66 protein-coding genes (1 of these 66 running past the window's edge) are annotated in these 86,833 nt (G+C 45.5%); 34 read left to right on the top strand and 32 right to left on the bottom strand.

All coding sequences use genetic code 11. The features are described 5' to 3' along the window. The first annotated feature begins 354 nt into the window (after positions 1-354). The 4 genes from pdhR to lpdA all read left to right on the top strand — a co-directional run bounded on the left by pdhR (position 355) and on the right by lpdA (position 7,448). Positions 355-1,146, top strand: a complete 792-nt coding sequence (gene pdhR, locus ACQEXT_RS06565; RefSeq protein ID WP_138973121.1) for a pyruvate dehydrogenase complex transcriptional repressor PdhR — start codon at positions 355-357, stop codon at positions 1,144-1,146. Between the two features lie 31 nt (positions 1,147-1,177). Beyond that, positions 1,178-3,841, top strand: coding sequence for a pyruvate dehydrogenase (acetyl-transferring), homodimeric type (gene aceE / locus ACQEXT_RS06560; protein WP_269377463.1), 2,664 nt, complete (start codon positions 1,178-1,180; stop codon positions 3,839-3,841). 19 nt (positions 3,842-3,860) lie between these two features. Next, positions 3,861-5,756 carry a pyruvate dehydrogenase complex dihydrolipoyllysine-residue acetyltransferase gene (gene aceF / locus ACQEXT_RS06555; RefSeq protein ID WP_426951144.1) on the top strand — a complete coding sequence of 632 codons (1,896 nt, stop codon included), beginning with the start codon at positions 3,861-3,863 and terminating at the stop codon, positions 5,754-5,756. Positions 5,757-6,020: 264 nt separating this feature from the next. After that, the gene (lpdA, locus tag ACQEXT_RS06550; RefSeq protein WP_138973118.1) at positions 6,021-7,448 is read left to right on the top strand and encodes a dihydrolipoyl dehydrogenase; all 1,428 of its coding nucleotides are present in this window, start codon (positions 6,021-6,023) and stop codon (positions 7,446-7,448) included. A gap of 123 nt (positions 7,449-7,571) precedes the next feature. Here lpdA and ACQEXT_RS06545 read toward each other — a convergent pair whose 3' ends face one another. Further along, on the bottom strand, positions 7,572-8,192 hold the full coding sequence (locus ACQEXT_RS06545; RefSeq protein ID WP_426951143.1) for a LuxR/HapR/OpaR family quorum-sensing transcriptional regulator: 621 nt from the start codon (positions 8,190-8,192) through the stop codon (positions 7,572-7,574). Positions 8,193-8,509: 317 nt separating this feature from the next. On the opposite strand from ACQEXT_RS06545, the gene hpt reads away from it, so the two are divergent. Then, positions 8,510-9,040, top strand: a complete 531-nt coding sequence (hpt, locus tag ACQEXT_RS06540) for a hypoxanthine phosphoribosyltransferase (RefSeq protein ID WP_138973116.1) — start codon at positions 8,510-8,512, stop codon at positions 9,038-9,040. Positions 9,041-9,105: 65 nt separating this feature from the next. On the opposite strand, the gene can is transcribed toward hpt, so the two are convergent. Further along, positions 9,106-9,774, bottom strand: coding sequence for a carbonate dehydratase (gene can, locus ACQEXT_RS06535; RefSeq protein WP_269377459.1), 669 nt, complete (start codon positions 9,772-9,774; stop codon positions 9,106-9,108). 397 nt (positions 9,775-10,171) lie between these two features. Here can and ACQEXT_RS06530 point away from each other — a divergent pair, with 397 nt between their 5' ends. The 3 genes from ACQEXT_RS06530 to ACQEXT_RS06520 all read left to right on the top strand — a co-directional run bounded on the left by ACQEXT_RS06530 (position 10,172) and on the right by ACQEXT_RS06520 (position 13,703). Then, positions 10,172-11,842 (top strand): SulP family inorganic anion transporter, encoded by a 1,671-nt coding sequence (locus ACQEXT_RS06530; RefSeq protein WP_138973114.1) that lies wholly within the window; start codon positions 10,172-10,174, stop codon positions 11,840-11,842. A gap of 171 nt (positions 11,843-12,013) precedes the next feature. Continuing rightward, on the top strand, positions 12,014-12,931 hold the full coding sequence (locus ACQEXT_RS06525) for an ABC transporter ATP-binding protein (protein ID WP_426951141.1): 918 nt from the start codon (positions 12,014-12,016) through the stop codon (positions 12,929-12,931). A 1-nt stretch (position 12,932) separates the two neighbouring features. Then, positions 12,933-13,703 (top strand): ABC transporter permease, encoded by a 771-nt coding sequence (locus tag ACQEXT_RS06520; RefSeq protein WP_138973112.1) that lies wholly within the window; start codon positions 12,933-12,935, stop codon positions 13,701-13,703. 60 nt (positions 13,704-13,763) lie between these two features. On the opposite strand, the gene panC is transcribed toward ACQEXT_RS06520, so the two are convergent. The 7 genes from panC to sfsA form a co-directional block, all read right to left on the bottom strand. Continuing rightward, positions 13,764-14,666 (bottom strand): pantoate--beta-alanine ligase, encoded by a 903-nt coding sequence (gene panC, locus ACQEXT_RS06515; RefSeq protein ID WP_426951139.1) that lies wholly within the window; start codon positions 14,664-14,666, stop codon positions 13,764-13,766. Positions 14,667-14,678: 12 nt separating this feature from the next. Continuing rightward, on the bottom strand, positions 14,679-15,473 hold the full coding sequence (panB, locus tag ACQEXT_RS06510) for a 3-methyl-2-oxobutanoate hydroxymethyltransferase (protein ID WP_138973110.1): 795 nt from the start codon (positions 15,471-15,473) through the stop codon (positions 14,679-14,681). A gap of 22 nt (positions 15,474-15,495) precedes the next feature. Next, positions 15,496-15,981: a 2-amino-4-hydroxy-6-hydroxymethyldihydropteridine diphosphokinase gene (gene folK, locus ACQEXT_RS06505; protein ID WP_138973109.1), complete on the bottom strand. Its 486-nt coding sequence runs from the start codon at positions 15,979-15,981 to the stop codon at positions 15,496-15,498. 2 nt (positions 15,982-15,983) lie between these two features. Further along, positions 15,984-17,345: a polynucleotide adenylyltransferase PcnB gene (pcnB, locus tag ACQEXT_RS06500; RefSeq protein ID WP_426951137.1), complete on the bottom strand. Its 1,362-nt coding sequence runs from the start codon at positions 17,343-17,345 to the stop codon at positions 15,984-15,986. Between the two features lie 81 nt (positions 17,346-17,426). After that, positions 17,427-18,317 (bottom strand): tRNA glutamyl-Q(34) synthetase GluQRS, encoded by an 891-nt coding sequence (gluQRS, locus tag ACQEXT_RS06495; RefSeq protein WP_426951136.1) that lies wholly within the window; start codon positions 18,315-18,317, stop codon positions 17,427-17,429. 77 nt (positions 18,318-18,394) lie between these two features. Next, complete coding sequence (gene dksA / locus ACQEXT_RS06490) at positions 18,395-18,841, bottom strand: RNA polymerase-binding protein DksA (protein WP_006878271.1); 447 nt, start codon at positions 18,839-18,841, stop codon at positions 18,395-18,397. A gap of 139 nt (positions 18,842-18,980) precedes the next feature. Next, entirely contained in the window at positions 18,981-19,694 is a 714-nt protein-coding gene (gene sfsA, locus ACQEXT_RS06485) for a DNA/RNA nuclease SfsA (protein ID WP_426951134.1), read from the bottom strand. 54 nt (positions 19,695-19,748) lie between these two features. On the opposite strand from sfsA, the gene hrpB reads away from it, so the two are divergent. The 10 genes from hrpB to ACQEXT_RS06435 all read left to right on the top strand — a co-directional run bounded on the left by hrpB (position 19,749) and on the right by ACQEXT_RS06435 (position 36,361). After that, the gene (hrpB, locus tag ACQEXT_RS06480; RefSeq protein WP_426951133.1) at positions 19,749-22,202 is read left to right on the top strand and encodes an ATP-dependent helicase HrpB; all 2,454 of its coding nucleotides are present in this window, start codon (positions 19,749-19,751) and stop codon (positions 22,200-22,202) included. Continuing rightward, positions 22,199-24,574: a penicillin-binding protein 1B gene (gene mrcB / locus ACQEXT_RS06475; protein WP_426951132.1), complete on the top strand. Its 2,376-nt coding sequence runs from the start codon at positions 22,199-22,201 to the stop codon at positions 24,572-24,574. Before hrpB ends, mrcB begins: the two co-directional genes overlap by 4 nt. Before the next feature lie 83 nt (positions 24,575-24,657). After that, on the top strand, positions 24,658-26,949 hold the full coding sequence (locus tag ACQEXT_RS06470) for a patatin-like phospholipase family protein (protein WP_426951147.1): 2,292 nt from the start codon (positions 24,658-24,660) through the stop codon (positions 26,947-26,949). A gap of 297 nt (positions 26,950-27,246) precedes the next feature. Next, a complete protein-coding gene (gene acnB, locus ACQEXT_RS06465; RefSeq protein WP_269377448.1) occupies positions 27,247-29,835 on the top strand; it encodes a bifunctional aconitate hydratase 2/2-methylisocitrate dehydratase in 2,589 nt (862 codons plus the stop codon). Between the two features lie 315 nt (positions 29,836-30,150). Beyond that, positions 30,151-30,522 carry a YacL family protein gene (locus tag ACQEXT_RS06460; RefSeq protein WP_426951131.1) on the top strand — a complete coding sequence of 124 codons (372 nt, stop codon included), beginning with the start codon at positions 30,151-30,153 and terminating at the stop codon, positions 30,520-30,522. A 189-nt stretch (positions 30,523-30,711) separates the two neighbouring features. Then, positions 30,712-31,050, top strand: a complete 339-nt coding sequence (gene glnK, locus ACQEXT_RS06455; RefSeq protein WP_331427979.1) for a P-II family nitrogen regulator — start codon at positions 30,712-30,714, stop codon at positions 31,048-31,050. A gap of 26 nt (positions 31,051-31,076) precedes the next feature. Further along, complete coding sequence (locus tag ACQEXT_RS06450) at positions 31,077-32,306, top strand: ammonium transporter (RefSeq protein WP_138973128.1); 1,230 nt, start codon at positions 31,077-31,079, stop codon at positions 32,304-32,306. A gap of 161 nt (positions 32,307-32,467) precedes the next feature. Next, entirely contained in the window at positions 32,468-33,484 is a 1,017-nt protein-coding gene (locus ACQEXT_RS06445) for a Fe(3+) ABC transporter substrate-binding protein (protein WP_269377444.1), read from the top strand. A 220-nt stretch (positions 33,485-33,704) separates the two neighbouring features. Then, positions 33,705-35,330, top strand: coding sequence for an ABC transporter permease (locus ACQEXT_RS06440; protein WP_426951130.1), 1,626 nt, complete (start codon positions 33,705-33,707; stop codon positions 35,328-35,330). Further along, on the top strand, positions 35,330-36,361 hold the full coding sequence (locus tag ACQEXT_RS06435) for an ABC transporter ATP-binding protein (protein ID WP_426951129.1): 1,032 nt from the start codon (positions 35,330-35,332) through the stop codon (positions 36,359-36,361). The genes ACQEXT_RS06440 and ACQEXT_RS06435 overlap by 1 nt, the downstream gene beginning before the upstream one ends. Positions 36,362-36,370: 9 nt before the next feature. Here ACQEXT_RS06435 and ACQEXT_RS06430 read toward each other — a convergent pair whose 3' ends face one another. Further along, on the bottom strand, positions 36,371-36,610 hold the full coding sequence (locus ACQEXT_RS06430) for a ribbon-helix-helix domain-containing protein (RefSeq protein ID WP_426951127.1): 240 nt from the start codon (positions 36,608-36,610) through the stop codon (positions 36,371-36,373). A gap of 463 nt (positions 36,611-37,073) precedes the next feature. On the opposite strand from ACQEXT_RS06430, the gene ACQEXT_RS06425 reads away from it, so the two are divergent. The 3 genes from ACQEXT_RS06425 to ACQEXT_RS06415 all read left to right on the top strand — a co-directional run bounded on the left by ACQEXT_RS06425 (position 37,074) and on the right by ACQEXT_RS06415 (position 39,142). Further along, positions 37,074-38,246 (top strand): PAAR domain-containing protein, encoded by a 1,173-nt coding sequence (locus ACQEXT_RS06425; RefSeq protein ID WP_426951126.1) that lies wholly within the window; start codon positions 37,074-37,076, stop codon positions 38,244-38,246. Beyond that, positions 38,236-38,655, top strand: a complete 420-nt coding sequence (locus ACQEXT_RS06420; protein WP_426951124.1) for a hypothetical protein — start codon at positions 38,236-38,238, stop codon at positions 38,653-38,655. Before ACQEXT_RS06425 ends, ACQEXT_RS06420 begins: the two co-directional genes overlap by 11 nt. 73 nt (positions 38,656-38,728) lie before the next feature. Continuing rightward, positions 38,729-39,142: a hypothetical protein gene (locus ACQEXT_RS06415; protein WP_426951122.1), complete on the top strand. Its 414-nt coding sequence runs from the start codon at positions 38,729-38,731 to the stop codon at positions 39,140-39,142. A 226-nt stretch (positions 39,143-39,368) separates the two neighbouring features. Here the strand turns inward: ACQEXT_RS06415 and ACQEXT_RS06410 are convergent, their stop codons facing one another. The 14 genes from ACQEXT_RS06410 to hemL form a co-directional block, all read right to left on the bottom strand. Next, positions 39,369-40,781 carry a phosphoglucomutase/phosphomannomutase family protein gene (locus ACQEXT_RS06410; protein ID WP_138972159.1) on the bottom strand — a complete coding sequence of 471 codons (1,413 nt, stop codon included), beginning with the start codon at positions 40,779-40,781 and terminating at the stop codon, positions 39,369-39,371. A gap of 57 nt (positions 40,782-40,838) precedes the next feature. Then, complete coding sequence (locus ACQEXT_RS06405; RefSeq protein ID WP_138972158.1) at positions 40,839-43,247, bottom strand: GH36-type glycosyl hydrolase domain-containing protein; 2,409 nt, start codon at positions 43,245-43,247, stop codon at positions 40,839-40,841. Between the two features lie 88 nt (positions 43,248-43,335). Beyond that, on the bottom strand, positions 43,336-45,249 hold the full coding sequence (locus tag ACQEXT_RS06400) for a beta-N-acetylhexosaminidase (protein ID WP_426951120.1): 1,914 nt from the start codon (positions 45,247-45,249) through the stop codon (positions 43,336-43,338). A gap of 9 nt (positions 45,250-45,258) precedes the next feature. Then, on the bottom strand, positions 45,259-46,134 hold the full coding sequence (locus tag ACQEXT_RS06395) for an N-acetylglucosamine kinase (RefSeq protein ID WP_331416885.1): 876 nt from the start codon (positions 46,132-46,134) through the stop codon (positions 45,259-45,261). Between the two features lies 1 nt (position 46,135). Then, positions 46,136-47,857: a glycoside hydrolase family 9 protein gene (locus ACQEXT_RS06390; protein ID WP_426951119.1), complete on the bottom strand. Its 1,722-nt coding sequence runs from the start codon at positions 47,855-47,857 to the stop codon at positions 46,136-46,138. 69 nt (positions 47,858-47,926) lie between these two features. Continuing rightward, on the bottom strand, positions 47,927-48,922 hold the full coding sequence (locus tag ACQEXT_RS06385) for an ABC transporter ATP-binding protein (protein ID WP_331416883.1): 996 nt from the start codon (positions 48,920-48,922) through the stop codon (positions 47,927-47,929). A gap of 41 nt (positions 48,923-48,963) precedes the next feature. Next, positions 48,964-49,947: an ABC transporter ATP-binding protein gene (locus ACQEXT_RS06380; RefSeq protein WP_426951117.1), complete on the bottom strand. Its 984-nt coding sequence runs from the start codon at positions 49,945-49,947 to the stop codon at positions 48,964-48,966. A gap of 2 nt (positions 49,948-49,949) precedes the next feature. Further along, positions 49,950-50,975 carry an ABC transporter permease gene (locus tag ACQEXT_RS06375; RefSeq protein WP_426951116.1) on the bottom strand — a complete coding sequence of 342 codons (1,026 nt, stop codon included), beginning with the start codon at positions 50,973-50,975 and terminating at the stop codon, positions 49,950-49,952. Between the two features lie 2 nt (positions 50,976-50,977). Further along, complete coding sequence (locus ACQEXT_RS06370) at positions 50,978-51,964, bottom strand: ABC transporter permease (RefSeq protein WP_426951114.1); 987 nt, start codon at positions 51,962-51,964, stop codon at positions 50,978-50,980. Between the two features lie 172 nt (positions 51,965-52,136). Further along, positions 52,137-53,819 carry an ABC transporter substrate-binding protein gene (locus ACQEXT_RS06365; RefSeq protein ID WP_426951112.1) on the bottom strand — a complete coding sequence of 561 codons (1,683 nt, stop codon included), beginning with the start codon at positions 53,817-53,819 and terminating at the stop codon, positions 52,137-52,139. 655 nt (positions 53,820-54,474) lie between these two features. Further along, complete coding sequence (locus tag ACQEXT_RS06360; protein ID WP_426951110.1) at positions 54,475-57,861, bottom strand: response regulator; 3,387 nt, start codon at positions 57,859-57,861, stop codon at positions 54,475-54,477. Positions 57,862-58,070: 209 nt separating this feature from the next. After that, positions 58,071-59,093 carry a 16S rRNA (guanine(1207)-N(2))-methyltransferase RsmC gene (gene rsmC, locus ACQEXT_RS06355; RefSeq protein ID WP_426951109.1) on the bottom strand — a complete coding sequence of 341 codons (1,023 nt, stop codon included), beginning with the start codon at positions 59,091-59,093 and terminating at the stop codon, positions 58,071-58,073. A 79-nt stretch (positions 59,094-59,172) separates the two neighbouring features. Next, a complete protein-coding gene (locus ACQEXT_RS06350; protein WP_426951107.1) occupies positions 59,173-60,258 on the bottom strand; it encodes an AI-2E family transporter in 1,086 nt (361 codons plus the stop codon). Between the two features lie 258 nt (positions 60,259-60,516). Further along, entirely contained in the window at positions 60,517-61,809 is a 1,293-nt protein-coding gene (gene hemL, locus ACQEXT_RS06345; RefSeq protein ID WP_331416875.1) for a glutamate-1-semialdehyde 2,1-aminomutase, read from the bottom strand. A gap of 252 nt (positions 61,810-62,061) precedes the next feature. Between hemL and erpA the strand changes: the two genes are divergently transcribed. The 3 genes from erpA (at position 62,062) to ACQEXT_RS06330 (ending at position 66,866) form a co-directional block, all read left to right on the top strand. Beyond that, on the top strand, positions 62,062-62,403 hold the full coding sequence (gene erpA / locus ACQEXT_RS06340; protein ID WP_006878298.1) for an iron-sulfur cluster insertion protein ErpA: 342 nt from the start codon (positions 62,062-62,064) through the stop codon (positions 62,401-62,403). A gap of 252 nt (positions 62,404-62,655) precedes the next feature. Next, entirely contained in the window at positions 62,656-63,738 is a 1,083-nt protein-coding gene (locus ACQEXT_RS06335) for an efflux RND transporter periplasmic adaptor subunit (protein ID WP_426951106.1), read from the top strand. Between the two features lie 11 nt (positions 63,739-63,749). Then, on the top strand, positions 63,750-66,866 hold the full coding sequence (locus ACQEXT_RS06330) for an efflux RND transporter permease subunit (RefSeq protein WP_138972145.1): 3,117 nt from the start codon (positions 63,750-63,752) through the stop codon (positions 66,864-66,866). A gap of 32 nt (positions 66,867-66,898) precedes the next feature. Here the strand turns inward: ACQEXT_RS06330 and ACQEXT_RS06325 are convergent, their stop codons facing one another. Beyond that, positions 66,899-68,185: a peptidoglycan DD-metalloendopeptidase family protein gene (locus tag ACQEXT_RS06325; protein ID WP_426951104.1), complete on the bottom strand. Its 1,287-nt coding sequence runs from the start codon at positions 68,183-68,185 to the stop codon at positions 66,899-66,901. 129 nt (positions 68,186-68,314) lie between these two features. On the opposite strand from ACQEXT_RS06325, the gene tyrS reads away from it, so the two are divergent. Together tyrS and ACQEXT_RS06315 are read left to right on the top strand one after the other, a co-directional pair. Beyond that, the gene (gene tyrS, locus ACQEXT_RS06320) at positions 68,315-69,502 is read left to right on the top strand and encodes a tyrosine--tRNA ligase (protein WP_138972143.1); all 1,188 of its coding nucleotides are present in this window, start codon (positions 68,315-68,317) and stop codon (positions 69,500-69,502) included. A gap of 425 nt (positions 69,503-69,927) precedes the next feature. Then, positions 69,928-70,773, top strand: coding sequence for a magnesium transporter (locus ACQEXT_RS06315; protein ID WP_426951146.1), 846 nt, complete (start codon positions 69,928-69,930; stop codon positions 70,771-70,773). Here ACQEXT_RS06315 and dacB read toward each other — a convergent pair. Beyond that, positions 70,752-72,182: a serine-type D-Ala-D-Ala carboxypeptidase gene (dacB, locus tag ACQEXT_RS06310; protein ID WP_426951103.1), complete on the bottom strand. Its 1,431-nt coding sequence runs from the start codon at positions 72,180-72,182 to the stop codon at positions 70,752-70,754. The genes ACQEXT_RS06315 and dacB overlap by 22 nt on opposite strands. Positions 72,183-72,286: 104 nt before the next feature. Continuing rightward, entirely contained in the window at positions 72,287-73,348 is a 1,062-nt protein-coding gene (locus ACQEXT_RS06305; protein ID WP_426951102.1) for a porin, read from the bottom strand. A 546-nt stretch (positions 73,349-73,894) separates the two neighbouring features. On the opposite strand from ACQEXT_RS06305, the gene greA reads away from it, so the two are divergent. Then, positions 73,895-74,368 (top strand): transcription elongation factor GreA, encoded by a 474-nt coding sequence (gene greA / locus ACQEXT_RS06300; RefSeq protein ID WP_138972139.1) that lies wholly within the window; start codon positions 73,895-73,897, stop codon positions 74,366-74,368. An 88-nt stretch (positions 74,369-74,456) separates the two neighbouring features. Here the strand turns inward: greA and yhbY are convergent, their stop codons facing one another. Further along, positions 74,457-74,753, bottom strand: a complete 297-nt coding sequence (gene yhbY / locus ACQEXT_RS06295) for a ribosome assembly RNA-binding protein YhbY (RefSeq protein WP_138972138.1) — start codon at positions 74,751-74,753, stop codon at positions 74,457-74,459. Positions 74,754-74,866: 113 nt separating this feature from the next. Between yhbY and rlmE the strand changes: the two genes are divergently transcribed. From rlmE to glmM, 4 genes are all read left to right on the top strand, one after another. After that, on the top strand, positions 74,867-75,496 hold the full coding sequence (gene rlmE / locus ACQEXT_RS06290; RefSeq protein ID WP_426951100.1) for a 23S rRNA (uridine(2552)-2'-O)-methyltransferase RlmE: 630 nt from the start codon (positions 74,867-74,869) through the stop codon (positions 75,494-75,496). A 108-nt stretch (positions 75,497-75,604) separates the two neighbouring features. Continuing rightward, entirely contained in the window at positions 75,605-77,569 is a 1,965-nt protein-coding gene (gene ftsH / locus ACQEXT_RS06285) for an ATP-dependent zinc metalloprotease FtsH (RefSeq protein ID WP_426951099.1), read from the top strand. A 66-nt stretch (positions 77,570-77,635) separates the two neighbouring features. Continuing rightward, on the top strand, positions 77,636-78,466 hold the full coding sequence (gene folP / locus ACQEXT_RS06280) for a dihydropteroate synthase (protein WP_269377415.1): 831 nt from the start codon (positions 77,636-77,638) through the stop codon (positions 78,464-78,466). 30 nt (positions 78,467-78,496) lie between these two features. Further along, complete coding sequence (glmM, locus tag ACQEXT_RS06275) at positions 78,497-79,837, top strand: phosphoglucosamine mutase (RefSeq protein WP_269377414.1); 1,341 nt, start codon at positions 78,497-78,499, stop codon at positions 79,835-79,837. Between the two features lie 58 nt (positions 79,838-79,895). Here the strand turns inward: glmM and ACQEXT_RS06270 are convergent, their stop codons facing one another. Beyond that, a complete protein-coding gene (locus ACQEXT_RS06270) occupies positions 79,896-80,345 on the bottom strand; it encodes a hypothetical protein (RefSeq protein ID WP_426951097.1) in 450 nt (149 codons plus the stop codon). A 55-nt stretch (positions 80,346-80,400) separates the two neighbouring features. Here ACQEXT_RS06270 and ACQEXT_RS06265 point away from each other — a divergent pair, with 55 nt between their 5' ends. After that, positions 80,401-80,799, top strand: a complete 399-nt coding sequence (locus tag ACQEXT_RS06265) for a DNA polymerase III subunit psi (RefSeq protein ID WP_426951095.1) — start codon at positions 80,401-80,403, stop codon at positions 80,797-80,799. A 2-nt stretch (positions 80,800-80,801) separates the two neighbouring features. Next, on the top strand, positions 80,802-81,245 hold the full coding sequence (gene rimI / locus ACQEXT_RS06260) for a ribosomal protein S18-alanine N-acetyltransferase (RefSeq protein WP_426951094.1): 444 nt from the start codon (positions 80,802-80,804) through the stop codon (positions 81,243-81,245). 7 nt (positions 81,246-81,252) lie between these two features. On the opposite strand, the gene ACQEXT_RS06255 is transcribed toward rimI, so the two are convergent. Continuing rightward, a complete protein-coding gene (locus ACQEXT_RS06255) occupies positions 81,253-83,304 on the bottom strand; it encodes a putative bifunctional diguanylate cyclase/phosphodiesterase (RefSeq protein WP_426951093.1) in 2,052 nt (683 codons plus the stop codon). 211 nt (positions 83,305-83,515) lie between these two features. Between ACQEXT_RS06255 and prfC the strand changes: the two genes are divergently transcribed. Beyond that, complete coding sequence (gene prfC / locus ACQEXT_RS06250) at positions 83,516-85,105, top strand: peptide chain release factor 3 (RefSeq protein WP_138972130.1); 1,590 nt, start codon at positions 83,516-83,518, stop codon at positions 85,103-85,105. A gap of 338 nt (positions 85,106-85,443) precedes the next feature. Here the strand turns inward: prfC and srmB are convergent, their stop codons facing one another. Both srmB and ACQEXT_RS06240 read right to left on the bottom strand, forming a co-directional pair. Next, a complete protein-coding gene (srmB, locus tag ACQEXT_RS06245) occupies positions 85,444-86,682 on the bottom strand; it encodes an ATP-dependent RNA helicase SrmB (protein ID WP_138972129.1) in 1,239 nt (412 codons plus the stop codon). Between the two features lie 89 nt (positions 86,683-86,771). Continuing rightward, positions 86,772-86,833 carry the 3' end of a tRNA1(Val) (adenine(37)-N6)-methyltransferase gene (locus tag ACQEXT_RS06240; protein ID WP_426951092.1) on the bottom strand. It continues 646 nt past the right edge of the window, so only the last 62 of its 708 coding nucleotides appear in the window; its start codon lies off the right edge, out of view — the gene reads right to left on this strand; its stop codon occupies positions 86,772-86,774.

Genomic DNA, 86,833 nt, shown 5'->3' with positions numbered 1-86,833 from the left:
TCTCGCTTCTCGCTTCTCGCTTCTCGCTTCTCGCTTCTCGCTTCTCGCTTCTCGCTTCTCGCTTCTCGCTTCTCGCTGTCTTTTCGCGACACATCCCATTCATATTCTTTTAAAACTAAAAAGATAAACTGTGACCCCTAGCACGTTACATGCCCATCTGTTTATAAATTGTAATTGGTCTGACCAATTTAATTGCTGTTTTAATCAGCTATTGTTATCAAAGTGTTGATGTAAGGGCTGTTCTATGATTTGGGTCAATTTTTGACTGGAACTTGCGTTTTAATTATGTTAATTTTCCTGCCAACTTGAAATTGGTAATACCAATTGACTGCAAAGAGTAGAAGAAAAACAACTATGGCTTATCAAAGGATTCGTCAGCCAAAACTTTCTGATGTCATTGAACAAGAATTGGAAAGGCTGATAGTGGAAGGAACATTGTCTCCGGGGCAGCAGTTGCCACCAGAGCGTGAGTTAGCGAAGCAGTTCGATGTCTCACGTCCTTCAATCCGTGAAGCGATTCAACGCCTAGAAGCTAAGCGTCTTCTTACTCGTCGTCAGGGCGGCGGCACATTTGTTAGCGAGAGTATTTGGACAAGCTTTTCTGATCCTCTGCTAAATTTATTGTCTAGCCACTCTGAAACTCAGCTGGACTTACTGGAAACTCGCCATGCGATGGAAGGTATTGCGGCTTACTTTGCAGCAGTTCGTGGAACCGAGGAAGACTTTGCGCGTATTCAGGCTTGCCTGAAAAACATCAGCGAAGAGCAAACGAAGAAAAATGTCGAAGCGGAAGCTGTAGCTGTTATGCAGTTTTTGATTGCTTTAACGGAAGCTGCACACAACGTAGTGTTGCTGCATATTGTTCGTAGTTTGGCTCCTTTGCTTGAGCAAAACGTCTTACAGAATTTAAAGCTCTTACATCGCCGCGATGAAGTGGTCGAGAAAGTAAGTAAACACCGAGCTAATATTGTGGATGCGATTGTTTCGGGTCAGCCGGAAAAGGCACGTGAAATGTCACACTCACACTTAGCTTATATCGAAGAAACATTGTTGGATTTGACTCGTGAAGAGTCACGCAGAGAGCGCTCTTTGCGTCGAATTCAGCAAGGTAACGATTCTTTAAACAAGAAACGGTTACTTAAATAAGTAGATCCAACCAATAGAAGGATAGATCGCCATGTCTGATATGAAGCATGACGTAGATGCACTGGAAACTCAAGAATGGCTTCAAGCACTTGAGTCAGTTGTACGTGAAGAAGGTGTAGAGCGTGCTCAGTTCCTATTAGAGCAAGTTCTAGACAAAGCACGTCTAGACGGTGTTGATATGCCAACAGGTATCACAACTAACTACATCAACACGATTCCTGCAGACCAAGAACCCGCTTACCCAGGTGACACAACACTTGAGCGCCGTATTCGTTCTATCATCCGCTGGAACGCAATCATGATCGTTCTACGTGCATCTAAGAAAGACCTTGAGTTAGGCGGCCACATGGCGTCTTTCCAGTCTTCTGCTGCATTCTACGAAGTATGTTTCAACCACTTCTTCCGCGCTCCAAACGAGACGGACGGTGGCGATCTAGTTTACTACCAAGGTCACATTTCACCGGGTATCTACTCTCGTGCATTCGTTGAAGGTCGTCTAACTGAAGAGCAGCTAGATAACTTCCGTCAAGAAGTAGACGGTAAAGGTATCCCATCATACCCACACCCTAAACTAATGCCTGAGTTCTGGCAGTTCCCTACCGTTTCTATGGGTCTAGGTCCAATTTCTGCGATCTACCAAGCGCGTTTCCTTAAGTACCTAGACGGCCGTGGTTTGAAAGATACTTCTGCTCAACGTGTATACGCTTTCCTAGGCGATGGTGAGATGGATGAGCCAGAATCACGTGGTTCATTGTCTTTCGCTGCGCGTGAGAAGCTAGATAACCTATGTTTCCTAGTTAACTGTAACCTACAGCGTCTAGATGGCCCTGTAATGGGTAACGGCAGCATCATTCAAGAGCTAGAAGGTCTATTTAAAGGCGCTGGCTGGAACGTTGTTAAAGTTATCTGGGGTAGCAACTGGGATGCTCTGCTTGCTAAAGATACAACAGGTAAACTTCTACAGCTGATGAACGAAACTGTAGATGGTGACTACCAAACATTTAAATCTAAAGATGGCGCATACGTACGTAAGCACTTCTTTGGTAAGTACCCTGAGACAGCTGCACTCGTTGCAGACATGACAGATGACGAAATCTTCGCTCTTAAGCGTGGTGGTCACGAGTCTTCTAAGCTTTACGCAGCATACAAAAACGCGGCAGAAACTAAAGGTCGTCCAACTGTAATCCTAGCTAAGACAGTGAAAGGTTACGGTATGGGTGAAGCGGCTGAAGGTAAAAACATCGCGCACCAAGTTAAGAAGATGGATATGACTCACGTACTACATCTACGTGACCGTCTAGGTCTTCAAGACATCCTAACGGATGAAGCAGTGAAGGCACTTCCTTACCTGAAACTTGAAGAAGGTTCAGCGGAATACGAATACCTACACGCTCGTCGTAAAGCATTGAAAGGTTACACGCCTCAGCGCCTACCTAAATTTACTCAAGACTTCCAAGTTCCTGAGCTAGAAGAGTTCGCGCCGCTACTAGAAGAGCAGAAGCGTGATATTTCTACCACCATGGCTTACGTTCGTACTCTTAACATCCTGCTTAAGAACAAAAACATTGGTAAGAACATTGTTCCTATCATCTGTGATGAAGCACGTACGTTTGGTATGGAAGGTCTATTCCGTCAGATCGGTATTTACAACCCACACGGCCAGAACTACACGCCACAGGATCGCGACATTGTTTCTTACTACAAAGAAGCAACATCAGGTCAGGTACTTCAAGAAGGTATCAATGAGCTAGGTTCAATGGCATCTTGGGTTGCAGCTGCAACGTCATACAGCACTAACGATCTGCCAATGATCCCATTCTACATCTACTACTCAATGTTTGGTTTCCAACGTGTAGGTGATATGGCATGGCTAGCTGGCGACCAACAAGCTCGTGGTTTCCTACTAGGTGCAACTGCTGGTCGTACAACGCTGAACGGCGAAGGTCTACAGCACGAAGATGGTCACTCGCACATTATGGCGGGCACAGTTCCTAACTGTATTTCTTACGATCCAACGTTCGCATACGAAGTTGCCGTTATTATGCAAGACGGTATCCGTCGCATGTACGGCCCTGAGCAAGAGAACGTGTTCTACTACCTAACAGTAATGAACGAAAACTACGCGATGCCTGCGATGCCTGAAGGCGCGGAAGAAGGCATCCGTAAGGGTATCTACAAGCTTGAATCTTACGCTGGTGACAAGTCTAAAGTTCAGTTGATGGGCTCTGGTACTATCATGAACGAAGTTCGTAAAGCGGCAACAATCCTAAGTGAAGAGTACGGCATTGCATCTGACGTGTTCTCTGTAACGTCATTCAACGAGCTAACTCGTGATGGCCAAGCGGTAGAGCGTGACAACATGCTGCACCCAGAAGCAGAAGACAAAGTACCTTACATTGCTCAAGTTATGGGTACAGAGCCAGCGATCGCAGCAACTGACTACATGAAGAACTACGCAGAACAAGTTCGTGCGTTTATGCCTTCTGAGTCTTACAAAGTACTGGGTACTGATGGCTTTGGTCGTTCTGACAGCCGCGAAAACCTACGTCGTCACTTCGAAGTGAACGCAGGTTACGTTGTAGTAGCAGCGCTCTCTGAACTAGCTAAGCGTGGTGATGTTGAGAAATCAGTAGTAGTTGAAGCTATTGCTAAGTTTGACATCGACACTGAAAAAACTAACCCGCTATACGCTTAATTGAGAAGGTAGATAAGAAATGGCAATCGAAATTAATGTACCAGACATCGGTGCGGATGAGGTTGAAGTTACTGAGATTCTTGTAAGCGTTGGCGACAAGGTTGAAGAAGAGCAGTCTCTGATCACAGTTGAAGGCGATAAAGCTTCTATGGAAGTTCCTGCATCTCAAGCAGGTATCGTTAAAGAAATCAAAATCGCAGAAGGCGACAAGGTTTCTACTGGTTCTCTAATCATGCTATTCGTTGAAGAGAATGTCGAAGCCGAGGGTGCAGCTGAAGCTGCGCCTGCTCCTGCGGCAGAAGCGGCTCCAGTTCCAGCAGCAGCGGCAGAACTGAAAGAAGTTTTCGTACCAGATATCGGTGGCGACGAAGTAGAAGTGACTGAAATTATGGTTGCAGTTGGCGACAGTGTTGAAGAAGAGCAATCTCTTCTGACTGTTGAAGGCGACAAAGCTTCTATGGAAGTTCCAGCACCATTTGCAGGTACTCTAAAAGAGATCAAAGTAGCCGCTGGCGATAAAGTATCGACTGGCTCTCTAATCATGGTATTCGAAACTGCCGGCGCTCCATCAGCGGCACCAGCAGCAGTAGAAGCTCCAGTGGCAGCAGCTCCAGCAGCCTCTGCAGCAAAAGAAGTGAACGTGCCTGATATTGGTGGCGACGAAGTAGAAGTGACTGAAATCATGGTCGCAGTTGGCGATACAGTGGAAGAAGAGCAATCGCTCATCACTGTTGAAGGCGACAAAGCTTCAATGGAAGTTCCTGCACCATTCGCGGGTACGGTTAAAGAAATCAAGATTGCAGCTGGCGACAAAGTGTCTACTGGCTCACTCATCATGATTTTCTCTACAACGGCAGGCGAAGTGGCGGGCGCAGCGCCTGCACCTGTAGCAGCTCCAGCACAAGCAGCAGCGCCTGCTGCGGCAGCTCCTAAAGCAGAAGCACCAGCGGCAGCAGCTGGCGATTTCCAAGAAAACAACGAGTACGCACATGCGTCTCCAGTTGTTCGTCGCCTAGCTCGTGAGTTTGGCGTTAACCTATCTAAGGTTAAAGGTACTGGTCGTAAGAGCCGTATCCTCAAAGAAGACGTTCAGTCTTACGTTAAAGAAGCGCTTAAGCGTCTTGAGTCTGGCGCAGGTGCAGCAGCATCTGGCAAAGGTGACGGCGCGGCTCTTGGTCTACTACCATGGCCAAAAGTTGACTTCAGCAAGTTTGGTGAGACAGAGGTTCAACCTCTATCACGTATCAAGAAGATCTCTGGTGCGAACCTACACCGTAACTGGGTAATGATCCCTCACGTTACACAGTGGGATAATGCAGACATCACTGAGCTAGAAGCATTCCGTAAAGAGCAGAACGCGATTGAAGCGAAGAAAGATTCTGGCATGAAGATCACTCCACTAGTGTTCATCATGAAAGCGGCAGCTAAAGCACTTGAAGCGTTCCCTGCGTTCAACTCGTCTCTATCAGAAGATGGTGAAAGCCTAATTCTGAAGAAATACGTGAACATCGGTATCGCGGTAGATACGCCAAACGGCCTAGTTGTTCCTGTATTTAAAGACGTGAACAAGAAAGGCATTTACGAGCTATCTGAAGAGCTAATGGTGGTTTCTAAGAAAGCACGTGCTGGTAAGCTTACTGCAGCAGATATGCAGGGTGGCTGTTTCACGATTTCAAGCCTTGGTGGTATCGGTGGTACTGCGTTTACTCCAATCGTTAACGCGCCAGAAGTTGGTATCCTAGGTGTATCTAAATCTGAAATTAAACCAGTTTGGAACGGTAAAGAATTTGAACCGCGTCTACAACTTCCACTATCTCTATCATACGACCACCGTGTGATCGATGGTGCTGAAGGTGCACGTTTCATTACGTTCCTAAATGGCGCACTATCAGATATCCGTCGTCTAGTTCTTTAATTCGATAGACGATTAAGAGGCGGCAATTAAGCCGCCTCTGCTAATAATAATTACCAGACAATTTGATAGCAGACCTTAGATTCAATAAGGTTTTACCCATCGAATTGTTGTCTAGCTCACAGGCTAAATTGATTTACTTTTCACTCCATTAACATCTCTGTAAACTGTTGGCGGTCTGAAAATAACTGTTTAAAACAAATCGACTTGAACATATAAATCAATACCCACTCAGCCTGTTAGGGATAATGACTACAAGAGGTCACAATGAGCAAAGAAATTAAAGCCCAAGTTGTTGTACTTGGTTCTGGTCCTGCTGGTTACTCAGCTGCATTCCGTTGTGCAGATTTAGGTCTTGAAACTGTACTTATCGAGCGTTACAACACCCTAGGTGGTGTATGTCTGAATGTTGGTTGTATCCCATCTAAGGCGCTTCTGCACGTTTCAAAAGTAATTGAAGAAGCTAAAGCGATGGCTGAACACGGCGTCGTGTTCGGTGAGCCACAAACAGATATCAACAAAATCCGTATCTGGAAAGAGAAAGTTGTAAACCAACTTACTGGTGGTCTTGGCGGTATGGCTAAGATGCGTAAAGTTAACATTGTTAATGGTTACGGTAAGTTCACTGGTCCTAACACTATTCTTGTAGAAGGTGAAGGCGAGTCAACAACGGTTACTTTTGACAACGCTATCATCGCAGCAGGCTCTCGTCCTATCAAACTGCCATTCATTCCACACGAAGATCCACGTATCTGGGATTCAACGGATGCTCTAGAGCTGAAAGAAGTACCAGGAAAACTACTGATCATGGGTGGTGGTATCATCGGTCTAGAAATGGGTACGGTATACCAGTCTCTTGGCTCTAAGGTAGACGTCGTAGAGATGTTCGACCAAGTTATCCCAGCGGCAGATAAAGACATCGTTAAAGTTTACACCAAGCGTGTGAAGAACAAGTTCAACCTAATGCTAGAAACGAAAGTGACAGCGGTTGAAGCGAAAGAAGACGGTATCTACGTTTCAATGGAAGGTAAGAAAGCGCCAGCAGAAGCTGAGCGTTACGATGCTGTTCTTGTTGCTATCGGTCGTGTTCCAAATGGTCTATTGATTGATGGTGAGAAAGCGGGTCTAGAAATTGACGAGCGTGGCTTCATCAAAGTCGATAAGCAGATGCGCACTAACGTTCCTCATATCTTCGCGATCGGTGACATTGTTGGTCAACCAATGCTTGCTCACAAAGGTGTGCATGAAGGTCACGTTGCAGCAGAAGTTATTTCTGGTAAGAAACACTACTTCGACCCTAAAGTTATTCCTTCAATTGCTTACACTGAGCCAGAAGTGGCGTGGGTTGGTAAGACTGAGAAAGAAGCGAAAGCGGAAGGCATTAACTACGAAACAGCGACATTCCCATGGGCTGCATCTGGTCGTGCAATTGCATCAGACTGTTCTGATGGTATGACTAAGCTGATCTTCGATAAAGACACGCACCGTGTAATTGGTGGTGCTATCGTTGGTACTAACGGTGGCGAGCTACTAGGTGAAATCGGTCTAGCTATCGAGATGGGTTGTGATGCGGAAGATATCGCTCTAACTATCCATGCTCACCCAACTCTACACGAGTCTGTGGGTCTAGCAGCGGAAGTGTTTGAAGGTACTATCACTGACCTACCAAACCCTAAAGCGAAAAAGAAAAAGTAATTTTTTCGTAGAGACGCTAAAAAACCGCTGATTGTTCAGCGGTTTTTTTATTGTTTGATTTCGCCAAGACAGAAAAAAGGCCTACTCAACAAAGGGTAGGCCTTTAACATTTACTCGTAAAAATTATGCATTCTCAGCATGCTTGTAGATACAAAGCATATCAAGGTAGCTTTGTGTCAATCGAGACATAACCATTTCATCTTGAATTCGGTTGGCTTGAACAAACAGTGAGTAGAAGATTCCGTGGAATAACGTAGCCAGATGTGCAGGTTCATGTTGTTCACATACTTCACCACGTTCGATCGCTTTAACAAACATATTTTGTACTAATAGCTGGTTAGTACGGTTGGTAGTCACAAACAGTGGCCACACTTCATCACGAGTCGATGCGCTCCACTCAAACCAAACTTTTAGCCAATGGCAGTCATTAACCACCAAATCAACCATATTGTTGGTTAGATTGTTTAAGTTTTCCTTAGCGTGGATATCCAAATCGATATTGTCTGAGAGGAAGTTTGAGAACTGACGTACTACGTAGTTAAGTACATCATCAACAAGATCTTCGCGAGTAGGGAAATAGTTAAAAACGGTAGCGACAGAGACTTGTGCAATTTCAGCAATATCAGCGTGACCACCACGCCCGATGCCACGACGTGCAAACACTTCGAGAGCGATTTCCATTAATTGCTGCTTACGTTTTTGCGGTGATAGACGCGTACGCGGTCTTTTAGCTATAGAGTCCATAGTTAATTTCCTTGCCAAATGAGTTGTTAATATAATTGTCTGGGCTTTGCCCTATTTTAGTATTTTATAAATTGCATGACGCTCTATGAGTGTAATGGTGCATATGTGTCAGGTCAACGATTTCTGCTTATTTTATAATCACTTTTGTTAATATCGTGCTAAAGATCAACCTGAAACATTAAATTTATCGATCATTATTTTAGGCAAACGTTTTTCCTTGATGCTGGCTAGTGCTAAACTACGCCCTTAAAGCATCAGACTGTACGTAAGTGGTTATTCATTAACCTGGTACAGAGAACGTGAAAAACGAGATTGGTATGAAACATACAGTAGAAGTAATGATTTCTGAGCAAGAAGTCAGCGAGCGAGTAAAAGAGTTAGGTAAGCAGATTACTGAGCACTACCAAGGTAGTGAAGATCTAGTCATGGTTGGTTTGCTACGCGGATCATTCGTATTTATGGCGGATCTGGCTCGCTCGATTGAGCTTACTCATCAAGTTGATTTTATGACCGCTTCTAGTTATGGCAACACGATGGAAAGTTCACGTGATGTTCGCATCCTTAAAGATCTTGATGACGACATCAAAGGTAAGGATGTTCTGCTGGTAGAAGACATTATTGATACAGGTAATACGCTAAATAAGGTTAAGGAGATTTTGAGTCTTCGTGAGCCTAAATCAATCGAAATATGTACTCTGCTAGACAAGCCATCTCGTCGTGAAGTTGACGTGGATGTGAAGTGGATTGGTTTTGAAATACCTGACGAATTTGTTGTTGGTGTTGGTATCGACTATGCACAGAAATACCGTCACCTACCATACATTGGCAAAGTTGTACCTCAAGAGTAAGTAAAACTCTGTGAAGTGACGCAAAGCAAACGCCCGCATTCAATAGCGGGCGTTTTTGGTTGTGCTTAACGACACAGTAAATGGTGTTCTGGGTTCAGAATCGATTCCATTGCTTTCTGGTATGACGTATCTACAGACTCGCGAGAGCTGGAGCGAACCCCTAAATACTCGAGTTTGCCATCACCGATACCGTAGACCACGCCATGAATTTCGACTTCTTGTCCACGCTCCCAAGCGTTTTGTAAGATAGTGGAGTTACCCAGATTATAAACCTGCTCCGCGACATTGATTTCGCCCAATTTGTCAGCACGCTTATCTACAGGCATGGCATCTAAATAATTACGGTGCTTGAAGTAGAGATCTCGAATATGCAGTAACCAGTTATTGATAAGACCGAGTTGTGGGTTGTCAATCGCGGCGTTAACACCACCACAACCGTAGTGACCACAAACGATAATATGCTTAACTTTGAGCACATCGACGGCATATTGGACGACAGAGAGGCAGTTGAGGTCGGTGTGTATTACCTGATTGGCGACATTTCGGTGAACAAACAACTCCCCCGAGTAAAGTCCGGTAAGACGTTCTGCGGGTACGCGACTATCTGAGCAACCAATCCAAAGAAAGCCTGGGCTTTGGCCTTCTTCTAACTTCGCAAAGTATTCGGGACGTTCTGCTTTAATCGATTCTGACCATTTGGAATTGTTTTCAAATAGCTGTTTAATTTCCGGCATTTCTTCACAACCTTTAAAATATACTTGCACCACTATACACAATGTTACAATTTCCTTCCTAGTTAAATTGGCCAAAAAGGTACTCATCTGACGTGTTTGAGCGCCAAAAATCATAAACTTAGTCGTTATCCTAACAAATGGTTATAAAGTATGAGTTATAGGATGCGATTAACACTTATCTCTACTCGATAACATTTGATAACATGATGTAAATAGCGCTATTTCGCAGCATTTAGCGTCATTTTTACCTACAAATTCTAAGGTTATGCCGTCTAAGAACGAGCATAGATGGATGTGACTTTAGAGTAAGACGTTGTAATGCCAATACATAACCACAGTGGCGTCACCACCGACGGTGTCTGTGGGTAATGTTGAGTAATAAGCATGGAGCAAAGTTGTGTTCGCGAGTCGTTTTGAAGATATAAATCTCAGAGGGGATTTGTTTGGTGGTGTGACAACCGCCATTATTTCTTTACCGTTAGCACTTGCTTTCGGTGTCGCTTCAGGAGCGGGTGCTGAGGCTGGCCTTTGGGGAGCCATCATGGTCGGCTTATTTGCGGCCTTGTTTGGTGGATCAAACACACTGATCTCTGAACCTACCGGTCCTATGACGGTTATCATGACAGCGGTACTCACCAGTATGGTGGCGAAGTACCCAGAAACCGGTATGGCAATGACGTTTACTGTTGTTATGATGGCAGGTGCATTCCAAATTTTACTCGGTACGTTGAAGCTTGGAAAATATGTCACTTTAATGCCATATAGCGTGATCTCCGGCTTTATGTCGGGAATTGGCGTTATATTAATTATTCTCCAACTCTCTCCACTACTCGGTCATGCCGCCCCATCCGGTGGCGTCATGGGAACGCTTTCTGCGTTGCCAGAAACGGTTGCTAACATGAGATTTAGCGAGCTGTTTCTTGGTTTGCTAACCCTAGCGATTCTGTTCTTCTTTCCTAAACATTATCGTAAGTATGTTCCAGCTCAATTAGTCGCACTGATCGTTGTGACCTTACTTTCCGTCATTCTATTTGATACCGATGCCATCCGTCGTATTGGTGAGATCCCAGCAGGACTGCCTTCTTTGGTGATCCCTCAGATTGATTCGGCGATGTTTACTGAGATGGTGATCGATGCCTTAGTGCTGGGTACTTTAGGCTGTATTGACACCTTGCTGACAGCGGTCATTGGTGACTCCTTAACGCGTAAAGAACATGACTCAGATAAAGAGCTTCGTGGCCAAGGTTTGGCAAACATGATCTCAGGTCTGTTTGGCGCTCTACCTGGTGCAGGGGCAACAATGGGAACGGTTACCAACATCCAAGTTGGTGCACGCTCGCCGTTATCTGGTGTGATTCGTGCTCTGGTGTTGGCACTGGTGGTTCTTGTCGCGGGTGGTTTGACTGAGCCAATTCCAATGGCGGTGCTAGCCGGTATTGCTGTCTATGTCGGTTTCAATATCTTAGATTGGAGTTTTATCCAACGCGCGCACAAAGTCAGTTTTTCTGGTATGGCGATCATGTACGGTGTCATGCTGCTGACTGTATTCGTTGATTTGATTGCAGCTGTCGGACTGGGTGTATTTATCTCCAATATTATTATTATTGAGCGTTTAAGCCGTGAGCAAGCAAGACAAGTGAAAGCCATCAGTGATGCAGATGAAGATGATGTGCCTTTAACCGACAGTGAACGAGGCTTGTTGGATAAAGCGAATGGGAAGGTTCTCTTTTTCTACTTGTCTGGACCGATGATTTTCAGTGTATCTAAGGCAATTTCGCGTCAACATAGCAGCATTTCTGATTATGAAGTCATGATCCTAGACTTGACCGATGTACCAATGATTGATGTTACGGTGGGACTGGCACTGGAAAACGCTATCAAGGACGCATTGGATGCTAAATGTCAGGTTTACTTGCTGTGTCCGAATGAACAGACACGCCAACAATTGGATAAATTCCACGTCATTGACTTAGTGCCAGAAGGGAACACTTATAAATTCCGCTATGAAGCATTAAAAGCCGCAGTGAAGCATGTGGGAAGTGATGAACATCAGGACGAAGCGATATAAGTCTGATGTTTTAGAGTAAAAAAGCGCCACCGACCTCGTTCGGTGGCGTTTTTATTTGTGGCTAAGTTAGGTAAATATTATTTCCAAAATATTCGAAAGGTTTAATTGTAATCATCGTCATTCAACGATAAACTAAATTTCGAATACGCAAAGCAATGGCAGTCGTAACTTATGTATGCATTAGAAATTGAGCAGCTCCGCAAGACTTACGCGGGTGGACTTGAAGCGCTAAAAGGCATTAGCTTAAATGTCAAAAAAGGTGATTTTTACGCCTTACTCGGTCCAAATGGTGCCGGAAAATCGACCACGATCGGAGTCATATCATCTTTGGTTAATAAGAGTTCTGGTCAGGTAAAAGTGTTTGGCTTTGATATTGATAAAGATCTTGAGCTAGCCAAACAGCACCTCGGTCTTGTGCCACAAGAATTCAATTTTAATCAGTTTGAAACCGTTGAACAGATAGTGCTTCAGCAGGCTGGTTACTATGGTGTGTCAAAATCCGTAGCCAAAGAGAGAGCAAAAAAGTATTTATCTAAGCTCGATCTGTGGGAAAAACGTAGCGAACGTTCACGAAATTTGTCTGGTGGGATGAAGCGACGTTTAATGATCGCTAGGGCTCTTATGCACGAACCTCAGCTATTGATTCTGGATGAACCTACTGCGGGTGTCGATATTGAACTACGCCGTTCAATGTGGGAGTTTCTGAAAGAAATCAATCAAGAGCAGGGGATCACTATCATTCTAACGACTCACTATCTAGAAGAAGCTGAAATGTTGTGCCGTAACATTGGGATCATCAATAAAGGTGAACTGATCGAAAACACCACCATGAAGGCGCTACTGAGCAAACTGGATGTGGAGACATTTATTCTTGATCTTGAAGAAGGCTCGGCACAACCAGAGTTGCAGGGTGTGAAGAGTCAGATTTTTTCTAATGACTCGTTAGAGATCGAAATAGAGAAAACTCAGGGATTGAATGGCATATTTTCTCAGCTATCGGAGCAGGGTATTAAGGTGCTGTCGATGCGTAACAAAGCCAATCGTCTTGAAGAGTTGTTTGTCAGTATTGTACGAGAGGGGAGCCAATAATATGTATCATTTATATTGGACTGCATTTTGTAGCCTGCTGACTAAAGAGGTTAACCGTTTTACTCGTATCTGGGTACAAACACTGGTGCCACCCGCCATTACGATGACCTTGTACTTCATCATTTTTGGTAGCCTAATTGGTTCGCGAATTGGTGAAATGAATGGTTTCAGCTATATGGAATATATCGTCCCGGGATTGATCATGATGTCGGTGATTACCAACTCATATTCTAACGTGGCCTCCTCTTTCTTTAGTGCGAAGTTTCAGAGAAATATCGAAGAGTTGTTGGTCGCGCCAGTACCAAATTATGTGATCATTTTAGGCTTTGTGATGGGCGGGGTCGTGCGTGGTTTATTGGTTGGTACGATCGTTACTTTTGTGTCATTGTTCTTTGTTGATCTCCAAGTTGATCACTGGGGCATTATCATCGCAACGGTATTTATGACCTCAGTAGTCTTTGCATTGGGCGGTTTGATCAATGCGGTCTATGCTAAAACCTTCGACGATATTTCGATCATTCCAACCTTTGTGTTGACGCCACTGACCTATCTTGGTGGTGTGTTTTACTCCATCAGCTTGCTACCAGAGTTTTGGCAGGGTGTGTCGAAGATCAACCCAATCGTCTACATGGTAAACGCATTCCGTTATGGCTTTCTCGGTGTCTCTGATGTCGGTATAGTCACTTCATTCAGTGTTCTTGGTGTTTTTGTCGTCCTGCTATACGGCGTTGCACATTATCTAGTGACACGAGGAATTGGCTTGAGAAGCTAAAGAGTAAGATAACAAAAAGGGTTGGCGTAAATGCCAACCCTTTTTTTGGGGAAGATTTAGTTATTCCGCCGAGATCGGTGTCGATTCAGACGGATCTTCTTCTTTGCTCTCAACTGAGATTTCCACCACTTGATTATCAATCAGGCGTGCTTTACCTAAGAACGCAGACATCAAGATAACGATCTGCGTGGTTTCAGCGGATACCACTTGAAGTGTACGGGCGTCGCGAATGAAGATTTCATCTGGGTGTAGCCCAGCAGCGCGTAACTGATCGCTGGCATCTTCAATTACAGACGCGTAGTCATCGCGGCCACCACGAATGGCGCTACTGATCCAACGCATCGTACGTGCCAGAACTGGGGCTCGTTGGCGTTCGTCAATCGTGAGTAAGCCATTGCGTGAGCTCATTGCCAGTCCATCCATTTCACGAACGGTTGGTACGCCAATGATTTCGGTATCCAGAGCCAAGTCTTCAGTCATTTTGCGAATAATGGCGAGTTGCTGGAAGTCTTTTTCACCAAAACAAGCAACGTCGGGTTGGACGATATTGAATAATTTGGTGACAACGGTCGCGACGCCACGGAAATGCCCTGGACGAGACGCACCTTCAAGAATATTAGATAGGCCAGGGACTTCAACAGTGGTCTGATTCTCAATTCCCAGAGGATAGATAATCTCTGGAGTCGGGGTAAAGACCAAATCAACGCCTTCGGTCGTTAACTTGCTTAAGTCATCATCTAACGTGCGTGGATAGTTGTTGAGGTCATCAGCACGATCAAACTGCATTGGGTTTACGAAGATGCTAACAACAACGATGTCCGCATTCTCGCGAGCCTTACGGACTAACGTAAGGTGACCTTCATGGAGGTTACCCATAGTTGGTACAAACGCAACTTTGCGGCCATCACGTTTGTGCTGTTTGATTTGCTCACGCAGAGCGGAAATTTCAGCAAAAGTTTGCATGGCTATCATTCCTTAGGCGATTGTATGTGCTTCGTCAGGGAAGGCACCGCTTTCAACATCTTGCTTGTACTTAGCGACAGCGCTGCGCATATCACCCGTTTCAGCAAGGAAGTTTTTCGAGAATTTTGGCATGTAGTTAGCTGAAATGCCGAACATATCGTGCATCACTAAGATCTGGCCGTCAGTCACATTACCCGCACCGATGCCGATCACTGGTACTTCACACACTTCGGTGATGCGCGCTGCAAGTTCTTGCGGTACACACTCAAGTAGGATGATTTGAGCCCCTGCCTCTTGTAGTGCAAGTGCATCACGTACCATGCGATCCGCTTTGTCTTGCTCACGACCTTGAACTTTGAAGCCACCAAAGATGTTGACTGACTGTGGCGTTAGGCCGAGGTGTGCACAGACAGGAACGGCACGTTCTGTGAGTGTTTTCACTGTGTCGACTAACCAGTCGCCACCTTCAATTTTGACCATATTGGCGCCAGCACGCATTAAAGCAGCCGCGCTCTCACAAGCTTGTTCAGGCGTGGCATAGCTCATAAATGGCATATCTGCCATTAGTAGGCAGTTTGGGCTGCCAGCACGCACACAGCGCGTGTGGTAGGCAATATCATCGACAGTCACTGGTAGTGTGTCACGAGTGCCTTGTAAAACCATTCCTAGTGAGTCACCGACTAGCAGCACCGGCATCTCTTGGCTTTCAAATAACTGAGCAAAGCTCGCATCGTAAGCGGTAGAAGTGGCAAATTTACGACCTTCTTGCTTCCATTTCATCAAGTCGCTAATAGTAATTTTTTTCATGATTTTTCCTTACAGGAGTTGGCTATGATTGCCAAATACGCAGACCGTTTTGCTCAACGACTTTAAGTAAGTCTTCCAGTCTGGTCCCACATGGGAGGGTTAAATTTGGTGCGATTTCTGCGAGCGGGTAGAGCACGAATTCACGCTCTTTCATTCCATAATGAGGAACGACCAAACGCTCGGAATCAATCACCTCATTGCCATAAAGAATCAAATCGAGATCTAAGGTTCTTGGGCCCCAGCGTTCTTCTTTACGGACACGCCCTTGCTCTAGTTCAATTGTTTGTGTGCAATCGAGTAGTTCAAGAGGCGTTAATTCGGTTTTAATTTCGACAACTGCGTTGATGTAGTCAGGTTGATCCTGAGGCCCCATCGGTGTACTGCTGTACAGCGATGAGGTTTGGATAAACTCGGACTTAGGGAGTTGTTTTAAGGCATCAATTGCCGCATTCGCTTGAGAGACAGGATCACTAAGATTACTGCCTAGTGCGATAAAAACAGTGATCATTGTTATGCCTTAGGCTTCTTCTTGCGGTAGTTCTTACGACGGCGCTGTTTAGGTTGACCTTCAATTGAAGCGTCAAGATCTGCCACCATAGCTTGGCGCATATTGCGACCCGCGTTCTGGAACGTTTCCCACCATTTGGCTAACTGTGCGGTTTCACCTTGTTCCACTTCCCCTCGCATTTCGAGGAAGTCGTAGCCAGCACGGAACTTGTTAAGTTCCATTAGACGGAATGCGCGTTTGCCATTACGACGTGGCATACGCAGCTGGAGCTGCCAAATTTCGCGGATAGTCGCGGTGTGGCGGCGTGGGATCGCAATTGTTCGAACTTGATCATCAAGTACAAAGTTGCTTGCTTCCATTATCGCGTCGTAGAACGAGAGATTGCGCTTTTCCATCAGCTGTTTGGCTTTCTCTTGCAGTGGATACCACAGCATGGCTGCAAACATAAATGCAGGGTTGATGCGTTTACCTTCTTCGATACGCTGATCAGTAGAATCGAGCACGAGATCCAGCATTTGCTCAGTTTGCGATGAGTAATCTTCAGTGAAGAACTCAGCAATAGTCGGGAAAAGCTGTTGGAAAAGGTTGTATTCACGCATCAGATGATAAGTTTCTAGGCCATGGCCAGACTGAAGCATTTTAAGGGACTCTTCATAGAGTCGTGCAGCAGGGATCTCTTGCAGTAATGTTGCCAGTTCTTCTATCGGAGCTGCGGTGTCTTCTTCAATATCGAAGTCCAGTTTTACCGCAAATCTGATCGCACGCAGCATACGCACTGGATCTTCGCGGTAACGGGTATCAGGATCACCAATCAGGCGAATGAGTTTATCCTCTAAATCTTCGATACCACGTGCGTAATCGTGGATAGAGTAATCGCCGATGTTGTAATACATTGCGTTGACGGTAAAGTCGCGGCGTTCAGCATCTTCATCTATGGTGCCATAGACGTTGTCACGCAAAAGCATGCCTTCTTTTGATTGCTGAGAAACGTTTTTACTAGGTTCTTGGTGGTGGCCTCGGAAGGTCGCCACTTCGATAATGTCGCGACCAAACATAATATGCGCTAGACGGAAACGGCGGCCAATGAGACGGCAGTTTTTAAAAAGCTGTCTGATTTGTTCAGGGGTTGCATTGGTCGCGATGTCGAAATCTTTCGGCTGCTGAGAAAGCAGCAAGTCTCGAACACCGCCTCCGACAAGATATGCGTCGAAGCCTGCACCATGAAGACGGTATAGCACCTTCAATGCATTATCACTGATCTGTTTGCGCGAGATATTGTGCTCTTGGCGAGTAATAATATTTAGAGCGAGCTCAGAAAATTTTCCTGTTTCGCCGGGTGTATAATCGTTTTTATTCATGTGCATATGGCAATAATTGGTCAAGCCAACCTTGCTTGAGTTTAATTTCTTAGGCCCATAAGGGGCGAATTTGCGGCTAATAATAGCTTACAGCGAGCGGTTTGAGAATATTGGTGTGATCTCAGTCGATGAAGGCAGTTGTGATAAGTGCCAATTCTCTATCCCCCAAAGGATGATTTCATCTAAGCTCGCAGTACTAATTTCTTCATCAATATCAAACCCTAAGAATGTCATAGCATCGATGAGTGCTGGCTTAGGATTCTGGTTATCAATGGCTTTCGCATGATTTTGTTTGGACAATTTTTGTCCATTATTATCAAGCGCTAAAGGCAGATGCAAATAGTTTACAGGTTTAGCATCAAGCATTTGATATAAGCTGATTTGTCTTCCGGTTGGCTCAATCAGATCTGCCCCTCTGACGACTTCCGTCACCCCTTGGTCAATATCATCTAATACTACAGCAAGGTTGTACGCAAATAAGCCATCTCGTCGCTTTATAATAAAATCTTCATCTGCCAGAGCAGTTGGAATGTTGAGTATACCGTGGCGTCTATCTTCAAACTGATACACAGGATGAGACATTCGCAGACGAACGGCACATTGTTCACCACTAGTGAGTTTAAGATCGCGGCAAGTACCAGTGTAAAAGCCACCTAACTCTTTAATTTGCTTGCGTGTGCAATGGCAAAAATACGCTTGGCCAGAGTCTAACCAACGATCAATCTGTTGTTGGTAAAGTGAATGACGTTGACTTTGGTAAACGACCTCTCCATCCCAGTGAAGGTGGTATGCCTCCAGCGTTTCCAAAATCAGGCGGCTAGCGCCCGGCATTTCGCGTGGGGGATCTAAATCTTCAATTCGAACTAGCCATTTACCTTGGTTAGATTTTGCTTGAAAGTAACTGCCAAGCGCAGCGATCAGTGAACCAAAATGAAGAGGTCCTGAAGGGGATGGGGCGAAGCGACCGATGTAACTCATAGTATTATTGCGCTAATAGGTATAACAAACCAAAAAGGGAGCCAAGGCTCCCTTCAGTAGTCATAACAAAGCCGTAATTAGCCTTGCATTTGCTTCTCTTTGATTTCTGCAAGAGTTTTACAGTCAATACAAAGGTCAGCCGTTGGGCGTGCTTCTAAACGACGGATACCGATTTCAACGCCACAAGATTCACAGAAGCCAAAATCATCTTCTTCAATCTTATTAAGAGTTTTTTCAATTTTCTTGATTAGACGACGCTCACGATCACGGTTGCGCAGTTCTAAGCTGAACTCTTCTTCCTGAGACGCGCGGTCAACTGGATCTGGAAAGTTTGCTGCTTCATCCTGCATGTGGTGTACAGTGCGATCAACTTCTTCCCTGAGCTGGTTGCGCCAAGCGGACAGAATTTTTGTAAAATGAGCCATCTGCTCAGGTGACATGTATTCTTCACCTGCTTTCTCTTGGTATGGCTCAACCCCTGCAATGGCTAGGATGCCTAGCGCTTTTTTCTTTGATTCTGGCATGCAGCATCTCCTACTAACACCTAGTCAACTGCGCTCGCAGTTTATTTTAAGGCGGGTATCTATAGCAAAAAGAATCTTGTGAGGCAAATACTGGTGAGTAAACTTACTGTCAATGTGAAGGTTACATCACTTTTGTTTGTTAATGGCTGAAATCTAGCGCCTTAACCAGCTTTATCTCATGGTGTGAAAGTTGTGCTTTATAGCACAGGATTTCCACCCCTTGTTCTTGTGCATATTTAAGTAATTGTGAATAGTCGGCGTCTATATGGTGGGCAGGAGATACTTTTTCAATACCTGAATGTAAAACAGTGAATAAAAGTACAGCTCTGCTTCCATTTTGAGCCATCTGAGCCAGCTCTCTCAAATGTTTTTGACCTCTAGTGGTCACTGCATCAGGGAAATAGCCTTGGCCTAATTTGTCCTCATCCAATAAGGTGACGCTTTTTACCTCTATATAGCATTTTGGTTTATTTTTAGCGTTGAGCAAGATATCAATCCGGCTATTTTCATTGCCATATTTTACTTCAGTTTGAAGTTGGTCGTACTCTTGAAGTTCAGTTATCACCCCAGACTTTATCGCTTCGACTGACAATTGGTTAGCGCGAGCGGTATTAATGCAGATGCGATGACCCGCTTGCGTCTCACTCAACTCCCAGCTATTTGGGTACTTGCGTTTAGGATTGTCTGAGGTCGAGTACCAAACTTTATTTCCCGGAGTGGCACAACCCGTCATAGCGCCAGTGTTGGCGCAGTGAATGGTTCGTTCACTACCATCAGGTAAAGTGATATCCGCTAAAAAGCGTTTATAGCGCCTAATGAGGACAGCAGGCTCAAGTATAGGTTCAAACTTCATTTACAACTGGATTTATGTACAATATTTGCATCATTACACCATAAGGCCTTCCCATTGTCACAACTGCCTATTCAAGGCGTGATGCCAGATTTACTCTCTGGTATTCGCTCAAGCTCGCAATTGATCCTTAAAGCTGCTCCAGGAGCCGGTAAATCGACCTATTTTCCTTTGCAACTGCTTCTTGAACGAGCGGTGGAAGGAAAAATTGTCATGTTGGAACCAAGACGGCTTGCAGCACGCAATATCGCCCGTTATTTGGCTAACCAATTGGGTGAAAGTGTGGGGCAACGGGTGGGTTATCGTGTTCGAGGCGAGAACAAAACGAGTACGAATACTCAGTTAGAAGTGGTGACGGAAGGGATTCTGACACGAATGATTCAATCGGATCCGGAGTTAACGGGTATCGATTTGATCATTTTTGATGAATTCCATGAGCGCAGTATCCATGCAGACACTGCGCTGGCTTTCTGTTTGGAAATTCAGGATGCACTGCGTGAAGATCTTAAACTGGTCGTGATGTCTGCAACATTAGACCAAAATGCGTTAAGTCAATTGCTTCCCCTTGCGACTTATATTGAATCTCATGGGCGAAGCTACCCAGTTGAGTATCGTTATCAGTCTGCGAAACCAAATGAGCGACTCGAGGATCTGATGGCCAAACAGATTACCTCTCTTATGGCGAAAGAAACCGGCTCTTTACTTGCGTTTTTACCAGGGGTTTCTGCCATCAAACGCGTTGAAGAGCGTTTGCATAACCTCGCCGACGATATTCAGGTCTGTCCATTATATGGTCAGTTAGATTTTGCACAGCAGCAAGCCGCTATCGAACCTTGTCAACAAGGTAAAAGAAAAGTGGTGTTAGCGACCAATATTGCTGAAACCTCCCTGACAATCGAAGGGATCAGACTGGTGGTCGATTCAGGGTTGGAGCGAGTAGCCAAATTTGATTTGAAAAGTGGTATTACAAGGCTCCAGCAAGTTCGTATTTCCCAATCTTCGGCAGAGCAGAGAGCAGGACGTGCCGGACGTATCGAATCGGGTATTTGTGTCCGCCTATACAGCGAAGCTCAGCTCGCGCAACAGCCCTATGTTCCGCAAGCTGAGATTCTTCATTCCGACTTATCAAATTTAGTTTTAGAGTTGGCTCAGTGGGGAACCCAGAACCCTGCGGAATTAAGTTGGCTGGATGTGCCGCCTTCGAGCGCAATCAGTCAGGCAAAAGGGTTATTGCGTCAGCTCAACTTATTGGATGAAAAAGGCCAACTGACGGAATCAGGCTCACTGGCTGCAAAATTAGGATTAGATCCAAGAATGGCAAGCCTTATTGCCCGAGCCGAGCATTCACAGGCGACAGCAATTGCTGTTGTCGCACTGTTGGAAGACCCTGAGCGAAACACGATTAACTTTATGCATAGTGTTCATCGCTTAAAAGAAGGCCGCCATAGCCGACAGAAAGTCGTTCTACAACGCGCAAATACGCTTGCCAATAGACTTGGGTGTCGGTTTGAACTCGCGGCGCTTGATGAGTCACTGGTGGCTCCTTTGTTGGCCTCCGCGTTTCCTGATCGAATTGCCCAAGCGAGAAGTCATCAGCAGGGGCGGTTTATTCTTGCCAATGGACACGGTGCTGAACTGCAAGAGGTTGAAAAGCTGGCTGCAAGTGAGTATTTGGTGGTTATCGACCTGATGCGCAGCCAGTCTGACTCTTCAATGATTTATTCTGCTGTCGAACTGGATATGTTTGTTTTACACAATCTCTTTCCCGACCTGTTTGTGGATCAGGAGGTTGTTGACTGGGATGAGCAGAAAGGGCGACTTATTGCTGAACAACAGCGTAAACTTGGTCGCTTAGTGGTAGAGAGGAAAGCATTGCCTGAGCCACCTCGCGAAAAAATGACGCAAGCTTTACTTAATTTCATTCGTCGTAACGGTCTTTCGGTATTAAATTGGACGCCACACAGCCTTGAGTTACTGGAAAGAGTGCGTTGCGGTCAAGAATGGTTGCCAGAGCAAGCGTGGCCGGAGTTAACAGACAACGCACTGTTAGACAATTTAGAGCAGTGGTTAGAACCATATCTCAATGGGATTGGATCGGTTAAAGCGCTAAGCAAAGTCGAATTAGAAGCGGCGTTATTGGCGTATTTAGGTTGGCCACTGAATCAAGACATTGATAAATGGCTACCAACGCATTACCAGTTGCCGACAGGCAGCAAGAAAAAAATTCGCTATCAGCAAGGTCAGGAACCCGTGTTATCAGTACGAATGCAAGAAGTATTTGGTGAGCAGGCTTCTCCAGAAATAGCACAGGGCAGGAAGCGTTTAGTGTTGGAACTACTCTCTCCGGCGCAGCGACCTCTGCAAGTGACCCGAGATCTTGCTAGCTTTTGGGCGGGTGCTTATATCGAAGTGCAAAAAGAGATGAAAGGTCGCTACCCAAAACACGTTTGGCCTGATGATCCCGCTAACCATGTAGCGACAACGAAAACAAAACGACAATTGAACTCATGACCAAGAAAAATACCACCACAACCAGTAAGGCAAAAACATCCACATCCGCCAAGAAGCCATCTGGTAAACGAAGCGCGAAATCGCCTCAACGTAAGCCTAGTGAGCCGCCCCAACGTAGGTGGCTGAAAACATTATGGGGCATTAGCTGGAAGGTCGGCTTAGCTGGCTTCGCTTTGTTGCTGTTTGTTGGTATCTATCTAGATAGTGTGGTGAAACAACGCTTTGAAGGGCAATTATTTGATTTGCCTACTGTGGTTTATGCGCGAATCCTTAACTTGGCTCCGGGCGAAGATATTACGATTCAAGAAGTGCGCAATGAGTTAGACGTGCTCAATTACCGCAAAGTCCGCCAACCTCGCTACCCTGGCGAGTACTCTTCTTCTTCGACAAAAATTGAAGTGATTCGTCGACCATTTGAATTTAGTGATGGTCCAGAGCCTGATCGTCATGTGATGCTCCATTTCTCTTCAAGCCAGCTAGAGCGCATTCAATCACTAGAAAAGAAAGGCGATTTAGGCTACTTACGTATTGAGCCGAAAATGCTTGGTATGTTGGAGAAAAACCACGATGAACAGCGGCTGTTTTTGCGTCGAGACCAGTTCCCAGAAGTCATGGTGGATGCCCTACTCGTCACAGAAGATCGCAACTTTTACCAACATGATGGCGTTTCGCCTGTTGCGATTGCACGAGCGATGGTTGCTAACGTAAAGGCGGGCAGAACTGTGCAGGGTGGCAGTACTCTGACTCAGCAGTTGGCCAAGAATATTTTTCTATCCAGTGATCGAACCTTATGGCGTAAAGTTCGAGAAGCCTACATTGCTTTGATTCTGGATTATCGCTACAGCAAAGATCGCATACTAGAGGCGTATCTGAACGAGGTTTATCTCGGTCAAAGTGGCGGCGAGGCGATTCATGGCTTTGGTCTTGCTTCGCGACTTTACTTTGGTCAGCCGATCCAAGAACTGCGCATTGACCAGCTTGCTCTGCTGGTGGGCATGGTAAAAGGTCCTTCCTACTACAATCCGGTGCGCTTTCCTGAGCGTGCGAAAGAGCGTCGAGATTTAGTGTTACGCCTAATGATGCAGCAAAACATTCTCACGGCAGAACAGTATGATATGGCGGCAAGTCGCCCCCTTGATATTCAGGACAATCCGAAAATTGCCAGCCGCCAACCCGCTTATTTTCAGCAGTTGAAGATTGAACTAGAACAGAAGGCAGGGGATGCATTTCAGTCAGATATCGGCTTACGTGTATTTACATCATTGGATCCTGTTTCTCAGCAAGAACTTGAACGAGCAATCGCAAAGAAAATTCCGCAACTTGCTGATGTGGCGGGTAAATCTCTTGAAGGCGCAGCTGTCGCTGTCGACAGGCACACAGGGGAAATACGAGCCATGGTCGGAGGGAAACGAACCGGTTACGATGGCTTCAACCGAGCTTTGAATGCCAGCCGACAAATTGGTTCATTAGCCAAGCCTGCGGTTTACCTCACGGCATTGGAACAACCAGAGAAATACAATCTGGCCACGACGCTGCACGATAAACCGATTAGCTTGAAAGGCAGTAAAGGTGATGTCTGGTCGCCTAGAAATTATGACCGTCAGTTCCGTGGTGATGTGCCTTTGTATATCGCTTTAGCTAAGTCGCTCAATGTACCTACGGTTGAGCTAGGGATGCAGGTTGGTATCGCCAATGTGGTTAACACGTTGGAAAAACTTGGCGTAGACAAGAATGAAATTCGTCCGGTTCCGTCGATGTTTCTTGGTTCATTTACGTTAACGCCATTTCAAGTCGCGCAGATGTACCAAACGCTGACTAACTCGGGAAAACAAGCCCAGCTGTCAGCCTTGCGGTCCGTGATTGATTTGGAAGGGAATGTGCTGTACCAGTCATTACCGAAAGTGTCACAAACCGTTGATCAGCAGGCCGCGTGGTTAACGACATACGCAATGAAGCGAGGCGTCTTGGAAGGAACAGGGCGTCATCTCAACAGCCAGTTTGGCTGGGCGGCGTTAGCAGGAAAAACCGGAACCAGTAACGATACTCGAGACAGTTGGTTTGTCGGCGTCGATGGGCGAGAAGTGACCACGATTTGGCTAGGCCGAGATGACAACAAACCGACGAAGTTAACCGGTTCAAGTGGTGCATTGCGAGTTTACGCTGAGTACCTAGAGCACCGTATTCCTGAAAAGTTAACCCTACCTTGGCCCCAGGGAATCAGTACGCTTGGTTTTGCTAAAACGGCTCAGGGTAGTCTGGATTTGGATTGTGGAAACGAGTTCACATTGCCAGTGTGGGACATCAATGGCGTAATGAAGCAGCAGTGTGATAGCCAGCCTAAACAATGGTTACAGAAATTATTTAGTTGGTAACACGCATGGTGTTGAATATTAGTACTTTACGCTGATTAAGTCTGTCAGTATAAACGTTAGAACGACTGTAGAAAGGGATTTGTATCGTGAAAAAATTAGCAGGCCTCCTATTATGCTTGTTTGGAAGCGTTGCCTTTAATGCGATAGCACAGACAGAGCCGCAACCTGATACGCGGCCCAAAGTAGCAGTTGTTTTAGCTGGTGGAGGCGCGAAAGGCGCAGCGCATATTGGTGTGCTAAAAGCGCTTGAAGAACTAAGGGTGCCTGTTGATGTAATCACTGGTACCAGTATGGGCTCTTATGTAGGGGGCTTGTATGCGACCGGTATGAGCGCCGATGAAATCGAGTCTTTCATTGATACCGTTGACTGGAACAGTGGTTATCGAGATCGAGTCGACCGCAGTCAGCGAAAAGTACAGGACAAGGAATACGAAGATAGATATCAGTTAACCACTGACCTTGGTTTACGCTGGGGGGAGGTTCGAGCTAGTCGTGGGATAGTGCAGGGGCAGGGAATGCTTAAATTGCTCCGTGAAACGACGGGCAATTTACCTCCATTTGATTCTTTTGATGATCTCGCCATTCCCTACCGTTCTGTCGCGACCGATATTATTGAACTGAAACCAGTTGTGATCAGTCAGGGCTATCTGGTTGATGCCATGATGGCCAGTATGTCGGTTCCCGGCGCACTGCCTCCTTACCAACTCAATGGTAAGATGTTGGTGGATGGTGGCGTGACGAACAATATGCCAGTAGACGTTGCGCGTGACTTGGGGGCTGATATTGTTATCGCGGTTGATATCGGTACGGAATACAAAAATGAAGAAGACTTCACCACGTTCCTAACGGTGGCAGACCAACTCTCCAACTATTTGGTCCGCAGTACGACAGCTCGTCAGGCTGAATTACTAACAGACAAAGACTTTTTCTTGCAGCCTGATGTTGGCGATATGGAGACCACTGAGTTTGATAAAATGCCGCAGGCATTTGAAAAAGGTTATCAGGCAACGATGGCGAGGAAAGCAGAGTTGCAGAAACTGAGCCTATCCACGGCAGACTATCAACACTATATTGAACAGAAACAGAATGTCCGACGTGAACTGCGATATGGTGATGAAATTACCGTTGATAAAGTGGTCATCAATAATAACACCCACTATACAGACACCCTTCTTGAAAACCGTCTTGAGCTTGAAGCGGGTAAGCAGTACACCTTGGATCAGGTTGAGAAAAGTATCCAAGATCTTTACGCTTTAGACCGTTTTGAACTAGTGACTTATCGCTATGATGAAGTCGACGGGCAAGATGCCCTGATCGTTGATGTTGATGAGAAGTCTTGGGGACCGAATTACGTAAACTTCCGTTTTTTCCTTGAAGATGATTTTTCAACCGATAGCCAGTATTCCATTGGTGTGTCGACCAATTTTACCGACCTCAACTCCCATGGCGCAGAGTTACGTACCAATTTTGAAATCGGTACAGATAAGCTCATCGAAGCGGAGTTTTTCTCGCCATTCTTTTCGAGCCAAAAGACCTTTACAACGTTAGCTCTCACGTACAGCAATGAAAAACGTAATGCGCCAGTGACTGGCTTTGATGATACAAGCCTAGAGGCAACCAAGAATTACGTACCAGTTGCGTATACTGAGTGGGTTAGCCAGTGGGCGATTGGTTATCAAGATACCTTGTGGCGACGTTTCATGGCAGGGGTAAGGTACACCGATGGCAAGAGCACACTCTCGACTTTACCTAGTTTTGGTGATGTTGCGTTTCATCGCTTAGGGGCGTTTGCGAACTATCGGATTGATACTCTCGACAACTACAGTTTTCCGCGCTCTGGTTTTTACTTGGATCTCAATTATCTCGTCTCACACGACAAAAGCGTCGGTGATAGTGTGTTGGTTGAGAACCAGAGAGTTGAAGACACATCGTATGAAATCGGAGCGAAAATGATCGCTGCACATACGTTTTCACGCCATACTTTGGTCGCAAATGTCGATCTGGGTTTTGTAGAGAGTAAGAATTCTTCGGTGCCAATTGATCCTGAAGAGATTGGTGGCTTTCTTAACTTATCTGGTGTCCCAAGAAACAGCTTAATTGGTCAGAATAAAGTGTTTGGTAGCGTGGTTTACCGCTATCGCTGGTTTGACAACGACTTTGGCCTGTTTAGCTCCCCGTTTTATGTCGGTGCATCGCTTGAGTATGGTGGGGTTTGGTCTGATCCGGATCTCGAAATCAACGAAGCACCTTTGTATACCGCAGGTTCTGTATTTGCAGGGGTTGACTCACCGATTGGGCCGGTTATGTTTGGTTACGGGCGTACCGAAAATGACTATGATTCATACTACCTAATTATCGGTACTACCTTTAAGTAGCTCTGGTGTTTATATGTCCATTTCCGCCATTCTCAAAGTATGGGAATAGGCGGGATTGACCAGTGAAAATCATAGAACTTTAGTCTTAAGTTGCTATGTTGGTCAAAATGATGAGATTTTAATTTAAGGTTAAATTTGCTATTCTACCGCCCACAGTTTGGCCTCTCTGGCACTGTTTCTCAGTCAAGATTGAATGAAAAATATGGCATGGAGAGCCAAGTTTCCAAGGATGTTCACTCCCTTATTCTTTGAACAAATAGCAATAAGAGGGAGGAACCGCAATGAGAGGAAAAAGTCGTGCTTGAAGCCTACCGTAAACACGTCGAAGAGCGTGCTGCCGAAGGAGTTGTTCCTAAACCACTAGATGCCGAGCAAGTTGCAGGCCTTGTGGAACTTCTGAAGAACCCGCCTCAAGGTGAAGAAGAGTTTATTCTTGACCTCCTAGAAAACCGTATCCCACCAGGTGTAGACGAAGCTGCGTATGTTAAAGCAGGTTTCTTAACCGCTATCACTAAAGGTGAGGTTTCATCACCACTTGTCAGCAAAGCAAAAGCGGCGGAGCTGCTTGGCACTATGCAAGGTGGTTACAACATTGAGCCATTAGTCTCTCTGCTAGATGACGCTGAGTTGGCTCCTATCGCTGTTAAAGCGCTTTCTCATACTCTACTGATGTTTGATGCTTTCTATGATGTAGAAGAGAAAGCAAAAGCAGGTAATGATTCAGCTAAGCAAGTCCTACAATCTTGGGCGGATGCTGAGTGGTTTACGGCTAAAGAGAAAGTAGCGGAAAAAATTACTGTTAAAGTATTCAAAGTTACCGGTGAAACGAACACTGATGACTTATCTCCAGCACCAGATGCTTGGTCTCGTCCTGATATTCCAGTGCACGCAAAAGCGATGCTAAAAATGGAACGTGAAGGTATCAACCCAGATCAACCAGGCAGCGTTGGTCCTATTAGCCAGATCGAAGAACTACAAAAAGACGGCATCCCACTTGCTTATGTTGGTGACGTTGTTGGTACAGGTTCTTCTCGTAAATCAGCGACAAACTCTGTGCTTTGGTTTATGGGTGAAGATATTCCTTACGTACCAAACAAACGCACAGGTGGCGTGTGTCTGGGTGGTAAGATTGCCCCAATCTTCTACAACACAATGGAAGATTCTGGTGCACTACCTATCGAACTGAACGTGCAAGACATGAACATGGGTGATGTGATTGATATCTACCCTTATGAAGGTGTTGTTCGTAAAGATGGCGTTGAAATTTCTAGCTTTGAGCTAGGTAAAGTTCTGCTTGATGAAGTTCGCGCTGGTGGGCGTATCCCTCTGATTATCGGTCGTGGTCTAACAAGCCGTGCACGTGCATCGCTTGGTTTAGGCGAAACGGATTTGTTTGCTAAGCCAGTCGATCCTTCAGCTTCAACCAAAGGCTACACGCTAGCTCAGAAGATGGTTGGTAAAGCGTGTGGCGTTGAAGGTGTTCGCGCAGGTCAGTACTGCGAACCTAAGATGACAACAGTAGGTTCACAGGATACAACTGGCCCAATGACGCGTGATGAGCTAAAAGACCTCGCGTGTCTTGGCTTCTCTGCGGATCTTGTGATGCAGTCATTCTGTCACACATCTGCGTACCCGAAACCTGTTGACGTTAACACTCACCACACGCTACCAGATTTCATCATGAACCGTGGTGGTGTCTCTCTACGTCCTGGTGACGGTGTTATCCACTCATGGCTAAACCGTATGCTATTGCCTGATACTGTCGGTACAGGTGGTGACTCGCATACTCGTTTCCCTCTAGGTATCTCGTTCCCAGCAGGTTCTGGTCTTGTTGCATTTGCAGCCGCGACTGGTGTAATGCCACTGGATATGCCAGAGTCAATTTTGGTTCGCTTTAAAGGTGAAATGCAGCCAGGTATCACTCTACGTGACCTAGTACATGCCATTCCTTACTACGCAATTCAGCAAGGTCTATTGACGGTTGAAAAAGCAGGTAAGATCAATGAATTCTCAGGTCGTATTCTAGAGATTGAAGGTGTTGAGCATCTATCTGTAGAGCAGGCATTTGAGCTTTCTGATGCCTCGGCAGAGCGCAGTGCAGCTGGCTGTACAGTGAAGCTTTCAAAAGAGTCTATCGAAGAGTACCTAAACTCGAACATCACTATGCTTAAGTGGATGATCGCGGAAGGTTACGGTGATGTACGTACTATTGAGCGTCGTATTAAAGGGATGGAAGAGTGGTTAGCAAATCCTGAATTGCTGACAGCTGACTCTGATGCAGAGTACGCTCACGTTATCGAAATCGATCTTGCTGACATCGACCAGCCAATCCTATGTGCACCTAATGACCCAGATGACGCTCGTCTACTGTCTGACGTCCAAGGTACTGAGATCCAAGAAGTGTTTATCGGTTCTTGTATGACTAACATTGGTCACTTCCGTGCTGCGGGTAAGATGTTAGAAGAGTTCAATGGTTCTCTTAGCACTCGTCTGTGGGTTGCTCCACCAACTAAGATGGATAAGGATCAGCTAACTGAAGAAGGTTACTACGGTATCTTTGGCCGTGCTGGGGTTCGTATTGAAACTCCGGGATGTTCACTATGTATGGGTAACCAGGCACGTGTTGCTGATAAGTCGACAGTGATGTCTACGTCGACTCGTAACTTCCCGAACCGTCTAGGTACAGGTGCGAATGTTTACCTAGCTTCTGCTGAACTTTCTGCGGTGGGTGCGATTCTTGGCCGTATCCCAACGAAAGAAGAGTACTTAGAGTACGCATCTAAGATTGATGCAACGGCAGCGGATACATACCGTTACTTGAACTTCCATAAGATGTCTCAGTACACGGCAAAAGCAGATACAGTGATTTTCCAAGAGCCAGCTTAACAAGCTGTGGAATACTGAATTGCTGAGAAAGCGCCCACCGCAAGGTGGGCGCTTTTTTTCGGGCTTCCCCTCAGAGAACGCTTCACTGTGAGAGCGGGCTTCGCCCTGCGAGAATTTAGGCCGTGCTTCGCCCTTCGAGAGATGGGCGAGTAGTGAAGTGATTGAACCTTACCTCCACAAGGTGTTGACAGAACCAGCCCTTAACAAGCCATAATTTTCTCGATTCTCGATTCTCGATTCTCGATTCTCGATTCTCGATTCTTGACCCTGTATACTGCCGCCGATTAAGTTTGGTGGAATATACAGAGGCGTCCTATGGAATTTGAATTTATTAGAAATACCCTCATGGGCGAATACTATGTTAAGTCCAGTATGGGGCATGAAATCGTAGGTCGCTGGTTGCAAGAAGAAGTCAGTAAAGACTGGCATAAAATCGAACAAGTCGAACGCTTGATCGAAAACGCTCGCTTAAATCCTCAACTGGAACACCAACTCGAAGGAACCGAGATCTCACTGAGTATTCAAGGCGATGAGGTCATTGTTCAAGAAAACGTGCTGGCTCATGGGCAGGAAATGGACAGTGATAGTGAGTTTGACTTTTATGATAGTGAAAGCACGGCAAGTTGCGGTATTGAGGACTTTGAAGATCTGATCGCACAGTGGAAAACATTCCTGACGACCAAGTAATGCACTTCTATGGTGAGCGATTGAGCGCTTGCCTTAAAATTGTGAGCAAGGCGCACCTAAATGGTGCGCCTTTTTTGTTATCAGGTCATGAATTTTATGTGTTTTTATTAATTATCAATAACTTAAAAACTTGGCACGCAGCTTGGATTACTTAATAACAAAAAGGATGACAGCTTCAGAGAGGATGCAATGAAACTTATAAACGCGATTATCAAACCATTTAAATTAGACGATGTTCGAGAAGCGCTTGCTGATGTCGGTATCGAAGGGATGACGGTTTCAGAAGTGAAAGGCTTTGGCCGTCAGAAAGGACACACCGAGCTTTATCGTGGTGCGGAATATCAAGTCGACTTCCTACCAAAGGTAAAGTTAGAGATAGCGACACAGGCAGAAAATGTAGACCGCGTCATTGAGGCGATATCTAAAGCTGCGCACACGGGAAAAATCGGTGACGGCAAGATTTTTGTCTATGACCTGAGTCAGGCGGTTCGCATCCGCACGGGTGAAATGGACGTTGAAGCACTTTAAGAATTCAAAGGACTGGAGATAATACGATGGAATTAACGACAACAGTAACAGAGTTACGTTACGCACTAGACACCTTTTTCTTCCTCATTTCAGGTGCGTTGGTTATGTGGATGGCCGCAGGTTTTGCAATGTTGGAGGCGGGTCTTGTTCGTTCAAAAAACACGACAGAAATTCTAACTAAGAACGTCTGCTTGTACGCGATCGCATGTACCACCTATTTAGTCGTTGGCTACAACATCATGTATGTCGATAACGGCGAAGGTGGTTGGCTACCATCATTTGGTGCCTTGATTGGTACACAAGGAGAGGGCGCGGATCATTCACTTGAATCTGACTTTTTCTTCCAAGTAGTTTTCGTTGCTACAGCGATGTCAGTAGTCTCAGGAGCGGTTGCTGAGCGTATGAAGCTTTGGTCATTCCTTATCTTCTCTGCGGTACTGACAGCGTTTATCTACCCAATGGAAGGCTACTGGACTTGGGGCGGAGGTTTCCTATCTGAAGCGGGATTCAGTGACTTTGCAGGTTCAGGTATCGTACACATGGCGGGCGCATCAGCAGCACTAGCGGGTGTTCTACTACTGGGTGCACGTAAAGGTAAGTACGGTAAAAATGGTGAAATCTACCCAATTCCTGGTTCTAACATGCCGCTAGCGACACTGGGTACATTCATCCTGTGGTTTGGTTGGTTTGGCTTCAACGGTGGCTCACAGTTGATGGTGTCAGACTTTGAAAATGCGACCGCAGTCGGTCAGATCTTCCTGAACACTAACGCAGCAGCAGCGGCGGGTGCCATTGCAGCACTGCTTGTATGTAAGACCACTTGGGGTAAAGCCGACCTTACGATGATTCTAAATGGTGCGTTAGCAGGTCTAGTCGCTATTACTGCGGATCCTCTCTCTCCATCGCCACTGTATGCGGTTGCGATTGGCTCGGTATCGGGAGCGCTCGTAGTGTTCAGCATCATCGGCTTGGACAAACTGAAGATTGATGATCCAGTTGGTGCGATTTCGGTTCACGGTGTATGTGGTTTCTTCGGCCTGATGGTTGTTCCACTAAGCAATGGTGATGCCTCATTTGGTGCACAGCTTCTTGGTGCTGGAGTTATCTTCGCTTGGGTATTTGGTGCAAGCCTTGCGGTGTGGGCAGTACTGAAAGCTACTATGGGTATTCGCGTCTCTGAAGATGAAGAGATGGAAGGCATGGATATGCATGACTGTGGCGTAGGTGCTTACCCTGAATTCGTGACAGTGAAGTAATTATACTAGATGTGACGTAACAAACAGTTACAAATAAACTTATCAAAAACCTGCTCAAATGAGCAGGTTTTTTTGTTTTTCATCATTGTTTTCTCGACTATGATGAATATAATAACGCAACTGATAAACGTTATCATTTCGAATACTAAAGGATTGAACCAATGAAAAAGCTGCTAACTCTTTCTGCATTAGCATGTGCAACAATTGCTCCTTCAGCTGCGATGGCTGCAGAAGAAGTTAACGTGTACTCTTACCGCCAGCCATTCCTAGTTGAGCCAATGTTCAACGAGTTCACAAAAGAAACTGGTATCAAAGTAAACGTTAAGTTTGCTAAGACAGGTCTGGCAGAGAAGCTAGCGCAAGAGGGTGAATACAGCCCAGCAGACGTTATCCTAACCGTTGATATTAGCCGTCTTTCTGAGCTGACTAAGAAAAACTTAGTTCAAGCTGTAGAGAGTGAAGTGCTAGAAAAGAACATCCCTGCTCAATACCAAGATACCAATAACGAGTGGTTTGCTCTAACAACTCGTACTCGTAGCGTTTACTCTTCTCGTGACCGTGTTGGTCGTCTAGGTGAAGACTTTACATACGCAGACCTAGCTAAGCCTGAATTTAAAGGCAAAATTTGTACACGTAGCGGTAAGCACCCATACAACGTATCTCTAGTTTCTGCGATGATTGCTCACGAAGGTGAAGCTGCGACGAAAGAGTGGTTGGAAGGCGTAAAAGCGAACCTAGCACGTAAACCTCAAGGTAACGACCGTGCACAAGTTAAAGCGATCAAAGAAGGTCTATGTGATGTTTCTCTAGGTAACAGCTACTACCTAGGTAACATGATTAACGATGCTGAGCAAAAAGCTTGGGCTGACGCGGTTTACATTAACTTCCCTAACCAGAAAACAACAGGTACCCACGTAAATATCTCTGGTATGGCAATGGCTAAGTACGCACCAAATAAAGAAAACGCTCAGAAACTTATGGAGTTTCTAGCGGGTGATACAGCACAAAGCATGTACGCAGAAGTTAACTACGAATACCCAGTAAAAGAGGGTGTTAAGCGTTCTGAGCTAGTGGCATCTTGGGGTGACTTCAAGCCTGACACGATTTCTCTAGATGACGTTGCTAACTACCACGAAGCAGCAATCAAACTGCTAGACGAAGTGAAGTTCGACCTATAATAGTTTTAGGTAGTGAGTCGAATATGACTGACTAAAATACAGCCTCAAGTCGCTTTTCGTTAAGTTACTTGGGGTTGTTTGTTTTTATACTCACGGCTAAGAGCAGTTCACCTTGAACTCCTTTGAGTATATGGGTATAAATACCCTTAAACTATCAAAGGGATATGAGATGTATTTGCAACTGCATTTATGTTTCATACAGCCTCGTTGTAATTAGGCGATGAAAGAAAAAAATTACCTATGGAAAACCAGTAGTGGAGCGCTTGCTTTACTACTGGTTTTGCCGATCTTAGCGATATTCACTACTGCTGTGGGCGAAACAAATGAGCTTTTTAGTCATTTGATGTCAACGGTAATGCCGACCTATGCGTATAACACCGTCGTTCTTGTTTTAGGTACGATCTTGCTATCCTTGGTGCTTGGTATTCCATCGGCTTGGATTATGGCGATGTGCCGCCTTCCGAGTGAACGCATTTTACAATGGGCATTGGTGTTACCACTGGCGATGCCTGGCTATATCGTCGGTTATATCTTTACGGACTGGTTTGACTTTGCAGGTCCGGTACAGATTTTTCTCCGTGATCTGACAGGGTGGGGACCTGGTGAGTATTGGTTTCCTGATATTCGAACACTGACAGGAGCGACTATTGTACTGTCACTGGTGCTCTACCCATACGTCTACTTATTATGTCGTGCCGCGTTTATGGAGCAGAATGTCTCTTTGCTACAATCGGCTCGATTGCTCAAGTGTTCACCGTGGGAAAGTTTCCGTCGTATCTCGCTTCCTCTTGCACGCCCCTCGATAGCCGTCGGCCTCTCTTTGGTGGCAATGGAAACCGTGGGTGATTTTGGAACGGTTAGCTATTTTGCAGTCAATACATTAACCACCGCGGTTTATGACACTTGGTTAGGCTATTCGAGCCTCACTGCGGCGGCAAAAATTTCAGCCATTATGCTGGTGGTGGTGATTTTACTCTTAAGTGCAGAACGCTATAGCCGTAGAAAACAGAAGCTATTTCAGAGTCAGTTTAGTAGCCGTGAAGATTTTCGTTACGAGCTTGTCGGGTGGAAAAAGTGGTTGGCGCTAACATGGTGTTGGGGGCTGGTTTGCGTGGCATTCATTCTCCCTCTTGGTCAGTTGCTTATCTACGCATATAAGTATTTTGCACAGAGTTGGACGGCTGAGTTCCGCGAATATGCGTTAAATAGTCTTTACGTATCTCTTGCGGCGGCATTCATTGGTGTAATGGTTGCGTTGATCGTTAATTTTTCTCAGCGTGTCAACCCTAGCCGTCAAAGCTTAGCCTTTATGCGCCTATCGTCGATGGGCTATGCTGTTCCAGGAACGGTTTTAGCCATTGGTGTTATGGTTCCGGTATTGTCTATGGACCACTTAGTCAATGATGTTGCAAAGTACATGGAGTGGGAGCGTCCAGGATTGATTTTCTCTGGCTCAATGTTTGCGATTGTTTTTGCGATGGTGGTGCGTTTTTCTGCTGTGGCGATTGGCAGTATTGAAAGCAGTTTAAGCAAAGTTTCACCGTCTCTTGATATGGCATCACGCACTATGGGATGTAACGCCAACGAGATGTTAAGACGAGTTCATTTGCCTCTTGTTCGTCGTGGGGCGCTGATAGCGGCTTTGCTGGTCTTTATTGAGTCAATGAAAGAGCTAAACGCCGCTTTATTGCTACGACCATTTAACTTTGAAACATTGGCGACTTATGTTTATAACTTCGCGTCTGATGAGAAGTTAGAGTTAGCGGCGCTACCAGCCGTGCTACTGGTTTTAGTTGGTCTTGTCCCTTTAGTTATTGTTAACCGTTCACTGGAGCATTCACACTGATGAGCTGTGCCCTATCAATACAAAACTTAACGTGTAAGTACGATCAAGAGACGACAGTTCTTGAGTCACTTTCTCTCGAAGTGGAGCAGGGGGAAATTGTTTGTCTACTTGGGGCAAGTGGCTGCGGTAAAACAACACTATTGAAAGCGATTGCAGGCTTGTTGCCATTAAGTTCTGGAGTGATGAGCCTAAATTGCATGCTGATCGATGATGGCAATAACTGGCTTCCTCCTGAGCAGCGTAATATTGGTATGATCTTTCAGGATTATGCGCTGTTTCCACATCTTACTGTGGCTCAGAACGTTGCGTTTGGGTTACGTGAACTGTCGGTTGCTGAACAGCAAGCCAAAGTGGAAGAGATGCTTGAGTTAGTGCATCTCAATGGTTACGGTGAGCGATACCCACACCAACTCTCAGGTGGCCAGCAACAGCGGGTGGCAATAGCGCGTTCACTAGCGTACAAACCGGATCTTTTGCTGCTCGATGAACCATTTTCTAATATTGATACGCAGGTGCGCCATGAGTTAATTGGCGAGATTCGTAAGATCTTTAAGAAACAGGGTGTCACTGCTATTTTCGTTACTCATAGCCGTGAAGAAGCCTTCGCCTTCGCTGATAAAATGGCGGTGATGAACCATGGCGTGATTGAGCAATATGGTACCGCTAGCGAGCTCTACTATCAGCCTTCAAGTAAGTTTGTTGCTGACTTTTTGGGTGGTGGTAGCTATCTCAAAGCGACTCGGGCTTCTGATTCAGAATATGAGACGCAGCTAGGCATGGTAGAAGCGAAAGCACAGCAGAACATTGAAGTCGGTCAGCATTGCGAGTTATTACTTCGCCCTCAGCATGTCCAGATCAGTGCGGCAGAAGAGAGCAGTGTGACCGTGCTTGAGCAACAGTTTATGGGAGATCATTGCCGTTACGTGATTGACGCGGGTGGTCACCGTTTACTTGCCAGCTCATCAGAACCTTTGAGTATTGGTCAGCAAGTCTCTGTTAAAGTGGAAACGCAAGGCGTACTGGCGTTTTAGCCATTTAGGTTAAATCTGAATCCGTTTGCCACCATTTAGATAGGTGGTACACGCGACACGCAGCAAAGAGGTGAAGTCACCCAACTCACCTCTTTGTTGTATCACTTCATTGTAAATTCGAGTTAAAAATTCTGCGACAGAGATATCCGCATCGCTCGCAATGTCCTCTATTCTCTTCCAGAATACCGCTTCCAGTCTGATACTAGTGACAACGCCATCGATACGGACTGAACGAGACTTAATGCCCAACCATTTGTAATGCTTGAAACGGCACCATCAGTTCATAGTCTTCAACAAAGTCACCGACGAGATATGACCAAATCGAGATTTGAAACTGGCATAAAGATCAAGTATTTACAATCAAATAGACCCAATGGGCAGATGTTCTTTAATATTTTGGCTACTGTTGCTGAGTTTGAAACAGGCTTGATTGGTTTGAAAACCTGTGAAGGAATGAGCGATTGCTCAAGCTAAAGGAAATCAGCCCAAACTTTCAGTTAAACAGCAAAAGGAGCGGTGTCGAATGCACGGAATAAGACAATACTCTAGCCGAGCTGTTTTCCGTATCACGGCCAACAGTATCTAGAACGCTTTCTCGCTATAAAGCCGAATCATAATGAATAAAAACAGGCAGGTATTGTCAATTAACGTAGGATATTTTCCGAATTCCCAATGCCCTTGATAGGCGCAAATAGTCAACAAGGAACTCACAATGTCAGTACAAGCAGAAGGTCGAGGTTTAATACACAAAGGTGATAGAACGACGACAGGAGGTGTCGTGACATCGGGTGTCGGTAATGTCATGTATGTGGGAGAAGGAGTCACGCAGATAAAAATGATAGCGACGTGTCCCGCTTGCAAAAAAGGGCAAGGGGAAATCATTCCTTTAGAAGCGATTGCGGTCTTTGTCGATAATATTCAGGCCGCATTGCATGGTGATATCGTCGCTTGTGATTGTTCTTGGGGCTCAAATACACTCATTGCTTCTGCTGGAGCGATGAAATTCTCTCAAAGTAATGGGCAGGTTTATGGATTTAAACCCCATGCCAGTCCACAAGAAATGGAGGCAACTTATCAGAGTGTCGCAAGTTCAATGGGAGGGCGTTATTCAGGTACGAGCTCTTCACTTTCTGCAGGGCAGCAAGCGTATGATCTTGCTGAAAACGAATGGAATAAAGACTTACAAAAGCAAGCTAAAACATATCAGTGGGACACCTCTCAGCAAGAGAACGTCAGCATTGCAATTCTTACTATTGAAGAAGCCAATGAGTATTTAGATTTACTCATCAAAGATACCCATGGACAGCTTTCTACAGGCAAAGAGTACACTGGCGTTGGAATGGGACTGAAAGGTGCTTATGAAGTCGCCAAGGAGCTTGGTGGGTGGGGTGCGACGGCTAAAGCAGTCAATATCAATGGCGTGATGAATATAGTCGTTGAGAACTACAAACCTCGCTATTTAGACTTAGGTATCCGTTGGCAAGAGGCAACGCCTCAAATGCTTAAAATTGGTCACGCCTTGAATACTGTTGAAGGCAATATCAGCTTTTTGAGAGGCAACATTTATGTCGAAGCCGTGTTTAGTGGTGCGGTCAATGCGGTTGACTATATGCTTCATGATGAAAAGACACTCGGTGAAGTCGTAGGGCAATTTACTGCGGATATATCCAAGGGTGTGGTTGCTGGTGTGATAGCTCAAGGGGGGACTTTTATATTAAGAGCAGGTCTTATGTTTTTTGCTTTAACTCCTCCAACGGCTATTTTACTTGGAGCTTTTGCTATAGCTGTATTTGCCATTGGGTATGAAGTATCTACATTAGATGAACAATACAAGTTCACAGATCCAATGAAAAGAGGAATGGAGAGATTAATTGATGAAAATTAGTCGAGTTAAAGCCTTTCTGTTCATTCTCGGACTAATACCGTTTGTTTGGATATGTTGGGAGCAATCATTAAACATCATTAATGACTTCAATAATCAAAGTAAATTAATAAAGGTTAGCGGAGCTATTAACGATGCCTCATCACTAGCAGGATTCGCCCTTTTTGGTGGAATATTTATCCTGTTCTCAATAGGGTTTGTGACCGGAAGAACATTAACATGGATACCCAAAATAGTATTTATTGCTATCGGTATAATAACAATAATCTCTTTTTTCCTTGGTTGGGGAATGAATGTAGCATTAAAAGAAAAGCTCTACGAACAGGGCTATATCGAATGTACATCAGAGAGAGAGTTTACATTGAAGTACTCAAGCAAGACGTACGCTCTTCCACCGGAAACATGTGATTAACGTTATCTTGAGGATAATCAGCACCAATTCACCAAACCTATGAAAGAAACAGTAGAGTCTTTAATTGATTAGCATGATAGATTTATTAAAAAAGCTTACATTTTTAATATTTTTTATAGGGTTTTCGGCATGGTGTGGGTTGGGAATTTATGATTTGATTCATAGCGTGAAAGGTGTAGGAATTGAACCCGTAATAAAGGTGTCGGGATACCTTAACAACACATCGTCATTTGTATTATTTGGTTTTTTCCTTCCTTCTATCCCAATGGCATTACTCAATATTGTCACAGGTATTCAACTCCCTAGATTAACTCTAAGGTTAATGCTATTTGGTGCATTAATTGGTGCTCTGATAGGACATTATGTAGATACCTCGTTAAGGGATAAAGTAAAAATATCAAACTACATAGAATGCACATCTGAGAGAGAGTTTACATTGAAATACTCAAGCAAAACGTACGTTCTTCCACCGGAAACATGTGATTAATGCTATTTCGAGGATAATCATAGTCTTCTTAACCACAGAGCAATAGCCGTTGGCTCAAATAGTTAATGATGAAGGTGTTATTGAAGTTGGCAAAGATCATGAAAATATCAGAGCGGAAATTTCGGCGGTTTCGGTGTAGAACTCCAAGATGTTGCAACAAAAAAAGCCCGGCGATTAAGCCGGGCAAGTGTTCTTCACCTATAGGGTAGGATGGGTCATGAGAGCATTACAATTGCAAAAACTCTTTGACTTGTTGAAGAACACATTCCGCTGTCTGTTTATCTTCCATTTCGGCAAAAATACGCAGTAGTGGTTCAGTTCCAGAGAAACGTGCAATCACCCAACCACCATTTTTAAAGTAAACTTTTGCCCCATCCTCGTAGCTCACTTTATCAATCTCGAACTCAAATTGAGGCAGTTGTTTTTCTACGTAGATTTTGTCGTACAGAGCTTGTTTCTGCGCTGGCTTGAATGTGCAATCGCCTTCCGCCGTGTAGGCATAGCCGTACTTACCATAAATTTCGTTAAGCAGCTCAGAAAGCTTTTTGCCTGTAACGGAGATCATTTCGACCAGTAAGCTTGAAGCAAAAACGCCATCCTTGCCCTTGATGTGACCACGAATCGTTAAACCACCTGAGCTTTCGCCACCGATAAGAGAGTCATCGGCTTCCATCTGTGAGCTAATGTGTTTGAAACCAACGGGTACCTCAAAGCTCTTCTCTCCATGATCAGCTGCGATCTTATCGAGCAGATGAGTGGTTGCAATATTACGCACGACTGAGCCTTTCCAGCCTTTGTATTCGAGCAAGTAGTAGTAGAGTAGCATCAGAACTTCATTTGGATGAATAAAGTTCCCTTTCTCATCGATAATGCCTAAACGGTCTGCGTCACCATCGGTACCAATGCCGATATCGTATCCTTCAGCCGCGACTAGGTGTTTTAGACGGTACAAGGTTGCGGCACTTGGAGACGGCATTAATCCACCAAAGTCTGGGTTTTTACCGTCGTTGATCACATCAACATCACATCGACCGTTGATCAGCACGGTTTGCAGCGCATTCTTAGCAACGCCAAACATGGGATCGATCAACACTCTTAGATTGGCTTTTTTGATTGCCTCGATGTCGATAAAGTCGATGATCGAGTCAACGAATTCGTTCATCGGATTGATAATTTCGATCAACTTGTCTTCCACGGCTTGCTCAAAGTCGACGGATTGAACTTGTTGTTGAGTCAAGGTGGCGACTTGAGACTCGATCTTTTCAGTAATGATCTCATCCGCATCACGTCCGCCTTCAATAAACACTTTGATGCCGTTGTAATCGGCTGGGTTATGAGATGCGGTAATACATGCAGAGTACGCGCAGCCCATCTCTTTAGCTTTGAACATGACGATTGGCGTCGGAACGAACTTGTCGATAAAGCTAACCTTGATGCGGTTAGCCGCGAGAACTTCCGCGAACCAGCGTCCTGCTTTGTCGGACAGGAAACGTCGATCGTAACCGATCACAAAGCCACGTTGGGCAACGTTCTCGTGGTTAATAATATTGGCAACCGCTTGTGCCACTAAACGGACATTATCTTTGGTGAACTCTTCGCCTATGAATGCACGCCAGCCACCAGTACCAAATTTGATCATATGAATAATCCTTTATTGAAAGTAATGAGCCTCTCGAAAGAGGCTCATTGCTGGTGATTAACCAAGCACAACCACCACGTCGTTTACACTGCCTTCAGGCTGAACCGGTACAGATGTTCCTTCCACGGCCTGACCGTTCACTGTGATTGACTTGATGCCTTTGCTTACAGAGCTCGGGTTTTCAACCTTGATGTTGTAGGTTGCGCCAAGCCACTGACGAGTTACTTCGAAGCCTGGCCAGCTAGTTGGAATACAAGGGTCAATCGTTAGACCATCGAAGCCAGTGCGCACACCCAGAATAAAGTTGGTCACGGCAAAGTAAGCCCAACCAGAAGTCCCTGTTAACCAAGGGTGGTTAGCACGACCATGATCTTGGTGGTCTCGACCCATGATGAATTGAACGTACGAGTATGGTTCAGCGATACGTTTTTCGATAATGTCATTCTGGTTATATGGGTTCAGTGCGTCGTAGAACTTCATTGCACGGTCACCGCGACCTAGCTTAGCTTCAGCAACCCATGCCCAAGGGTTTGGATGCGAGAAGATCGCACCGTTTTCCTTCACGCCTTGGTAAACGCGAGTAACAAAACCGATATCGTCGTTTGGCGTTGCAAATGATGGTGAGTTTAGGTGTAGACCGTATTCAGAGAACAGGTTCTCATCTACGGCGTCCATTGCTTTTTCACCACGTTCTTGCGATACCGCACCAGATAGAACCGCGAGTGTGTTTGATTCTAGGTGAACACGGCCTTCTTTCTGTTGTGCCGTACCAATCTTGTCGCCGTTCTTAGTTAGACCACGGATGTACCAACCACCTTCGTCATCCCACAGGTGAGTTTCACACGCTTCACGTACGTTAGCCGCCATTTCAGTGTACTTAGCCACATCAGCGTCTTTGCCAAGGTATTTAGCAAGGTCGATAAACTCTTGCAGTGCCCAGAAGTGAAGGAAAGAAACCATTGAAGATTCGCCGCCACCTAGGTTTAGACAGTCGTTCCAGTCTGCTCGCAGACCTTTACAGATGCCAGTTTGACCTACGTACTCAGCAGAGAAATCTAAAGCGGCTTTCATATGGTCGTAAACACTTGCTTCACCGCCATCTGCGTATGGGATGACTTGATCAAAGAAGCTGTGTTCACCTGTTTCCATTACGTATTTACAGATGGTAGGAACGAGCCATAGATGATCGTCAGAACAAGTATCTTCGATGCCATGGATCTTATCTTCATCTGATGGTGTCGGTACGACTGTTGGTGATTTTGAAGGCTTAACGTCAGCTTTTTCAGGATCAAACCAGTCTGGATCGAATAGGTGCAGACCGTATCCCGCTTTTACCTGACCGCGAAGAAGATCAACAATGCGCTTGCGTGTCATCGCAGGGTTGGCATGTGGGACTGAAATTGCATCCTGAGCGGTATCACGATAGCCAAGACCAGTACGACCACCTACTTCGATGAAGGAAGCAAAACGAGACCAGACAACACATGTTTCAGCTTGGTAAAGAGTCCAAGCATTGATCATGGTATCGAGGCCTTCGTTTGGTGACTTGACTTGGAACTTAGCACAACGTTCGTCCCAGTGAGCTTTGATACCAGCAAATGCTGCATCAACGTTTGCTAGATCCTGATACTTAGCACGTAAGCGCTCGCCGTTGCCTTTACCGATACCCAGAATGTAAGCAAAACGGACTTCTTCACCCGGTTGAATCGTGAATTGTTTATGCAGTGAACCACAGTGGTTGTAACAGGTTTGAGCGCTGTTCGAACATTTACCTGTCTCTACAGCAATCGGGTTTGCTTCGTCGCGGTATAAACCTAGGAAGCTGTCACGCTGACCATCGTAAGAGTCTGGTTCAAATGTAGAAGCTAGGTAGTAGAATCCTTCAAAATCGTTGGTGTTGTAATACAAGTCGTATTCAATCACACCATCTTTGTATGCCGTACCTGCCGAGTATAGAGACATCTGGTGGTTCTGATTGTCCGACTGAATGTGGCTAAATGAGAATTCAACAAACGAGAAGGCGCTGATAGTGCGAGGCTTGTCTGAAGTGTTCTTAATCACAACATCCCAAATTTCAGCATCTTCACCTTTAGGAACAAATAGTGTCTTGGTTGCAGTGATGTCGTTGTACTCACACTTGAACTTCGAGTATGAAAGACCATGGCGAACTTCATAGTTCGCCTCGTCTAGGCTTTTCGCGACTGGTTGCCATGAGATTGACCAGTAATCACCAGTTTCGTCATCACGCAGGTACACATAGTGCCCTGGGCGATCAAATGTCGCGTTCGGGCGGAATTTAGTAACACGGTTATATTCAGGCGAGTTGTAGAAAGAGTATCCCCCCGCGTTATGCGAGATAACCGTACAGAATTTCTCTGTGCCTAAATAGTTCGTCCATGGTGCAGGGACGTCAGGTCGAGTAATGACGTATTCACGATTGTCGTTATCGAAATAGCCGTATTTCATGTTAATTTCCTTTTTACCAAGCTACCACTTTGGTAGCCAAAACTTTAATGCTAGAGAAAACTGCAAATGCCATGCATTTGCACCTTTGTTAATTCCACGGTTGGCGATATTCGATTTGCTGTTTGTCGAGCAAAGGTAAATGGCCTTTCAACCGTGATAGATAGTCGAGCCAATCTCGGCCTGCTCTGTCTGTCCAGCAGGCTTCAGCCAGCGCAGTGAGTCTTGGGAATATCATGTAATCCAATCGTGACTGGTGAGTGACAATTTCACTCCACAGCGCACACTGAATTCCTAGAATACGTTTGCGAATCGGATCGGTATCTGGCACTTGTGCCAATGGCTCATAGCGGTAGGCGTTCTCCAGTGGGATCACTGCCGCCCAATCAACGCCAGGCTCTTCTGGACGATAATCTTGAGTCATGTCGAGATAAGTGGATTGACCCGGTTGGAGAATGACGTCAAAACCTTGCTTAGCGCAGTTAAGAGCCGCTTCTTCACTCAGCCAAGAGTAGATAACCGTGTCTTTGCTGACTTTATTACCGTGTTGAGCCTCTTCCCATCCGACCATACGTTTACCCAGTGAACGCAGTTTCTGTTCTGCGTAACGGAGTAGGTGTCCTTGCAGCTCTTTAGCGTTTTGGTAGCCCTCTTGAGCCATCAACGCCTGACAGGCAGGGCTTTCTAGCCAGACACCAGCAGGGACTTCATCAGCACCAATGTGTACCCAAGGAGAAGGGAAGAGTTCAGAAACTTCTTCTAGTACCTTGTCTAAAAACTGATAAGTGCCAGGCAAAGCTGGTGATAGGACGTTATCGTCATAATGTTGAATACTGTGATATTGGGATTGATCAGCAGGATCACACAACAACTCTGGTAGTGATTTGATTGCCGCACGGCAGTGGCCAGGGATATCAATCTCCGGAATGACGTTGATGCCTCGTTCTTGCGCGTAAGCGATAACGTCCTTAATCTGCTCTTGGTTGTAGTAACCGCCGTAACGTTGATTTAAGTGACTGTATTGTGGCTCCAGCACGGTACCTGGACCGCGGTAGGCTCCCGACTCGGTTAGTTGAGGAAATGCCTTTATTTCAATTCGCCAGCCCTCATCATCAGTGAGATGCCAATGGAAGGTATTAAACTTGTAGTGTGCCAATTGGTTAATCAGCCGTTTGACCATATCCACCGAGTGAAAGTGACGTGCACAGTCAAGCATCATGCCACGGTATTTAAAGCGTGGTTCATCATGAATTTTCACATAAGGTACCGATAACTCTTTATTTTGCTCACTGAATTGAATGAGTTGGAGCAAGCTGGCACTGGCATGAACAAAACCTGCATGTGACCCTGATTCTAGTCTGATCCCCGTTCCACTGACGGTAAGATGGTATTCACCTTCGTCAAGGGTTGGATTGTTGCGAAACACGATATCGCTTTGCCCGATGGTCTGTACTGTAAACTCAAACAATCGCTCAAGTTCAACTTGCAGCCACGTCGCGGCTTTTTCTGCCAGCGAAGTTTGCAATGTTATTTGGCTGGAGCGAGTCAGTCGAAAACTTCCGTCCAGTTGCTCAATTTTGTGAGGTCTAGGAATCAATGCAATTGACGCACTCTCGACCTCTGGCAATTGGGTGCGCTCTCTATAGGGAGAGGCAAGCGCTATCGGCGTTAAGGTTACTGGGCACTGCGTTGCACCGTCGTTGGCAATGATCAGGGCATCTTTGAACCCATCAGTGTAAAAACGCAATGGCGCCGTGTTGATGCTGAACTCGCAGTAGTAGTGTTGATTAGCCGTCAGAATGTCACATTCAGGCACTACGGTGCAGAAACTACCGATCTGCTTGATCGTCCCGTTAGTGAAACTGTCTGGCAGAATATAGCGATCAGTAATGAATTGGATCTGCCACTGAGCAAGATCCTGATCAGAAAGGTTATGGACAGTTAAGCCAAAGCGACAAAACTGTTTTTGTTCAGCTAGAACGGCGAGTTCGACACGAAAGCTCATGACAGATCCTTAATACAAGTTATGTTCGGGTTTAGCCGCGAACATAAGGGCACCTTCAATGGCATCAAACTGAGCGTCAACCACCCAAGCTTGTACCGGAGGTGATAGCCAAGCCTTGATTCGCTCAGCAATGCTACCCATCAAGCAGATACGAGTGGCTCCTTTTTGGTGTAGAGCGACTAGGAACATCTCAATGTCAGCAGCCGTCTGCTTAAGCATTGAGATAGCAAGGCTGTCGCCTAGGGTTGCATAGTGGAAAATCGCAGGGGAAAACTGACCATAGTCGCGTGGTAACGCGCTTTTAGACCATGTGACGATTTGGTCGATATCATGGTTGAAGTGGTCAAGAACATGCTCGGCAAGTGGCGTTTTCTCGACGATACCATCGTCAGCCAGCAATACTTGTTGAATTAGACGTAGACCCATAACTGCGCCACCACCTTGGTCAGATATCGGAAACTCACGACCTCCAACCACATGCTGCTGATTACCGCTAAGATAGATACCGCACGAACCCGTACCTGCAATCATAATGGCGCCTTCGTCACCGTTATGGGCACCGATACAAGCACCGTATGCATCGGTATTGAGTACGACGGAAGCAAAAGGATGAGGTTGTGCCATAAAGTCTTGCCATGCAGACTTTTGCTCAGCCCCTGCTAAAGCTAAACCCACATGCATCTTGCTGAAATCGGCTTCTGTCAGGCCACCAAGCGTGGCTGCCTGAGCAATCGCATCGATAATCGACTCCATGGCGACATTGACACCGAGTAAGATATTGGCACTGCCGCTTTTGGCTTCACCGACCAACTGACCTGCCGCATCGCGAATTCGTGCTCGACATGAAGTACCGCCACCGTCTATCCCGACATAGTAAAGCGTCATGTTACTGCTCCTCTTGTTGAGAAAAGTGGCTAAATTGCGTAATTACAGCCAATAGGTACCAAGCACCATGTGGGATCCATTGCTCCCCCCAACGCCAGTTCTGCAACATGTCGTCTTTTTGTCCCGGCGGATTAAAAGCGATATCTTGTGCATCTTCAAAGCCAGCGGTGATACCGTTACAGACACCACCTTTTGCGTTAAAAAATCCATACTGAGGAAGGTAGTCAGGATTGTTGTGTCCGTGTCCATCAAGCATGCACATGTGGTATGGGTTGAGACCAAGGATCCAGTTCAAAGCATTTTGAGAAAAACGCAGCAGTTGTTGTTTGGTTTCTTGGTTTTGGATATGCGGTAGTGCGAAAAATGCCATTGCACATAAGGACCCTAAACGGGCGTTTTCACCTTGCCACCAGTAACCTGTTTCGTTGTTCTGGGCGACAAAGAAAGCATCGCGTTTTTGTTCTCCCACACCTTTTACATATTGGCGTGGGTAACCAAATGGGTTGGCTGTCGCTTGAGTAATCGCCAGTTCAAACTCAACACTTCGCTGTACAACAGATTGGCTGATAGCCGCCTGTTGTGGGTCGTTTTCAATCGATAAATAGTGGCATAGAGCAAGGGTGGGTAAACCTGCTTCTGCGGCATGGTAATAAGGGCGAGAGCCGTCTTGGTTTGCTGACCAGAAATGTTCAAAGCGGTCATCGCTACACTGCCTGTTGTGAAGCTTTGCAGCCCATTGACGACTTTCACTTAAGTACTCTGATTTCTGTGTCGATTTGTACAACTCAACGGCGGCAAGTAGGGCGCAATATTCATCAATGATGTTCTCTTGCTGATCATTGAGATATTGCGTGTTGCATTCGCGTAAATGCCAGTAGCCTTTTTCTGCGGCTTCAAGGTAATCATTCGATGAGTATTCACCGCTTTCATCAAGGCGTGACGCGGCGGCTAAAGCGGCAATTGAAACGCCGCCACCTTGTCTGAAGCCGGCTTGGAAATCGTCTGATTTATGCCCTTGCTGTGTTTCGTATGCACAGATTTCGCGTTGCTTGGTGTCTTTTGACCACTTATCAAAAATGGTCATATAGAAAAAGCCTTGTTCATTTTGCATTCGAACTAAGAAGTCTGCGCCAAACAGCGCTTCTTCTGTCATGCGTACTTTAGTAAATGCAGCGACTTGCTCATTTTCTTTGAGTTGTTCTAACCCTTGAAGTAGATTCCAGACCACCATAGGGGTCTGCTGAGGGTTGAGATAGTTGGCATAAGAGAGATGACTAAGGTATTTGCTCACATCTCCGGATGCATCATACCAGCCACCGTGTACGTCAACGCGAGTCTCTGAGCCAAGCAGAGGGATCGAATGATCTTGCTTGTCAAAGCGTCCGCCGCAGCGCTGAGACTTAAAGTAGTGCAGAACATCTGAAAGCGTGGTGTTCAACAGTAATCCCTGTGCAATGTTAAAAACTTCAGAGCGTAGGTTATCGACACGCAGGTAGTAACGACCTGGGCGTTCGAATGATGAGAACTCGATGCGGAAAAAATTCCCTTGGTGCCAATTGGCCACTTTTGTGCCTTTTTCGACAGCAAAAGTCGCGACAGTTTGGTGACTATCAGCACAGACTAACAGCGCAGTGGTAGATGAAAGACGTGCTTTACGTGTCATCAAAACAGCCTGCTTTGGCCCAAGGGCTTCATAACCAATATGGTTAGTAAGTAGCAGCATCAAAATCTCCGAAAATAGGGGGTGATTGAGTTGTTGAGCCAAGAGCTTGCGCTCCTGGCTCTTATGGCATTATTTTTCGTATAGGTAACAACGCACAAAGTGGTTGTCAGACAATTGAGTGACTTCTGGTAACTTCTCACTGCACTTATCAGTAGCGTGTTGGCAGCGTCCGGCAAATGGACAGCCCACTGAGGCTGGTGTCCACAACGGAATCTCGCCTTTGTTACCTTTGAGTTTTTCGTGAATCGACTTACTTGGATCTGGTACTGCTGAGACCAAGAGTTGCGTGTATGGGTGTTGAGGATCGTGGATGATCTCGTCAGTATCTCCCCATTCAACCATGTGTCCCACATACATAACTGCCAGATCTTCGGCAATGTAACGAGCGGTTGCGATATCGTGAGTGATGTAAAGCAGAGACATCTGCTTTTCGAATTTCATCTCTTCCATCAGGTTTAGGACACCTGCACGAATCGATACGTCCAGCATTGATGTTGGTTCGTCGGCGAGCACAACTTCTGCACCTACCGCGATGTTACGTGCCAGGTTGACACGTTGACGCTGACCGCCTGATAACTGGTGCGGGAATTTTTGTGATGTCTCTTTTGGCGGGATCAGACCAACTTGTTCAAGCAGGTCATAAACGCGCTCTTCCAGTTCCTTCTTATTGCCAGGTGACACCTTCTTGTGGATAAGCAGTGGTCGTGCAATATGGTGAAAGATATTATGAGTAGGGTTTAGAGAGCCAAATGGGTCTTGCCAAACCATCTGCACGCCTTCACGGTATGCCATCAGATCCGAACGAGAATCGATGGTTTGAATATCACGGCCTTTGTACTCAATCACACCTGATGTTGGTGCGTACATTTTTGCGATCATCTTCGCTGTAGTGGATTTACCCGAACCTGATTCACCCACCACGGATAGGCCGCGGCTTTTGTACATTTTGAACGATACGTCGTTGATCGCACGCATCATAGGTTGGTTTAAGGCATTACTGTTGATCGGGAAATCCTTTACAAGGTTTTTTCCCTCAACAAGTAGTTGGCCAAAATCTTTGCTCATATTTGTCTCCAGTAATCTTTTCTTTGTTTCTCAGCGTCTTGCTAGAGTTTTCTCTGTGCAATCGGCTCGCCATAGAGGTGACAGTTAGAGAAACGATTTGGCTCAATTTGTCTTAGTGCAGTTGGGACTTGAGTACATGTTTCATGCACGCGGTCACAACGAGCTTGGAAGCGACAACCTTGTGGTACCTCTAGAAGGTTAAGTGGGTTGCCTGGAATACCAGTAAGCTTCGTCTTTGGGCCAGTTAATGGAGGGAAAGAGCTACCCAGACCTTTGGTGTAAGGGTGGTAAGGACTTTCCAGAATCTGCTTTGATGGTGCGACTTCAATCAACTCACCGGAATACATGATGCCGATGCGATCTGAGAACTCGACCATCAAAGAGAGATCGTGAGTAATGAACAGAATAGAGAAACCAAACTCTTCTTTTAACGCGTAGATCTTTTGCAGTATTTCACGCTGAACCACTACGTCGAGAGCGGTGGTTGGCTCATCCATAATGATCATTTTGGGATTTAGCGCCAGTGCAATCGCGATAACCAGACGTTGACGCATGCCACCAGAGAACTGGTGAGGGTAGTCATTCAAACGGCTAGGGTGAATATCTACGATTTCAAGCAATCCTTCTGCGCGTTTACGAGCTTGCTCACGTGTCATGTTCGTGTGGCGCATGATTACGTCGCAGAACTGATCTTCCATGGTCAATACTGGGTTAAGCGCATTCATCGCACTTTGGAATACCATGGACATCTCGCTCCAACGGAACGATTGCATGCGTTCATCGCTGTATTTAAGGATGTCCTCACCATTGAAGATAACCTCGCCACCGGTGATAAACGCTGGTGGCTTATGTAGGCGCATCAGAGAGAAAGCAACGGTGGATTTACCACAACCAGACTCGCCTGCTAAGCCGAATACTTCTCCAGGTGCAATATCAAAGCTGACATTGTTACAGGCACGTACGTCACCTGCATCAGTAATGTAGTCAACGCAAAGGTTGCGGATAGAAATGAGTGGTGCTGTCATGATTATTTATCTCCGCTCCATAGTGCATTTTGTGGTGGCAGTTCTGGCTGACGCTCTTTCTTGTCCTGCTCAGCCAGTTTTTTCCAGCGTTTCATACCTTTGTGAGAGCGAAGCTGCGGGTTCGCAATTTCGTCAACTGCAAAGTTCAGTAGAGCAAGACCTGTTACGAGTAGAGTTAAGGCTGCACAAGGTGCAAGAACTTCCCACCAAGCGCCGATTAGCATTGCTGACGAGGTCTGTACGTTGTAAAGCATGATGCCCCAACTGATGGTGCTAGGGTCGCCTAGACCTAGGAACGAAATAATAGATTCCATGCCGATTGCGTACATAACCGAACCAATGAAGCTCGCGCCTACGATTGGGATAAGGTTTGGTAGGATTTCAACAAAGATGATACGGAACGATGATTCACCGAGAACTTCTGCCGCTTTTACAAACTCTTTTTCACGTAAAGACAGAGTTTGAGAGCGGATTACCCTTGCCCCCCATGCCCAGGAGGTACAGCCGATGATGATGGCAATGGTTAACGGGCCTGCTTCACCGATAAAGGCGGCGAGTACGAACAGTAAAGGATACTGAGGAATAACCAACATGATGTTCATTGCTGCGGTCAGGAAATCGTCAACACGGCCACCGAAGTAACCCGCAGAGATACCAATGACCGTCGCTAGGAAACAAACAGTGATACCTGCGCCGAAGCCAACACCTAGAGAGATACGAGCACCGTAAACCAGTTGTGACCAGATGTCGCGACCCATACGGCTAGTACCCAGTACGTGATCTGCTTTTTTCGACAACAGCATAGTACGGCGATCGGTAGCTAGGTTTTGTGCGATCCAGCCATCTGGATTTGCTTTGGCTGACTTAACGACGAAACCTGGGTATTCATGTGGATTGCCCGTGCGCTTATCTGGCGCGTGTTTGGTAATCAAAGGTGCGGCAATCGCCATGAAAATGAACAGGACAACAATGGCTAAGCCCGTACGAGCGTAAGCGTTACCTAGAATCAGTTTATATAGATCTTTCATAATTATTTCCCTCCCTTACGAAGGCGAGGATCAAGTACTACGTAAAGCATGTCGGCGATAAGGTTAAATGACAGCATAAACATCGTCATGATGATCAATTGACCCTGAAGAACTTGGTAGTCACGAGCGTTGATAGCGTTAAGTAATACAGTACCCAGACCCGGGTAGTTGAAGATGATTTCAACGATTAGCTGACCACCGATGGCCATACCTAGCGACATTGAAAGTGCAGTAACACTAGGAAGTAGAGCGTTACGCGCTGCGTAGTTGAATACCACACGGTTCTCACTCAGACCCTTACCTTTGGCCATCGTGATGTAGTCTTCTGCAAGCAGGTTGATCATGTTGTTACGCATGTTGACTAGGAAGCCACCAATTTGAATGATCGAAGCACAGAATAGTGGTAGCACAGCATGATATGCGGCGTCCTTGTAGAATGCCCAGCTTGTCCAATCCGGCACAGTGCCTGCGGTGTACGCGTAGCCAGTAGGGAACCACTTCAGACCAATAGCAAAGACGAATAGCGTCAACATGGCGATAACGACTTGAGGCACCGCCTGAATGATAAGCATGCCAGGAGTTACGAAGGCGTCATATTTGCTGCCACGTTTCCATGCAGCAAAGATACCTAGTATCGAACCTATTGAGAATGAGAGGATAACGGCGCTACCAGCTAGGAATAGTGACCAACCAAATGCTCCACCCAAAAGTTTGTTAACAGATAGTGGGTAGAACTGGATTGATGTTCCAAGTTCCCAGCTGAGGATGTTTTTCATGTAGGCGATGTATTGAGTAAACAACCCGCCATCAACAAAGCCTAATAGCTCTTTCATTGCAGCGATACGTTCCGGAGTCACCTGTACCGAAGCGTTAGCGAACATCATGGTTACCGGATCTCCCGGCATTGCACGAGGAATAATAAAGTTTAATGTCGCAGCAACTAACAATGCGACCAAATAGAACGACAAACGTCTTAAAAAATAACCCATAACTCACCTTACTTACCCAGATTTTCCCTGTTTCTGGTTTCAGGTCGCTCCTAGCGAAAACAAAATTTAGAGCGAAAAATCCCCTGACGACTGGCGCCATATAAAGAACACATCAAAACGTTGGGGGATTTTGCGGCATACAGAGCGTATGCCGCATCGTTAGAACAACTACTTATTTAACTGGTTTTAGGTCCAGTACGTGTAGTAGACGCTCTGGGATACCAGCCCAAATGTTTGGACGGCCTTTTGGATTTTCTTCGTTCCACCAACCAGTGAATCGAGTTGTATTGTATTGGTACATGTAAGCACCAGACATTACAGGAATCGTAACTTGGTCAGAAGCGATGATTTGCTGGATGCCGTGAGCGATTTCTAGCTGCTCGTTCTTATCAGCTGTTTTGTAGAAGCTGTTTAGTAGGCCATCTAGCTTGTCATTTTTGTAGAAGTGCATCGCGAAGCGAGGCATACCTTCACCAGATTGAAGTGCTGAGTTGTAAGCACTGTTCCAGTAAGTGTATGGGTCTGCACCGTGGAAGTAGTTTGTGTAAGCTACGTCGTACGTACCTTCAAGCATTGCTTGGTTGTAAACAGAGAAATCTGGAGTACGTGCTTTCGCTTTAATGCCGACGTCAGCAAGTTGCTCAACTGCAAGTTGAACGGTGTTGTTGAAGTCAGTCCAACCGTTTGGAGATTGGATTAGTAGCTCGAAAGACTTACCAGATGGAGTGTCAACGAAACCATCTTTGTTTACATCTTTAAAGCCCGCTTTCTTCAGTAACTCTTTAGCACCTTCAACGTTGTATGTGTTGTAGCCCTTGTACTGGTTGTGAGTCTTTTCGTCAGACCAAGCTTCGAATGCATAGCCAAGGCCAGATGCGAAGTCGTTCACTGTACCGCCACCGTAGAACGCGATGTCGATAATAGTTTGACGGTCTAGAGCCATAGAGAATGCACGACGGAAGTCTACGTTAGTAAGTGCTTCGTTCTTCGCTGCATCAGGGTTTTTGAAGTTAACAACGAACGCCTGAGTACCTGCTGGCGGGTACCAGTACTGGTGATTAGGGCTTGCCGCAGCGTAAGTGCGGTCGATGTCAGGAATGAATGAAGACGTCCAGTCCATTTCACCGTTAACAACTTTACCTAGGAACTGGTCGTTGTTTGCAATTTGAGGAACACGTAGACAGTCAACATCTAGGTTGTCTGCATCCCAGTAATTCGGGTTAGCACACTGGATGTATAGCTGAGCAGTGAACGTATCGATTTCTGTAAATGGACCAGAGCCTACAGGGTTTTCGTTAGTGAAGGTTGAAGGATCTTTCACGTCTTTCCAAATGTGCTCAGGTACAACAGGTACTTTAGCAATTTCGTAAGGAACGTTTGAGTTCGCTTCTGTTAGGTTAAATTTAACTTGGTAGTCGTTTAGTTTCTCAACAGAAGATACCCAAGAGTTGATACCGCTTTGGTCTAGCTCTGATTTCTCTTTAACTAGGTTGAAAGAGAACACGACATCGTTAGCATCAAATGTTTCGCCGTCAGACCATTTCACGCCTTTACGAATATCGAAAGTTACGCTCTTTAGGTCGTCAGCCATTTTAAAGTTTTCTGCTAAACGGAATACTGGCGTGTTACCGTGCATTTCGTTGAACACAACTAGAGGCTCGTAGATGAAGTCCCAAGTAGTGTGCAAGTGAGTTGCACCTAAATATGGGTTAAAGTTACGAACAAAAGTTGTGAACTCTTTAGGGTGGATAGTTAGTTCACTACGTTCAGCGGCTGTTGCTACCGATGCGAATCCGGTAGTTGCTGTAGCAATAATTGCTGTTGCTAGTGCTGTTTTTTTTATGTTGGCAAGCATAGCTGTTCCTTACTATTTGCTTTCATTTCACTTATGGAATGGAATGTCATCAATTGATAAACACTCACTAAGGCCCACCTCTTGTTAATGATTTTCAATCGGAGGTGATATGAAAATCCAGAGTGGCCTGTAGGCCTTAGGCACACTAAGAAAACACCTTAACGTCAATTTTCGCAATTGCTATTCCCGTTAAAAACGTCAAAACCATCACCATCTCCGTTAATACTGTTAAAAAAACCAAATTTGATTAAATTGTAATCATGAAAAGGCCTTTGAAGTGAGTCGCAATAGTCCATGTGCATTAGTTTGTTTGTGAGTGGTTGCTAACTTCATTTTCTTTATTTTATAAGGCCTGTTTTGATGGAAGTAAAATGTGAGATGTGGGTCACTTGGAAGTTTTCTGTTAATTTTTTGGGTTAAATTAAAACTGCCGTCTTGTTGTGATTGGCTTCGCAAACTGAGTTCTTTTTACGCATTGTTGGTGGTTTTGTATCATTTTGAGTACCTGCTAGACAAAAAAATAGCGGCTAAATGGCGGCAAGTAATAGGTTGTTTTACGAGTCGTAATAACGGTATTTGAGTATTAATCAAGGCAAAATGATGAGAATAAAAAGCCCGCTTACTGCGGGCTTTTTAGTTTGGCATTGAAGGTGTATTAGCTTGTCAGTAAGTGCTGAAGTTTATCTCTTAGCCCTTCAATATGCGTTCTCTCAGGGCCTTGTTCATTGCAGTGCTCTAGGATGTAATCCAGTGAGCTTAGAACCGTTCTCCAGCGTGGTGTTTTCGGTAGCGTCTCGGTACGTAGGTATTTGTCGAGTGTGCGTGTTTGCAAAGTACTGCGGTCGAGATAGACGCGCCATAAACCACTTTGTTCTGCGAAAGAGAACTTGGTTTGTCCTGTGACGGACTCCCAATAGTTGAGTGCGCTTGTCATCGCATCAACTAACACTTCACGCATAATATCTTGTTTGGATTTGCTGTCTCCGGCAACTCGATCAGCCAATCGCGTAAACTCTCCTCCCAGCTCTTTGAGTTCTTGCAGTTTGGCTTTATCACCTTCAAAGGCAAAACTGGACAACGCTTCAATTGCGGTTTCCAAGTTATTAATGCGGCTTGCATTGATGCTGCCGCCAACGTTAAAGATGTAAATCGAACGCAGGCCTGAACCTTGTGGAAGTTTCAAAATATCCGCAGAAAGGTGTTGTCGGACATCTTCGACGTAAACATCAATCGTACCGCAGTAATGCTCTTGTTCGACATGAAGGAATTTGGGTGCGATAAGTTCGTCAGCGCTTGAGCGTTTTAGCTGTTCGGTAGAACGTTTAAATAGCTTTGAAGCCGCCTCATTGGCAAAGCGAATCTTGTTATCTTCACGAATACAGATGATCGCTTCTGGCGCCGTTTCTAGTTGCTCTAGTAGGCGTCCTTGTGTTTCTAACAGGCTGGCTTCAACCATTGCTCGGTGCTTGAGTTCAAGCTGGAGTTGCTGGTTCTCAAGTCGGCGTAGTTCAGCTTTGCTGGCCGTTAGATGGGCAATGATACGGGCAGCAAGCTCTTGCTTGTTAAATGGTTTCGACAGGTAATCGTTAGCCCCTGCGTTAAACCCGCGAATTCGGTCATCCGTTTGATTAAGAGCAGTCAGCATGATGACAGGCAGGGCGGCATGATCGTACTTTTTACGAACCGTTTCACACACCTGATATCCGCTCATACCTGGCATCATTATATCCAGTAACAGTAGCTCTGGTTTCTCTTTCTCAATCGATTCCAGTGCTTCGTGACCATCTTTAGCCGTGCGTACGCGATAGCCTTCCAGTCTTAGGAAACTGTCCAACACTCTAAGGTTCACGGGTTCGTCATCAACGACGAGTAGCAGAGGGCCTTCAGGGTTTTCTGGTAGGCTAACAGGTTCGGCTAACTCAATCTCTCCGCTATCCGGCGCGATAAAGTGGGGCGCTTCATAGTGGTTTGCTTGCTGAATTTGCTCTTCACTCGCGATAGGTAATGTAAAGCTGAACGTGGTGCCAACCATTGGTTGACTGCTCACATACAAAGACCCTTGCATCAGTTCGATCAACTGACGACTGATAGACAAACCTAATCCTGCGCCTTGACGGTAGCGGCTTGAGTCGCTGCCCGCTTGAATCAAAGGCTCAAAAATATGTTCGAGCTGGTCAGCAGGAATGCCTTGGCCAGTATCGACGACCTGAACACGGATATGATCGTCGATAACGTTCGCGGAAATGACGATTTTACCTTCGCTGGTGTATTTGATTGCATTGCCAACCAAGTTATATAGCACCTGTTCAAGTCTTTGCGGGTCGGCACTGACCCACACGGGTTCACTAGGTACTTGGTTGATAATTCGGATGGGTTTGTTGCCTAGCAGATGGGAAGAAAGCTCAAGTACTAAGCGCGTTGAACCGGATAAATCTACCGCACTGGTGTCGATATCCAAGTTTCCATAACGCATCTTATGGTAATCAAGTAAGTCATCAACCAAGGTAGCAAGACGTTGACCACTGCTGATAATGATATCTAACTGGTATTTGTGTTCTGCTGTGATTGGGCCGTTAGCTCCTGAAGTGAGTGCTTCGGCTATCCCCACCATGCCGTGTAAAGGCGTTCGTAACTCATGAGAGGTTGTCGCTAAGAATTCATCTTTGAGTTTATTGGCGAGCTGTAACTCATCATTTTGTTTTTGAATGAGTTTGAGGTTGCTTTCTAGCTCTGCATTTTGCTCTTTGATTAAGAGGATCTTTTCGCGAATTGAGCGTTGCATCCGCTCAAAACTGACCGCAAGGCGCCCGATTTCATCTTTACGCTGCGTGTTAATCATAGTGGCATCAAGATCGCCAGCAGATACCTTCTCGGCAGCCCAAGTCAATTTAAGAAGTGGCGATGTGATGAAATTGGACAGGTAGTGGGAGGCCATAACAACCAGTAAGATTGCCGTTAACATCGCGAAAATAAACACAGTTTCAAGTTGATGAATGCGAGCAAAGGCAACACTTTCTGGTACTTCAACGACCAGTGCCCAGTCGATACCTTTAACCGAAATCGGGGCATAGGCGGCAATGATGGCCTCTTTCTCTGAGTTAGAGTAGGTTCCAAAGCTGGTTAATCCAGACAAGGCGAGATCCACCACTTGTCGACTTTTATCAATATCTTCCTGTTGGTATGCGAGAGTACGGGATTGATGATCGGCACCAACCAAAAGGGTCTTCATCGAAGGGATGTTTTTGGTATCAGCTATCAGCTTGGTGATGCCGTTATTCGGCAGACGAAACATGGCATAGCTGTGCAGATAACCTTGCTGCACAATGGGTGCGCCTAGCCATGCCACTGACTTGCCTTGCTCTTGGGCAAAATCTGAGATAATAACCGGCGTAAAGTCTTCGTTCGTTTTACGTTTTTCAGTGACCAGATTTCTTAGTTTGGTAAAAGTGTGTCCTAAATTAGCATCTTTATATTTGCCAGTTAGCAAGTTAGTGCCGAAATTGTCATATTTAAACGTCGAGTAAGTGACGTTTCCTTCTCGATCGACCAATAAGATATCATCGAAATCAGAGCGTTTGAGCAGTTCCAGATAAGCCCAGTGATAGCGCTTATGAAGCAAGCGGTAGCGTTCTGTACCATTAAAAAGGCTAGACTGAGGCAAAATAGAGGTTTTGATTTGATCGCCCGAACCTTGGATATAGCGCTTTTGTGCGTACTCGCGTGCCTGTTCAATATCAAGGCCTAAGCTGCCAAATGCGTTGACCAAGCCGTAGAATCGACCACCACTCGCATACGCTAACTCTGAGCGTACAAACCCCATGACTTCCGACTCTTTCGCGTATAGGTAGTCAACGACTTGCTGCTGCTTGCTATCGCGAACAGAAACCAAATGCAATGTGCTCTGCTCTTGTAAGTCAGTGGTGTGTGACTGCAAGAAGAAGATAGCGATAACGGTAAGAGGCGTGATACTTAAGACCAGAAATGCCAGCATCAGAGTGCTTTGAAGACGCTTAAATTTCTGTTTCCGATACAACTTAAACATGATCTAACTAGAGTTTCCAAGAGTTCGGCTTAAAGGTTGGGGCCTAAAAACCTGTAAGCGGGATAAAAACGTTATTTTCCTATAGTGACAAAATTAACGAGTTTTTTTACTTTGACAAGTAAGTTGCAAGGAAAGCGTGGAGAAAAGCGCAGTTTTTACTTTGGCAGGGGAGATGTTGCCCAATCCTTGGCAAGAATTGGGCAAGTCGACTACTTATTAGCGTGATAAATCGCGAATTTATTGGTCTTATTTAGCGTCTCGCAATTACTGAAGGCTTGCTCAATAATCGGCTGATATTTAAGAAAACTATTAGCAACGATAAATAGTTGTCCCTGTGGGTTTAGATACTGTGGTGCTTTTGCCAACAGCGTCTCCGTTGCGCTGTAGCTAGTATCGAGGCCAGCATGGAAAGGAGGATTACTGATAATGAAGTTGTAATCCTTGCTGGTATCCGAATAAACATCAGAGGCAAACACACGACCAGTCAAACCGTTAGCTTCGAGTGTGGCTTGGCTAGACGCGACCGCGAGTGCGCTGATATCACACATTTCTAGCTCGATGTCTGGATTAAGGAGCGCCATCACGCTGCCGATGACGCCCGCTCCACAGCCAAAGTCTAAAACCTTGCCAGTCAGATCGGGTAGGGTATCGAGCAGCAGTTTACTGCCAATATCAAACTCTCCGTGACTGAACACGCCCGGTAAGCTTTTAATGGTCAGAGTGCGCTCTTTGTAGCTAACCTGATAGGTCTTATACCATTCATCTAGTTGGAAAGCTGCGGGTGTCTGAGTACATTGCCCCCAGTAGAAAGAACAACGGCGTGCGGAGTCGTATTTGGTAATCGGGCCATAGTCCTTAAACATTTTCTCAATGCTTTTAATACCAGAGCGATTCTCACCCACAACCACGATTTCAGTTCCGGTTCCTAGTTTGGACATCAACATGGCCAGCAGATACTCGGCTTCAGCTTTCGCTTTTGGCCAGTAGAGCAGGACCAAATCTGCCTGAGTTTGTTGTGTGAACTCTGCACCAAAGACACGGGTAATTTGCGAATAGGATTCAAGCTGACGATGATAACCATAGTTGGTGGTAAATACTGTTACAGACTGACAGTGTTTCACCAGTTCAACAGGAAATAGGTCTTCAGCTTCACCAGCAACAAGAACGTGTTTACCTTCGAAGTAAGCAAGTTGTCGCTCGGCAATTTGACTTGGCGCGATATAGGCAGACATAGAGCACTCAGTAGAAAAAAATGAGGGGGGATTTTCGCACAATCCTCCCTCATCTTGAAGTATTAAACCGTTTTGCTGTTTAGCTGCGATCTTGTTGATCTAAGAAGCCTTGAAACTCCTCTTCATAGATATTGAACAATACCATGGTCACAGCAAAGATGATCGGGCCGTAGATTAGGCCAATTAAGCCAAATAAGTGTAGACCACCTAACAAAGAGAAGAAGATCATTAGCGTGTTCATTCCAGCGCTACCTTGCATTAGGAATGGACGGAGCAAGTTGTCTATCGAACCTACCACAGCTACGCTCCAAACGGTCAGGAAGATAGCCCACGTAGTATCCCCTATGAGGAAGAGGTAGATTGCTGCTGGGATCCAAATGAGCGCAGTACCAACAACCGGAATAAATGAAGCAAAGCCCATCATGGTTCCCCAGAATAGACCTGGGAATCCGGCGAGCCACATACCGAGTCCACCCGCGATACCTTGAGCAATTGCAGTCAGGAATGAACCCATGACGGCAGACTTCGCCACCTGCTCAACTTCATCCAGTAGTTTATCTTCTTGGCTGCGTGACAAAGGAAGGATATGGCGGATAGCACTGATGATCTTATCGTGATCTCGAAGTAAGAAAAATAGCACGAATAACATCAGGAAAAAGTCCATTAGGAAGTTAGTCGCATCACCTAAAATTTTCGCGCTGATACCGACCAGATTACTGCCAAAACTCGTGGCAAACTGAGCGACTTTCTGAGCAATCTCTTGAGGCTCTACCTTATCGAAAGGTAAGTAAGTGTTGGCTAAAGACAAACCTTTCACAACCCAAGGGTGTTCGAAGAGTGTTTGGATGCCCCCTTGAGTGACCCATTGATAAACGTTTTGAGAAAATGCAGAGCCTTGCTGAACGATAGCAGCAAAAACAAACAACAGTGGGACGACAATGATAAAGGTCAACACAATACAGGAGAGCAGAGAAACAACATTTTTATGATTTGGCAGTTTGCTCTCAATCCAATCATGAATAGGGAACATCAACAGCGAAATGATAAACGCCATTACGATCGAATTGATGTAAGGCTCTACCAATAAAAAACACGCGAACGCTGCAGCCAACAGGGCTATCACTAGTACCCAGTGACTGGAGGTGATTTTAATTTTATCTGACACAATCTTGTCCAATTGTTTGACGATGTATCAGTATAATGGCTTTAAAACAGGCAGTTATCAATCAAGAATCAGATTTGTATCAGAGGTGAGTCAAAACATGGGATGCTGTAATAATGACAAAGGCTGCAAGTCAGCATCAAAAAGCAAACCTTCTATACCTTGGTTTGCCTTGTTAATGGCAGGATTGGTTTTGTTAGTCTTGTTTAACTGGCAATAAAAAAGGCTGCTCAATGCAGCCTTTTCCATATGCAGTAGAGGTTAAGCTTGTTGTGCGATGATAGCAAAACAGCGATCTGCCGCTTCCAGCGTTGCTTCAATTTCTTTGCTGCCGTGTGCCAGAGAAGTAAAGCTCGCTTCGAAAGCCGATGGCGCAAGATAAACGCCGTGATCCAGCATCAGGTGGAAGAAACGTTTGAAGCGCTCGATGTCGCACTTAGTCACGTCTTCGTAGCTGGTGATGCTTTCTTGATCGGTAAAGAAGAAACCGAACATGCCGCCAACTTGATTGACGACAAGAGGGATACCGTGGTTGTCTGCTAGTTGCTTAAAGCCATCTGCTAGCTGTTTAGTTTTAGAAGCAAGGCGCTTTTCGTTACCTTCTTGTTTGAGTAGGTTCAGACAAGCGAAACCTGCCGCCATCGCTACAGGGTTACCTGATAGAGTACCCGCTTGGTAAACAGGGCCTGTAGGTGCAATGTACTGCATCACTTCTTTGCGACCACCGAACGCACCCACTGGCATACCACCACCAATAACTTTACCTAGTGTTGTTAGGTCTGGTTTGATGTTGTAGTAAGCCTGAGCACCACCTAGAGCCACGCGGAAACCTGTCATTACTTCATCAAAAATCAGCAGCGCGCCTTCTTCATCACAGATTTGACGTAGCCCCTCATGGAAACCTTCCACTGGCGGAATACAGTTCATGTTGCCAGCAACAGGTTCAACGATAATACATGCGATTTCACCTTTGTTTGCCGCAAAGAGTTCGCGCACTGAGTCTAGATCGTTAAATGTTGCCGTTAGTGTGTGCTTGGCGAAATCCGCTGGAACACCTGGTGAACTTGGTTGACCAAGCGTCAGAGCACCCGACCCCGCTTTAACTAGCAGGCTGTCTGCATGACCATGGTAACAACCTTCAAATTTCATGATTTTGTCACGACCTGTGTAACCACGAGCAAGACGAATTGCGCTCATGGTTGCTTCAGTGCCTGAACTCACCATACGAATCTGTTCCATCGATGGGACAAGTTCTGAAACCAGTTCAGCCATCGCAATTTCCATTTCGGTTGGTGCGCCAAAGCTCAAGCCACGCTGCGCTGCGTCAATAACCGCTTCACGAATTACCGCGTGGTTGTGACCAAGAATCATCGGACCCCAAGAACCCACATAATCAATGTACGCTTTGCCGTCAGCATCAAAAATCAACGGGCCGTCAGCTCGTTCAACGAAAATCGGTGCGCCACCAACGCCGTTAAAAGCACGTACAGGAGAGTTCACGCCACCAGGAATGGTTTGCTGTGCTTTCTCAAATAGATCTGCGGATTTGGTCATGGGATATCCTCTTTTGATTGCTCGGACCAATTTGGCACGCATTGTACCTGTCGATTCCCATACAATAAAACGCTTTGCTGCACATTCTGCGTACTTTCACAGCAAATAAAGAAGAATTGGTATAAAAAGTTGCTTCAAAAGTGGTGAATACTTGAACGCTTCACTCAGGTATTAGATAATCCCCCTAATATTAAAAGATGAAGTTCCAGAAAGTTCAGTCATTCTGGAGCCAAACGACTGAGAGAGATCATCGTGAGCGAAGTAAATATTCCACTAACATTTTCAGATGCAGCGGCTCAGCGAGTAGGTGCATTGATTGCTGAAGAAGAGAACCCGAACCTGAAACTGCGAGTTTACATTACTGGTGGTGGTTGCAGTGGTTTCCAATATGGTTTCACTTTTGACGAGAACGTGAATGAAGGAGACACAACCATTGTCAACAGTGGTGTGACTTTGGTGGTTGACCCTATGAGCCTTCAATATTTAGTGGGTGGCCAAGTGGATTACACTGAAGGGCTTGAGGGCTCGCGTTTCTTTGTGAATAACCCAAATGCGACCACAACATGTGGCTGCGGTGCTTCATTCAGCGTTTAAATATCTCTTTCTAGGCTGCAGTCCCTCTGCAGCCTATTGCCTATCTACTACTGGCTTTTCCTTCCTTATTTATCCAGAAACTGAGACCCCAGATAAATAGTTATCAATGTCATTTTATTTTTAGATGGTTAATTTATATCCTAATTGATACATTCGCAGTAGAACACTGTGAATTGCTATATCCACAACGTGTAGCCGTAAATCGCTGCTGTTGTTTGTTTTGGATGTGATATAGAAATAATAAGGATAGTTATGGCTAGTATTTCTCCTCTGCGTTTTCTTGCGGTTAGACCTTATCTTGTGTCACTGATATTGGTCTTACTCCTCTCTCTTTGGTTAGGGGTAGGAATGTTGAAAGCACAAGACACCGCGCCTCACCGAGAGACTGAAGACATTCCATTAGCCAAAGTTCAGTTCACCTCCTTTGTTGCCGAATCCACACACAAAACCATTGAGCTTTACGGACGGACTGCGCCGAATAAAAAGGCCAGACTCGGGGCAGAAGTTGCCGGCAAAATTGTCCAGTTAAAGGTAAACAAGGGTGAAAGTGTTAAGCAGGGGCAGGTGATTGCGCTGATTGATAAGGGCGATTTAGAGAGTCAGTTGCAGCGTGCCGAAGCCATGCTCAAAGTGAAAGAGAAGGAATATAAAGCCGCCCAGTCTCTCAAAAGTAAAGGCTTGCAAGGTGAGGTCGCATTTACTACTGCTCAGGCCGGTTTAGTCGAAGCGAAAGCGATGGTGAGCAATGCTCAAATCGCTTTGCGTAATACCTCGGTAAAAGCCCCGTTTACAGGCGTAGTGGATCACCTGTTTATTGAAACGGGTGATTTTGTTGGAGTAGGTGATCCTGTCGCGACATTACTCGATTTAAGCAAGATAGTGATTGAAGCAGACGTGAGTGAGCGACACATTCAAGCGTTAGAGCTTAATCAACAAGCGAGTGTTCGTTTTATTAATGGTGACCAAACCATGGGGGCGGTGCGTTACATATCACGAGTCTCCTCTCCTGCAACCAATACTTTCCCAATTGAAATTGAACTGGCAAACCCTGGGCAGAAAATCCCTGCGGGTGTCAGTGCTGAAGTGAAACTCAACCTTCAAGACCAGTTGGCAATTAAAATTACCCCTGCAATGCTGGCTTTGGATGAAATGGGCAACTTAGGTGTCAAAACACTGGTCGCTAATCAGGTTAAATTTGTGCCAATAAAGCTGGTTAAAGCGGAACAGGATGGGGTTTGGTTGACGGGACTCGGTGAGCAAGTCGATATCATCACTACCGGGCAGGGATTTGTGCGCGATGGTGATAGTGTCATTGCGATTGAGCAAAGCAGATAGGAGCCGACACTATGTATGCATTGATTGATGCGGCTCTATCTCGCACTAGAACCATGATGGTGCTTCTGGTTTTTATTCTATTCGCCGGTGCGGGAACGTATATCACCATTCCTAAAGAATCTAGCCCTGACATTACAATTCCGATTATTTATGTGTCGGTAGGCCATCAGGGTATATCGCCATCAGACGCCGAACGATTGCTTGTTCGCCCGATTGAGCAAGAATTGAGAACCATTGAAGGGGTCAAAGAGATGACCTCTACCGCTTCTGAAGGTCATGCCTCAGTCATGCTTGAGTTCAGTGTTGGTGTCGACCTGAACAAAGCGATGGCTGATGTGCGTGAAGCGGTTGATTTGGCAAAACCCAAATTACCCAGCGACAGCGATGAACCGACGGTCAATGAAGTGACTTTAGCGTCGGAGGAACCTGCGCTTTCAATCGTACTTTACGGTACGGTACCTGAGCGGACCATTGTGCAGATAGCGCGTCAGTTAAGAGATAAGCTGGAAAGTTACCGCCAAATCCTAGAAGTGGATATTGCAGGTGATCGCGAGGATATTGTTGAGATCATTGTTGATCCACTACTGATGGAAAGTTATGGCTTAGATCAGGGGGATATCTACAACCTGATCGCACTAAATAACAGAGTGGTTGCCGCAGGTTTCGTTGATACCGGGTATGGGCGCTTTTCGGTTAAGGTTCCTTCGGTCTTCGATTCGCTGAAAGATGTGCTTGAATTACCTGTAAAGGTTGATGGTAAGCAGGTCATTACCTTTGGTGATGTGGCAACCGTTAGACGGGCATTCCGAGATCCAGAAAGCTACGCACGGCTAGATGGAAAATCTGCCGTTGTACTGGATGCGAAGAAACGCGCTGGCGAGAATATCATCGAGACTGTTGCGTTAATAAAAGCGGTGTTGGCAGAAGCTCAAACGCGTCCAGATTGGCCGAATAACCTGATGGTCAAATACACTTGGGATCAGTCTAAAGATGTTGAGATGATGCTCAGCGATCTACAGAACAATATCTTGTCAGCGATCATTCTGGTTGTGATTGTCATCATTGCCATTCTTGGTGTTCGTACTGCCTTGTTGGTGGGCATTTCGATTCCAGGCTCATTCTTAACCGGTTTGCTGGTTCTGTCTGTTTTTGGTCTAACCATCAATATTGTCGTGCTCTTTTCACTGATTATGGCGGTAGGTATGTTGGTTGATGGCGCTATCGTTGTAACTGAATTTGCCGATCGACGTATGCAAGAAGGCACGCCTAGAAGGGAAGCTTATCGTGATGCCGCCAAGCGAATGGCATGGCCGATTACCGCCTCCACGGCGACCACACTAGCGGCTTTTGCTCCTTTGCTTTTCTGGCCAGACGTCACGGGCGAATTTATGAAGTATTTGCCGCTGACTCTCATTGCTACTTTGAGCGCATCACTAGCGATGGCACTACTATTGGTGCCTGTTTTAGGCAGTTTAATAGGACGACCTCAGCATGTTACTAAGGCGCAACGAGAGAAAATGGTTGCGCTACATGATGGCGATTTTTCTAAGGCAACGGGGATCACTAAGCTCTACTTCCATACCTTAGACATTGCGATAAAGCACCCGTTCAAAATCCTCATTAGCGCTATTTTGCTTGCGATTGGCGTTGGTTTTACCTACGCCAAAGCAGGTTTGGGGGCGGAGTTTTTCCCCGAGGTAGATCCACCATTTTTCACGGTTAAAGTTCGATCTTATGGTGATCTTTCCTTGGATGAGAAAGACGTGATTATTCGTGATATTGAAGCGGTAATGCTCAATCATGATGAGTTTGAGAGTGTTTACACTCGCACTGGTGGTGATGATGAAATTGGTCAGATTCAGATTACTCCTGTTGATTGGCAGTATCGCCGTAAGGTCAAAGAGATAATTGAGGAACTCAAGCTCCAAACGGATGGTTATGCGGGTGTCGAAATTGAGTATAAATTCCCTGATGCTGGTCCACCGGTTGAACATGATCTGGTGATAGAATTATCGGCTCGGATCCCTACTGAATTGGACGCGGCGGCTAAAAAAGTTAGGCAGTGGGCTGACAATTATCCGGCTTTTACCAATCTCAGTGATACGTCAAGTAAAGACGGCATAGATTGGCAGATCGACATTCGTCGTGATGACGCATCTCGTTTTGCTGCCGATGCGACTTTAGTTGGCAATACCGTCCAGTTTGTGACGAATGGTCTGAAAATCGGTGATTATCTGCCTGATGATGCCAATGAAGAAGTCGACATTTTAGTTCGTTATCCGCAGGACAAGCGCGACATAGGTCGTTTTGATCAGCTTCGAGTCAAAACTCAAGCTGGCTTAGTTCCTATCACTAACTTTGCGACTATCGTCCCTGAGCACAAACAAGACACGATACGACGCATTGATGGGCATCGGGTCACCAATATTATGGCGGATATGAAAGAGGGTTATAACTTGGCTCTCGAGTTGCCCAAAATAAATCAAGCGGTCGCTGATCTTGGTTTACCTGATGGTGTTGAGTTTAAAATTCGTGGGCAGAATGAAGAGCAAGAAAACTCTTCTGCGTTTCTACAAAATGCCTTTCTTGTGGCATTGGTGGTGATGGCGCTTATTCTGATTACTCAGTTCAATAGTTTCTATCAGGCATTGTTAATTTTAAGTGCTGTACTATTTTCAACCGTTGGGGTGTTTGTTGGCTTGCTAATATTCCAGAAGCCATTCGGTATCATTATGTCTGGGATAGGGGTTATTGCGTTGGCTGGCATTGTGGTCAACAACAATATTGTTTTAATCGATACCTATAACCAACTGCGTCATCGTGGCTTAGATAAGCGAGAAGCAATACTGCGAACTGGAGTTCAACGTTTGCGACCGGTGATGCTGACGACGGTAACGACGATTCTTGGCTTACTGCCGATGGTACTGGAAATGAACATCGACCTGATCAACCAAAAAATTGAATTTGGTGCACCCAGTACCCAGTGGTGGTCGCAACTCGCCACGGCGGTTGCTGGTGGCCTAGCGTTTGCCACTGTGCTCACTCTAGTATTGACTCCGTGTCTATTAATGCTGGGCAAAGAGCATAAAGTGGAAGAGCAGGGTAATAGAGTTATTGAAGCCGATTAATGACAAAGGCCCGGATTATCCGGGCCTTTGACTTATGGTGTAGCAAGTAACTCACCGTAGCGATTCAGTTTATCTAATCTGATCTTGGCGTTGGCAATGAAGGTCGCCTTGTCTGAACCTGTGAGTGATTTAGACTGTGGCAATTTGACCGTTCTGGCGTTTTTGTGGACGCCATTAACTAGAAACTCATAGTGTAGGTGTGGACCAGTGACACGACCTGTGCCTCCAAGGGTGCCGATTGTCTGGCCTTGCTTAACCCTCTGGCCGGTTTTCACGGTACGTTTTGTTAAGTGGAGATACTTAGTGATGTAAGTATTGCTGTGCTTAATAAAGACGTAGTTGCCGTTGAACTGGTTGTAGCTAGATTTTTGCACAATACCGTCACCCGCAGCCCAAATAGGCGTTCCGACAGGTGCCGCATAGTCTGTTCCTCGGTGGGCAACGACTTTGCCCGTCACTGGATGGCGTCGAGTCGGGTTAAAGTTAGATGTCACACGACGGAAATCTAGGGGAGAGCGCAAGAATGCCTTCTTCATTGCACGGCCATTTTCGTCATAGTAGTTGCCCGTTTTGTCATCCAAAATGGCTTTGAATGTATCCCCTTGGTTGGTAAATACCGCTGCAATGATCTTTCCTCTTCCGACGACTTCTCCTTCAACCACCTTCTCTTGATAGAGAATCTTAAAGTTGTCACCACTACGAATATCCAACGCAAAGTCGATATCCCAGCCAAAAATACCGGCTAACTCCATAATTTGGTTTGCGGTTAAACCGGCATTGACGCCTGCATTCCAGAAGTTTGAGGTGATATTCGCTTCAGCGTAGTTGTATTGGTAAAACAGTTCTTTTTTGTCGAATGACGATCGATAACCTGCTTCGGATTTAGTCACTAGAAAGCTCTCATAAGGGCTGAGAGTTCGTTTAATCTGTATCAACTCATTGTCGGCGTCAAAGCCCAGTTCGAAGGTGTCTCCCGGTCTCACTCGAGTCAGTTGCGTCTCAATGTCTTTATTGGTCGAGGTCAGTTGATAAAGCAAACGAGATGATAGCCCAGCACGTTGAAACAGCAGAGCCATACTGTCACCAGATCCAATGGTGTGTTTTTCCCAACGTAAAACGGCAAGTGGGGAAATGGACTCTTGCTGAGTAAGTTGATCGATATTCAGCGTTAAAGGGTAAGCTTTACCCACTTGATAGTTGCTCTCTTCCTGGCGGAGATCGTTAGGGGTAGGCAGAAATAGCGCGATGACAATAAAGGCGCTGAAAAAGGCGATAAGGGCTCGATGAATCCAAGGTAGTCGAGCAAAAAGAGACAACATCGTATGTCCGTTCTAAAAAATTCAGTAAAAAAGCTCAGCTGTTTAGTCTAACTGGTTTCAAAAAGCATCGCTATTCAAGTAAGATGGCAAACTAACAAATTTTTGCCAAATCTGTGGGAGTGAACAAGAATGGCGAGCATTGAAGCTGCACTAGCGGAGATTAAGCGCGGTGTTGATGAACTGATTCCAGAAGAAGAACTGATTGCTAAGTTGAAAGAGGGGCGTCCTCTTCGCATCAAACTGGGTGCCGATCCAACGGCTCCTGATATCCACCTAGGCCACACAGTTATTTTGAACAAGCTACGTGCGTTCCAAGAACTTGGTCATGATGTGACGTTCTTAATCGGTGATTTCACTGGTATGGTTGGTGACCCAACAGGTAAGAACACAACTCGCCCACCTCTAACTCGCGAAGACGTACTGCGTAACGCAGAAACGTATAAAGAGCAGGTGTTTAAGATTCTTGATCCAGCGAAAACTAAGATTCAATTTAACTCTGAATGGCTTTCTGAGCTAGGTGCAGAGGGTATGATTCGCCTTGCTGCAAATCAAACGGTTGCTCGTATGCTGGAACGTGATGATTTTAAAAAGCGTTACACTGGTGGTCAGCCAATTGCTATTCATGAGTTTATGTATCCACTCCTACAAGGTTATGACTCAGTAGCAATGGAAACTGACGTTGAACTTGGTGGTACTGACCAGAAGTTCAACTTGCTGATGGGTCGTGAGCTGCAAAAAGCACACGGTCAGAAGCCGCAGGTTGTTTTAACTATGCCTCTTCTTGTTGGTCTAGACGGCGAGAAGAAAATGTCTAAGTCTGCGCACAACTACATCGGTATTAGCGAAGCACCAAGTGAGATGTTCGGTAAGATCATGTCGATTTCTGATGAATTGATGTGGAACTACTACGAGCTGCTCTCTTTCCGTCCGCTTGAAGAAATCAACGAACTGAAAGCGGGTGTTGAAGCGGGTAAAAACCCACGTGATGTGAAAGTTGCTCTGGCAAAAGAGATCATCGCTCGCTTCCATAGCCAAGAAGATGCAGATGCGGCTGAGCAAGAGTTCGTTAACCGTTTTGCGAAAAACCAAATTCCTGATGAGATGCCAGAGTTTGAGTTTGAAGCTGGCCTGCCAGTGAGCAACTTACTGAAAGAAGCGGCATTGTGCGCTTCAACTTCAGAAGCAATGCGTATGGTTAAGCAAGGTGCGGCTAAGATGGATGGCGAAAAAGTGGCAGACGCCAAGTTTACACCTGAAGCAGGAACTTACGTGTTCCAAGTTGGTAAGCGTAAGTTCGCTCGCGTGACAATTAAATAGTCACTGCCTGAAATTATCGTGAATTAAAGCGCCTTATTAGGCGCTTTTTTTATGTTTGTTATCAAACTTATAGCCTGCTCAAATGTTATGCGTTTTTGTTTAAAAATGACTGATTTTCTTTGATGACTCTGGTACTATGCGCACGCTGCCAGTATGGCAGCTTATTCGGAGACTTTTATGAACAATATCGACCATCCTCCTAGTATGAGAGGGGAAAAATAAACCGCTTCGGTATTGTCGTCTCACGCCTCTACCTAAGTGGTAGAGCATCCTTTCTATTGAACTGTATCCTCACGTTTTTCTCCTCTAAATTCTAGAATCAACACAGTATCTCTCTAGCTTCTTTGGGCTGGCGAGACGGCGTCTTGTGCTTGTACACCACTGTGTTTGATGGTCGTTACCTACTGCCAATCGGGAGATTCGCCATGACGGTAATGAGCAATACTTACATTGAAAATACACCGCACTTTTCTCGTGAAGAGATCGGTGCAGCTCGCAAGGCATTTCTGCAATACGAGCAACAGCAGCAGGTGCACCTATTGACGGTGATGCCTGTTGAAGAAGCGGTCGCTATCTTGCATCACTGTTCTATCGGTTATGTACAGGGATTGATATCGGCTTTAGAGGTTGAAGGACATGACAAGTTGGCACGTCATTACGCGCATCAACTTGGTTTTATCCATTCAGAAGTTGAAACATCAAGCAGTTACCTTGATACCTCCGTCGCTGGGCATGTAAAGCAGCGTATCGGTTGGATTATTGCTCTGGCTTTGCTAGGAATCGTTTCAGGGTTAATTATCGCCCAGTACGAAGATACCTTAAGTCAGTTGGTATTACTGGCTATTTATATGCCAGTCATAGCAGCGGCTGGAGGTAATACTGGGACACAGGCTGCAACGTTAGTGATTCGTGCGTTAGCCACGGGAGAACTAAGAAAGCGTCAGTGGTTAGCGGTGTTTTGGAAAGAAAGCCGAGTGGCGCTCTGTTTAGCATTAGCGATCTCGCTGGTAATTGTCGGTCGAATTGTTCTTTTCAGCGACCCTATGAGTGCCGGTGGGTTCGAGATCAATACCATTGCGTTGGCGATTGCTGTCGCACTGTTTATTCAAGTGACACTATCAACGACTTTAGGTGGTTTACTACCGATCCTTGCCAGAGCATCTAAACTGGACCCAGCGGTCTTGGTGAGTCCAGTTCTTGCCTCAATTGTTGATATCTCGGGGATGTGGATCTACTTCACTGTCGTGAACTACTTTTTGGGCATTGCCTGACTAAATTTCACCACATCTTGATAAAACAAGGTTTCAAACTTAGTGATAGGAGCGACGGTCGGTTGAGCGTCGCTCTTCGTTTTTGGTGGATGATAGTCAGCGACAAACTGAACAAACAAGGTGCTAGGCTTACCGTTATTATCTAAACCGTAACCCGCCATATTGTAGCTTCCGTAAAGGGATCCACTCTTGGCAATTAACTCTCCTTTGATCGGTTCCTGGCGCATACTTCGGCGATATTTTAGCGTGCCGTTAGTTCCTGCCTTTGGCATTAAGTCGATCAATCCCAGTTGATCATCATGTTTCCAGATATAACGTAAAACGGCGGCCATATTTTGGCTGGTAAAGCGATTGTTACGTGATAAGCCTGAGCCGTCTGCCATTGGCGTTTGTTGTAAGTCGATGCCGGTTTTAGCGAAGAGGATCTGTTTGATTGCTTCAGTCCCATTACCAAAACTGCCTGACTGAACAAAGAACTTGCTACCAAGAGTCTTCGTTAGGTTATCGGCAATCAGGTTATCTGACTGTTTGAGCATTGTTTCGAGCAATTCAGGGAGTGGAGAAGATTGATGGCTTGCTAACGTTTGACCTTGTCGCTGAGGTACGCCCACTTTGATGTTACCAATAAGTTCAATGTTTAGCTGACTGAGCAATGTATGGAGTATACGCTGCGTGTAAAGAGCTGGATCTTGAACGGCAAATTTGAGCGGTAGAGGTTGGCTACGGCTTTGTAGGCACCCTTGTAACTGATAGTGGTTGTCTGGTGATGAGAGCAGCTCTAAATCGCACTGAGTGCTCTCTTGTTCAGCTTTAGAAACGGTTTTTGCTAGTGTGGTGACATAAATAGGTTGATGCTCGGGTACATAGACGCGAGTTTTGCCGTCTTGCTGAGTGTATATAGAAGCCTGAACACAATTTCCGTCAAGTGAGATGGCGCTCGCTGGTGCGCTATAGCAAACGCCAAGAATGTCCCAAGGCCAGCCAACCGCACGTTCGTAACCTGTAAAAGCACTATTATCTAACCACAGGTCACCTTCGATTCGCTTTATGCCTTTGCTACGAGCCTGAGATAAGAGTTGTTTTAGATTATCTGTGGTAAAGGTTGGATCGCCACTAAAACGAATCACAACATCCTTACCCGCCTGTTCTATTGTGGTGTGGTAGCGAAACTGATCACCTAACTCGAGTTTTGCCGCAAGAGCGGTCACTATTTTTAATGTGCTGGCTGGTGGAAACAGTTGATCTTGGTTCGCTGAACCTTGGTAGCTCTCTTGACTCTGTAAGCTCTCGACGCGCAATGCCGCTCGGCTACCTGAAGGTAATTCGTTTAATGGCGCATAAGCCGATACTTGCAAAGGAAATAGACCTAAAACCCATAGTAGGGATGAGAAAAAAATTGAGCGTTGCATAGTAATGGGTATCGCAAGTCGTGAGCCAGAAGAAGAGTATAGCGAGTAAAAAAAACGCCCGCTATAGAGCGGGCGTCTTAGATTCTTGACTTAAGGTCAGGAAATTAGAAGTCGTAACGTAGACCGATAGCTAGCTCATCTTCTGCATCAGCTTTAGATGCTGTGCCATTTACTAAAGAATTACCGCCAATCTTGTCACCTTCACTGATTAGGTTGAAGTTGTACGAGATGTAAGTACGGAAGTTAGGCTTGAAGTAGTATGTAGCGTCGATTGCAACGTTATCAGCAGAAGTTTCATTGTTAGTTTCTGCATTGTTGTACGTTGCTGTGAATACTGTTTTCTCTAGAGTGTACGCAGTAGCAAATTCGTAACCAGTGTAATCTACAGAGCGGCGAACGTTTTCTGCGGCTTTTTCACCATCAGTAAATGTACCAGCAACGTAGAAATCGCTGATGCGGTAAGATGCTGCAAGCATGTATTCATTTTCTAGATCTTGGTCAGCGTAACCAGCACCTAGTTTAAGGCCAGTATCGCCAAGAGCGTAGACTGCAGATAGAGAGTAACCGTCTGCTTTGTTGTCTGAGTAGCCACCGTCAGTAGCGTCAGTGCGGTCAGCAAAGCGGTAGCTCGCTTTAACACCTAGGTCAGCAAATTGGCCTTTGTAAGAAACCATATTGTCTGTACGGTCAGCAACGGCAATTTTGTCTGCTGCAGAGTTACCGTGGTAAGACATGATATCGGTAAAGTCAGTGATTACACCTAGCGCACCGTCGTTTTTACCGTAAGTTACTTCACCGAAGTCACCGCCGATACCAGCATATACATAACGGTTATCTAGAGAGTCAATAGTAACTTCTTTACCGTTAGCATCAACGATTGTTTCTGGGTTAGTTACAAACTCACCTTCATAGAAACCAACACCGTATAGGCCGTCAGTGATCTGAGTTTTACCTAGGAAGTTTAGACGTACGCGAGAGTTGTCTTGTGCTTTGCCATCTTTAAGAGAAAGACGCGCTTCAGCACGACCGCCGATCTCTAGAGAGTTGCCGTTTGAGCTGTATACTGAAGTACCGTCGATACCGCCAGCTTGTTTACCGTCAGCCGCTACTGCGCCAGTTGCCACTGCTGCAGCTGAAACTGCTAGAGCAATCAGAGTTTTGTTCATCTTATTAGTCCTAATTTACTGTCCATAAATAGTTGTTATGCGAGTGATGACTCACTTGAGTCAATCCTCTTACTATTACCGCAATGAATCAATGCTCATATGTAAGACTTCTGTCATAAATACGTAACGCTTTGTTTTCATGAAGCGAGTAATTGGTGAGCATTGTTGTACCGCTAAAGTTCCGTGAGTAGGTAGTAAAACAATATAAAACAGCTTTTCGAACAGTGTTTTATTTCAAGTTAAAAAATATCAAGGTGTTGATTTGTATTGTTTTTAATTGCTTGTTGAATTGCTTGTTAATAGGGAAAGTTTTAGTTTTTTTTATTAACTATCTGAATGGTTAAGTAATTTTATATGGCGAAAAATGCTACAAAATTTGAGTTAAAAGCGCACTGAAGGCAGGGATTCTTTTCACTAGTGGATTTAAGATGATTTAGTCTCGAAGTTTGTTTACACTAAGAGAAATTGATTAGTTAACTCACTACCTAATCCTGTGGATTGGGTAGTTTTGTTTTGTCCAAAGATTGCTTTGGAATGAGGTACATAATGGAAAAAGTCCCAATGACGTTGCGTGGCGAACAGAAGCTGCGTGAAGAATTAGAAAGACTATTGAAGCTTCGCCCAAAGATTTCTGAAGCGATTGCTGAAGCTCGTGAGCTTGGAGATCTTAAAGAAAACGCTGAGTACCATGCTGCACGTGAAGAGCAGGGTATCTGTGAGGCTCAGATTCGTGATATCGAATACAAACTGTCGGTCGCACAGGTAATCGATGTGACTAAGATGGACAATACTGGCAAGGTTATCTTCGGTTCGACGGTGACTTTGATCGATTGTGATACTGAAGCAGAGAAAACTTACCAAATCGTCGGTGAAGATGAAGCGGATATTAAAGCTGGTCGTATCTCTGTAAGTTCACCGATTGCACGCGGTTTGATTGGTAAGATGGAAGGTGACGAAGTCGTTATTTCTACACCAGGCGGCGACCGTGATTTCGAAATCGATAAAGTTGAATATATCTAAGTTCAGTGATGTGAGAGCATTTCTTTAGAACAGAGATAGCAAAAAGGTCGCAGTCGCGACCTTTTTTGATGTTGCTATTGGTTAGCCATTATTTACGTGGAAGCTCGATTTTGCGATCTTCAGTTTGACGGTACAGGATAAGAGTTTTACCAATTACTTGTACTTTTTCAGCGCCAGTTTCACGTACAATAGCATCAATGATAAGACCTTTAGTCTCACGGTCTTCAGAGGCTACTTTGATTTTGATTAGCTCATGGTGATTTAGAGCAATTTCAATTTCCGCCAGAACAGCTTCAGTAAGTCCATTTGCGCCCATAAGCACAACAGGTTTTAGACTGTGCGCTAGGCCTTTGAGATGCTGCTTTTGTTTAGTGCTTAGGTTCATTACGCGGCCAATTTTCTTTACTATAAGGGTTGAAAAATACCATTTTAACGCCATCTAACCGTGAAGACTATAATTTATTGGGTTAGTTGCTCCCTCTATCTGTTAGGTATCGAATGAGTAAACAAAAACATTCGGCCAGCTCGGGTCGCTGGTTGAAAGAACATTTTGACGATAAGTACGCCAACGAAGCGCGAAAAAAAGGCTATCGTTCACGCGCTTATTTCAAAATGGAAGAGATCCAAACCAAAGATAAATTACTAAAACCTGGTATGACTGTGGTCGATTTAGGTGCAGCACCCGGTGGGTGGTCGCAATATGCTGCTAAGATTGTAGGTGAGGAGGGGCAAATTATTGCTTGTGACCTGTTACCTATGGATCCTATTTCAGGGGTAAGCTTCCTCCAAGGTGACTTCCGTGAAGAAGCCGTACTAGAAGCTCTGCTGGACAGAATCCAACCATCAATGGTTGACGTTGTGATGTCTGACATGGCTCCGAATATTGCTGGTAATAACTCTGTGGACCAGCCAAGAGCAATGTATTTAGTTGAATTGGCTTTAGATATGTGTCGACAAGTTCTAGCCCCTAATGGTAGCTTTGTTGTAAAGGTTTTCCAGGGGGAAGGCTTCGATCAGTTTGTTAAAGAAGTCCGCGATACTTTTAAAGTCGTCAAAGTCAGAAAACCAGACTCATCGCGAGCTCGCTCACGAGAAGTCTTTGTTGTAGCCACTGGTTACAAAGGTTAACTATTTTGCCCCTTGCTGGGCAGGTTAACACTATAGCTACAGGTTATAAACTGTAGTACCCTACCTTTAATTACAATTAGTTATCGAGAGGCTTACACCTTGAGTGACATGGCAAAAAATTTAATTCTGTGGCTTGTTATCGCCGTCGTCTTGATGTCGGTTTTCCAGAGCTTTGGCCCTGGAGAAAGCAATGGCAGAGCGGTGGATTACACCACATTTGTACAGGAAGTTGGCCAAGGCCAGATTCAGGAAGCAACTTTTAAAGACGGTGAAATTTCTTTCACACGTCGTGGCGGCGGCGCGCGTTATGTTACTTACATGCCAGTCTACGACCAGAAGCTACTTGATGACCTAATTAATCAAAATGTGAAAGTACAAGGTACACCTCCAGAAGAGCAAAGCCTGCTAGGTACTATCTTCATTTCATGGTTCCCAATGATCTTACTGATTGGTGTATGGATTTTCTTCATGCGCCAGATGCAAGGCGGTGGCGGCAAAGGCGCGATGTCTTTCGGTAAGAGCAAAGCTCGAATGATGAGCGAAGAGCAAATCAAAACCACGTTTGGTGATGTCGCTGGCTGTGATGAAGCAAAAGAAGACGTCAAAGAACTGGTTGATTATCTTCGTGATCCAAGCCGCTTCCAAAAGCTAGGTGGTAAGATCCCGACGGGTGTTTTGATGGTTGGTCCTCCTGGTACTGGTAAAACCTTACTTGCTAAAGCGATTGCTGGTGAGGCCAAAGTTCCATTCTTTACTATTTCTGGTTCTGATTTCGTAGAAATGTTCGTTGGTGTGGGTGCATCGCGTGTACGTGACATGTTCGAACAAGCGAAGAAAGCTGCGCCGTGTATTATCTTTATCGATGAGATTGATGCAGTAGGCCGTCAACGTGGTGCTGGTGTTGGTGGTGGTCACGATGAGCGTGAACAGACACTAAACCAAATGCTGGTTGAAATGGATGGCTTTGAAGGCAACGAAGGTATTATCGTGATTGCGGCGACTAACCGTCCAGACGTACTAGACCCTGCACTTCTTCGCCCTGGCCGTTTTGACCGTCAGGTTGTCGTTGGTCTACCTGATGTACGTGGTCGTGAGCAGATCCTTAAAGTTCACATGCGTAAAGTTCCTCTTGCGGGTGACGTAGAGCCTTCTCTTATCGCACGTGGTACTCCAGGCTTCTCTGGTGCTGACCTTGCTAACCTTGTTAACGAAGCGGCTCTATTCGCAGCTCGTGGTAACAAACGCAATGTCTCAATGGTTGAGTTTGAACTGGCTAAAGACAAAATCATGATGGGTGCAGAGCGCCGTTCAATGGTGATGTCTGAAGAAACCAAAGAATCAACGGCTTATCACGAAGCGGGTCACGCAATTGTTGGTCGCTTGGTTCCTGAACACGACCCAGTGTACAAAGTTTCTATCATTCCACGTGGTCGTGCGCTTGGTGTCACTATGTACTTACCAGAACAAGATCGCGTAAGTATGTCGCGTCAACACTTGGAGTCAATGGTTTCAAGTCTGTACGGTGGTCGTTTGGCCGAAGAGCTGATCTACGGTGCCGATAAGGTGTCTACGGGTGCTTCTAACGATATCGAACGTGCGACTGATATCGCGCGTAAAATGGTCACGCAATGGGGCTTCTCCGAGAAACTTGGTCCACTTCTTTATGCAGAAGAAGAAGGCGAGGTGTTCCTAGGCCGCAGCGTTACTCAGACGAAACATATGTCTGACGATACCGCGAAACTCATTGATGACGAAGTCCGTAAGATCATTGACCGTAACTACGATCGAGCGCGTAAGATCCTTGAAGAAAACATGGATATTATGCATGCGATGAAAGACGCACTGATGAAGTACGAAACGATCGATGCTGGTCAGATTGATGATCTGATGGAGCGTAAGACAGAAATTCGTGAGCCTGCTGGTTGGGGAAGTAACGCTAATAGCAAGCAAGAAGATAAGTCTGAACCTGAAGAGAAAAGTGAAGCGCAAGATTCTGAAGTAAAAGCAGAAGAGCCGACGACTTCTCAAGAAACAGCATCAACAGAAGCAGCAGAGAAAAAAGACTCTGAGTAACTAAGCTTTTAAAAGAAACCCCGAGGCAACTCGGGGTTTTTGTATTTAAAGGTCAAGAGCCCAAGTATGATTCTGAAAGCAAACAATAAATCGCTGGACCTGTCACAACCACAGGTTATGGGAATTCTAAACGTCACCCCTGATTCCTTTTCTGACGGCGGTAGATACCACTCACTAGATAATGCGCTCGCTCAGGCGCAGCGAATGATTGAAGCTGGGGTAACCATCATCGATATCGGTGGTGAATCGACGCGCCCAGGTGCGCCTGATGTCGCGTTAGAAGAAGAGTTGCAACGTGTGATTCCGGTTATTCGAGCGATTAGAAAGCATCACGATGTCTGGATTTCTATCGATACCAGCAAAGCTGAAGTGATGCGCCAAGCGATTGAAGCTGGTGCGGATATCATTAATGATGTCCGTGCTTTACAAGAGCCAGGGGCGCTAGATGTCGCGGCTCAATCTGGGTTGCCAATTTGTCTTATGCATATGCAAGGTCAGCCACGGACGATGCAGTCGAATCCTCACTACGAAGATTTACTAAAAGAAGTGGGCGAGTTTTTGCAAGAGCGTATCGAAGCGTGTGAAAAGGTCGGTATCCAGCGTAGTCAGCTTATTCTTGACCCAGGTTTTGGTTTTGGCAAAACTTTACAGCACAACTATCATATGTTGGCGCATTTAGAACAGTTCCATCAATTTGGTTTGCCGATTCTCGCGGGAATGTCGCGTAAATCTATGCTGTTTAAGTTGCTTGATAAAGCACCTGATGAGTGTATTGCAGCCAGTGTCAGTTGCGCTACAATCGCAGCCATGAAAGGCGCACAAATCATCCGTGTCCACGATTTTGAACAAACGCTTGATGCTATGAAGATTGTCTCAATGGTTAGTCAAAACCACTGAGCAGAAAAATGATTATAAAAAGGATTCACTATGTCTGATAAGAGACGCTATTTTGGTACCGATGGTGTACGTGGCAAAGTTGGCCAATACCCGATTACACCAGACTTTGTCCTTAAACTCGGATGGGCTGCGGGCCGTGTACTGGCTAAACAGGGGACGAAGAAGGTCATTATTGGCAAAGATACACGTATTTCTGGCTATATGCTTGAATCTGCTTTAGAGGCGGGTTTAGCAGCGGCGGGACTGAAAGCAACCTTTACGGGCCCAATGCCAACGCCTGCTGTCGCATACCTGACGCAAACTTTCCGCGCAGAAGCGGGGATTGTGATTTCTGCATCTCACAACCCGTATTATGACAACGGTATTAAGTTTTTCTCTTCTGAAGGTACTAAGTTACCTGATGATATCGAGTTAGCGATTGAAGCCGAACTTGATAAAGATATCGAATGTGTTGAGTCAGCCCTGCTAGGTAAAGCTTCTCGTTTAAACGATGCTGCGGGCCGTTACATCGAGTTTTGTAAAAGCACCTTCCCATCAGAGTTAAGTTTGGCGGGTCTTAAAATCGTTGTCGATTGTGCTCATGGTGCAACTTACCATATTGCACCAGCAGTATTTAGCGAATTAGGTGCGGATGTTGTGGCGATGGGCATCGAACCAAACGGTACGAACATTAACCATGAAGTTGGTGCGACGGATGTACGTGCTCTGCAAAAGCGAGTTGTAGAGGAAGGTGCAGCACTTGGTCTGGCTTTTGATGGTGATGGCGATCGTATCATCATGGTTGACCATTTAGGCAATAAAGTGGATGGTGACCAAATCGCGTATATCATCGCTCGTGATGCCATGCGTCGTGGTGAGTTAAAGGGGGGTGTTGTTGGTACGCTAATGACTAACCTTGGTATGGAAAATGGTCTGAAACAACTGGGTATTCCATTTGTCCGCGCGGCTGTTGGTGATCGTTATGTGATGGAGCAACTTCTTGCAAAAGGGTGGAAAATCGGTGCAGAAAACTCTGGTCACGTTATCTTGTTGGACAAGGTAACGACGGGAGACGCTATTGTTGCGGCACTACAGGTTTTAGCGTCAGTTGTGGGCAGCGATATGTCGCTACATGACTTATCTCAGGGAATGACATTGTACCCTCAGGTACTGGAAAATGTTCGATTCCAAGGAGATTCTAATCCACTAGATGCTGATGCCGTCAAGCAAGCGACGGCTGAAGTTGAAGCTGAGCTAGGCGAAAAAGGTCGAGTCTTATTGCGTAAATCAGGCACAGAGCCTTTGATCAGAGTGATGGTTGAAGGCGAGGATGCACAACTGGTTCAATCTTCGGCACTTAAAATTGCCGCGGCAGTGAAAGCGAGCTTCTAACGGCAAATCCAATACAAAAACGCCACCGATATCGGTGGCGTTTGTTTATCGCAGGACGCTATTCTTCATCTTCTTCGGTACGCTTTTTACCCCAAACTTCGATCTTTGCTTTCTTACTGAGGCCGACTGCACTTAGAGTTGTACTTCCCCAGCTATCGTATGTCATCTCAAGTTTCTTAAACTTGGCATCTTTGCCGCCAGGCAGAGTCCAGACTCTGGTTGACATACCTTTGGTTAACGTGCCCATAGATTGAAGTTCTTTGCGACTACCATCAGACATAGTCACCACGATATTCTTTAAGTTAACGGTACCTTGGACCACTTTAATCTTTAGTTTGCTAAAGTTGCGCTGGCTGACGTACGCAAGGGGTTCTACGGTATCAGTTTCAGATTTGTAGTTGACCACTTTATCGCTGATCATTACCCAGTCATCGCTGCTTTGCGCGAAAGTTTGTGGAGCGATAAGGATAATCAGTGAGGAAAGCAAAAGGGTGATGAAATGTTTCATAGTGCCTCTTTGTTTTATGTTACGATTGCCTCGTTCAAACCAGTGACGAATCCTTATGCCACAACACGAGCTAGAGTATTTACAAGAAATGGGTATTCAGTGCTATGAGCTGACCCATCCAGAACGATTGCAAGGCTATCAAGCCCCTCGCATCGTTTTGCAAGAGTCTTGTCAACTTGTGCTGATCTCACCCCAATATCCGAAAAATGAGACAGCAATTATGTTTGAAAGGGTATTGAAAAGCATCAATCTAAACTTGGAACAAGCACAACACATCTTTCCTCACCAAGTGAGTCAGTTACCTGACCACCCGTTAGAGTGGGCTTGGTTTGCGGGCTGTGAAGTACAGCCTGATGTGCAAGGGAAGGTATTATCTTCTCCTTTGCTCAGTGATGTTGATGGTAATAACGATCAGCGCCGAGCGCTGTGGCAACAAATCTGTTCGTACAAATAGCCATGTTAAAAATCTCCCTATTACAGCTAGAACATTTAGATCAAGTTTGGAACATTGAACGTCAGGCACACTCTCATCCATGGTCAGAAAACATGGTTCGAGATATCAATAGTCGTGGTGGTTGCCACCATGTGTTGTGCGATGATAATCAGGTGATTGGCTATTTTTATGCGCAAAACATTGTAGGCGAAGTCACTTTGCTGAATATTGCCGTTTCTCCCGCTTATCAAGGGAAGGGATATGGCAAACAACTGATGCAAGCTTTTCTCGATATGTGCGAACAAGCACAGGCTGACAGCGCATGGTTAGAGGTAAGAGAAAGCAACCACAATGCTTTTGGTTTGTATGAGTCTATCGGGTTTAACGAAGTCGACCGTCGCCGGAATTACTACCCAACAGCATCAGGCAAAGAAGATGCAATTATCATGAGCTACATCTTCTTTTAGGCCCTGATTACTTTTGTACGGCTTTTACCGGAGTCGGCTCGTCGATTTGGTAGTGGTTTCTCTCGAAGCGCTCTGTCAGTTCTGCTACGGGGAGGGGTTTATCAAACAAATAGCCTTGAAACTGAGCACAGCCCAACTGTTTGAGCGCTTGTAACTCGTAAGCGTCTTCGACACCTTCTGCAATGACTTCCAGTTTTAATCTTTGAGCCGTCATGATGATGGTATCAACTATCGCTTGATCACTCTCATCTAAGTGTAGTTGGGTGACGAATGAGCGATCTATTTTAAGGACGTCGACGGATAGGTGTTTCAGGTAGCGCAGAGATGAGTAACCCGTACCAAAATCATCGATCGATGTCTTTAAGTTGTGCTCTTTAAGCTCCGTCATTTTTTGAATCGCAGCATCGACATTTTCTAGCAGCAAATTCTCGGTGATTTCCAACTCAATATGCTCACCACTGATGCCGGCTTGTGTCAGAGAGTCGACGATGTGTTCTACAAAGGAGTTTTGTGAAAACTGTAAAGGGCTGATATTGATGGCTAATCGGCGGAATGTCTCAGGCAGAATATTCTGCTTTTTCCAAGAGGCATACTGATAGCAAGCTTGTTCGATAATCCAGTTACCGATCTGCAATATTTGTCCAGTTTCTTCCGCTATCGGCATAAACACCCCTGGGGGCAACAACCCTTTTTCTGGGTGGTTCCAGCGGATCAACGCTTCGACACCAACGATATGGTGCTTTTCATCAACCTGTGGTTGGTAATAGAGCTCCAGTTGTCCTTTATTGATTGCTTCATGCAATCCTTTTTCGATTTCCAGAAACGACTCGACCTGTGCTTGCATCTCTGGTTCGTAAAACATGTATTTGTTACGGCCCGCGACTTTGGCACGGTAGAGTGCGGTATCGGCTTGACGCAAAACATCGATATTCGTGCTGCCCACCGAAGGGAAAACGGCGATACCAACACTAACGGTGCAGTAAAGTTGGTGATCATCAATAGAATAAGGATTAGAGACGAGTGCCAGTAATTGCTGAGCCAGTTCGTGAGCCTTTTCTGCATTTGTGTGAGGTAACAGTAGGGCAAACTCATCCCCGCCGATTCTCGCAGCCGTGAAGTCCGTCTTCAACCAAGCTTCAATGCGTTTTGAGATGGCTTTGATAAGGTTATCACCTATGGTATGCCCCAAAGAGTCATTGATAGTCTTAAAGCGATCTAAGTCGAGGTAGAACAGTGTCCCAGCTTGTTTGCTGCCATTGGCATCGTCGATGGCTTTACTCAAAAGCTGTAACAGCAGGCTGCGGTTAGCAAGGCCAGTCAATGAATCGTAATAAGCGAGTTGATTGAGTTTAACCTCGGCCGCTTCTCTGTCCTTCCAAAGTGTATGGAAGGTTTGAGCAAGTTGACCTAGTTCATCATCGCGATACTGAGTTGGAGGCGGGAGATCACTCTTATTGTCTTGCAGTGATCTGACCCATTCAATAAGTGTCACGAGAGGTTTAGACAACTTCTGATAGAAAAACATCAGCAAGATAGAGGTCAGTAAGATGTTACGGAACAGGTCAAACAGTAGAATTTGCGTTGTCTTTGCAATGAAATTTTTCGCGATGTAGGCGCCATTGACTGAGAAGCTTAATGAACCTACCACAACATGAGAGTTCGGTTGATGTAGGTCTGTAGTAAAAACGGGAGCAGTGGGTGTTAGGTAACTGGATAGCGCTTCTGTGAATTTGCTTTGCAGAGAAATATTGCGCTCTTTCTGAGTTAAGGTATCACCAAAGTCATCGACAATTTGCACTTTATATACGGCATTATCCATCATCAGGCTGGAAGCTACCTGTTCAGCAAGCAACTGGTTCAAGTGATAAGCCGCTTGACTCGCATTGGAGTAATTTTGCAGTAACTTGAACTGATAATGCTCTTGAATTCGCTTCTGCTCCTGATGGAGATCCACCAAAATATGGTACAAGCTAAAACAGATCCCCAATATCACCGATACCAAGAAAACGGTTTTAGCTTGCCGAAAAGCTAATGAGTTAATTTTTTTGCTTTTAGCCATAGTTCAGATCAGTTCCCTCTACTCCTTTAGTTATAGCTCATATTTATTGATATTTTAATTTGTAACTAATTTGAAGTGCTTTTTTGCTCATTTTCATTGATGAAGTTGCTCCCCAGTTCAATATAAGCGAAAATACCGCGCAAAATTGAATCGAACCGCTAGGGCTAGAGTAATAGCCCTCTTTAGCTTATAGACAGAAGAAGACTCTCTCATGTCAGATACACCTTTTCTTGGCGAAGTTTCTAAGCGTAGAACTTTCGCAATCATCTCGCACCCAGATGCGGGTAAAACAACTATTACAGAAAAAGTACTATTGTTCGGACGCGCGATCCAAACAGCGGGTACAGTTAAAGGTCGCGGTTCTGCTCAACACGCTAAGTCCGACTGGATGGAAATGGAAAAAGAGCGTGGCATCTCGGTAACAACCTCTGTTATGCAGTTTCCTTACAATGAGTGCCTCGTTAACCTACTCGATACACCGGGACACGAAGACTTCTCGGAAGATACCTATCGCACGCTTACTGCTGTCGATTCATGTTTGATGGTAATCGACGCTGCGAAAGGTGTCGAGGACCGTACTCGCAAACTGATGGAGGTAACACGTTTACGTGATACACCTATCGTTACTTTCATGAATAAATTGGACCGTGATATCCGCGACCCAATGGATCTGCTAGACGAAGTTGAAAGTGAACTCAAGATGTCTTGTGCACCTATCTCATGGCCAATTGGTTGCGGTAAAGAGTTTAAAGGTGTTTACCATATCCATCGCGACGAAACCATTTTGTATAGCACGGGTCAGGGCCATACCATCCAAGAGTCTCGCATCATTAAAGGGTTGGAGAATCCAGAACTTGATGAAGCCGTTGGTAGCGATCTTGCAGAGCAGCTACGTGAAGAGCTCGAGTTGGTTATTGGCGCATGCCCTGAATTTGACAAAGAGCTGTTCTTGGCGGGTGAATTGACGCCAGTATATTTTGGTACCGCGCTAGGTAACTTTGGTGTTGACCACATGTTGGATGGCTTAACTGAATGGGCACCAGCTCCGATGTCACGTCAGGCTAATGAACGTGAAGTGAAAGCAAGTGAAGAGAACTTCACTGGCTTCGTATTTAAGATTCAGGCGAACATGGATCCTAAGCACCGCGACCGTATCGCGTTCATGCGTATTGTCTCTGGTACCTACAAGCAAGGTATGAAGATGAACCATGTACGTATTGGTAAGCAGGTGAATATTTCTGATGCGGTGACCTTTATGGCAGGTGACCGTTCACGTGCAGAAGATGCCTATGCGGGTGACATCATTGGTCTTCACAACCACGGTACTATCCAGATTGGTGATACCTTCACTCAAGGTGAAACACTTAAGTTCTCTGGTATTCCAAACTTTGCTCCAGAACTCTTCCGTCGTATCCGCTTGAAAGATCCTTTGAAGCAAAAGCAGTTGCTAAAGGGACTTGTTCAGCTTTCAGAAGAAGGGGCGGTACAGGTTTTCCGTCCACTACAAAACAACGATCTTATCGTTGGTGCGGTTGGTGTGCTGCAGTTTGATGTTGTTGTTGCTCGCTTAAAAGCAGAATACAACGTGGAAGCGATTTATGAAGGCGTTAACGTAGCAACAGCACGTTGGATTGAGTGTACAGACGGTAAGAAACTGGATGAATTCCAGCGTAAGAACCAGTCAAACTTAGCACTTGATGGTGGTGACAACCTGACTTACATCGCCCCAACTATGGTCAATCTGAATTTGGCGAAAGAGCGTTTCCCAGATGTGGAGTTCCGCGCAACACGCGAACACTAATCTTCGTCGTATTTGGGGTGATAACTGCGTTAACTTCGCAAATTCACCCCAATCACATAGTGGACTATGCTCATGGGGCCGGATTTGTTCATTGCCTTGCCAGAACTCCAACTATTTTTAGAGTCGAGATCGGGCTTCGCCCTGCGAGAACGCTTCGCTCCGAGAATCGAGTTAGTCGCAAGCTTTTAGTTCTTTTTTGAGCCTAATTACCTGACTTTAAAAGAAAAGGGTTGGCACTAAGTGCCAACCCTTCAAACTTTTCTCGAAACTCGAAACTCGAAACTCGAAACTCGAAACTCGAAACTCGAAACTCGAAACTCGAAACTCGAAACTCGAAACTATTTCTTTTTCTTAGCGACTTTTTTCTTACCTTTTGCCGCTACTTTTTTCTTGTCGTCTTTCTTTTTGTTCTTTTTCTTAAACACAGGTTTTTTATGTTTAGGACGCATCTCTTTAATGAAACGCTCTTTGATCTCTTCTTTAACGTAACGTGCTACACGATCCATCATTGGTTGGTCATGGGCTTCTACTAGAGAAACTGCGTTGCCTTTCTTACCGGCACGGGCAGTACGGCCAATACGGTGTAAGTAAACATCAGCACTGCGGGGCATGTCGAAGTTGATGACGTGACTCACATCTGGAAGGTCGATACCACGAGCGGCAACGTCAGTTGCTAGTAATACGTTTACCGTTCCATCGCGGAAGCGACTGATGGCATTGTTACGACGATCTTGTGGCATTTCACCTTGGATCCAAGCACAAGCAATTTGTGCTTTTTCCAGCTCGACACGCAGCTCGGCGAGACGTTCACGTGTTTTCAAGAACACGATGGAGCGTTCTGCTTGCTCGGTAAGGATCTTCTTCAGGAGATCCAGTTTGTGCGACATATCGTCTGCGCGGTGGTACCACTGAGAAATTTTCTTGCGCTCGCGACGCGATGGCTCTGCATCAACTTCTGCTGGATCATTAAGTAGATCAGCTGTGAAGCCCTCAACACCTTTGCCTTCTAATGTGGCAGAGAAGAGTAGGGTCTGTTTACGCCAACGACATTCTGATGAGAGACGATCAACGGTTGGACCAAAGCCCATGTCTAACATGCGATCTGCTTCATCCAGAATTAGCCATTCGATCGCACGACAATCAAAGCGCTCAGACTCGATGTATTCCATCAAACGACCTGGTGTCGCAACCACGATATCTTGAGTTGTTGCAAGAATATCTGCGTGTTCTTGGTATTGAACACCACCAGTAATGGTAAATATGTTGAGGCTTGTGTGCTTCGCTAGCGCACGTGCTTGATCGGCTACTTGCATTGCCAACTCACGGGTTGGGGTCAGGATAAGAACACGCGCTGGCCCTGGTTTACGACGCGGAAAATCTTGCAAAAACTGCAATGCAGGCAGCACAAATGCTGCTGTTTTTCCTGTACCAGTAGGTGCAGAAGCCAATACGTCACGGCCATCTAAAGCTTGTGGGATCGCTTCAGCCTGAATTTGTGTCGGGCGGTCATAACCCATTTCTTCAATTGCGAGGAGTAGATTAGGATCTAACTCTAATTCAGCAAAATTTCTGATCACTATGATGTCTCCACAAGCGAGTTGGTGTGAGCAATAATTTAAGGGGACGTATTATAGAGTGATCGGTGATAAGGATCACACCTTATTTTTTACATCTTGAGATAAAAGTCTTTGGTTAGGTCAATAAACTCACTGGAATAGCCAGTAGCTT

Origin of the sequence: Vibrio sp. TRT 29B02, assembly GCF_050113655.1 — a bacterium.
Classification (GTDB): domain Bacteria; phylum Pseudomonadota; class Gammaproteobacteria; order Enterobacterales; family Vibrionaceae; genus Vibrio.
Note: the sequence above shows the minus strand (reverse complement) of the source record. Positions and strands in the feature narration are given on the sequence as shown.

Coding starts and splice junctions, on each gene's coding strand:
- pdhR (WP_138973121.1), top strand. CDS start 355: ATGGCTTATCAAAGGATTCGTCAGCCAAAACTTTCTGATGTCATTGAA.
- aceE (WP_269377463.1), top strand. CDS start 1,178: ATGTCTGATATGAAGCATGACGTAGATGCACTGGAAACTCAAGAATGG.
- aceF (WP_426951144.1), top strand. CDS start 3,861: ATGGCAATCGAAATTAATGTACCAGACATCGGTGCGGATGAGGTTGAA.
- lpdA (WP_138973118.1), top strand. CDS start 6,021: ATGAGCAAAGAAATTAAAGCCCAAGTTGTTGTACTTGGTTCTGGTCCT.
- ACQEXT_RS06545 (WP_426951143.1), bottom strand. CDS start 8,192: ATGGACTCTATAGCTAAAAGACCGCGTACGCGTCTATCACCGCAAAAA.
- hpt (WP_138973116.1), top strand. CDS start 8,510: ATGAAACATACAGTAGAAGTAATGATTTCTGAGCAAGAAGTCAGCGAG.
- can (WP_269377459.1), bottom strand. CDS start 9,774: ATGCCGGAAATTAAACAGCTATTTGAAAACAATTCCAAATGGTCAGAA.
- ACQEXT_RS06525 (WP_426951141.1), top strand. CDS start 12,014: ATGTATGCATTAGAAATTGAGCAGCTCCGCAAGACTTACGCGGGTGGA.
- ACQEXT_RS06520 (WP_138973112.1), top strand. CDS start 12,933: ATGTATCATTTATATTGGACTGCATTTTGTAGCCTGCTGACTAAAGAG.
- panC (WP_426951139.1), bottom strand. CDS start 14,666: ATGCAAACTTTTGCTGAAATTTCCGCTCTGCGTGAGCAAATCAAACAG.
- panB (WP_138973110.1), bottom strand. CDS start 15,473: ATGAAAAAAATTACTATTAGCGACTTGATGAAATGGAAGCAAGAAGGT.
- folK (WP_138973109.1), bottom strand. CDS start 15,981: ATGATCACTGTTTTTATCGCACTAGGCAGTAATCTTAGTGATCCTGTC.
- pcnB (WP_426951137.1), bottom strand. CDS start 17,345: ATGCACATGAATAAAAACGATTATACACCCGGCGAAACAGGAAAATTT.
- gluQRS (WP_426951136.1), bottom strand. CDS start 18,317: ATGAGTTACATCGGTCGCTTCGCCCCATCCCCTTCAGGACCTCTTCAT.
- dksA (WP_006878271.1), bottom strand. CDS start 18,841: ATGCCAGAATCAAAGAAAAAAGCGCTAGGCATCCTAGCCATTGCAGGG.
- sfsA (WP_426951134.1), bottom strand. CDS start 19,694: ATGAAGTTTGAACCTATACTTGAGCCTGCTGTCCTCATTAGGCGCTAT.
- mrcB (WP_426951132.1), top strand. CDS start 22,199: ATGACCAAGAAAAATACCACCACAACCAGTAAGGCAAAAACATCCACA.
- ACQEXT_RS06460 (WP_426951131.1), top strand. CDS start 30,151: ATGGAATTTGAATTTATTAGAAATACCCTCATGGGCGAATACTATGTT.
- glnK (WP_331427979.1), top strand. CDS start 30,712: ATGAAACTTATAAACGCGATTATCAAACCATTTAAATTAGACGATGTT.
- ACQEXT_RS06450 (WP_138973128.1), top strand. CDS start 31,077: ATGGAATTAACGACAACAGTAACAGAGTTACGTTACGCACTAGACACC.
- ACQEXT_RS06445 (WP_269377444.1), top strand. CDS start 32,468: ATGAAAAAGCTGCTAACTCTTTCTGCATTAGCATGTGCAACAATTGCT.
- ACQEXT_RS06440 (WP_426951130.1), top strand. CDS start 33,705: ATGAAAGAAAAAAATTACCTATGGAAAACCAGTAGTGGAGCGCTTGCT.
- ACQEXT_RS06435 (WP_426951129.1), top strand. CDS start 35,330: ATGAGCTGTGCCCTATCAATACAAAACTTAACGTGTAAGTACGATCAA.
- ACQEXT_RS06425 (WP_426951126.1), top strand. CDS start 37,074: ATGTCAGTACAAGCAGAAGGTCGAGGTTTAATACACAAAGGTGATAGA.
- ACQEXT_RS06420 (WP_426951124.1), top strand. CDS start 38,236: ATGAAAATTAGTCGAGTTAAAGCCTTTCTGTTCATTCTCGGACTAATA.
- ACQEXT_RS06415 (WP_426951122.1), top strand. CDS start 38,729: ATGATAGATTTATTAAAAAAGCTTACATTTTTAATATTTTTTATAGGG.
- ACQEXT_RS06410 (WP_138972159.1), bottom strand. CDS start 40,781: ATGATCAAATTTGGTACTGGTGGCTGGCGTGCATTCATAGGCGAAGAG.
- ACQEXT_RS06405 (WP_138972158.1), bottom strand. CDS start 43,247: ATGAAATACGGCTATTTCGATAACGACAATCGTGAATACGTCATTACT.
- ACQEXT_RS06400 (WP_426951120.1), bottom strand. CDS start 45,249: ATGAGCTTTCGTGTCGAACTCGCCGTTCTAGCTGAACAAAAACAGTTT.
- ACQEXT_RS06395 (WP_331416885.1), bottom strand. CDS start 46,134: ATGACGCTTTACTATGTCGGGATAGACGGTGGCGGTACTTCATGTCGA.
- ACQEXT_RS06390 (WP_426951119.1), bottom strand. CDS start 47,857: ATGCTGCTACTTACTAACCATATTGGTTATGAAGCCCTTGGGCCAAAG.
- ACQEXT_RS06385 (WP_331416883.1), bottom strand. CDS start 48,922: ATGAGCAAAGATTTTGGCCAACTACTTGTTGAGGGAAAAAACCTTGTA.
- ACQEXT_RS06380 (WP_426951117.1), bottom strand. CDS start 49,947: ATGACAGCACCACTCATTTCTATCCGCAACCTTTGCGTTGACTACATT.
- ACQEXT_RS06375 (WP_426951116.1), bottom strand. CDS start 50,975: ATGAAAGATCTATATAAACTGATTCTAGGTAACGCTTACGCTCGTACG.
- ACQEXT_RS06370 (WP_426951114.1), bottom strand. CDS start 51,964: ATGGGTTATTTTTTAAGACGTTTGTCGTTCTATTTGGTCGCATTGTTA.
- ACQEXT_RS06365 (WP_426951112.1), bottom strand. CDS start 53,819: ATGCTTGCCAACATAAAAAAAACAGCACTAGCAACAGCAATTATTGCT.
- ACQEXT_RS06360 (WP_426951110.1), bottom strand. CDS start 57,861: ATGTTTAAGTTGTATCGGAAACAGAAATTTAAGCGTCTTCAAAGCACT.
- rsmC (WP_426951109.1), bottom strand. CDS start 59,093: ATGTCTGCCTATATCGCGCCAAGTCAAATTGCCGAGCGACAACTTGCT.
- hemL (WP_331416875.1), bottom strand. CDS start 61,809: ATGACCAAATCCGCAGATCTATTTGAGAAAGCACAGCAAACCATTCCT.
- ACQEXT_RS06335 (WP_426951106.1), top strand. CDS start 62,656: ATGGCTAGTATTTCTCCTCTGCGTTTTCTTGCGGTTAGACCTTATCTT.
- ACQEXT_RS06330 (WP_138972145.1), top strand. CDS start 63,750: ATGTATGCATTGATTGATGCGGCTCTATCTCGCACTAGAACCATGATG.
- ACQEXT_RS06325 (WP_426951104.1), bottom strand. CDS start 68,185: ATGTTGTCTCTTTTTGCTCGACTACCTTGGATTCATCGAGCCCTTATC.
- tyrS (WP_138972143.1), top strand. CDS start 68,315: ATGGCGAGCATTGAAGCTGCACTAGCGGAGATTAAGCGCGGTGTTGAT.
- ACQEXT_RS06315 (WP_426951146.1), top strand. CDS start 69,928: ATGACGGTAATGAGCAATACTTACATTGAAAATACACCGCACTTTTCT.
- dacB (WP_426951103.1), bottom strand. CDS start 72,182: ATGCAACGCTCAATTTTTTTCTCATCCCTACTATGGGTTTTAGGTCTA.
- ACQEXT_RS06305 (WP_426951102.1), bottom strand. CDS start 73,348: ATGAACAAAACTCTGATTGCTCTAGCAGTTTCAGCTGCAGCAGTGGCA.
- greA (WP_138972139.1), top strand. CDS start 73,895: ATGGAAAAAGTCCCAATGACGTTGCGTGGCGAACAGAAGCTGCGTGAA.
- yhbY (WP_138972138.1), bottom strand. CDS start 74,753: ATGAACCTAAGCACTAAACAAAAGCAGCATCTCAAAGGCCTAGCGCAC.
- rlmE (WP_426951100.1), top strand. CDS start 74,867: ATGAGTAAACAAAAACATTCGGCCAGCTCGGGTCGCTGGTTGAAAGAA.
- ftsH (WP_426951099.1), top strand. CDS start 75,605: ATGGCAAAAAATTTAATTCTGTGGCTTGTTATCGCCGTCGTCTTGATG.
- folP (WP_269377415.1), top strand. CDS start 77,636: ATGATTCTGAAAGCAAACAATAAATCGCTGGACCTGTCACAACCACAG.
- glmM (WP_269377414.1), top strand. CDS start 78,497: ATGTCTGATAAGAGACGCTATTTTGGTACCGATGGTGTACGTGGCAAA.
- ACQEXT_RS06270 (WP_426951097.1), bottom strand. CDS start 80,345: ATGAAACATTTCATCACCCTTTTGCTTTCCTCACTGATTATCCTTATC.
- ACQEXT_RS06265 (WP_426951095.1), top strand. CDS start 80,401: ATGCCACAACACGAGCTAGAGTATTTACAAGAAATGGGTATTCAGTGC.
- rimI (WP_426951094.1), top strand. CDS start 80,802: ATGTTAAAAATCTCCCTATTACAGCTAGAACATTTAGATCAAGTTTGG.
- ACQEXT_RS06255 (WP_426951093.1), bottom strand. CDS start 83,304: ATGGCTAAAAGCAAAAAAATTAACTCATTAGCTTTTCGGCAAGCTAAA.
- prfC (WP_138972130.1), top strand. CDS start 83,516: ATGTCAGATACACCTTTTCTTGGCGAAGTTTCTAAGCGTAGAACTTTC.